Raw genomic sequence first — 115,343 nt, forward strand, 5'->3', positions numbered from 1 at the left:
TCAGACACCATGTCGTGAGCCACAAGCGCGCTTTCCACTTCAGCAGTTCCCATGCGGTGACCTGAGACATTGATCACGTCGTCGACGCGGCCTGTGATCCAGAAATACCCGTCTTCATCGCGACGTGCGCCATCACCGGTGAAGTAGCGGCCCGGATAGGTTGAGAAATAGGTCTGGAAGAAACGTTCATGGTCCCCATAAACCGTGCGCATCTGGCCCGGCCATGAGTCCGTGATGCAGAGATTGCCATCGACAGCGCCTTCAAGCTCTTTGCCCTCAGAGTCCACAAGGATCGGCTTAATGCCAAAGAATGGGCGTGTCGCCGAACCCGGCTTCAGATCGGTCGCGCCCGGCAGCGGCGTGATCATGATGCCGCCGGTTTCCGTCTGCCACCATGTATCAACAATCGGGCAACGGCCTTCACCGACAACATTGTAGTACCAGAGCCAGGCCTCAGGGTTGATCGGCTCACCGACAGACCCAAGAATGCGGAGCGACTTACGGCTGGTCTTTTTGACGAAGTCTTCGCCTTCGCGCATGAGCGCGCGAATAGCCGTTGGCGCCGTGTAGAAGATGTTGACCTGGTGCTTGTCGACAACCTGCCAGAAGCGGGATGCATCCGGATAGCTCGGTACGCCTTCAAACATAAGCGTCTGAGCACCATTCGCGAGCGGACCATAAATGATATAGCTATGGCCTGTGACCCAGCCCACATCCGCCGTGCACCAATAGACGTCACCGTCTTTGTAGTCGAAGACGTATTCGTGCGTCATGCTCGCCCAGACAAGATAGCCGCCTGTGGTGTGCAGAACGCCTTTAGGCTTACCTGTTGAGCCAGACGTATACAGAATGAACAGCGGATCTTCTGCGTTCATCGGCTCAGGGTCGCAGAACTCGTCCACGCCAGCTGCCGCTTCGTGCCACCAGACATCGCGGCCACCTTTCATCGGGACCTGATTACCAGTGTGCTCGACAACAAGAACCTTCTCGACGCCAAGCGCGTGCTTGAGCGCGGCATCTACGTTCTTTTTAAGCGGGACGATTTTAGAACCGCGAAGCCCCTCATCAGCGGTAATAACGACTGTGGAATCACAGTCATTGATACGACCCGCAAGAGCTTCAGGTGAGAACCCGCCAAAGACGATCGAATGAACCGCACCGATACGCGCACATGCGAGCATCGCGTAGGCTGCCTCAAGGATCATAGGTAGGTAGATCGTGACGCGATCGCCCTTCTTCACACCCAGCTTTTTCAGCACATTGGCAAAGCGGCAAACATGCTCGTGAAGCTGGTGGTATGTGACGGTCTTAGCAACGCTCGGGTCATCGCCCTCCCAGATTATGGCTGGCTGATCGCCGCGCGTCTCCAGATGGCGGTCAATGCAGTTATAACTGACATTGAGTTCGCCATCCTCATACCAGCGGATATGCAGATCCGACTGGTCGTAAGAGACATCTTTCACCTTGGAGTAAGGCTTGCTCCAGTCCAGCCTTTTGCCCGCTTCACCCCAGAATGCGTCCGGATCGTCTACGCTCTTCTGGTACATTTCCAGATACTTTGCGGTATCGACCTTTGCCGCATCTGCGATCTCAGCAGGAACAGGAAATACCGCCTGTTCTGTATTGCTGTTACCGTCTGCCATGCCTCACTCCCGTATGTTTTAAGTTCTAGAATGCGTACTTCGTTGAGAAGGTGAACCGAGAAATATCGCCGGAGTTTCCAGCTTCGTCTTCACGCTGCCCAAAGAGTAGTTCCGTCCCCATTGTCACCCTTGGCGCAATGTCCCACAAGACCGCCCCGTAAACTGACTGGACAGACTGTGTCATAGATGAAGCAACATAGGACGGATTATCGATAAATAGTCCTGAATAACCAAGGTTCAGCCGGGCTGTTTCACCGAACGGGTGCCTCCAGGCAATGAGACCGCCATATGAAGGAATCACGTCCAGCTCACCCGTCATTGGATTAACTGCGGCACCGTTGGCCGCGTTGAGGCCGATATAGCGTCCGAGGCCTTCACCGCCCGTCAGAGAGAAGCGTACATCATCGCCGCCGCCAACATTCAGCTTACCCGCAACGCTGAGCGCATAGCCCATTGTTTGCTCTTCAATACCCGCAGCTTCGTAACGGAGCTGACGAGCAAGACCGGAGAATGACACATTGCCGAAGTCACCGGTGTGGTTATAGCGAACCACGGCATCCGGAAGCGTATTGGAGTCGGCCTCGATACGACCGCCGCCCACTGGAGAGACTGTTGTATCACCATTCTCCAGAGCAAACTGCCAGTTACCGTTCGTGTAGCGAATTTGCGCCTGACGCATGAACACCATGCCATCTGACAGCGTGAGGAAGCTAGCGCTTTCCGGAATAGCGGACGTGTTCTGGAAGGTGGACCATTCCTGACCGACGCGCAGGCCGTTCACGTCAATATACGCACGACGCAAACGCGGAGAAAATGAGCTGGAGACACGCTCATTGCCCTGAAGCGAGCCAAGGAAGTCCATCTCGAAATATCCGGAGACTTTGTTGCCATCGATATCGCGATCACCGGCGATAAAGATGCGAGATGCCTGAGCCGTCATATCAGTTGCGGTCGTACCGCTGCCGCCAATCGGCGTTGCGCCCGGAATGTGGAAGTCACGTGCAATGGAAGATGAGCCGATAGCACCATCGGACAGACTGGTGACATGCGCATCGAGGTCGATATAGCCGCCCACGCGAACATTCGTGTCACCCAGCATCATGCCATCTTGTTGCGCCGCTGGCGCTGCGGCTGGTGCTGAACTGGCCGCTGCTTCCAGACGGACAATATCCTGATCAGTTTGCGTCCGTTCTGCATCCACCTGCGCGCTCAGATTTTGCACCAGCGCTTCTAATGCGGCGATGCGTGCTTCCAGTTCGGCCTCGTCCGCCGTTGCTGAACCGGTCAGACCGAGCGCCACACCGGAAAGCATGAGTGCTTTAAGAGTCGTCTTCATTGTTTAACCTCCCCAGGGGTTGATTTTTATATCGTTATGGGAGGCAGTATCTGCTCAGTCTCTGATCCGCTCTATTAGCAATTGGTGCTAAGACTAAGGTCGAGGACGAGTCGACTTTCGTCGTGTTGTGGCTACAGACTGAAAGAAAACGCTCTGAAAAACGGGTGGGAGGATTGAGGACATGACACCGTCAAGACCAGCAGTGCTGATCGTGGACGATCATCCATTGTTTCGTGATGCGCTGAAGGCAGCGCTTCAAAAAGCATTTCCAGACGGCGCGGACACAGCAGAAGCTGCATCCATAACCGCGGCCATGAGCGCCGTCTCAGACACGCGCTATGACTTGCTGCTACTCGATCTGAACATTCCTGACGCCACCGGCTTTGATGGTCTCGTCAAGCTCAAAACAGCTGTTGGTGACGCGCCAGTCTATGTTGTTTCAGCGACCGAAGGCGGCGAAGCTTACGCCCGAGCCCAATCACTCGGCGCATCAGGTTATCTTCCTAAGAGCCTGTCTTCAGAGGATCTTTCCGCAGCCCTTGTTACCGCACTTGATGGCGGAACGTGGTTTCCTGTCTCCGAAGATGGCGGACTAGATGCGGAAAGCGAAGCCGTTGCCGCGCGCCTTGCCTCGTTGACGCCTGCACAGCGACGCGTGCTCAACGGTCTCTCAGACGGGCTTCTCAACAAGCAGATCGCTTATGAGATGGGAATTTCCGAGGCCACGGTGAAAGCTCATATGACAGCAATCTTTCGTAAGCTCGGCGCGAACAACCGCACTCAGGCCCTCCTCATCTTCAAAGAGGCAACGTCAGCCGACTAAGCCGGTAGACGTAAACGGCAAGCTTCCAGGAAGGCTCTGAGCTCTTCCGAATCGACGGGCTTGCGCAACAGGATGACGCCCTGCTCACTCGCCGCGGTTTCAATCTCCGCTCCGGTATTCGCTGTGATGATGGCGCTATTATCCGGTGTTGTCAGGCTTGAGCGCAGGGCCGTAATGACATCAACGCCCGTCTCACCGTTATTCAGTTCATAGTCGACGAGCAGAGCATCAAAGCCTCCGATCTCAGATGCACATGCCTGTGCTTCCTGTAGGCTTCCAGCGGTTTGTACCTCGCAGCCCCAGCGCATCAAAAGTGATGACATCGCATCCAGGATGGTACGTTCGTCATCCACGCAAAGAACGCGAACACCCTCGAGACTGGCGCTGCTAGTTTTCACCGGCGCTACGACACGGCTTCTGCGAGGCGCCATCCCCGCCATTGGAACAGTGACCGAAAACACGCTTCCCTTGCCTTCCCAAGAGGATAACCCGAGTTTTGCTCTCATAAGCCCGGCAAGCCGCCTTGCAACGGAAAGACCGAGCCCTGCCCCGCGAATGCCCAGATTGTCGACATCGTCCAGACGCTGGAATTCTTCGAAGAGAATATCCCGCTTGGCATCAGGAATGCCCGGGCCCGTATCCCAAACCTCGATACGCACCATGTCTCCGCGTCGGCGCGCGCCCACTAGCACACCGCCTTCTTTGGTGTATCGCCGGGCATTGGAGAGAAAGTTACGAATGACGCTTTGAAGAAAATCAGGGTCCGCTGAAACACTCAGCGAGGTCGGCACAATACGGATTTTCAGTCCTGCCTTCTCCGCCATTGGTGTGGCCTCATCGACCAGATCTTCGAGCAATGGACCGAGCATCAGTGTTGTGGACTGCGCTGCGATATTGCCGTGGTCGAGACGTGAAATATCGAGCAGCCCTTTCAGCAAATTGTCCGCTGACTGGATCGCTCGATCAGCCTTACTGATAAGACCCGATGTCTGGCTCTCCTGCTCGCAATCCACTGAAGCAAGGAACAGACGAGCCGCATTGAGAGGCTGCAACAGATCATGACTGGCCGCCGCGAGAAAACGGGTTTTCGAAGCATTCGCCCCTTCTGCATCCATGCGAGCCTGATCAAGATCACCGGCCATTTGCAGAAGTTCAGCCGTGCGCTCTTCTACGCGTGCCTCGAGCGATTCATTGGCCTCAAGCAAAGCCTGCTCGCGGAACTTGTCTTCGGTAATGTCATGGAAGATCGAGACATAACCGCCACCGGGCATGGGGCTGCCCGTGATCCGCAGCCACCGACCATCATGACTTTCACGTTCATAGCGATGCGATGTACCCGAGCGCATGTACTCGACGCGGCGCCGCGCCTGCTCGGCAGGGTCTCCTTCAATCCAGCCTGACTCAAGATTATGCCCAATCAGGCGTGAAATCGGCATGCCCACCTGAAGTAGCTCAGGCGGATAGTCGAACAACTCTACATAGGCCTGGTTCCATGCGACGAGCTTTTGTTCACTGTCCACAACGCTGATGCCGGAGGGAATGTTTTCCAGCATGGAATGGAGCATGCCTTTATCAAACCGCTCGGCCTGCGTGCGGTGGTCCAGAATGGACAGGAGATCGCCCAGCGCGACATCCATTCCGCCGACAGCAGACGACATAACAACACGCGCCGAGCCTGCACCCAGTGCGCTGGCGAGGAGCTTTTCTGTACGCTGCACTAGTCGCCAGTCTGCGGGATCATCGCCACTCGAGGTAACACCGGTTTCTTCCTCGAATTTTTCGAAGGCGTGCTCAACCGCTTCAGGAGAGAGAAAACGTGCCGCCAGCGCCTTTAGCCCGCTCGGCGTGGCGTCGGTAAACTGGCTCGTCGTCACGCTGGCGCTGACTGTGAGCGGGTCGATCTGCTGGTCTACAAACGCTGCAGCCTGAATGCGGTCCCGCAGGCGCTCCCCAGAACGCATGGAAACAATCACATAGGCGATGAGATTGCTGCCGATACTCCAGATTACGCCGTGGGTGATGGTGTCACCGAAAGACACTCCAAACAGCGCCTGAGGGTCGAATCCACCCGGCGTGAAGACCCGCATGGTCTCAATGCCGATCACCTCGGGCAGGAACAGAGTGAACAGCCAGAATGTCATTCCGACTGAGAGGCCCGCAATCGCGCCTGAGGACTTGCCTGACCGCCAGTAGAGCGCACCGATCAGAGCCGGTGCGAACTGGATTGCCGCTGCGAAGGATAGAAGACCAATCTGGGCCAACGCATCGGCGCTACCTGCCCCGCGATAATAGCCGTAAGCCAGCGCCAGAATGCAGAGCATAACGATACGCCGGATCGTAAGAAGGAGTTCGCCGCCGCGCGTCTCCAGTGCGCTCAATCGATTGAACCGCATAAGTGTCGGAACGATCAGATCGTTCGTCACCATGGTGGAGAGCGCAATTGTCGAGACGATGACCATGCCCGATGCGGCAGAAAAGCCGCCAAGAAACACCAGCAACGGCATGAAACCGTTTGCGTAGACCATCGGCAATTCCAGAACATAGAGGTCCGGCGACATTCCTGCCGGAAGGAAACTCATACCCGCCAGTGCGATTGGCACGACCATCAAACAGGTAATCGCCAGATAGCCGGGGAACATCCAGCGTGCACGCTTCAGGTCAGCATTACTCTGGCGCTCAATGAACTGAATATGGAACTGCCTCGGAAGACAGATGATAACACCGCCTGCCATCATGATGGTCGAGAAAAAGCGGACCCAGTTCATCTCCGCTGTGAACGGCGATGGTGCCTCCTGAACCGTCGGAACTTCATTGGTCGTCAGCAGGAACACAGCAAGAAAACAAACTGCCGCCAGAGCGCTAATCTTCACGATGGCTTCAAAGGCCAGCACCCTCATCAGGCCAACATTATGCTTGGTGGTATCCGCGTGACGCGCGCCAAAGAACACCGTGAATGCAGCAAGCGCGAGCGATGTGATGAGAACCGTTTCATCAGGAGGCGCGGCGTCCGGAAGCCTCTGCCCCGCCGACAAGGCCTGAAAGCTCCAGCCAACGGATTTCAGTTGGAGCGCGATATAAGGCACACTTCCGGCGACAGCAGCGCAAGTCGCAAACGCTGCCAGCACCCGTGACTTGCCATAGCGCGCAGCCAGAAAGTCAGAGAGAGATGTAATCGTTTCACGCGTACAGATATCAGCGATCCGGCGCAGCGTGTCCGGTAGAAAGAAGAAAACCAGAATTGGCCCGATATAAATCGGCAGGAACTGCCATCCGGCCTCCACCGCGGTGCCCACCGCCCCGAAATAAGTCCAGGATGTGCAATATACGGCAATCGCGAGCGCATAGCGCGTTGGGCTGTAAGCGAATGCTTTATCGTCAGCGCGTTTATCCCCCTGCCAGGCCAATACGAACAGGCCGCTCATATAAATCGCGCTGGTAATCAGAATGAGCCAGATTGGCATGGGCAAATACTCCTGCCCTGAGGATGTGACAGCGCGTGCGGCGACGCAACTCCTCCTCTGGTCGTATACGAAAAAGGGGCGACCAAAGCCGCCCCTTCCAATTCCATATCCGTTGCAAAATTACTCCGCCGGAGTTGGCGTATGATCGTCCATAGGCCCCATATCTTCATCCACTGAACCATGGCGCGTACGCGTACCCGGGACACGGATATCTTCAACGAGGTCCTGAATTTCCTGCGGCGGCGGCGCTGTGAGGAGAGACACAACAATACCGATGATCGCAGAGAAGAACATGAAGACGAAGCCGATACCTTCAGGTGACACACCGAGGAACCAGTGTGACGGGTCCGTATCTACAAATTTGAAATAGTAGATGTAGGAGAAGGTTGAGATGAGGCCGAACGCCATGCTCGCAATTGCGCCTTCCTTGTTCATCCGCTTCCAGAAAATACCGAGGAAAATGATTGGGAAGAGCGACGCGGCGGCCAGACCGAAGGCGAACGCCACCACCTGCGCCACAAAGGCGAGTTTGGCCGTATTCATCCCCATCAGACCGGCTGCGGCTACAGCACCTGCTGCAGCAACACGTGCAATACGAAGCTCAGTCTTGTCACTCATTCCTTTGAACAGGGTTCTCCGGCAGAGGTCGTGACTGATCGCAGACGAAATCACCATGAGGAGACCAGCCGCTGTGGACAGCGCAGCCGCGAGACCACCTGCAACCATCAGGCCGATTACCCATTCAGGCAGCTGAGCAATTTCAGGGCTCGCCAGAACAGAGATGTCGTTATTGATCGTGACTTCGTTCGCCAGACCATCCGGAGCGTTCGGGCCACGGATCTGCATCAGGCCATCGCCATTCATATCTTCAAAGCCAACCAGACCTGTACGTTCCCAGTTCTTGAACCATTCAGGAACCGGTGTACCGCCATCGCTTGTGATGCCTTCGGCAGCTGCCGCGTAGTCATCCGTTTCGATGTAAGTCGTTTCATTGACGGTATCGATAATGTTGTAGCGAGCGAACGCGCCAACGGCCGGAGCAACTGTGTAAAGAAGCGCAATAAAGACGAGCGCCCAGCCCGCAGATACACGTGCAGCACTTGCGCTGCTAACCGTGAAGAAGCGGATGATCACGTGCGGAAGACCCGCTGTACCGAACATGAGAGCGCCGGTGATCGCGAAGACGTCGATCCATGACTTGTTCGTGCTCGTGTACTCGATGAAGCCGAGCTCTGTGACGACCTGGTTCAGGTTTTCCAGCATGGAAACATCTTCGCCGCGAACGTTGGAGATAAAGCCAAGCTGTGGAACCGGATTGCCGGTGATCATCATTGAGATGAAGATCGCAGGCACGGTGTATGCGAAAATCAGTACGCAATATTGAGCCACCTGCGTATAGGTCACGCCCTTCATGCCGCCCAGAACCGCGTAAACGAAGACGATGCCCATGCCGACAAGAATACCGGTGTTGAAGTCAACGCCAAGGAAGCGCGAGAATGCGATACCCACGCCTGACATCTGACCGGCAATGTAGGTGAAAGACACGAACAAAGCACAGATGACCGCAATCACGCGGGCAGCTGTCGAATAGTAGCGGTCGCCCACAAAGTCCGGAACGGTGAACTTGCCGAACTCACGAAGGAATGGCGCCAGCAACAGCGCGAGAAGCACGTAGCCCCCTGTCCAGCCCATCAAATAGACTGAGCCACCATAGCCAAGCGAAGCAATCAGGCCGGCCATAGATAAGAAGGACGCCGCAGACATCCAGTCAGCCGCCGTCGCCATGCCGTTAATCATCGGGTGCACATCGTGACCCGCAACATAGAAGTCGTTTGTTGACCCGGCACGCGCCCAGAGCGCAATACCGATATAGGTGCCGAAGCTCGCCACCACGAAGAAGATTGTCCAATCCATGATGCTAGCCCTTCACGCCGTATTTGCGTTCAATCTTGTTCATCGCGAAGCAGTAGTAAAAAATCAGCGCGACAAAGACGTAGATCGCGCCTTGTTGGGCAAACCAGAAGCCCAGCGGCGCACCGCCAATTGAAACGTTGTCGAGCACATCACGCAAAAGAACGCCGGCCCCATAAGACACGGCGAACCAGATTACGAGCAGCGATATCGTCAGCTTGACTGTCGCCGACCAATACCCTTTCGCATCCACTTTAGTTGGTTCGTTTGACAAGGTATGACCTCCCCAGTTTATTCACAGCGGTTTTTCCGCCTGTAATGAAGGATCAAATAAGTCAGTTATTTTGAGTAGAGGGACTTTGGTCGAACACTTCAGAGTAAAATAAAGTGTATTAAATACTTCTCGGCACAAACAAATGTGGCGTCTGCAGAGTGTTCTACAGACGCGAGTTAAAGTGAGAATTTCGAGTTTTCTCTACTGACTAATCTACCGAAGCGCGCGCTTCGCGCCGGCGCGCCAGAAGTTCGCTTGAACCGGAGAAACTAACCCAGCCACCTAAGATCAGGCCGCCCAGCACGTATAGCTCGGATACGCCAAAGCCCGGCGCCATAAGTGCATTCGCGCCGCGATAGGCAAAAATGGCTAGGATTAGCAGGCCAATAGCTGTGATGATGTGTGCTCGCATGCGAGCCCTCCCGTATTATCTTTGCGACAATACTGTCCGTGGAGCGCCGATCACGCCATTGGGCTTTGGTCTTAGGCGTTTTGTTCCGCACTCAAGCGTGAAAACACACCGTCGATGACCGAGCGAACAGTAAGTTCAAACATCGACTCCACATCCGGCTTTTGTTCGAAAACAGCCTGCACGTTACGGATACGCTCGAGCAATTCCGGCTTTGGCAGCGTCATATTGCGAATGTTCAGCTCTTCATTGATCAGGCCGTAAATGGCGAGGCCGCATGCACCAGCTGCCTTGATCGTGTTTTCTTCATTCAGCCCGCTCTGACGCCAGTATCCAAACCAGTCATTGGTGGTACTGAGCATAAGCGGCGTCCAGACACGGTGCGCTCTACGCAACTGACCAACAGAAGGATGCTTGAGTGTATATGCTCGCATCCAGCGCGACATGAGCCAGAGGTCTTCTTTCCAGTCGCCGCTGCCATCATCACGCGGAACAGATTTAACAACGGCATCAACGACAAGCGCAGCCAGTTCTTCTTTATCTGCGACGTGGTGATAGAGCGCCATAGGCGTGACATTGAGACGGCGGGCGACCCCGCGCAGGGTGAAAGCACTCACACCTTCTGAATCCACCAACTCCAGCGCGGCATTTGCAATACGTTCCGCACTCAGGTCGGCCATACTCTTCTTCTCCAGTCATTTTATCTGAGGCTGTTCTTAGTCGCTAACCTTCAGACAATTCAAGACGTTTACGCACACGAAGGCACCGCCGATCACGGAATGACCGGATGAGGGCAAGGTTTCCATTAGGAGGATGATGATACCGCCTCCCCAGCCTGGTCGCTATTTGCCAACGCACTCAAGAATGATTGCATAACGTTAGGAAGATTCAGGTCGCGCTGTTTCTTGCGCCTTCAACTCAGCCAAAGCCTGCAACATCGCAGACCGATCAACTGAATGGAATAACAGCCGGGCAACAACCTCAATATCTCTCCAACTTCTCAGCAAATAATGACGGGAAATCATGGCCTCATAACCGTCACCGCTGAGCCTCTGAATTTCCTGAACCTCTTTGCACAAATCGCGATAAAAAACTTGTGCCTCAAAATACACCACAGATAGGTTCAAAACCACTCTGTATGTGATCTCGCGAGAAAAAGCTTCCCTCCCTTCAGGGAAATCAAGTCTTGCTTTTAGCAGGTCATCCTTAACACCCGACACAGGCGGAAACCCGCTGTTGTAGTGAAACTTCTCAATTACAACGCCGTTTGGCAATGTTAACGGAAGGCATTTGGAGATCCTCTTCAACAACGCTTTGATCTTTGCTTCCGCAGCATCAATCCGAGATTTAGCCGAGGCCTCATCAGCGAGCCGGATCCGGAGCTCAAGTTCATCCTTGAGATATCCAGTCTGGTCGGTCATGGCATCCGCCTGACGCTGAATCTCTTTCCGTGTCTCCTGAAGCTCCTGACGCTGCAGCCAGTAGCCGACGATCAGCCAGTAAAATGCAAGCGGCGAAAACGCACCCGCAAGAAAATCACCCATCTCGTTCGGACGAAGTGGCGCCTCAAGATCAATGCCAATAAACCACCAGACGCCACCGCACACGCAAACAAGCCAGACCGCTGAAACAATCAGGTGAATGATGATCGAGCCGTTTGTTATCAAAGACCAGAAACCGCGCTTCTGCTTTTCTGCTGCAGACATTGAAAGCACCTCAGCTTGGAAGCGGATGATCACTGACGCTCACGCCGTGCATCGTCACCGGCGAAAGACACTTCCCCGCTCCATCTAGCACGCGAACGATTTCAGCATAAACATCATTCACCTTTATGAGGTTGTCAGGCGCGCCAGCCAGCGCGATCGCACTGAAACGGTCGCTTTGGGCATCAGGCTGAACAGATACTATCTGATCGATATGCACCAGAAGCGGGAGCCCGGTATCGAAGGCTGTAAACTCATAAAACATTCTGCTTCCTCTCTCTTAGAGCCTTAAGCAGAGTAATAGCTTCCTCATGCAACCGTAAATTAATTTATCGATCGCAATTCCAACAACGGAGTAGAAGACGTTCTCAAAGAAAGCCCATAGGAACTAAAAATGTTGAAGAAGATGGTACCGCCTCCCTGGTTCGAACAGGGGACCTCTAGATCCACAATCTAGCGCTCTAACCTACTGAGCTAAGGCGGCACATTTAAGAACGCGTCTTCTAAAGTTATGCGAACTCAAATGCAAGAGGGAGATTAAGCCTGAATCACCCTTTTCAGCCTTTATCCGCGTAAGGGTTTTTACCCTGGCGGACATAAAGCCTGATCGGCACGCCTTTCAGGTCAAATGCTTCACGCAGACCGTTCACCAGATAGCGCTTATAGGCTTCCGGCATGTTCTCGCCCCGATTCGCCATAAGCACGAATGTCGGCGGACGCGTTTTGATCTGGCTCATATATTTCGGTTTGATCGGCTTGCCGTGCACAGATGGTGGCGGGTGACGCTCGACCACATGGCGAAGCCAGTCATTGAGGTCTTTGGTTTTGACCCGCGCGTTCCAGTCATCAAATGTCTGCATAACAGCAGGCATCATCCGGTCGATACGCTTACCTGTAAGACCTGACAGGAACACAACCGGCGCACCTTTAGCGTTCGGCAGCAGTCGGTCAGCTTTTTCCCGCAAATGTTTCGCATACTGATCCGGGTTCTCGACGAGATCCCATTTGGAAATCACCATGACGAGGCCACGGCCTTCGCGAACGCAAAGGTCAGCAATCTGAAGATCCTGCTTTTCGAAGGCGTCGCGCGCATCCATCACCAGCGCAACGATATCCGCAAACCGGATAGATCGGATCGTGTCCGATGTGGACATTTTCTCAAGCGACTCATGCACTTTCGCGCGCTTACGCAGACCGGCCGTATCGACCAGCTTGATTGTACGGCCTTCATATTCCCACGCGACTTCAATCGAGTCGCGGGTGATGCCGGCCTCAGGCCCTGTCAGAAGACGGTCTGACTGAAGCAACTGATTGATCAGCGTTGATTTACCCGCATTCGGACGGCCGACTACAATGAGGCGGGCGATCTTTGGCGGCGGAGGCAATTCCTCAGCGTCTGGATCAAATGGCGCTTCACGCTCAATGATCTCTTCTTCCTGATCTTTGGCTTCAGGTACTTCACGCACGATAGCAGAGAACAGCTCAGCGAGGCCTTCGCCATGCTCGGCTGAAAGCGCAACCGGCTCACCAAAGCCCAAAGCAAACGCTTCCATCAGGCCTTCTTCAGCCTGTCTGCCTTCGCACTTGTTAGCGGCCAGAACCACCGGCTTGTCAGCCCGGCGCAATAGCTCCGCAAACCGCTCATCAAGCGGAGTTACGCCAGAACGGGCATCAACGATAAACAGAGAAACGTCGGCTTCCTTGATCGCCTGCTCGGTCTGCTGTCGCATACGAGCCTCAAGCGATGTGTCGTGAACGTCTTCAAATCCCGGGGTGTCGATCAACAAAAGCTTCATGCCGGCAAGTTCCGCCGGCGTTTCGCGTCGATCCCTTGTTACACCCGGCTGGTCATCAACAATCGCCAGGCGTTGTCCAGCCAGGCGATTGAAGAGCGTAGATTTCCCGACGTTCGGGCGGCCGACAATGGCCACTTTCAGGGGCATAGGGTTATATTACCTTATAGAGAACAGTGTTCCGTCATCTGCGAGAACAAGAATGCGGTCATTATACGCAATTGGCTCAAGGAAAAAGCCCGCATCTGCGCCAAATCGACCAACACGAATCAATTGTTGCTCTTCAATGAGTTCACCTGTCTGCGGAGAGTACGCTGAAATGCGTCCGTCAGACGATACAGTTACAAGACGATTAGATGCCAGAAGTGGTCCAGCATAGCTGATGCGGTCTTCACGGTCTTCCATGTCTTCAAAGTTTGGAAGCTGCTCTGTCCAGACCACACGGCCTGTAATCGCTTCAACGCAAATGAGCTGGCCATTCACGCCGACTGCGAAGAGGAATTCGCCTGAGATCACAGGTGCCTGCGTCGTACCGAATGGCAGTTCCCAGACGCGTGTTCCTGAACGGCCATCAATCGCGGCAAGCACGCCAGACTGGCTGCTCGCATAAACGAGGCCGGCATTCAGAACGGGACGTGATGCAATGTCGTTGATCGCAGAGATCGGCGTGAACCGGCCTGCACGCGTGAGAGAGTCTGTCCAGAGGCGGCGTCCGTTGGCAGGAAGATACGCGATGACTTCGCCAGAGGAATAAGGCGTCACAACAACATCATCGACGGCTGCGGGGCTCGGAGACGAAAGCACACGAGCTGTTTCCGCAATCGCCTGGTCGGTCCACTGAATTTCGCCAGTCTCAAGAGACATGGCAAAGAACTCGTTATTGTTGGAAACGATGAAAATACGCTCGCCAAGCACTGAAGGCGAACCCGTAATCGGTGCCTCGGTCGCACGATGCCAGATCTCTGAACCCGTCGCAGCATCAAGCGCAGCGACGAAACCGAAGCCAGATGAAACAATCAGCTTGTCACCGGCAACGGCAAGACCGCCACCAAATGCACGGCTGTCACGGCTATGGTCTGACTCAAGCTCAACGTCCCAAAGCGAACGACCGGTTTCTGCGTCGATTGCGTGAACCGTCTGATGTGAATCCAAAACGAAAATACGTCCGTTCGCTGCAACAGGTGGAACGGTAAGCGCGTGATTACGGTCAGCGCCTTCACCGCGCGTCCAGCGCCATTCGACTTCCAGTTCCGTACCGCCCGCGACGTGCCCCGTGACCTTTGATGGCACACGACCGGCCTGGCTCCATGAATCCACACGCAGAGCGTCCGGCAGAATAATCGCCGTCGCTACGAGCGCTGGATCAGGCTCAAGCTCGGTGACAGCTGAGACCATCGCGATACGACCCGCACGATCAACAGTGTCGACGTCATCATTGCCGCCGCCGCTGAACGGGTTGAAGTTATCAATGGTAGAACAGGATGCCAGAAGCAGCGCCGACAGTGTCAGGGCGCCAAGTTTAAATTGGGTCTTCATTGGGTCACCCCGTTTGTCTGATTAGTGCCGTCGAGCTGTGCGAGGGTATCGAGCGCAGCAAGTGCCTGTTGTGCACGTTGCTTAACGCCATCGGAGGCATCCAGTGAGAAAGAAATCATTTCAAAACGACGGCGCGCCTCTGCCAGATCATCCGTCTGATAAGCGCGAGACGCGATAAGTTCTTCTGCGAGGAAAACCAGCGTCATGCCATCTGAGTCCAGAATTGGCGCGAGCATTGTCTCAAGTTCTTCAACGGAGAGCGTGTTTGCCTGCAAATAGGCTGACTTCATCAGCGCAATATCTGCCATCGGCCCATCCTGACCGGCAGCTGAATCCAGCGCCTCGATCGCTGCGGCACGGTCCCCAAGTCCTGAAAGCTCAACCTGCGCCAGATAGTGGCCCGCGAGTGTCGCATATGCGCTGTCAGAGTTTGCAATTTCAGAGAAAAGGGCTTCAGCCGCGACATAGTCATTCGCTTCCAGCGCCGTCTGGGCAGCATAGAACGCCGTTGCCTCATTATTCTGAGACTGGTCGCCCTGCCACTTCATGAATTCCCATGCGCCGACACCGATAACGAGCACAGCAACACCGCCATACACAAACGGGCGCACAACACGCCAGATTTGAAGACTTTTGTCCTGGGCTAACGCCTCATCGACTTCTTCGAAAATATCACTCACACGGTTACCCCGGAAAATTCACATTGCGGCGAGACATTAGCGGGTGTCTGCCCACTCTTCAACGCGTCTTCACTTTAAAGATTTCTAAGATTTCAGCGAATAGGTTTCTGCCTCGCCCGGAAAGGCTCTGGAGCGCACTTCTTCGGCGTATTTTTCAACCGAAGAGGATATCTCACCCTTCACATTTCCATAGCGGCGTACAAACTTTGGCGTCCATTCGAACAGACCCAGCATATCCTCTGTTACGAGAATCTGGCCGTCGCATTTAGCGCTCGCACCAATCCCGATTGTCGGAATGCTAAGTTCCTGTGTCAGTTCCGCAGCCAGGTCTTCGGCCACGCCTTCCACAACCACAGCGAACGCACCTGCTTCTTCAGCGGCTCGCGCCTCGTTGATGACGCGCTCACGCTCTGTATCTGTCCGGCCTTTGGCTTTGAAGCCGCCATCCACGTTGATCGCCTGCGGACGCAAGCCGACATGCGCCATGACAGGAATGCCGCGCTCAACAAGGTAACGCACGGTCTCACCTGCATAGACGCCGCTCTCCAGCTTCACAGCCTGACAGCGTGTTTCCATCATAATGCGTGACGCGTTTTCAAACGCCTGAACTGGGCTCGCTTCATAAGAGCCGAACGGCATATCGACGACGACGAAAGCCTGCTTGGCGCCGCGCATTACGGCCTGCCCGTGCAGCACCATCATATCCATCGTCACGCCGACAGTAGAATCGAGCCCGTGAACGACCATGCCCACGCTGTCGCCAACGAGAATGACATCTACGTGCTCGTCGATCAGCGCTGCTCGCGGCGCATCATAGGCCGTCAGACATACGAGCGGGGTACCGCCCTTAGCCTTGGCGATATCACGGACGGTTTTGCGTCGAATCTGAGTTTGTGCCGACAAGTCGAACTCCTGCTCAATCTGTGAACAGGCTGCTTAAATCTTATTGTCGGTAAAAGAAACCTCAGTGTGCAGAATTCTGGCACACGTTACAGAGAAGATAAGTCCCCCTGCCGGCAATTATCCCGGCAGAGGGGAGGATGTCGTTTAATAGCTCTTCGGCAGGCCGAGCACGCGTTCGGAGATGTAGTTGAGGATCATCTCGCGGCTGACCGGTGCGATACGAGCCAGCATCGCTTCGCGCATATAGCGCTCAACGTGATACTCGCGCGCATAGCCCATCCCGCCATGAGACAGAACCGCCGTCTCACACGCTTTGAAGCCAGCCTCAGCGCCCAGATATTTCGCCGCATTCGCTTCCGCGCCGCAATCCAGCTTCTGGTCGAACTTGGAAGCAGCTTTGTAAGCCATCAGCTCAGCCGCTTCGAGTTCCGCCCAGGATTTAGCAAGTGGATGCGCAATGCCCTGATTCTGACCGATCGCCCGGCCGAACACGCGGCGCTCATTCGCGTACTGAGTTGCTTTTGCCAGCGCTGCCTGACCAAGGCCAATAGCTTCCACTGCAAACAGAACACGCTCCGGGTTCAGACCGTGAAGCAGGTATTTGAAGCCCTGCCCCTCTTCACCAATCAGGTCTTCTTTTGGAATCTCATAACCGTCGAAGAACAGCATGTTACACTCGACCGCCTTACGACCCATTTTCGGGATTGGCGTCGCGCCAGCCTTCACCTTATCAAAATCGGTGTAGAACAGGGACAGACCAAGATATGGCTTGGAGCACTGATCCTTTGGCGTTGTACGCGCGATGATCAGGATTTTGTCCGCGCGCTGTGCGCCCGTCGTCCAGATTTTACGGCCGTACAGCTTATAATCGCCGTTTGGCTGCTTCTCTGCTTTGGACTCAAGGTTTGACGTATCGAGGCCAGAGTTCGGCTCGGTTACAGCGAAACACATTTTCTGCTCACCAGAGATAATCTTCGGCAGGTGCACATTTCGCTGCTCGTCAGACCCGAAAATCTCAAGCGGCTTTGGACCGAAAATATTGAGGTGGATCGCAGATGCACCGGAAAAGCCTGCGCCGGATCTCGCGACTGTGTGCATCACAATAGATGCCTCAGTCAGGCCGAGACCAGCACCACCGACCTCTTCCGGCATAGCAACACCCAGCCAGCCGCCTTCGGCCATAGCCTTAGTGAAAGCCTCCGGCCAGTTGCCCGTTTCGTCTATTTCCCGCCAGTACTCATCGTCGAACTGAGAGCAAGTACGCTCCACGGCATCTTTAATCGCCAACTGGTCTTCGGTTGGTTCACCAATAAAGTTCATCATGCTCTCCCTGCAGACTGCGCTCTGTTCTTCTCGATGCGTGACTTGTGTCGGTCACGTCAATCTTCAAACAGCTTGCATCAAATTTTTGAGCAAAAGGGAAGCCTTTGAAGAGAGCAAACTATCACGAATAGCGAAAATACTTGCCGTCTCGACGCTTTTTCACGGGAACTAATTAGTTTGTGATCTTAGAACCTACATACGCGGTCGTCATGATCAGAAGCTCGAGTTCGGTCAGCGAAAGGCTTCCCTTCTCAACAACCGCAAACGCACCTTCCTGCACCGCGATAGAGCGCAGAGCCGGAGCAATAGAACCGGTATACATGATGATTCCCGTCTCGGGATATCGCGCTTTCACGTGACGGATACGTCCTTCTGTGAGCCCTACACGCTGGATAAAGCGATCCAGAACCAGAACGTCCGGACTATCACAATTCGACTCAAAGAAGGCTTCGAGGCTCGTAAAGTGAGTCACCTCGGGCGTCATAAATGACGCTCTTCTCAATTGCTCCTGAAAGAGCAAAGCATCGCGTGCGTCATCCTCAATCAAAACGATATTGAGTCTGACTTTTGGCTTCATAGCATCGAGCAGATCAGATGCGTCGAGCATGGTGCCTGTATTACGGGCAAATGATTGCACATCCGCCTCCCGAATCAGCAGAAACTAGAGCAATCATATCAGTAAAGATTGAAATATTTAAATCGTTCCGTCCGAAGCACTCCGGACGAGACCTTTAGTACAGCACTGTATACAAAGTGTAAGGCTTTACTGCCTGCGCCAGAAATTCAGAAATTCGCTTGCCGTTTCGCGGTCCTGAAACGTTATCGCCTTCCGGATACTCTGTCCGGAATGGATCGTTTTAACCATGATATCCGGCGCTTCATCGCTGTGAGTGTTCTTTACGCCGAAACGCTGGCGTGCGAACGCATCAATCGCTGCGAAGAATTTGCTTTCAGTCTGATTGTCACCAACTGATACATGGACAATCACATCCGACATATTGTGTCCCCCCTAGGTCTTCCGCCCAGCCTTTATGAAGCTTATTCATTCCTCTCATGAATTCCAGCAAAATCGACGCTGTTAACTGTAAACAGCTACGCAATTTAGCGTGCTTGCCCAAATTTCAGGTATAAAACTCCCCCAAGCGACCTGAAATATAGGTGAATTTACCTACGCGCTGCCGCGATGCGGGATCTTGCAACTTCGTCTGCAATTCTGTGTGTCGCGCGCCCTTCGGACCTAGATCGCTCGAACACATCACGCAATGTATCGATCAGAGACGACAGTTTGTTTTCCACCCAGGCTTCATCGTAGTTGCCGGAAATTTCTGCGGCGACATTGATGATACCACCGCCATTGATCACGTAATCAGGCGCATAAAGAATGCCGCGCGAAGCCAGTTCATCACCCATCTCGGGGGCGAAAAGCTGGTTATTCGCTGCACCGGCTACGATCTGACAATTAAGCTTGGCGATCGTGTCCGAGTTCAGAACGCCGCCGAGAGCGTTCGGCGACACCACATCAACTTCACGGAACAGGATTTCATCGACACCTACAGGAATTGCACCGGTTTCGTCGGCGAGGTCGGAGACTGCATCAGCAGCAATGTCTGCGATATAAACCGTAGCGCCTGCACGGCGAAGCTTGCGGACAATGTTCGCACCAACATGACCGACACCCTGAACTGCAACAGAGCGACCTTCCAGTTCGTCAGATCCGGTGTCTGCCAGCAGCGCCGCACGAATACCGCGATAAGCGCCCTCAGCCGTTACCGGAGACGGATCGCCACTCGCCGCAGCGCCAGACGTCAGGCCTGCCACATACCGCGTTTCTTCACGTGCATATTCCAGGTCCTGCGGCGTCAGTCCTACGTCTTCCGCGGTCCAGTAATTTCCTGAAAGCGACTCAACCGCGCGTCCGAATGCACGAAACAGGTCTGGAGATTTATCCGTCTTTGCGTTGCCCCAGATCACAGACTTACCGCCGCCCAGAGGCAGGTCAGCCATCGCGTTCTTATAAGACATACCCTGAGACAGCCGCAGCGCGTCGCGAACCATTGCCTGACTGTCCACATAGTCCCACATCCGGCATCCACCTGCCGCAGGCCCAAGAGCCGTTGAGTGAATTGCAATAACGGCACGAAGTCCGGTCTTGTCGTCGTGAAATACGTGGACGCCTTCATGCGCATCAAATGACGGCAGATCAAACATGGCTTACCTCAGCGATTGCGAGAACTATTATTGCGCTGTTACAGCTAAACAGGGATTAAACAACCCTAAAACTGCCAATACAGAAGGCTATTCAGCCGGGCGCCTGAATTTCCACATTTTCACCTGCAGCAATTCGCCAGCAAGAGCCCGCTGGCGCCACTTCCAGCTTTCAGCCTCCCAGCCCAGTTCCTGCATGTAGACGACTTTATTCACCTGCTCCAGCTTGCCTGCCAGACGCGCTGACAAGTCCTGCCCGAACCGGTCGAACGATTGCCGCGCCGCGTGCACGACATCGCCTGTCAGGTCATCTTCGTCGCTGACGAGTTCGAAACCAGCTCCTTCGCAGATTTCCGCAATCTCGTGGCTATCAACGAGCTGAGGCTCACTCCATGATGAGGCAAAGGCAGGTGCCAGACGCCCCGTCGACGTGCCGCGCAGCGTATCCAGAATAACCCACTGGCCACCCGGCTTCAGGCTCCGGAACACGCGTACAGCGAGACCGGACTTGTGATCTGCGTAAGCGAACGCATCCTGACTGAACATCAATTTAAGCGATTCAGCCTGGAATGGCGGGCGATCTAGATCGCCATTCATCATCTCAAAGTCAGGAAATTCTTCGCGGAAACGCCCTGCGCAAGGTACGCGCCACTCTGAGATGACCGGTGTTCCCCCAGTAACGCCCATTATATGGCGCACAGTTGCCGGGTCTGAATTGATGACGCCAAACTGATCTTCAGAGCCATTCTCCATCGCTCCGAGACTGTCGGTCAGACGCGCTTCGATTTCAGCGCTTCCGGGACCGAAACGGCCCTCCCCCCAGACAGTCTCAATCGCGGCTATGCGAGACGCTGCAGGAGACAACGCATCAGTGCTTTTCGGCTTTTTTTCGATTTCGGGAATTTCAGCTTCAACGGGCGCAGCTTCAGAGTCTTCGGACTCAGCATCGCCGGAAGGAACATACTCACGACCATCCCACCAGGCGGTAAACCGCCCTGCAAGATCATCGCCGGTTAATTTTTTCAGCGCAGCCACCATAAGTGCAGGCTCACCCGAATCTATCTGATCAACTTATTGGTTATGATACAATGGTTAACATCAGGCTTCTGCCAGGATCAGTTTTCGGCGATCCAGGGCAATGCAGACGCGCCCGATGGTAGCGATGATTCCGGATCAATCATAAAGGCCAGCTGATCCTGCCAGACCGTTTCTGCTTGCAGGTCCCGCATCAGCATATGATAGCCGTTTTCATAATAGGCCGTGCGGACATGTGACGGCAGCACCTGAGCCGTGCGTTCTACGCCAGACGGCGGGATCACATAATCTTTCGCACCGTACAGGAGCAAAGTCCTCTCGGGCAGGTTTTGAGCCCGCTGGTGTGCTGTCTCCATCAGTTGGGCAACGCCATAAACCTGATCGATCCGGTTCTCGCGCTGCATAAGCGGGTCCGACCATGTCCGCTCAAGCATTTCAACATTATCCGACGGCTCAATGCGAACGAACCGGCGCGGCGGCGTTACAACCCAGTTCGGACGGACACGCGTTGCCAGCTGCAGCGCAATTTTCTGATAAAATGGAATGGCGCCCATGCCGCGAAGTCCCGGTCCCGAAAGGATCAAGCGATCTATATCGGGTGCACCCTCAGCCCCGAAAACAGACATCGCAACTGCGCCGCCCATCGAGATACCAACAACGGTCAGCGTCGCCTCAGGATGCGCCTGACGCGCAGCGCGAACGATTGTGCGAAGGTCTTCGCGCATAGTGTCTTCATTCGGCCAGCGACCATGGTTGGGCGACCTGCCAAATCCACGCTGATCATAGGCGTAGGTCAGAACCCCACGCTCCGCCCACCATGGGCCCGCCATATGAAAAGCATTCGCGTAGTCATTCATGCCATGAATACCTACAACAACATGTTCCGGCTCAGATAAATGACCTCCCCAGACCGTGAGGCCCAGCTCAGCACCGTCGAATGAGACGAAACGCGACCGGTCCAGATCAAAATGCGGCATAGCGATACGTTCCTCAGGAAACTCAGGATAAAGATGGCTGACACAGCCGCTCAAAATCGAGGTAAGGATCAGAATAAGGGCAGCGTTCAGGCGAGCGCCGATTGCACCGCCCTTCTCAGCTCGGGAAGCAAATCTGTTTCGAACCATGAGTGTCTTTTCAGCCATGCATTGTTTCGCCATGAAGGATGCGGCAGAACGAAGTGACGCGGCGCATAAGCCCGCCAGTTCTCAACCGTATCCGTAACGCGTCCCTTAAATCCATCCTCTAAATGCCACTTCTGGGCATACCCACCAATCAGAAGCGTTGTTCTGATCTTCGGCAAGTATGTGAGCATTTGCTCACGCCATGTCAAGGCGCATTCTTTTCGCGGCGGTTTATCTGCGCCTTTAGGTGTGTAGCCCGGGAAACAGAAGCCCATCGGAACGATCGCGACACGCGAAGCATCGTAGAAAATGTCCGAGCTAATCCCCATCCAGTCACGCAGACGGTCACCGGACGGGTCGGTGAACGGGCGACCTGACAAATTGACCAGATTTCCAGGCGCCTGCCCCGCGATCAACAAACTCGCTTCGGGATGAATTTGCAAAACGGGCCTCGGTTCATGCGGCAGAGGATTCTTCGACTCCAGGCACACCCGACAACCGCGCACCTCTGCACAAAACGCATCAAACTCCGGTTTCGACCCTTGCTCCAATGACATTCTATTCCGACACACTATCTGACAAACCAACCATAATTCGCATCAGAGGCCATACAATGTCATCCATCAAGCTTGTCCTTAGCCCGAAAGAACATGACCTCGGCGCATTTTCCGTGCGACGCGCCATTCCGAGCGCTAAGCAGAAACTGGTCGGTCCGTTTATATTCTTCGATCATATTGGCCCTGCTGAATTTGCGTCAGGCAAAGGCATTGATGTCCGACCACACCCACACACCTGTCTGTCCACTGTCACCTACCTGTTTGAAGGCGGCATGCTCCACCGCGATACGCTGGACACAGAAATCGAAGTCCATCCGGGCGCAGTGAACCTGATGACCGCAGGCAAGGGCATCGCCCACTCCGAACGGACCCCCGTAGAACTGGAAAAGAATGGTCACCGCCTTCACGGCATCCAGACCTGGCTCGCTCTCCCAAAATCCCATGAAGAATGCGATCCGGCGTTCGATCACTATCCTGCAGCGGACATCCCCGAAGCAATGGTCGGCCCTGCCAAAGTGCGCGTCGTCATGGGGCAAGCCTATGAGCTGACATCGCCGGTCCGGTTCCCTCACGAAACACTATACGTTGTCGCAGAGACAGAAACCGCATGCAGCCTTCCACTGCCCGCTCAGACCGAAGAGCGAGCCGCTTATGTCGTCTCCGGAACGATGACATTCGAGGGGCACACCTTTTCCGAGGGACAAATGGTTGTGTTCGAAGCGGGAGACATCGGCTCCATCGAGCTGGCTGCAAATACACGGATCGCTATTATTGGCGGCGCACCGCATACCGAACGCCGCTACATTGAATGGAACTTCGTCGCGTCCACCAAAGAACGCATCGATCAGGCAAAGGAAGACTGGCGCGCATCCATCGCCGGAAACTGGCAAAACACGCCGTTCGGCATGCCGCCCAACGAGGATGAATTCATTCCGCTGCCGGAAGACAAATAATTCGCGAGCCCTGCTCACAACGCGTCTTGCCGCAAAAGGCGTGCACTCATAAAAAGTGACCATGACCAAGAACAGATTCGAAGACAAACACACTCCGTCCTACGGCTCATTCGTCGAAGGCGAGCTCATCGCGCACGAGACCTCCGAATGGCAGGACATCAAACTCGTCAGGACAGATGCCCATGGCGTCGTAATGCTGATTGATGATGTTCTCATGCTGTCTGAGGACACGCATTACGTTTATCACGAGCACATGGTGCACCTGACGCTTTCATGCATTGAGAACCCGAAATCGGTTCTGGTCATCGGCGGCGGCGATGGCGGCACGGTGACAGAGCTCGCTAAATATCCGGGGCTGGAGCGCATCGTACTCGCGGAGCTTGATCCGGTCGTTGTAGAAGTGTCCGAAAAATACCTGCCCGAGCTGACAGCTGGCCTCAAAGACCCACGCGTCGAAATCCGCATCGGAGATGGCGCTGCGTATCTCGCCGAGCAAGAGAACGCCTTCGACGCGATCATCATCGATTCAACAGATGTCTGTGAGGAAGCTCACGTTGGCGCACAGACGGCAAACCCGCTCGTGACTGACGAGTTCTACTCCCACATCAAGAAAGCCATCCGTCCAGGCGGCGTGACTTGCCAGATGCTCGGCAGCCCGACCTTCTATACCAACGGCATGTCGCTCATGTATCACCGGCTGGAAGACCTGTTCACACACTTCAAGCCATTCCTCATGCCTTGCCCGTTCTATATTTCTGGCGACTGGTGCGGCGGCCTGATCAGTGACAACAACCCGCTGGAACCGAAATACGACCATGTCGACGCGGACAAACTGGTTTACTTCAACATGGATATTGCCAAAGGCGCACTCGCGCTTCCGAACAATGTCCGGAAGATGATGAAATAGGCGCACAAACTTGCCGATCGGGGCACAGCGTGCCAAGTCTGATCAAAATTCTGAAAGAGGATGCCCTCTATGAAACGACTACTTGCATGTTCGGCCCTCGCGGCCATTCTGGCGGCGTGCTCGCCGTCATCAGAGACTGACGCCCCAGAAGCAGAGGCGCCAATCGTTGAAGATACAGCCGCAGTCGAAGCCGATGACGGGCTCCTCATGCCGCTGCCGACAACGTCTCCGGAAATCACAGAAGACGATCTGCGTGTACGGATTGCGACACTGGCGGATGACACATTCGAAGGTCGCGGCCCGGGCAGCGTCGCCGGTGAAGCGGCTGCCGACTGGATCGCTGCCGAGATGGAGCGCATCGGCCTCGTTCCGGCAAATGACGGCTCCTGGTACCAGACCGTTGAAATGGTCAACCAGACGGTCGATGAAGAGCAATCTTCCCTGACAATTTCCTCGTCTGCCGACGCTGCGCCATTCGAGATCGGCTCTGACGCTGTGATCTGGTCGAAGCGCCAGCGCGAAATGGACATTTCATTTGAAGATTCCGAAGTCGTTTTCGTCGGCTATGGCGCAGTCGCGCCAGAATATGGCTGGAACGATTATGAAGGTCTCGATGTTGAAGGTAAAACCGTCATCATCCTCGTGAATGATCCGGGCTTTGCCACTCAGGACCCTGACCTCTTTAACGGCAATGCCATGACATATTATGGCCGCTGGACTTACAAATTCGAAGAAGCGGCCCGTCAGGGCGCAACGGCTGCCATCATCGTTCACCAGCGAGAGCCCGCTGCCTACGGTTGGGACGTTGTCGCCAACTCATGGACAGGCGCGCAGGCAGACCTCGTCTATGCTGACGGGGGTGAAAGCCGCGCCATGATGGAAGGCTGGATTACCGAAGACGTCGCACGCGCCCTCTTCACTGAAGCAGGTCTCAGCTTTGATGATCTCTATGCTGCAGCTGCAGAGCCTGGTTTCTCTTACGTAGATATGGGCGACCTCACTGCATCTGGCCGCATCGTTCAGACGGTTGAGTACGCAGAATCACGCAACGTACTGGGCATGATTGAAGGCACAGAAGCGCCGGACGAATTCGTTCTGTTCACAGCGCACTGGGATCACCTCGGCAATGCAGCTGACCCGAACGACCCGAACTTTAGCTTCGCTTCCGAAGACACTATTTACAATGGCGCGGTAGACAACGCGACCGGGTCTGCTGGCCTGCTCGATATCGCCGAAGCGATGGTCGCTGAAGCACCACGCCGCTCTGTTCTATTTGCCGCGGTTACGCTTGAAGAGTCCGGCCTGCTCGGCTCTGCCTACATGGCTGAAAACGAAGTCATTGATAGCCATCAGATTGTTGCCGGCATCAATATGGACGGCATGCTTCCAACCGGCCCGACACATGACATGGTCGTTGTCGGTTATGGCGCGTCAGAGCTGGAAGACATTCTGACAGACGTGCTCGAAGCGGACGGCCGTGTTGTGCGCCCGGACCCGCTTCCACAGAACGGATATTTCTACCGCTCAGACCATGTAAGCTACGCAAAAATCGGCATCCCAATGCTCTATGCTGATGGCGGTGACGACATGGTTGAAGGCGGACGACCTGCAGGCACAGCAGCCGCAGCCGAATACACGGCGCTTCGCTATCACAAGCCACAGGACGAATATAATCCGAACTGGGACCTCTCTGGCATGCAGCAGAACATCTCTGCGCTCTACGAAGTCGGCCGCCGCATCGCGCAATCAGATGAGTGGCCAACCTGGTATGCAGGCAATGAGTTCGAGGCAATCCGTCAGGAAGACCTCGCAGCAAACGCGCAATAGAACCCAGGGCCAGGACCTGTTAATTTTGCCGCGAAGGGCGGCGGAATTTTGTCTGGAGATCAGGAGCAGAGGTGCAGGACATGCAGGCATGTTCAAACCGCTGCGACGCAATCTCCGGGCAAAATAACCCGTCATTACGCGGAACCCTGTTGGCCTCACGAAGCTGACTTCGACTTGTTTTGTCAAGTCGCTTGACCGGGGCACACCCCGCTCTGCGCAACTTTCCTTACAACTCCTCGTCATCTTCATGCCTTCATCATCAAAATCAATAGGTCCTGACCCTAAAGCCATTTCCATGTTAAAGGGCCTGCCATCACCGGCGGGCCCTTCTTATTTTTCAAAAGGCAGACGAACACCATGCTGAGCTATCAACACGTATATCACGCCGGAAACCGCGCTGACGTTCTCAAGCATGCCATTTTGAGTGCCGTGCTGGCCGATCTAGCCAAACAGAAAAAGCCAGTCTTCTATGTCGAGACGCACGCCGCACGCGGCATGTATGATCTGAACTCGAAAGAAGCCCAGAAAGGCGCCGAGTTTCCGGAGGGCATCGGCCAGCTGATCGACGTAAAGAATCTGCCTGCCTCCATGCGCCCCTATCTCGACGAAGTGAAGCGCCTGAACCCTGAAGGTGGCCTGAAGAACTATCCGGGCTCTCCCGCTCTTGCCTCGCACTTCCTGCGCAAGGATGATCGCATGGCCTTCTTCGAACTCCACCCGACAGAATACGCTGCACTGACGAAAAACATCGGCAATGATCCACGTGCGCAGATTCGCAAAGCGGACGGCTATCGCGGCGCGCTCTCTCTCGCCCCGCGCTCAAAAGAGCAAATGGTTGTTCTGATCGACCCGAGCTATGAAACACTGGGCGACCTCGAAGCCCTGATCGAGTGGACGCCTAAAGCTCTGCGCCGCTGGCCGAATGCCATCATCATCATCTGGCTCCCACTCTTCAAAGACGGGCGCGAGGATGAATTCGGCGCTTATCTGGCAGAACTGGAAGAAGGCGGCATTGCGGGTGCGCGCTGGCCGGACGATCCGGATTCCAATTCCGCGCTCGCTGGCACCGCGATGATCTCCTATCGCATTCCTCAGAACCTGATCGAAACGTCTGCTGAAATAGCGGCGGTCTGCGAGACTTTGTGGGCGCAGGAATAGAGAGAAACCGCCTGCAAAACATACGCTTTCCTGCGCGACCAAAAAAAATGTCAAATTCAACGCAGAAGGTGATGGACAGCACGCCAACAGCCAATTATACAGCCCTCTCGCTTTACTAGCGTACCCCAGATGCCCGGGTAGCTCAGGGGTAGAGCAGCGGATTGAAAATCCGCGTGTCGGTGGTTCAAATCCGCCCCCGGGCACCATTCATTCCAATTTTGCTACGCAAAAACATTCGCGCCAGTGGCGCGAATTTAGGAATGGATTGTGTTTGATCCCCGCTCCGCTGTTGCTTCGCGATGGATCGCGCTCAAGGCTGCGATCCGAGCGTGGGAAAATTAAAATCGTGTTTGATACGCCTCACGCCGCGCAGCGGCTCAGGCAGGCGGGCAAAGCCCGACGGCAGGTCTGCCGCTTTATGGATTCGGGCGCATTAAAATCATGTCTCAACACGCACCGGACGTTGTAAAAAATCGGCGCACCGCGCTGCCGATTGCTCGCTTTTGTTCTCATCTAAGCTTGGATACCCGCCTTCGCGGGCATCTGCGGTGTGCTGAAGTCTGCGCTCACTCTTACGAAAACGAGGCGACACAGCCGAATAGCAAGCACCCCCTGTTCCGCCATTAAACGCAGCGAATGCACCAGAAAAATGACACCGGACGATGCATGCAAGTTGTTGAAGGACGCTTCAGATTTTTGAATGGGTCATTCTCGAGCATCCGGGCATCGCCCTTGATGCGCTCTACTCGCTTAGGGAGATAATCCGTTGCGCGAAATAAGACACAACTCCGTTTGAGCTGTGACACTGAACTCGATCCCGAAATCATCCAAACTCATATTTGTATTGAGCGCCACCTGATCGGATGAAATGATCAAAATTCCACCAACGATCTCTTTGGTTTCAAAATCGACGTACACGCTCCCATAACCTGAAAATGGTTGACCATAACGGCAGTAGAAATATCTGTCGGCCCGGACAGGAGTAGCGGAAACTGATCGGTTGCCAATTATAAAACCGACATATCGCGCCGAAATCGACTGAAAGGGACCGTGCCTCGGAGCAACCAAATTTGCTGAAGCTCTATCCCACAAATTCAAGAGGGACAGCGTCGAAAGCAACGCCTCCTGATCATCTGTCAGCACATATTCGTCTCCCACCTGAGCATAGGTCACCACAGTAACCCGATTATCTGAAAAGTAAGAATCCAGTGGTGATGCACAGGATTGGGAAGACATGGTGACGCCCAAAAACATCCAGAGCGCTAAAATCGCTATAAGTTTCGCTGAAAGTTTCATCGCTATCCTTCGCGATCCCTCACAGGCCCGACCATCGCCGACGAGAGACAGAACGTAATTCTACTTTGTATTACATACCACTCCCAATTTTACACCATACGAAACTGACTTCCAAAAAATCACACCTCGACGCACTCACCAATTGCGCAGGTCACGATACTCCCCTACACATAAGTCTAAACGCATTCAGAAGTTCGGGAGGTAACAATGAAGCCATTTAATCCGGGCCGCCGCTTCTTCATGGCAGGCACAGCAGCCGTCACCGGCTTGCTCACTCTGCCGGGCCGCGGCTTTGCAGACAGCGCGCTTTTCCCTGTTGTTGAAACCGCTCAAGGTCGCCTGCGCGGCGCGCACGCAGCGGGGATTACCAGCTTCAAAGGCATTCGCTATGGCGCGCCAACATCTGGCACAAACCGCTTCATGCCGCCTCAGCCGGTGGAGCCTTGGGCGGGCGTAAAAGATGCGCTTTATTTCAGCCATGCCGCCCCGCAAATGCCGAACGGCCGCGCCTTTGCCTATGGCGATCTGATCGTCTTCGACCGTCATCCATCTGGCCTCGGAGAGGATTGCCTTGCGGTAAACCTCTGGACACCAACCCTCGATGCGAATGCGAAAAAGCCGGTGATCTTCGTCATCCATGGCGGCGGGTATTATGGCGGATCGGGCAATTCGTTCGGCATGGATGGCGAAGAAATGGCCCGCTATGCCGATAGCGTCGTGATTGCCGTGAACCACCGTCTCGGCGCGTTCGGCTTTGCGCATCTGGCCGAGTTTGACGACCGGTTCGCACGCTCTGGCGCCGTCGGCATGATGGACATTGTCGCGGCGCTTGCCTGGGTGAAAGAAAACGTCGCCCAGTTTGGCGGCGATCCGGACTGCGTTCTGGTTTATGGCCAATCCGGCGGCGGCGCGAAGACAAGCACGCTTCTGGCCATGCCGGGCGCGGAGGGCCTCATCCATCGCGCTGGTGTGATGTCCGGCTCATCTCTGCGCTCTCGCACCGCAGATGACGGCACAGCCGCAGCAGAGCGCCTGCTACGCGAGCTGGAAATCCCTACGAATGAGCTTCATCGCCTGCAGGAGCTACCGTTCACGCGCATTCTGGAGGCACAAGCACAGCTGGAAGCCGCAGACCGCGCACTTGGCGAAGCGCCTACCTCCTTCGCGCCAGTCATTGATGGTGAAGCGATTGTCCGCCACCCGTTTGATCCGGACGCCCCTGCTGTCTCTCACAATGTACCGATGGTGATTTCGACGGCGCTGGACGAGCGCACCTACCGGATGCCGAACTTCGATCTGAGCGATGAAGGCCTTATGGCCTATGCCCGCCGCCGCGCAGGCGATCACGCAGAAGATGCCGTCGCCATGTATCGTGCGGAAGATCCGGATGCTTCGCCGCATCTGATTCAGGCACGCATCGACACTGATCTGTCTTTCCGCCGGTCTGCTTTCCGTCAGGCCGAACTGAAAGCTTCAGCGGGCGGCGCGCCTGTCTGGACCTATCTATGGAAATGGCCTGCACCGGCCTTTGAGGGGCGGTATGGCGCGGTTCACGGCATTGATGTCGGCCTCAGCCTGCACTCAGTGCGTGGCGGCCTGACGGGTGCGAGCGCGGAAAGCCTGATGATGGCGGACCGTATTTCGTCCAGCTGGGCAGCGTTTGCTGCGACCGGCAACCCGAACAATGATGAAGTGCCGGACTGGCCGGAATATACTTCACCGGAGCGGGCAACCATGATCTTTGATACGCAGATGAGCGTGGAATATGACCCGCGCGCCGAGATCAGAGACTTCTGGCAGGGCATTGAAAGCTGAAAATGGGAAAGGCGGTCCGATGGGCCGCCTCTTTCTAATTGCTCTCGTGAACCGCAGGTTCACATAGAGCGCGCTCAGGGCTGCTTATCTTTGTTCTCGTTGTTTAATTATGCCTCACGACGCGTAGCGTCTCCGGCAGGGCGGGCTATCGCCCGAACCGCAGTCGCGGTCTGAACCGCTGACAGCAAAGCGACGGCTTGTGGCGCTGAGCCTTCCAAGCATCAGCACCGAGCAAAAAATCATGTCGTCGCGAAATGATGGCGAATGAGCCAGATCACGCTCCAGACGAGCGCTGAATACAACACAAACAAGAGCGCGAAACGGGCGGCAAAGCGCATCACAAGCGGCTTCACGTCGTCCCAGCTGGAGGTCGACGCAATATCGGCGACAGCGCGGGCAACCTTCTCAACCACTTCATCGCGTTTGCGACCCGCAAGCAGCATGAGCACGCTTTCCGTGCTGTCGACAGGCTGGTCTGTGGCGCGTTCAAGGACTTTCTCGAACACCTGCGCAGACACCGTCTCTGATAGAATAAGCTTGGGCCGCCAGCCGAATTTCTTGAACTCGCGTCGCAGGAATTTCAGCGTTGGAAACGACCGAACGGTGTCGAAGGTGAAAAAGCTGACAAAGAGCAAAGCCAGTACAACCGCGGACCATTTTGACGGCAAAAGTCCCGACAGGAAGAGCACGGCTACAATCAGCACAAGCAATGCTTTCGCGCCTGTCGTGATCAGGAACTGGCGGAACCCGTCAGAGAAGAAGGTATGTGCCTGAATGCGCAGTTCTTCACGCGCCTCTTCCACGGCGCGGGCGATCATCTTGTCTGTGCGTTTATCAACTTCTTTGCCGAGCGCATTACGCACAGCCACGGCAGACGCAGAGACGCCGGCCGCAAGAGACAGGATATTTCGCAGGTTCAGGATCGCCATGTGCTTTATGTCGGCCAGAGACGTGTCGAAAACAAGGCTTAAAACACAACAAAGCCCGCAACTCCTGTGAGTGCGGGCCTTTCAAGATGTGCTTTGCGCTGGGCTTAGCCTGCGATGTCAGCCAGTGAGAAGAACTGAGCGATTTCGATCGCAGCGTTCTCAGCGCTGTCAGAACCGTGGACAGAGTTCTCGCCGATGGATTTAGCAACTTCCTTACGGATTGTGCCTTCAGCAGCTTCTGCAGGGTTCGTTGCGCCCATAACTTCGCGGTAAGCTGCAACAGCGTTCTCGCCTTCGAGAACCTGAACAACAACCGGGCCAGATGTCATGAATTCAACGAGTTCGCCATAGAATGGGCGCTCAGCGTGGACTTCGTAAAAACGCTTAGCTTGCTCTTCAGTCATCTGAATACGACGCTGGCCGATGATGCGCAGGCCAGCAGCCTCGATCATAGAGTTTACTTTACCAGTGAGGTTACGCTCAGTTGCGTCTGGCTTGATGATAGAAAAAGTACGTTCGAGAGCCATCGGAAAAATCCTTGTTATCCACCGCGTTGATCGCGGTCTTGATATTCTGGCGCCGCTATAGCTGCGTAAATGCGCACTGCCAACAGTTTGTGTGTAACTTTTCGATGACGACGGTTTTTATCGGGTCTTGTCGATCCAGCTGCCGCTTTCGGAGAGCTGGTAGTATTTGACGTTCAGCCCCGCATTACGCGCGGCTTTGAACTGTCCGCGTGCGGTCTGAAGTGCATGCTGGTCGTCGCTCTGAAAGACAACCATGATCCGCTGATACGGTTGATCAGGCGTTTCCACATCCTGACCGTTCATCAGAACCAGGATTTTGGCGTCGTTCGCATTTTCAAGCGATGCAGAGAGCAGAACCGGCTGACGGCTAGAATGCTCACCCTCCGGCCCATGCGGCAGGAAGCTGTCATCCTTCCAGCGCCAGAGATCTTTATCGAGCTGAGAAAGAGCAGAAACATCCGGAGACGAGACCAGCACACGCCAGTCCCGTTCCAGACACTTCTCGAGAAGGGGCGCGAGCGCCCCGGCAAGCGGTGGCCGCTCGAGATGATAAAACCACCACTCGCACGCCATCAGATTAAGCGTTCTCGTAATTGTCTTTGATCAGACGGTCGAGGAGACGCGGGCCGAAGCCGCTCGCCCAGGACGGGTCTGTCGGTGCTTTGTCGACGCTCTTCCAGGCGACGCCTGCAATGTCGATGTGTGCCCAAGGCGTGTCATTCTGAATGAAGCGCTTCAGGAACTGCGCCGCAGTGATCGAACCGGCAGCCGGACCGCCAATATTCTTCATGTCAGCGAACTGAGATTTGAGAAGCTTGTCGTAAGACGAGCCCATTGGCAGACGCCATACGGTTTCGTTCTCTGCCAGACCCGCAGCGGTCAGCTGGGACGACAGATCGTCATTGTTCGAGAACAGGCCAGCATTGTCGTGACCGAGCGATACGATGATCGCACCTGTCAGCGTAGCCAGATCGATGATTGCGCGTGGCTTATAGTTCTCTTGCGCGTACCAGAGCACGTCACACAGAACGAGACGGCCTTCAGCGTCTGTATTCTGGTTTTCAATCGTCTGGCCGGACATAGATGTCACGATGTCGCCCGGACGGCTCGCATTGCCGTCTGGCATGTTCTCAACGAGACCGACAAGACCAACAACGTTTGCTTTTGCCTTACGAAGTGCGATGGTTTTCATGGCGCCGACAACCGCCGCTGAGCCGCCCATATCGCCCTTCATGTCCTGCATGTTCGGGCCCGGCTTCAGTGAGATACCGCCCGTGTCGAAGCAGACGCCTTTGCCAACGAGTGCCAGAGGAGCTTCGTCGCCGCCGCCTTTCCACTCCATGATCGCCATTTTCGATTCGCGGACAGAACCCTGACCAACACCGAGAAGCGCGTTCATGCCGAGTTTGGTCATCTCTTCTTCGCCGAGAACCGTCACCTTGATGCCGAGCTCTTCCATTTCGCGGATACGATCAGCATAGCTCTCCGGGTGAAGAACATTCGGTGGCTCGTTCATCAGGTCGCGCGCCATTTCGGTGCCAGCGACAGCTGCTGCGAGACCAACCCACTCAGCTTCGGCAGCCGATACGTTGTCTGTTACCAGTGTGATGGTTTCCAGAGACGGCTTCTGGTCGTCCGTGAGCTTCGTCATGTATTTGTCGAAGCGGTAAGCGGCCAGACGTGCACCTGCGAGTGCACGTGCGCTCGGCGCCTTGATATCTGCTGATTTATAGCCGGAATTCAGAACGGCTTTGGCTGCATGGCCGCCAAATGTTTCAAGTTCCGCGTCGGTAAGTTCAGCCGTTTTACCTGCACCTACCAGAATAACTTTCTTCGGACCCGAGTCCGAAGAGAGAAAATATTCGAATGACTGGCCAGCTTTACCGCGAAAACGACCCGCTTCGACTGCAGCCTTCACCTTACCGGCAAGGCCTGCTTCGAGGGCATCGAGTTCAGCAGGGACATAATCTGCTTCATGAGTAAGCAGAATTGCGACGTCGCCACTATAAGTGTCTTTGATTTCAAACTTCATACTTTTGCTCCAATTGAATCCGAAGTAAGCCCTCTGGAGTGTTCCGGCAACCGCCCTTACCGTGAAACGGCATCGACCGCTGAAAAGAGACAAACGTTAGTAGGATTATGAACCGAATTCAGAAGTATATCTTTTTCAGCGTTCTTAAAGCCGTCATTACGATTGTTGGTGGTCTCGCGCTGCTGGCATTGCTGGCGCAAGGCCTGTCGCAGACTGATCTTATTGTGGATAATCGTCAGTCCGCCCTCACCTATCTGCGCGTCGTCGCGCTGGGTGCGCCTCAGATCATCGCGGTTCTTGGCCCAATCGCCCTGTTTGCGGCGGCGTTGAACGCCCTCAACCGCATTCACCGCGACAATGAAATCGTCGTTTCGCAGGCTGCAGGCATGACACGCTGGCAAATTCTGTCTCCTGTCATGCGTCTCGCCGTGATGGTGACCGTTGCGCATTTGTGCGTGAATCTCTTCGTCCAGCCTATGGCGCAGCGTGAGCTTCGTCAGACGATTTCCGACGCCCGCGCTGACCTCGCCTCGTCTCTCATCCGTCCGGGCGCCTTTACCTATCCGGTCGACGGGCTGACCATTTATGTACGCGAATCATCGGGCGGCGTTTTCCGCGGCATGATGATCGCCGACACGCGCGACCCGACGAATGAGACCATTTATATCGCGCAGACCGGCAACTTCATCGAAATCGAGAATCAGCCAGCCATTCGTATGACGAGCGGCCAGATTCAGCAGGTTGATGAACTCGACCAGCTCTCGGTTCTGGTTTTCGATGACTACGTATTCGAACTCACCGACTTCATGGCAGAAGATTCGGACCTCGTTCTGAAACCGTCAGACAGATTCCTGCACGAGCTGTTCTTCCCCGATCTTGGCGACTTCTATCAAAACCGCGATCAGGACAATTATCTTGCTGAAGCACATTTGCGCATTGCTTCGCCGCTCCTGAACCTCGCCATGGCGATGATCGCTGTGCTGGCCGTAACCGGCGGTAATTTCAGCCGGCGTGGCTATCAGAAGCGCATCACCATCTCAGTCGCTGGCGCACTGCTGCTGGTCATTCTGTCTCTGTCTGTCCCACCGAGCGCAGCGAGTGATCCGGCCTTGAACATCGTCCAGTATCTGCTTCCGCTTGGAACGACGGGCGTGCTCGCCTTTGTGTATCTGATCGGCGGAATACCCGCGCTGACCCGAAAGTTCAAAAAATCCGATGACACCCAGAATGCGGAGGCTGCGTAACCATGTTGTTTAATCGCCTCCAGTTTTACGTTTTCCGCCAGTGTGTGGCTGCTGTCCTCATGACACTGGGCGTCATTCTCGCCGCCATTCTTCTGGTCGACGTTGTGGAGCAACTTCGTACCGTAGGCGGGGATGCAGACATTTCTGTCCTTACCGCGATCTCGCTGTCTTTGATGAAGCTGCCAATGCTCACCGAGCACACCATGCCTTTCATCATTCTGGTAGGTGCCATCATCGCGTATTCCCGCCTTTCTCGCCTGACCGAGCTTCCAGCCATGCGCGCCGCTGGCCTGTCAGCCTGGCGCTTCCTGACGCCAATGGCGGTTCTGGCGCTTCTACTTGGTCTATTCGCGGTCTTCGTTCTGAACCCTGTCGGCGCGCATCTGAACGAGCGCTTCGAGACAACACGTGCGAGCCTGACCGGCGCACCGGTTGAAGGCATTGCCGCAGAGCGCAATGGCGTCTGGCTGCGTCAGGGTAGCGAAACCGATCAGATCGTTATCCATGCCGACACCACAGGCACAGAAGGCATTGTTCTGAATTCTGTCGACCTGTTCGAGTTCGAGCGTATTTATACGCGCGAACAAGGCACGAATGACTTCACCTTCCGTCGCCGCATTTCAGCTGACACAGCGACGCTGAAAGACGGGTTCTGGGAGCTCATCAATGTGGTCGAGCAAGTGCCGGATCAAGCACCTGTGCACCGCGATGCGCTGTCTATCCCGACGGATCTGGACCCTGCAAAACTTCTCGACCGGTTTGCCGCACCGTCGACTGTCGGCTTCTGGCGACTGCCGGGCTTCATCGCTCAGACAGAGCGCGCGGGTCTTGATGCATCCCGCTACCGTATGCACTTCCAGTCGCTTCTGGCTTCACCCATTCTCTATGTGGCAATGGCCTTGATTGGCGCTCTGGTCTGCCTGCGTCTTGCACGTCTGGGCGGCACCGGCCAGCTCATCGCCTGGGGCGCTCTGGCGGCCATCATTCTGTACTTCGTCACAGAGATTACAAGCAGTCTCGGGGCGGCGGGCGCGACCTCCATGCCGATTGCTGCTTTCACCCCTCCACTCTTCGCTTTGTTCGCAGCGCTTACTGCAATCGCCTATATGGAAGATGGTTAGTGCCTGTTGACTTCCGCCGCGCACACTTACAACTTCCGTCGCGACGGGGTATTTGGATTACATAAATGAAAGTCGTTGTCGTTGAATCGCCTGCAAAGGCGAAAACCATCAACAAGTATCTGGGAAAAGACTTCAAGGTTCTGGCCAGCTATGGCCACATCCGCGATCTCCCATCCAAGGACGGATCCGTTCGTCCGGATGAGGACTTTGCGATGAGCTGGGAAGCTGATGCGAAGTCTACCAAGCGTATTCGTGAAATCGCTGACGCCGTAAAAGGCTCAGAGCAACTCATTCTCGCGACCGACCCCGATCGTGAAGGCGAAGCCATTTCCTGGCACTTGCTCGAAGCGCTTAAGAACCGCCGCGTCCTGAAAGATGTCGGCATCAGCCGCGTTGTGTTCAACGCGATCACCAAATCTGCCGTAACCGAGGCGATGAAAAACCCGCGCGATATCGATCAGGAACTGGTCGATGCCTATCTGGCACGTCGCGCGCTCGATTATCTCGTAGGCTTCTCTCTGTCGCCGGTCCTGTGGCGAAAGCTTCCGGGCTCACGATCCGCTGGCCGCGTGCAATCCGTTGCTCTGCGCCTGATCTGCGAGCGTGAACGCGAAATCGAAATGTTCAAGCCGGAGGAATACTGGCAGGTCATGGCTGACCTGAAAGCCTCTGACGGATCTTCTTTCGAGGCGCGTCTCGTTGAACTGAATGGCGAGAAGCTTAAAAAATTCAGCCTCGCGAACAAAGCGGATGCTGACGCTGCGCTCGAAGCTGTACGCCGCAACGGCTTCACCGTTGATGCGGTCGAAGCCAAGCCGGTCAAACGTAATCCGCCACCACCATTCATCACCTCAACGCTTCAGCAGGATGCATCGCGTCGCCTCGGCTTCTCCGCCAAGCGCACCATGCAAGCCGCCCAGAAGCTCTACGAGGACGGCAAGATCACTTATATGCGTACCGATGGTGTGCAGATGGCCGAAGAAGCCTATCAGGGCTCCCGTGAAGTCATCCGCTCCACCTATGGCGGCAAGTATCTGCCTGAGAAAGCACGTCGTTATTCTTCCAAAGCCAAAAATGCTCAGGAAGCGCACGAAGCGATCCGTCCGACTGACTTCCGCCTGCACCCGGACGAGTTCCGCGGCGATGCCGATCTTGGCAAGCTGTATGGCCTGATCTGGCGCCGCGCTGTTGCCTCCCAGATGGAAGCAGCACGCTTTGAGCGTACGACTGTAGACATCACATCAGCCGACAAAAACGCAGGTCTTCGCGCGACAGGCTCCGTCCTCATGTTCGACGGCTTTCTGACGCTGTATCAGGAAGGCCGCGACGAACCGGGCGATGATGAAGACAATAGCCGCCTGCCAAAGCTCACTCAGGGCGACACGCCTGAATTGCTTGAAGCCAAATCTTCACAGCACTTCACCGAGCCTCCACCGCGCTTCTCTGAAGCGTCTCTGGTCAAGCGTCTGGAAGAGCTGAGCATTGGTCGCCCGTCGACCTACGCGTCTATTCTCTCCGTTCTTCAGGAACGAGAGTATGTCCGCCTCGACAAGAAACGCTTCATTCCAGAAGACAAAGGTCGCCTCGTAACAGGCTTCCTCGAAAGCTTCTTCCACCGATATGTCGAATATGACTTCACGGCGGATCTGGAAGAAAAACTCGACCTCGTCTCTGACGGTCAGCTCAAATGGAAAGATTTCCTCCAGAACTTCTGGAAGGACTTCCAGGCTGCGATTGGCTCAATCTCCGATCTGCGCGTCAGTGAAGTGCTCGATGCGCTGAATGAAGTGCTCGGCCCTTACGTCTTCCGTCCTGCAGAGGGCGCAGAAGAAGGCGCGAACCCGCGTTCTTGCCCGAATTGCGGCGACGGTCTTCTGTCACTGAAGCTCGGTCGTCACGGCGCGTTTGTCGGTTGCTCCAACTATCCGGAATGTAAGTTCACACGCGCCTTCTCGGTTGATGCTGAAGAATCCCAGAACCCGATCAATCCGGACGGCAATGTGCTCGGTCAGGACCCTGAAACAGGCCGCGACGTCAGCCTGAAGTCAGGTCGTTTTGGCCCGTATGTAGAGCTTGAGCCGGAGGAAGGCGAAAAGCCTAAGCGCGGCAGTATTCCAAAAGGCTGGAACGCTGAAGAGCTGAACCTGGAAAAAGCGCTGATGCTTCTGTCTCTGCCCCGGGAAGTCGGCAAGCACCCGGAAGACGGCGAACCGATCCTTGCGAATATCGGCCGTTACGGTCCGTATGTGCAGCACCTCAAAACCTATGCGAACCTGCCTAGCGTTGATGAAGTGTTCGAAATCGGCCTCAACCGCGCGGTCTCTGTGATTGCCGACAAACTTGCCAATCCGGGACGTCGTGGCAACGCGCCAAAGATTCTGAAAGATCTCGGCGCCCACCCGACGGATGGCGACCCGATTCAGGTTCTCGAAGGCCGCTATGGTCCTTATGTGAAGCATGGTAAGACCAATGCGACGCTGCCTAAGGATTCCAAGCCTGAAGAGGTGACACTGGAACAGGCGGTTGAACTTATCGCCGCGAAGGCCAAATCACCTCCTAAGAAGAAAAAGGCCCCGGCGAAGAAGAAAGCCCCGGCCAAGAAAACGACAAAAGCCAAATCTGAATGACCGAAATTACACGACAGACCGTACTCGACTATCTTGCCGCCAATCCGGGCGAAACCAACAAACGAGATATTGCGAGGGGTCTGCGTGTCAACGGAGAGGCACGGCGCGAGCTCCGGAAGATTCTTCAGGAGCTTGAGGCCGAGGGCGTAATCTCACGCGTCGGCCGTCGCGCATTCGCGCGCTCGGATGTGCCGCCTCCGACAGGCATTGTCGAATTCCTTCGCATTGACGAACATGGCGACCTGATCGGCAAGGCTGTCGGTCAGGATGGCCTATTCGGTCCTGAAATCATCTATGCAGGCCATCGTGGCAAACGCCGTGATCCGGACCCGGGCATGCGAGATCGCGCGCTTTGCGACATTGAAGAAGGCCGCGACGGGCTCTGGCGTGCGCGCATGATCAAAAAGATCGAAACGCGATCTGACACCATGATTGGCGTCTTCGAGCAGATGGCGCATGGCGGCGGTCAGGTCGAAAGCACATCTCGCAAGGATAAACGCTCTTTCCTCGTCTTTCCGGGCGACCAGATGGACGCGCGCCATGGCGACCTTGTGCGCGTGGAGCCTAAACCGTCCCGAAATCATGGCCACGGCCCGAAGCGCGGCAAGATCGTCGAAATCCTTGGCAATGCAGACAATCCGAAGGCGGCCAGCCTGATCGCTATGGCGTCCTACGACATCCCGGACATTTTTATGCCCGATGTCATAGCCGCCGCTGAGGCCGCCCAACCGGTGGAGTGTCCGCGCGAAGACCTGACGCAAATCCCTCTCATCACCATCGACCCTGCGGATGCGCGTGACCATGACGATGCAGTCTTTGCGCAAGCTGATGACGACCCGAAGAATAAGGGCGGCTGGAAGATTATCGTCGCGATTGCCGACGTCTCTGCCTTCGTGCCTTTCAACGGCATTCTGGACAAAGAAGCCTATCGGCGTGCCAACTCAACCTACTTTCCCGACCGCGTTGCGAGCATGCTCCCGAAAGCGCTGTCGGCCGGCGAATGCTCGCTGAAAGAAGGCGAGCTGCGCTGCTGTCTTGCCTTCGAGATGGTGTTTTCTGCCGAAGGCACCAAGCTCCGCCACCGCCTGATCCGCGGCATGATGCGTTCAGCGGCAGGCCTGTCTTATGAAGAAGCGCAGGCGGCGATTGATGGTGAGCCATCAGACCGCGCCGCGCCGCTTCTTGAGACGGTGTTGAAGCCACTCTGGGCTGCCTATGCCGCGCTGAAGAACAAACGCTCAGAACGCTCTCCGCTCGATCTCGATATTCCGGAACGCAAGATCGAACTGTCACCAGACGGCGAAGTTCTCGGCGTGCGGGTGAGAGATCGCTTTGATGCGCACATGCTCATTGAAGAGATGATGATTCAGGCAAATGTCTGCGCGGCAGAAGCTCTGGAAACCAAGCGTCACGAACTCATCTATCGCGTTCACGAAGAGCCATCTGACGAGAAAATTCACGGTCTTTCGACCTTCCTCGAAACCCTCGATCTCAGCTGGTCTATGGGCGAGAAGGTCAGCCCTGCCCGTTTCAACCGCCTTCTGGCAATCGCGCGTGAGACCGACCGCCATCACGAGATTTCCGAAATCGTTCTGCGCAGCCAGAGCCAGGCGGTCTATTCACCGGATAACCTCGGACACTTCGGGCTGAACCTGACGAAGTATGCACATTTCACATCGCCGATCCGTCGCTATTCAGACCTGATTGTACACCGCGCTCTCATCCGCGCCTATGGTCTTGGGCCTGACGGCCTCGATGACCAGCAGCGTGTGCGACTGGAAGAGATAGCAGGCCATCTGGTTGACCGCGAACGCGCAAGCATGGCCGCAGAACGTGACGCGTCAGACCGCTATCTGACAGCCTTCCTGCAGGACCGCGTCGGCGCGGAGTTCGAAGGCCGCATCACCGGTGTGGCGAAGTTCGGTCTGTTCGTTCGCCTTGATGAAACTGCGGCTGACGGGTTTGTGCCTGCGGCCTCTCTGGGCGATGAGTACTGGTTCTTTGATGATGGCGCCTCAGCGCTCGTCGCAGAGCATTCGGCTCGTCGCTACGAGCTTGGCCAGCCGGTACGCGTGAAGCTGAAAGAAGCAAACTCTGTCGCTGCCAGCCTCGTACTGGAAATGCTGTCGGAGCCTCGTCCGAAGCGCAAAGGTGAAAAACCACCTTCCCAACATCGCCACAAACGTGTGCTACAACATAAACGACCCGGGAAAGGCGGCCCCCGCAAAGGAGGCTTCAAAGGCAAACGTAGAAGATGACCACACAAGAAAAAGAATACGGAACCGGCGTCTTTGATAAAATGGAGGATGGAGACGTTGTAGATCGCTCGCAGCCATCTGCACGCCCCAAAGACGCAGCAACTCTCATACTAATCCGCCGCGATGGCCCTAAGCCCCGCGTTCTGGTTGGCAAGCGTTCGAACAAACATGCCTTCATGCCGGACAAATTTGTTTTTCCCGGCGGACGGGTTGACCCGGAAGACAGCCGCGCGCCCGCTATTTCCGAATTGTTGTCACCCGTTGAAGCCAAGCTTCAGTTCAAAGCGCGCCGTAAGCCGCGCGCATTCGGCCTGACGGCGATTCGCGAGACCTTCGAAGAGACCGGCCTCATCATCGGCAAGTCTCTTAATGATGAAGCGCGCGCCCCCAAAAACTGGCGTCCATTCCTCGCTGAAGGTGCGCTACCCTGCATGACGAATCTCGAATTTGTCGGACGCGCGATTACTCCGCCTTACCGGCCACGCCGATTCGATGCGCGATTCTTTATGGCAGACGCTGAAACAGCTCTGATTGACGAGCGTCCGGCTGCATCGGGCGCTGAATTGGTAGATGTGCGCTGGATCGATCTGGAAGATACAGGCGATATCGACCTTCCCTCCGTCACCCAGATGATGATAGACGAAGTCAAAGCCCGTTTAGAGGCTCCGAAGACGCTGCATGACCCACTCTTTTTGCGGTATTCTGCAAAAGGTCACATTGTTGAGCGTATATAGGAAAAACCCCTCTTGACTTACCGGGGCAACACGGTGTTTATGCGCCCTTCGAATTCTAACTGAGGTCTGCTCTCATGGCGAAGCCAGCTACAATCAAGATCCGCCTGAACTCTACTGCAGGCACGGGTTTCTTCTATGTCACAAAGAAAAACCCTCGCAACATCACTGAAAAAATGGTGATGCGTAAGTATGATCCCGTCGTACGTAAGCACGTCGAGTTCAAAGAAGGTAAGATCAAGTAAGATCTGTCTTCACGGACAAAACAAAAGCCGGTCGCTTTGTGCGCCGGCTTTTTTTGTGCCTGATTTTTGAGAAATACAAAATTTAAGCCGCGCGGCTTTTCACCTGATTCCGGCCGGACTGCTTCGCTTCATAAAGCGCTTCATCCGCGCGCTTCAGCAGATCGTCAATCGTGCATTCGCTGCCATAGGATGTTGAGACCCCGAGGCTGACCGTTACATCTAGTTGGTTGCGGCCACGTTCGACAGCAAAGGTCTGTGACGCCACATGACGGCGCAGGCGCTCGGCAACAACGCTCGCCATATCACCTGTTGTATCCGGCATGATGACAACGAACTCTTCCCCGCCCTGGCGGCAGGGAATGTCAGCGGGACGCACATTCTCACGCATACGTTCGGCAAACTCGCGAAGCACCTCATCGCCAACGTCGTGACCATAAGTGTCATTGACGCTCTTGAAGTGATCAATGTCCGCAATGAAGACTGACACCGGCTCGCCGCCTGAATTTGCCCGCTGAAGAAACTGGTTCAGCTGCTTGTTCATATGACGACGGTTATAAAGGCCGGTCAGCTGGTCTGTGATGGCGAGCTCCATGCTCTCATCGAGGCGACGGCGTACCGTGTCGAGATACCGCTTCTTGCGAACCTGCGTCCGCACACGTGCAGACAGCTCTTCGGTATCAATCGGGCGCATGATGATATCACTTGCGCCAAGGTCCAGCGCCCGCAGCGCTTTGGCCTCTTCTTCGAAGTCGGCCACAATCAGAACCGGCAAGTCACGCGTCGCAGGCTGAGATTTGAAGTGCGCACACAGACGAAGCGGGTCAAAAGAATCAGATGCCAGCGACAGAACGATCAGATCGATACCTGCTTTTTCCTTGGCCGCGAGGTTGCGCGCCTCGGACCACAGAATCGGGCGGTGTTCCTGCTTGAGGGACATAGCGATACGGCGTGCCTGACGTTCATTATCGTCGATGATCAGAACCCGTGCAGGTTCGATAGGACCGCCAGGCTCGTCGCCCTCGATCACTCCGATGCGTCGACCATTGGCTTCGCGTGAGCGAAGCTCGTCCATCACAAGTTTGAATTTTGTCAGCGCGCGAATGCGAGACATCAGCGCGAAGTCGTCTACAGGCTTGGTCAGAAAGTCGTCAGCGCCAGCCAGAAGGCCTTTCAGGCGGTGGTCGCGGTCACCCAACGCAGTAACCATAACCACCGGAATATGCTGGGTGTCCTGATCCGTTTTCAGGATCTGGCAGGCCTCAAAACCATCCATAACGGGCATCATCACGTCGAGCAGAATGATGTCAGGGCGCTGTTCGCGTGCCATATCAATGGCTTCCTGACCATTCGAAGCGGTGATCACCTCGAAGTATTCATGGCTCAATTTAGCCTGAAGCAGTTTTCTGTTCGCAGAGATATCGTCGACGACGAGGACCCGAGCGCTCACTGAACGGGCTCTCTTTCGGTCAGTTTCTGAACCTGATTGAGAAATGGCATCATCTGGATCGGCTTGGACATGTAAGCCTCGCAGCCAGCTTCACGCACGCGCTCTTCGTCAGATCGCATGGCAAACGCCGTAACCGCCATGACCGGAATATCTGCCAGATCGTCATCATCCTTAATCCAACGTGTCAGATCGAGGCCGGACACTTCCGGAAGATTGATGTCCATAATGATGAGAGCGGGCTTGTGTTCACGTGCAATTTCAAGGGTTTTCAGGCCATCACGGCTCTGAACAGCCTCATAGCCGAACGCACCAAGCAGGTCGCAGAACAATTTCATGTTCAGCTCATTGTCCTCAACGACAAGAACTTTTTTGCGTTCAGTGACCGACATTAGCCCAGCATCTTCCTTGAGAATCGTCCCGATGAACTTTCAGGGGGACATTTAACCCGGATAGTCTTAATCCTTGTTTACAACACTTGCTGAAAGCTCGCACCGTTCTGTTAATATGCTGACAATGGATCGTCATCATACGCCGTCCCAAGCCCCCAGATTGTGCCGGAATTGCTCACAAATCCGGCCTTCGGGCTCTGTGTGCCCGCACTGCAGTTCAGACCACTACATTGCGCATAAAGAGATAAAAGAACTCTCAATTGCACACATAGATTGTGATGCATTTTTCGCCTCAATCGAGAAACGCGACAATCCCGATCTGCAAGGAAAACCGGTTATTGTGGGCGGTGGCAAGCGAGGTGTGGTTGCAACCTGCTGCTATATGGCCCGCCTGTTTGGTGTGCGCTCTGCCATGCCCATGTTCAAGGCGCTGAAGCTCTGCCCGAATGCCGTGGTGGTGCGCCCGGATTTCGACAAATACAAAACCGCGTCCAGAGCGATACGGTCCGCTATGGATGCGCTGACGCCGCTGGTGCAGCAAGTCTCGATTGATGAGGCCTATCTGGACCTGTCCGGCACAGAGAAGCTCCACGGCAAAGCGCCAGCCGAACTGCTGGGTGAACTTCAGAACAACATTCAGCGGGATGTCGGCATCACCGTTTCCGTCGGCCTGTCTTACAATAAGTTTCTGGCTAAATCGGCGTCCGATCTCGATAAGCCGAACGGGTTTGCCATGATTGGTAAGGCCGAAGCACGTGAGTTTCTGGCCCCCCGCCCCGTCGACTTCGTTCATGGTGTCGGACCTGCTCTCGCAAGACAGGTCAGCCAGAAAGGTTATGAGACGCTGGGCGGCCTGCAAATGGCCGAACTGAAACAGCTGATCGGCCTGTTCGGAGAAACCGGTCTCTGGCTGCACGAACGCGCCAACGGCATTGATAAACGCCCTGTAGACCCGCGCTCGGAACGCAAATCTGTGTCTGCTGAAACAACCTTCTTTGAAGACTGCTCTGACAAAGAGCTGCTGATCGACCATCTCTGGTGGTTGTGCGAGAAAGTTGCACTACGTTCAAAGGAAATCGGGGTTGCAGGCAATGTGCTGACGCTGAAGCTGAAGACGAGTGATTTCAAAACGCGCACACGGCGCATGACGCTCACACGGCCGACCCAGCTTGCGCAGGTCATGTTCCGTCAGGGCCAGACACTTCTGGGCAAGGAGGTTGATGGCGCCCGGTTCCGGCTTATCGGAATTGGCATTTCCGATCTGGAGCCGGCCGGCGCAGATATGGCTGACCTGATTGACCCCGGCGCATTGAAGCGCGCGCGTGCAGAACGGGCAGCCGACATCGCTAAGACAAAATTCGGCTCAAACGCCATTTCCACTGGACGCGGCATTCGTGTACAGGCGGACAGGCAAAGCCGGAAACAATCTGATACACCGAAGACCTCGGACCAGACATCCAGACAGAAGGACACCTGACATGACCCCTGAAGAAAAACTCGTAGAGCTTGGTATTCAGCTGCCGACACCTGCTGCGCCAGTGGCGAACTATGTTCCGTTCGTCATCACAGGCAAAACGCTTTTCGTGTCCGGTCAGGTCAGCATGGGCGTCAACGGCCTCGTCACGGGCCGTCTGGGTGAAGGCATGGACACAGCGGCGGGCCAGTATGCTGCGCGCCTGTGCGGTATCAACCTGCTGGCACAGTGTAAAGCTGCAGTCGGTGAGCTCTCCAACATCAAGCGCGTTGTGAAGCTTGGTGGTTTTGTAAACGCTGCACCTTCATTCGTGGAAATTCCGCAGGTCATCAATGGCTGCTCAGACCTGATGGTCGATGTGCTCGGCGATGCTGGCCGTCACGCACGCTCTGCGGTCGCCTGCCCGACTCTGCCGCTCGGCTGCGCTGTTGAAGTCGACGGCATTTTCGAAATCGCATAATGCCACTTACGTTCGATCTGCCAGCCTTTGCCTACGCCCATCGTGGGTTCTGGTCGACTGATCTGCCTGAAAACTCTCTGGAGGCTTTCAAACAGGCGTCAGAGCATGGGTTCGGCGCCGAATGTGACGTTCATCTGTCGGGTGATGGCGTGCCGATGGTCTTTCATGACTTCACGCTGGAGCGGATGACCGGCACACAAGGCAAAATCGGTGACGCCAGCGCAGACGAGCTTCAGACGCTGCATCTGGCAGGCACTGGCCACACAATTCCGACTTTATCGGACGTGCTTTCTGCCATGGGCGATCAGCCTTTGCTGGTTGAGCTGAAAGCAGACGAGACGACTGATTTGCCAGCCCTCGCCGCCGCAACCCTGATGTGCGTGGCAGAAGCGCGGGGACCTGTGGCAATCATGAGCTTCAGCCCGTCGCTGATCAGTATCTGCAAACAGATCACGTCACACGTAATGCTCGGCCTTCTGGCTGATCCCCGGCGCATTGAAACGCCTGAAGGACGCGTGAGCTTTTTCGAGATCGTGAAAGATATCCAGCCGGATTTTCTCGGCCCCAACGTCTCCCAACTCACTCATTTCAAGGACAGTAATCTGCCACTCGCAAGCTGGACCGTTCGCGAAGAAGCCGGCCTTGAAAACTGCCGGTCACTTAATGCGGCACCGATCTTTGAAAATCTTCCGACAGACCTCGTCAGAGCGCATATCACTTCCTAGATTAGGTGCATGTCCGAGTTGCAGCTGAAAACCGTTTCCTCCCTGTCAGCTGTCGATCCGGCGGCATGGAATGCTGTCGCCAATCCAGCAGGCGAACCCTTCGATCCGTTTCTCAGCTGGGAATTCCTCGAAGCGCTGGAAAGCTCCGGCGCTGCCACGCGCGAGACAGGCTGGTCACCGCTTCATCTCATCATCGAGAATGAGGACGGCGAGCTGACGGCGGCGATGCCGCTTTATGCCAAAGCGCATTCTCAGGGCGAGTATATTTTCGATTATGCCTGGGCAGACGCCTATGAACGTGCGGGCGGTGAATATTATCCCAAACTTTTAAGCGCCGTCCCATTCACGCCAGTTACGGGACGCCGGCTGCTCGTGCGCGATGGAGAGATCGATAAGCGCGGTCTTCAACACGCGCTTCTGTCGGGTGCTATCCAGCTCGCGCAGAATAACGACCTCTCTTCGCTGCACATCAATTTCGTCGAGCAGGATTTATACGACGATCTTGGAGAGCTCGGCCTGCTGCAGCGCACGGACAAGCAATTCCACTTTGAAAACCGCGACTATGCGGACTTTGACGCTTTTCTGGCAGAACTCTCCTCCGCCAAGCGCAAAAACCTTCGCAAGGAGCGCAAAAAGGCTCAGGAAGGGCTGACATTCGAATGGCTGACCGGTGACGAGATCCAGCCTCACCATTGGGATGCATTCTTCGAATTCTACATGGATACCGGTAGCCGCAAATGGGGCTTCCCATACCTCAACCGGGCGACATTCGAGCTCATCCATGACCGACTCCGCGAACATGCGCTTCTGATCTTCGCCTGCGAGGATGGAAAGCCGATCGCGGGCGCGCTGAACTTCATCGGCTCCGAAACGCTGTACGGTCGCTATTGGGGCCGTCTGGAAGAGCGCCCATTCCTGCATTTCGAGGTCTGCTATTATCAGGCCATCGATTTTGCCATTGAACGCGGCCTGAAACGCGTAGAAGCTGGCGCACAGGGCGGACACAAACTCGCACGCGGCTATGGCCCCGTGACGACGCACTCTGTCCACTGGATTGGACATGAAGGATTACGTCGCGCAGTCGATCAATATCTGGAACAGGAACGCTATGCCGTCGCTGACGAAAATGACTACCTTCTCGCGCGGCAGCCGTTCAGAAATAAAGGGGAAGAGACACAATGAGCCTTCACGGTGAATACGACACAGACAACATCTTCGCGAAAATGCTGCGGGGTGAAATCCCGTGCGTCAAAGTTTTCGAAGACGACACCGCCCTCGCCTTTATGGATATCTTCCCACAGTCCAAGGGCCATACGCTGGTCATTCCCAAGCGCGCCGAAGCCCGCAATCTCATTGAGATGCCAGGCGATCTGCTGGGCTCTTACATGCAGCGCGTTCAAAAGGTGGCCAAAGCTGTTTCAAAAGCGCTTGAGCCGGACGGCATGGTCGTCACCCAGTTCAATGGCGCCCCAGCCGGTCAGACGGTCTTCCATCTGCACTTCCACATCATCCCGCGCTATGACGGTGACAGCCTCAAAGGACACAGCCACGGACAGCAGGCAGACATGTCCGAACTCAACGCGCTTGCCGAAAAAATCAGCAGCTGCATCGAATAAGCATTTTTCTGCATTTGGATTTTGCTTTTCTCGCAAATCATCCTACCTTCAAATCTGGTTTTAACAGCAGAAAGGAGGTGATCCGATGTCTAGTGAGGTCCTGCAGGTGGTGAAAATGCTTGAGTGTGAGATCAACGTATCGGAGCAGCCTCTGGTACGTGGATAAACACCGCGTCTTCTGACAAGTATTTGAGGCACCTAGTCTCACGAAGGCCACGCTCTGCGTGGCCTTTTTGATTCTGGCAAATCTTAGTGCTGGCTCAGATAATCGAGCGCAGCATCCAGCGGGCCGTCGCGGCCGAAATCATCAAGCGCATCAGCGAAATTGAAATAACTACGCGGGCGGAAAAATTCACGCGGCGTGCCGTCCACATGGAAAAGTTTTTCGGTCGTCAGCTTCACCTTAACACCGGTTTCTTTCAGGGTGTGATCGGTGATGCCGCCCAGAAGGCGCGCCATATCCGTGCCGAATGTCGCTGCGCCAATAGCGTCAAAGCCAACGGTCAGTCCTTCGCCCATGCTTGCCGTCCAGCGACCGGACAGCACCGCCACAGGCGCGTTGAACAGCCAGCCACGTGGCTCGACTTCCTCAGACCAGCAACGTCTCACGCCGAAGTCTCGCTGATCGCTCGGCAGTTCATGGCGCTGATACATGGTCTGAGCCGAGATAAAGCGGGACAGGATGCCACGCGCAACAAGCGCCGTACCGCCGCTCGCCGTATCGCGCAGGTCGAGCACAAGCCCGTTCACATTCGGCAGCGTGTTCAGCGCATAGTCAAAGGCCTGCACGGTTTCGTTATAGCCAAGACTGTCATTGAAACGGATGACGCCGTAACGGCGACCGAGATGCGATACGCTACTCACGCTGAGAAGGTTCGTGTCCCGGCGAAGTCGTGCGTGATAAAGTGTTGGCAGCTCTACCGTCCACTCAAGACCGTCATGATAAAGGCCAATCCGGCGCAGCCACCCTTTGCGGCCTGCGGCCATGACCCGCGCAGCATAGCTGCGACGCTCATCGTTCAGCGCGTACGGATAAAGCCCGATGAAATCAGCGACTGCCTGATCTATCGGCTTCCCCTCAAGTGAGGTGATGATCGCGCCTGGACGGATGCCAACCTGCATAGCGGGCGACCCACGGCGAACATCCATAATTTGATAGCCATTGACCGTTTTCTCGACCCAGAGATCGGCAAAGCTTGGCACCAGCGCATAATCGTCGAGCAGGCCAGTCGAGGTAATGGAATGGTGGTCGTAGAGCGCATGAAAGGCGCTCTGGCTGAACGCAATCAGATCATTTCGCCCCTGAAGAGACGGGATCAGATGCTGTAACTCGGCGCGTACCGGCGTCAGCCCGCTCGGGAAACGCTCCGCATAAGCAAACCGGTTTTCGATGAGGTCGAGCAGCTCATAAGCGTCTGTCTGAACGGCATGACGATACTGGTAGTCAGCCTGAGACTGCCCCCACCCCGTCATATTGTTCGAAGACACTAATGTCAGGCCACTCACCGCATTTTCCCTTACATGCCCTGATTATGATTCAGGGGCTGCTCACCGGTGGAAATTGGCGATTCAAGATTAACATATCGCTAACCATTAATTAACGCCGCGCCAGATGCAGAAAACCCGGCGATCTCTCGCCGGGTTTTAAAAGATTTTCGTTTAGGCGCGGCTAGTTCACAGGGGCCTTTTCATCGGAATCCGGCGCATCGCCATCATCCTCTGACTGGCTCACTTCTTCCTGTGGCTCTGGTTTCGGAGCCGGGAAGAATTCAAAGGTCAGTTCACCTTTGCCATCATCGCCATCCTTATCCAGATCGACTTTCACAGCGCCGCCATATTTGAGGTCACCGAACAGCAGCTCCTCGGCCATAGGCTTTTTGAGGTGCTCCTGAATGACACGCGACAGAGGACGCGCACCGTAATCGGCGTCAAAGCCTTTATTGCCGAGCCATGACTTCGCAGCATCTGTCATTTCGATCGTCACGTTGCGATCAGACAGCTGAGCTTCAAGCTGAAGAACGAACTTCTCGACAACACGCTCGATGATAGGCTGGGACAGACCGGCGAACGGAATATTCGCGTCCAGACGGTTGCGGAATTCCGGCGTGAAGAGCTTTTTGATTGCTTCTTCGTCTTCGCCTTCTTTCTTGCCACGACCAAAGCCGATGGAGTTCTTGGCGGCCTCAGATGCGCCCGCGTTTGTTGTCATGATCAGAATGACATTGCGGAAATCGATCTTCTTACCGTTAGAGTCGGTCAGCGTACCGTTATCCATCACCTGCAGCAGGATGTTGAATAGCTCGGGGTGCGCTTTCTCGATCTCGTCGAGCAGCAGCACGCAATGTGGATGCTGATCAACGCCATCTGTCAGAAGGCCGCCCTGATCATAGCCGACATAGCCTGGAGGCGCGCCGATGAGACGGGACACCGTATGGCGCTCCATATACTCCGACATGTCGAAGCGGAGCAGCTCTACGCCCATGAGGGACGCCAGCTGTTTGGCAACTTCTGTCTTACCAACACCTGTAGGGCCGGAGAAGAGGTAACAACCAATCGGCTTGTTCGGCTCACGAAGACCCGCACGCGACAGTTTGATCGCAGATGAGAGCGCGGTGATCGCAGTTTCCTGACCGAAGACAACACGCTTTAGATCATTCTCAAGACCTTTAAGCGCTTCAGCATCAGACTTGGTAACCTGCTTGGACGGAATACGCGCCATTTTCGCAACAACGGCTTCGATGGTTTCAACATCGATGACTTTCTTGCGCTCGTCTTCCGGCAGCAGCCACTGGCTTGCACCGGCCTCGTCGATCACGTCGATCGCTTTGTCCGGGAGTTTACGATCTGTGATATAGCGCGCAGCCAGCTCGACAGCTGTCTTGATCGCATCATCTGAATATTTCAGGCCGTGGAACTCTTCAAAGTGCGGGCGCAGACCTTTGAGAATTTTGATCGCATCAGGAACCGTAGGCTCCACAACGTCAATTTTCTGGAACCGGCGAGCAAGCGCGCGGTCTTTTTCAAAGTGCTGACGATACTCTTTGAATGTGGTTGAGCCCATGCAACGCAGGCCACCGGACTGAAGCGCAGGCTTCAGAAGGTTGGACGCGTCCATAGCGCCGCCGGATGTTGCACCAGCGCCGATCACAGTGTGAATCTCGTCAATAAAGAGCACAGCCTTTTCAAGGCCCTCAAGCTCTTTCATCACAGCCTTGAGGCGTTCCTCAAAGTCACCACGGTAACGCGTACCTGCGAGCAGTGCACCCATATCGAGTGAGTAGATGACAGACTCTTTGAGGATTTCCGGCGCCTCACCGTCGACGATGCGTTTCGCAAGGCCTTCGGCAATCGCTGTTTTACCAACGCCCGGATCACCCACCAGAAGCGGATTATTCTTACGGCGGCGGCAAAGCACCTGAATAGAGCGTTCCACTTCGAGCTGGCGGCCGATCAGCGGATCGATCTTACCTTCGCGAGCCTTCTCATTGAGGTTCACGCAGTAAGCATCGAGCGCTTCGTTCGCCGGCTTTTGCGGTTCTTCCTCGCGCTCACCCGCCGGCTTGGACGGACGTGGCTTGGACATGCCAGGCTTTTTCGCAACGCCGTGAGAGATGAAGTTCACCGCATCATAGCGCGTCATGTCCTGCTCTTGCAGGAAGTAAGCGGCATGGCTCTCACGTTCGGAGAAGATAGAGACGAGCACGTTTGCGCCTGTCACTTCATCGCGGCCAGAGCTTTCAACATGCAGGATCGCGCGCTGAACAACACGCTGGAATGCGGCTGTCGGGCGGACCTGATCATCAAGCTCGTCCACTGAGAGGTTAGACAGCTCGTCATCAATATAATCGGAGAGATCGTCCTGAAGCTTTTCGAGATCGACTTTGCAGGCCGACATTACTTCAACGGCGTCCTCATCGTCTGTGAGTGCCAGAAGCAAATGCTCAAGCGTCGCGTATTCGTGGCGCCGTTCGGCAGCCAGCGCGAGGGCTTTTTCAAGAGCGTGTTCGAGGCTTGGGGTCAGTGATGGCATAATGGGCCTCTAGTCTTCCTTTTCCATTGTACACTGCAGCGGGTGTTCATTCCGCCGCGCGAGATCTAGCACTTGTGCGACTTTCGTTTCTGCGACTTCGTATGTGAAGACGCCGCACACCCCGACCCCGTGATTATGAACATGGAGCATAACCTGTGTCGCCTGTTCTCGCGACTTATTGAAATAGCGCTCCAATACGTAGACGACAAACTCCATCGGCGTGTAGTCATCGTTCAACAGTAAAACACGATACATAGAAGGCCGTTTCGTCTTTGCCTTTGTACGTGTCGCAATCCCTGTGTTGGGATCATCACCGTTTGACTTGTCGCCCTCACCTTCACTCATCCGGATGGTCATGTCTGAGAGAAGGCGCGAATGTCTGAAATTCGTGTCGGTCATACTTATAAGATAATATCTGTTTTCTGTATCGAAAGCCTGAAGGCAATTTAATTGCGGTTCAAGCCTTTTTGACATTGTGATTGAGTTGTTCGACCCAGTGCGCAAGTCTCTTGCGATTCGTGCCGAGATCGGAATAGCCCACGCGCGAACGTGAAAAAAGAATGATGCCAGCACGGCCTTCTCCCGTAGAGACGACCTCCAGATCCACGTCATCTTTGAAACGCAGCAATGGTGTGGTGCAGACGAAACTTGCCCGCTTCACGCTCTCATCACGATTTGTCGTTTGCGTGTTCTTTTGCGCTCCGAAGACCTCAACAGCTCGGCTGAACAGTTCTTCGGCTGACAAATCGAAATGCGGCAGATGCTCATCCACTTCGGCCTCGGTTTCTACGCCGTCAGTGGCGAAAAACGCCGAATTCGGCTTTGGCGATCGCTGAATGGTTTTGAGAGATTCTGTGCCTGACATTCTGAGAAGATAGTCAAAGTCGGCGCAGAAACAATTTCCAAAATGAAAAAGGCTGGCACATGGCCAGCCTTTTAAGCGTTTTAGAACTGCTATTTTTCGAAAATCGAAACTTACGCAGACTTCTGCATTATGGAGACGAACTCGCCAGCTTGCGTGTTCAGCGGAGCAGATGCTTCGCGAACGAGTGACGCAAACATGCCGGTCATCGCATTCATTTCTTCAAGGTAAGCTTCGAAAGCAGATTTCGTGAACGTCGCCTGCATTTCCATTGCTTCCTGAACGGATTGAGCACCGCCCATTGAACGAGCCGCTTCAACACCCTTCTCGAACGCGTCGCGTGAGTAAGATGCTGCGCGTGTGCCCAGCTCTTCGAGGCCTTTGGTTGTGATGCGGGAAGATTCGGCAAACGCTTCCATGTTCTTTTTCTGGAGCTCGCCAACTTCGCCCATCATTTCCATTGAGCGCTCATATGACTTTTTCATTGTCTCATTTGCAGTCGTTGAGAACGTTTCAAATGCAGTTTCGACAGTTTTTGCAGCAGATTTAGCCATCAGTATTGTCCTTCGCCTCTGGGGGTGTTCACTATATAGCTCACCTTGTGAGCAATTGCAACATTTTTTGTGCGCTGCACAATTAATGGCTAAGTATGGTTAATGTTCCACAATGGAAATCTGTGAATTTCCCAACGAAAGTGGACACGGCATTAACGAATAAGAAAGTCACCTAACGCACACTCCAGCTGTCTTAGAAGGAGCTAGCTTGACCATGGCCCCAACACTTCCGAGCGTATTTTACCGGAGTTTTGCAGCATTTATCGCATTGATCGCAGCCGTCTGCGTGATGTCTCTGCAGTCTCATGCTGATGACCGCTATGCCAGTATCGTGATCGATATGGGCTCAGGACAGGTATTGCATGACCGTTTCGCTGACTCTCCGCGTTACCCTGCCTCGCTGACGAAAGTCATGACGCTCTATATGGTGTTCAATGCGCTCGATAATGGCGAACTGACACTGGATGAGCAGCTTCCGGTCTCACGACGCGCATCACAGGCGCCGCCATCCCGTCTTGGCCTCGCACCTGGGGATACAATCTCTGTGCAGGACGCAATTCTCGCGCTGGTCACCAAGTCTGCAAATGATGTTGCTGTCGTGGTCGCAGAACGTCTGGGTGGATCTGAATCGCGCTTTGCTGCACTGATGACAGTTCAGGCGCGCGCTCTGGGCATGCAGAACACACGCTTCTACAACGCACACGGCCTTCCTGATACGCGCCAGATCTCTACGGCCCGCGATCTTGCCATTCTCGCGCAGAGCATGATGGAAGATCACCCAAACCATTACGCGTATTTCGCGACACAGGAATTCCGCTACCGTTCGACAACTTATCGCAATCACAACCGCCTGCTTGGCGTTGTGCCGGGCGTTGACGGCATTAAAACCGGCTATACGCGCGCATCTGGCTATAACCTTATGGCTACAGCGCAACGTGACGGAAATCGCGTCATTGCGGTGATGCTGGGGGGCGCGACATCCCGCGCGCGCAATACCCACGTCACCGAACTGCTAGAAGCGGCGTTCACGGCCATTGATATGACTGGACCTGCAGAGCCAGACCTGCGTACGCGCATTGCGTTTCAGGCGATCCAGTTCCCTGACAGCGAAAACACAGTGACAGCGCTCGCTAACACGCTCCAGCTTGAACAAGGTTCGGCAGGCGGCGAATAACGACCCTCACAATCGGTCACACAGAAAAAGCCGGGCTCAGCTCCGGCTTTTTTCATATCCGCATAAATTCCGGTGGAAGAGCTTTCCCTCAGACTCGCAAATCCCCGGTGAACGCGTCATGATTTCGCCAACAGGCGGAGTGATTCGATGCCAGAACTGACAAATAACGAAACAACCGGCGCAGACTGGGCAACTGAAAGCCTGTCCAGCGGGGCAGTGCTTCTCGCGCGCGATCCAGAGTTTGATGCAAACTGCATCACGGAATCTCCGGAATGGGCGGACTATATTCTGACGCTTTCCGGTGCGCCGATCTCTGAGGATGAGCGCGCGCAATATCTCTCAGCCATTCAAAACCGTCTCATCTCTCCACTTGCGCCCTTTTTTGCCGTCCGCCTGCGCTCTGATGCGCCAGCAATGCCGCTGACAAACGACGCGCTAGAGCATCTGGTGTCAGAACGTCTGGCGAATGCGTTGAAGGCAGACCTTCTGCGGACAGCCGCCTACGAACTTGAAGAGCTTGGTCCGGCTCCGCGTGACCCTGAAATCGCTGAGGCGCTTCAGCAGGGCCTAAGCATTGATCTTCTTGAACGCGCACTCGCCCATCCTGAAGGTATTCGCGGCGCGGTGGCGGCGCTGCATGAGACGATTTCCGAGGAATCCCTCATGGAAACGCCGGTATTTGCTGTCTCAGAGGCAGGCCCGGACGTGCTTCCGGAACTGTCCCGTTACTTCCGCGCGGGCAATGATATCATTCTGAAACGCGATCTGTCTTCGGAAACGGACGCTATGTGCGCGCTGGCGCTGAACCTTTCCTCGTGCATTTTCGACGGCCAGCTCGATACAGGCCTGATCGAGGGTGCCCTTGCTGTCCCTGCCCGTCTGGCCGCTGAAATCGGCACAGGGGAGCTGCCGCTTCTGGTTTGCGGCCTTGGCGATGCGCTGATCAAACTCGGAAAAGGCGGATCAACCGAAACACGCATCGAGGCAAGCGTATCGCTTCTCGAACAGATCAAAGCTGTCTGTGCAAATATGAGCGACATAGACATCAATCTGAGCTTCGAACTGGTGACACCTGAAGTGCTCCAGCACTTTGAATGCCTCTGCAATGGCATCAACCTGTTCCACCTGAACACAGAAGCGCCAATTCTGAATGACGCTCAGGTCAATGTATTGCGCGACGGCGTTGCTGCGGCGAGCCCTCAGCTCCTGCCTGCTTTTGAGCGAACCCTCGCTAATCTGTATTCTCTGGAAAAAGCGCCAGGCGTGGACCGTGAGCGCCTGATGGCACGCGGCCTGTCAGGCGAAACAATCGACACGATCGAGACTCACCTGTCAGAAGGTTTGACACTTCGTCAGGCGACATCTCGCTGGGTGCTTGGCGATGAGGTCATTTTAAAAGAATTGAAGCTACCCGCGGACCTGCTCGACGAAGAAGATCCTTCAATTCTGAAGAATATGGGCTTCTCCCGAAAAGATATTGATGCAGCGGATAAGCACCTTGCCTCCGCAATAACGCGCACATTCATTCCGCTTCTGCAACAATCAGGTATCGATCTGGTTGAGAGCTCTGAAGACGAGCTGGCCTGGGCCTATGCAGTGAGCAAGGAATTTGGCGACATATCAACAGGCTTCGCCATTGATTTCGATTCCGAAACGATCTCAACGACTGTGCCGGACGCACTGTCTGCAATTGAAGGCTCTTCGCTCGTTTTGTCTGCGAGCAGCGCGGATTTGAAGCGCCGGGAAGACGCTGCGCGTCGCATCAACAGCATTCTCGATATGATCGAGGACAGCCGCGAAGCTGAGGAAAACTACCGTCCGGAAGCCGAACCTGCGCCAGAACCATACTTTGCGCAGGGCGAGGCCGGACGTGCGCGCCGCTTACGCCTGCCTGACCGCCGCAAAGGCTATATTCAGAAGTCTACAGTCGGCGGCCATAAGGTCTATCTGCACACGGGCGAGTTCGAAAATGGCGAGCTGGGCGAGATCTTCATTGATATGCACAAGGAAGGCGCCGCTTTCCGCTCTCTGATGAACAATTTCGCCATCGCGATCTCTATCGGCCTGCAATATGGCGTCCCGCTTGAAGAGTTTGTGGAGGCCTTCGTCTATACGCGCTTCGACCCGGCTGGCGAGGTCACCGGCAACGACTCAATCAAGCGCGCCACATCCATTCTGGACTATATCTTCCGCGAACTTGCTGTCTCATATCTCGGACGGGAAGATTTGGCAGAGCTCTCTGAAGGCCAGTCACATGACGGCCTCGGACGCGGCCTGAAAGACGATGTATTCACCTTCCCTGCAGAAGCGGCACAGATCGTCTCCAAAGGCTTCAGCCGTGGCCAGCTGCCGGACAATATCGTCATTCTGGATAAGCGCCGTAATCGCGACGAAGACGGTGAAGACGAAGAAGCTTATCTGGGTGAACCTTGCCCGTCCTGTGGTCATTTTACCCTGACGGCTGAAGGTGATGAAATCGTCTGCGGAGCATGCGGCCTCAAGGGAGAAGATAACCGGACCAGCTGATCCGGTTATCTCTCGAGATCTAGCCTACAGCCGGGCTACCCGGCAGGTCCATGGATTGGATGATGTCGCCGACGCTGGAATGCAGCGCATCGTAATAATGCAGTTCAGGCGCCAGGAAGACGACCAGATGCAGCTGATCTCCTACTGGAATAGCCGCAGCGTCACCCTTGATATTCAACCCATTTTCCCATTTTCCGGACAGGGCGAACTCAATGCCGGAATGCCCGTCGATTGTCGTCGGACGGATACTGTCAGCTTCCATTGTGGTGTAGCCAATAGACGTCAGGCTGTTGGTCACCAGTTCGACAATTTCCAGCTCACTAGAGCCCGTTGAATAGAACGGACGCTCCACGCCGCGCGCAGCACGAATAAGGCTGTCACCATCATCAAGCGTGACGAAGTGAACGCGGTTCAGGAAGAACCCGTCCTGCGTCACATATCCGCCTTCCATCGCGGGATTGTGCGCAGGTGGCCAATAAGACCAGTCCTCACTCAGATTGACCGTAAACTCTGCGTCAGGCGCAAATTGCCCGGCTGGCGCCACAGAAGGCATAGCAACACATGCAGAAAGCGCGGCGGCTGCGCCAATCACCAGTAATTTTTTCATGTCCTTACCCCCTTAGATCTTCAATCAGTCTTTCAACCAGCGCAGCGTCTGCTGCATCCGGCGCGCGTGAAAGATACGCCTCATAAGCATCTGCCGCGCTTTGGTTCTGGCCGTTGGCCCGTTCAATTTCTGCTAGTCCACGCCAGGACAGAGCCGGCGCATCACCATGTTCGATAGATGTCAGGAATGCCTCTCTTGCGAGCCCCTGATCGCCTTCCTCGTCGCGAAGGGCCAGAATCCGCCCTCTGGCGTATTCCAGAACGCCCATATCCGTCTCAAGCGCACTCAGGCGCTCAATGAGGTGAAGCGTCCGCTCTGGGTCACGACGCACAATCTCATCGTCCAGCCAGTCCTGCAGGAAGGGCCGGATCATCGCACGATACGCGACGGGGTCAGTGTCCACCGGCACAAACTCGGCTGCACGCATATTCAACTCACCGATGCGATCTTCCACGCCCGGGTGGGTATCGAAGAAGCCCGTATTTCCGGCCGAGCGGCGACGTCTGTCAAAACCACTCGCCTCCAGCTCATCTTGCAGGTTCTGCCAGATCAGGCTTGCTGACCCGGCATTGTAACCGGCCCCAGCCATGTAACGCATGCCTTTGATATCGGCTTCAGTCTCTTTTTCACGAGAGAATGACAGGAAACCGCCTGCCGCCGCGAGGTCGCCGAGCGCCATCGGCCCGCCAACCGCGCCGACCGCAACACCCAGCACCATGCCAGTCACGCGCGCATTGCGTGCCGCACCCAGCATTTCGAGCGTGTGGTTTTCTTCAAAGTGCACGAACTCGTGTGCCAGTACCGCCGCCAGCTGGGATTCATCCTCCGCACGAAGCAGGAGGCCGGTATAAACCGCTGACATGCCATTCGGCGCCATGAAGGCGTTGAACTCGGCATTGCGTACAACATAAACGTTCAGGTCATCACAGTGATCACCGGAAACGTTGCATAAGACGCCGGAAACGAAGCCTGCCAGCTCAGGATCGTCCACGACTGATCCTGAGCGGCGCAAATCTGCTTCTGCATTGTCCATCTGATACCAGAGGCTCGCCTCGGTGGATGTCAGATCACTTGGACGGTCACCCGCCGCACGCGTACCATAATCAGTGGACGCACACGCCGATAGAAGAGCAGCAGAAGCAAGAAGCCAGCGCCTGTGACGCCAGATCTTACTGTCCAGCAAGGCTCATTCCCCGCATCAGATTTGAAACGATGTTCTGGGACTCACCGACATCGCGCGGGTCGCCAAACATATGGATTGCTGTGTTCGTCAGATCACCGGTTTCCATGTCGAATGTAGAAAAGCGGCTGAAGCGCACATTGTTGGACGGCGGCACATAGCCTGTCACCGTGCCCACAGCGACAGCCATGAGGAAGACGCCGCTGCTCTCAATCTGTGAGTAATGATCGACGAACAGAACTTCATCAATATCGCTCTCGCCGCGAAGCAGTGAAACGCTATCGCCCAGAGACAAATCTGTATTGTTGAAGCCGTTACCCTCTTTATGCGGGATATGCATGCTGAGAGAGGCCGTGACCAGCTCCTGCAGCAGCATAAGCTGTTCGATGTCTTCAGACGCATCCTCTGACGTCTCGTAAGACATGAATGAGTGGCCGTTTGCCGTGAGTTGGTCGCTCACGTGCGACTCAAAGTTCAGACGCGCAGCGTCAGACCAGTCCGCACGAGGCTCTGCCCCGCCGGTGGTGATAAATACAACTTCAGCGTTTGGCGGCATCACCAGATAGTCAGCAGCCTCGGCAGCGTCCTGCGCGTAAGCAAGCGGTGAAAGTGCCAGCATGCCACCGAAAACCATGCCGGAAATAATAGAAACTTTGCCCATAAGTTTCCCCCTTAGATTGTTTCAGAAGGAAATTAGGGCTCAGAATATGAACATGGTCAAGAACAAATTTACTGTCTTTACTGGGCAAAGGTCTCTACCTGCTAATCATAGCAAAAAAGCCGCTCCGGAATTTCCGGAACGGCTTTTTGAAACCTGAAAAGGTCTGGTCATCGATTAAAGGCGATAACGAATTTGATCTGACCAGAAACGCTCAAGACGGGTCGCTGTGCGGTTGAACGCATCCAGATCGTCCGGACGGACGCTAGCTGTTGGTTCCAGCGCGTGAGCCTGACGTTCAAACAGAGAAGCAACCTGCTTGCGAACTTCCTGGCCAGCGGCCGTGAGCTTCAGGCGGACCGTGCGACGGTCGTCGGAGCTGCGTGTCTGAACCAGATAGCCGCCTTCCTGAAGTTTCTTGACGTTGTAAGACATGGATGTGCCTGCGAAAGCGCCACGAGCGCGCAGAGCTGATGCCGGGGTTTCGCCATCACCAATTTCATAAAGCAGAAGCGCCTGAACGCCTGTCAGCGAACGCTCACCTGAACGTTCCAGATCGTCTTTAACGACGTCATGCAGACGACGGTGAACCTGCTCCAGAAGGGAAAGGCTTTTGAGGAAGGTTTCTCCAACGCTCGCACCTTCATAATCAGTATGGCTTTTTGCCTCGATCATCATGTTATCACCCATGTAATTTTGTTTGGTTTTGATGGGTTTTACATGAGCTATGCTAAGAAATCGCTAATCACGAATCTGGTCTATAGTTAACATACACCTAACAGGGGCGGCAATTTTTACCCTATACTAGGACTTTTGTTCCATAACGGAACACTTCTTGCCTATACTCCATCTGTTCTGGCTGGTGACGAAAAAATTTCCAAAATTTTTGTCTGATATTTCCAAAATTATTCCGACAAAAGTTTCTAAGTTTCTGCGTGCAAGCGTCAGGAATTCACCTGAACCCGGGCGCATTGATAATTGTCACACGCGCCGGATCACTTCATGTTGTCACCGCTGAACGAATTCGGGAGGGGATCGCTTGCAATTATTCGGCGACGATATTTGCCTGCGCGCTGCCAGGCACGAGGACATTGACGCTATACAAGCAGTCGATCTGGACGCATCCCGGTTATTCGAACCAACAGGCCTGATTCAGGAGGGGCCAGACGGTCCGCAGCCGGTTCCTACGAAATTTCTGGAAGACGGCATAAAGTCCGATCTGGCCACCGTTGCTGTCTTCAAACCGGAAGACCGGATTGTCGGCTTCACACTGGCGCGGCGCGTGTCGCCTGATCTGTATCTTGACCAGATATCTGTCTCGCCCGCCTTTGGTCGACGCGGCATTGGCGCTGGATTGCTTCAACATGTCATCGACAATGCCGACAGCCTGAGGCTTCGCGGCACCGTCTTGTCTACATTTCGCGATCTCTCCTGGAATGGTCCGTTTTACAGACAATACGGCTTCACAGAAATTCCGCGCGATCAGATGAAACAGTGGATGCTGCAATTAGAAGCCATCCAATCATATACAATGGATGTAAGCCTGCGTTGCTTTATGCGCCGTCCCGGCAAATGGGACCAGCACTGGTTTCGCGTGCCCGGTTTTGAAGGTAAGCGCGACGAAAAGCGTGTTGCAGCCAACCCTGATTCATGAAAACTGCAGGCATGACTCAGATTGTGCCTTCTAAATACCCGCTCACCCGCATGCGTCGTAACCGTCAGGCTGACTGGAGCCGACGCCTCACCCGCGAGACATATCTGACAAAGGATGATCTCGTCTGGGCGTTGATCGTGCATGACGGTGAAGAGCCACGTATTCCTGTCACAGCTATGCCGGGCGTCGACCGGCTCAATCTGGATGAAGCGGTTAAAGCTGCGAAACGCGCACGAGACCTCGGCATCCCTGCCCTCGCTCTGTTTCCGCATATTGATCCGTCCCGCAAGGATGACACTGGCAGTGAAGCGCTCAATGCGAACGGCTTCGTACCGAATGTCATTCGCGCCATTAAAGAAGCCGTTCCCGAAATCGGTGTGATGTGTGACGTCGCGCTCGATCCGTTCACGACGCACGGCCATGACGGCGTTATGAACGAGAAGAACCAGATCGATAATGATGCGACGCTCAGTATGCTGGTCCAGCAGAGCCTCGTTCAGGCTGCTGCGGGCGTAGATGTTATTGCACCGTCGGACATGATGGATGGCCGTATCGGCGCGATCCGCGAGGCGCTCGAAGCCCATGGTTATAAGGACACGATGATCATGTCTTATTCCGCCAAGTATGCGAGCTGCTTCTATGGTCCATATCGTGAGGCCGTCGGATCAGGTGCAGTTCTGACGGGCGACAAGAAGACCTATCAGATGGACTATGGCAATACGGACGAAGCGATCCGTGAGACAGCGCTGGATCTTCAGGAAGGCGCGGACATCGTGATGGTGAAGCCCGGCCTGCCGTATCTTGATATCGTCTATCGCGTGTCATCGACCTTCAACGTTCCGACGATCGTGTTCCAGATTTCCGGCGAGTATGGCCAGATCATGCTGGCGTCCGAAGCTGGATGGCTGGACCGCGACAAAGCCATTCTGGAAACGCTGTCCAGCTTCAAGCGCGCGGGCGCAGACGGTATTGTCACGTATTTCGCCGAACGCGCGGCAGAGCTGCTGAGCTAGATCATGGCAGACCTGTCAAACTACACGCCGCGGCCCCTGCCCGGAACCAAAGTGCTGCGCGGCCGTCTGGTCGTCCTTGAGCCTGTGGACGCTGAAAAGCATGGCGCAGGGCTTGGCAACGCTGTCGCCGGGCCCGGCAATGACGATATCTGGACCTATATGCCATTTGATCCGGTTGAGAATGCGGCTGACTTCATCAACGTCTTCACAGCACTCGCCACGAAGAATGACTGGATAGCCTACATCATTACCGACGCCGAGACAGGCGAAGTTCTGGGCACGGCCAGCTATATGCGCCAGCGCCCGGAACATGGCAGTATTGAAGTCGGCTGCGTAGCTTACTCAAAGAAGCTTCAGCGTAGCGCCCATGCGAGCGAAGCCATCTATCTGATGGGCTGCCACATCTTTGATGACCTCGATTACCGCCGCTTTGAATGGAAATGCCATAACGAGAATGAGAAGTCGCGAAACGCGGCTGCCCGCTATGGCTTCAAATTCGAAGGTGTGTTCCGCAATGACATGGTTATGAAGGGCAAGAACCGCGATACGGCATGGTTCGCCATGACGGATGATGACTGGCCGAACATAAAGCAGGCTTTTGAACGCTGGCTTTCACCTGACAATTTCGATGAGAACGGCCATCAAAAGCGCAGGCTAGTAGAGTTCCGCGCTTAAGCCCGAACCGTGCCGAATAGCGCCATGCGTTCCCATTTGCGGAGCGCTTTTGCCGGCAGGCTCAAAAGCTTACCACGGCCATCAAGTTTATAGCTCAACTCACCGACTGCGCCGAGGATACGGTTCGGCACACTCACCTCGACCATTCCATGACGCATTGGCGCGATGAAGCTGGCCATGAGGCGCTTATACTGCACATCGCCCTGCCCGAGATGGAATTCATTCATGCCTTCCTGCGTCGCCCATTCAGCGAGACTGAATAACATCGCCATGCCTGGCTGCTGTTTCTGGAAGCGTGGCTCATATGATGGGAACCAATAATGCAGGACGTGGTCAGAGCGCATGCAATAACAGACCGCCGCGACCTCACCATCGATCTGAAGCGTTGAAAGCACACCGCGCGCACCATTCAGATTTCGATGGTGCAGCTCTTTCAGAAGCTCTTTCGGCCATTCAATCGAGAACAGATCAAAATGACCGGCTTCGGCCAGCGCATCGCGCTTTAACTCGATCATGCGTTCGAAGACGGCTTCATCCCAGATATCGTGCTGAACTGTGACGCCGTCAGTCTTGAGAAGCTTCTCCGCCTTGCGCCATGCGCGGCGAAAATTGCTGCTCGCTTCAGACCGGTTCTCTATATACGCGTCAAAACCGTTTGAGAGGTCGAGCACATAATTGCCATCTCCAGCAAAGCCTTTCAGGCCGAACTGGAACTGCTGCGCTGGTACAGCGGAAAACGAATATCCACCGATCAGTTTGCTAACCGCGTCCGCATCGAAAGAGACGTCTGCGTCAGCTGCGCTGATCACGCCGTGAAGGTCATCCATCGGCCCCGCAGTCGGGCGCGCCATGCGCATGAAATTTCGGCGGAACGGCAGGAAGCCGATAGCTTTGCCATTGGCATCAGCGAAGCGCAAAACTTCAACATCGCCGCGTACTGCATTCACAACGTTCTGAAAATCATAAGAGAAGTAAGGGCTGTGCAGGTTCGGGTTCCCACGCTGTAACGTGTCCCATGCCTGCCGGTCAGATACGGACAGATTGCTGAACTTGTTTAAAGAAATTTTTGCAACCAAAGCCTATCGTCCCCTCTAACTTATGGGGGAAATCATGCCAGCCTTGTCTTACCTTTCTCAAAACGCGAACGAGAAACTTCAAGCAAAGCTCGTAAAATATCTGAACCGGCACACGATTTCCATTCCGGAAGGACCTGTTGTCAGCTTCTGCTTTGATGACTTCCCTCAATCCGCATTCGATAACGCCCTTCCAATTCTGGAAGCGAATGACTGGATCGCGACCTGGTATATTTGCGGCCGCTATATGGACACGGTGCATCCGAATTACGGGCCGATGTTCACGCAGGACGCACTCAACGCCCTGCGCGAGAAGGGACAGGATATCGGGTGTCACACATTCGATCACTCTCACTTCCCGGAACAACCCGCCGAAGTTTCGATTTCGGACTGCGTCGCCAACCGTAAATTCTTCATCGATCAGGGGCTGCCTGAAGCGCGCAGCTTTGCTTATCCGCGTGGGTCCAGCACTCTTTTCACAAAGCGCGCTCTGCTGCCCCACTTTTCAGGGCTGCGCGGCGTAGCGGGCGGTATCAATCAGGGTGAAACAGACATTTCGCTTCTGAAAGCCAATGGCATTCAGTCTGATCGCGGCGGTATCGCTGAATGCCTTGGCTATCTGAAAGAACTGGGAAGCACGGGCGGCTGGATGATCATCTTCACCCATGATGTGCAGGATGAACCAACCGAATGGGGCTGCTCTACGAGTGACTTCCAGACGCTTGTCGATGCGGTTCATGCCACTGGATTTGATGTGCAATCCGTTGGCGATGTGCTTGAAAACATCGGCGCACATGAAGTGTTTGACGGGATGCGCGTCGCCGTCGAGTAAACAGACGACGCGCTTTCAGTGATCAGCTTTGAACATTGACCACGGTACGACCGCGCACCTTACCAGCCAGAATAGCATTCGCGACGCCGGGAACCTCTTCCAGTTTCACTTCGCTGATCGTGCTTTCCAGCTTGGCCGGATCAAGGTCTTTCGCGAGCCTCTCCCACGCCTCAATACGCTTTGACCGGCCCGCATTCACTGAATCGATGCCCGCGAGGGTCACATTGCGCAGAATGAATGGCGCAACACTCGCCGGAAGGTCCAGACCTTGCGCCAGACCACATGCCGCCACAACGCCCTCATACTTTGTCTGAGCCAGCACATTGGCCAGCGTGTGGCTGCCAACAGAATCGACTGCACCAGCCCATTTCTCAGAACCAATCGGACGACCCGGTTCTGAAAGCGAATTGCGATCAACAATGTCCGCTGCGCCAAGTGATTTCAGATATTCTGCCTCGGACGGACGCCCCGTAGATGCCAGAACATTATAGCCAAGGCCGGACAGGATAGAGATTGCGATAGAGCCCACACCGCCATTCGCGCCGGTTACCAGAACGTCGCCGCTCGCAGGCGTCAGGCCGCCATGCTCCAGCGCCAGAATGCATAGCATGGCCGTATAGCCTGCTGTACCGATCGCCATAGCGTCACGCGTGGAGAATTTTTCTGGAAGCGGGATCACCCACTCTGCGGGCACACGCGCCTTTTCAGAATAGCCGCCATTATGCGTCTGGCTGAGGCCATAGCCATTCACCAGCACTTTATCACCCGGCTGGAAGTTGATGCTGTCAGATGCCTCAACGGTACCTGCCAGATCAATGCCGCCAATCATCGGATAGCTCGCCATGATGCGCTTACCGTTCAGCGCGAGCCCGTCTTTATAATTGACCGTCGAATACTCGACAGAGATGGTCACATCGCCCTCACCCAGATCAGCCTTATCGATGTTGGTGAGTTTTGTTGCGTAGCCTTCGCCGTCTTTGTCCGTAATGAGTGCGCGGATCGTCATCTGGTATCCTCCCAAAGTGTCTCACCAGAAACTGGCAGAGCGAATGGAAGGATGAAAGCCCTAAATCAAAGGAAACTTACCGCATTCGGCGGTCAGTTACTCAGACATTCGTCGTGCAGTATCGACATACCAGTCCAGAACATGCGGGTTCGCCATGGCATCCCGTGTCAGCACTTTAGATGCGTCCTGACCGAGAAAAATCTTCTTCAGCGGCACTTCCTGTTTCTTGCCAGAGAGCGTGCGCGGAACTTCAGGTGCCACGATAATCTCATCCGGCACGAAACGTGGAGAGAGATTGGACCGGATATTGGCGTTGATCGCGGATTTCAGGTCGTCACCGAGATCTGAGCCATCCCGCAGGACGACGAACAGGAGCAAACGGCTTTCCTGCCCCAGATACTCCAGATCGAGCACCAGTGAATCCACCACGTCAGGCAGCGCTTCCACGGCTGAGTAGATTTCGCTCGTGCCCATGCGCACGCCATGACGGTTGATGGTCGAGTCCGAGCGGCCATAAATGATACAGCTGCCATCAGGCTGGATTTTCAGCCAGTCGCCATGACACCAGATGCCCGGATACTTCTCGAAATAGCTCGCGCGATAGCGTTCACCGTCATCATCGCCCCAAAACCTCAGCGGCATGCCCGGCGACGGACGCACACAGACAAGTTCACCAACCTGATCACTTACTGGCTGACCATCATCATTCCACGCTTCGACAGCCATACCGAGCTGGCGACATTGCATCTGCCCCGGCACGAGAGGCAGTTCGCGATTGCCAGTACAGAAGCATCCGCCAAGATCGGTGCCGCCGGAAATATTGCACCACCAGATGTCCGGCGTTCCAATCGCCGCGAATTGGTCTGTACCCCAAATCTGCGTGGACTCCGGCAGCGGCGACCCGGTACTGCCGAGCGCGCGGACTGACGAAAGGTCACCGCAGGTCGACAGATCGATCCCGTCTTTCTCGCAGCTGACATAGAATGCCGCGCCAGACCCGAAGAATGTCACTTTATGGCGGGCAGCGAAGCGCCAGAGTGTTGTCCAGTCCGTTGCGCCTTTCGGGCCGCTCGGTGCGCCATTGAACAGGCAGATTGTCGAACCCGCGATAAGGCCTGAGAACTGCACATTCCACATCACCCAGCCAGTCGATGTGAACCAATGGAAACGCTCATTCAGGCTGTTTTCGGCATAGCTCGGGCCGAGATCCATATGCATGAGATTGACGAATGAGGTGATCAGCGTACCGCCCAGACCCTGCACAATTGGCTTCGGCTTTCCAGTGGTGCCGCTGGAATACAAAATCCAGATCGGATGGTCGAATGGCAGCTTCACTGGCTCGAAACCGGCAACGCCGTCGTCATCCCGCGCAACAGCGTCTTCAAAACTCTCACAGCTCGGCACTGATACCGTCGCATAAGGCGTCTGAACCAGCAGCGTCGCCTGAACGCTTGGCAGCTCGGCCAAGAGATCGATGACGGTCTGCCCCCGATCCATCGCTTTGCCCGCATAATGGACACCATCGGCCGCGATCAGCACTTTCGGCTCAATCTGGGCGAACCGGTCTATGACCGCGCGAACGCCCATATCCGGCGCACACAGGCTCCAGACGGCCCCAACACTCGCACACGCCAGAAAGGCGATCATGGTTTCCGGTCCATTCGGAAGATAGGCCGCAACACGGTCACCCGGCTCTACCCCAAGGTCTTTGAGTTTGAGCGCGAGCGATACCGCCTTCCGTCGCAGCTCCGGCCAGCTGACTTCGGTCACTTCGCCCAATTCATTCTCGCAGATGATAGCAGGCTGACCTGCAGCATGCGCTGCATCGACATGTTTGAAGACGTGATCGGTGAGATTTACGTGCGCGCCTTTGAACCACTCGCCGCCGGGCATCTTGTCGGTGCACAACACGCCCTCATATAACGTCGGCGACTGCATGCCGCTGTAGTCCCAGATGCTCTGCCAGAACCCATCAACGTCCGTGACCGACCAGCTACGAAGCGCCTCATAGTCAGCGAATTCCAATCCGCGCTCTGATTTTAGCCAGTCGCGATAGAGCGCGATTTGCGGTCGAAACGGTGCTTTGCTCACGAGTAGTCCTATTCAGGTTTCCAGTCAGGATATCTGGACTTCATGTCCTCAAAACCTGCGCTTATCAGCTCTCTCAACACATCGAGATCGATATCAGCGAGCTTGTTGATGTAGAGACACGACTTGCCAATTTTATACTTCCCGATGCGGTCAAGAATGGCAGAGTGGTCGGTATATCCCGGCATGATGTAGATGACCTGGTTCGCCTTGCGCGGACTGAACCCGGTCATCATGAACTCGCCTTCTCGGCCACTCTCATATTTGTAGTGATATCTGCCATAGCCGATAATGCTCGGTCCCCACATACGCGGCACAAGCTGTGTCACGTCCGCAAAGATATCGAGTAGCACCTTGGCATCCGCGCGACGCACATCGTGTTCGACAGTTTGAATGAAGCTTTCCGGCGAAACGCTGGTGGCTTTGGTTTTATTTTCCGCTTTCGCCATGTTTTACGTCCTGTCCAAGGCGCGTGATCAGGCTGGACGTATCCCAGCGATTGCCACCCATATCCTGAACGTCAGCGTAGAACTGGTCGACGAGCGCAGCAACAGGAAGCTTTGACCCATTCGCACGGGCTTCTTCCAGAGCGATGCGCAGATCCTTGCGCATCCAGTCTATCGCAAAGCCATAGTCGAACTTGCCGTTGACCATGGTTTCCCAGCGGTTTTCCATTTGCCAGCTTTGCGCTGCGCCCTTGGAAATCGCCTCAATGACCTTAGCCGGATCAAGACCGGCATTCTGTGCAAAAGCGAGCCCTTCTGAGAGGCCCTGCACAATGCCCGCGATACAAATCTGGTTCACCATTTTGGCCTGCTGGCCAGCTCCCGGCCCACCAATATGCGTCATCTGCTTGGCGTAAGCGTCCATGATTGGCGCGGCTGCGGCGAAGGCTTCATCCGCGCCGCCACACATAATCGTCAGCTGACCGCTTTCTGCACCGGCCTGCCCGCCGGACACAGGCGCATCAACGAACATAGCACCCTCACCGAGCGCGCGATCATAAAGAGACCGCGCCAGATGTGCGCTTGCAGTCGTGTGATCGACCAGAACCATGCCTTCGCGCGCGGCAGGAATGACTTCCTCATAGACGACCATCACATCCGGATCATCGCCAAGACAGCTAAATACAAAGTCAGACACGGCAACGGCCTCCGCCGGAGTGCTGACCTTCGCGCCGCCATAGGTCTCAACCCAGGCATCAGATTTTGCTTCCGTCCGGTTCCAGACGATGACCTCATGGCCAGCTTTCAGAAGGTGCCCTGCCATCGGCGCACCCATGACACCAAGACCAAGAAAACTGCATTTCGCCATGAGACCGGCCTCCTATTTCAGGTCGGGAGTTGAGTGAGACGTGTAATTGCCACGAAAGAATCCGAGCGCGTCGCCATCGCGAGAGTTGAAGCCGATAACGTCGCCGAAGATAACAACGTGGTCGCCGGCTTTTTGTCGCCAGCTCGTCCGGCACACAAACTGGGCCAGCGCGCCTGTATAAACCGGCACACCGTTGGAATCGCGCGCAAGCTGGTCGCCTTTAAGTTCGGCTTCAACATAGCGCGCAAAATGAGTGGAGACCTCTGCATCGCTCGCTGGCAGCACGTTTACCGAGAACAATTCTGACTCAGTAAACAGGTTGTAGCGATCAGACTGGCTATCGATAGACCAGAGGATAATGGGCGGGTGCAGCGAGACACTTGAGAAGCTGTTCACGGTAATTGCGCGCGGTTTGCCTTCTTTGTCGTCAGCGGCGACCAGACAAACTCCCGTTCCAAAACAACCCAGTGCGTCACGATAAGCACGCGAATCGAAACCGGATTGGTTGGATTTTTCAATGTTCATGCACTCGGCCTTAACTATGCGGTGTTACGGGTATACCCAAAGAAGAGAGACATGACACACCATGGCCGGCAATCAACCGATCGTCATTAAAAAGGTCAAAAAGGTTTCAGGCGGCGGCCATCATGGCGGTGCCTGGAAAGTGGCTTATGCTGACTTCGTGACGGCTATGATGGCCTTCTTCCTTCTCATGTGGCTCATCAACACGACCAGTCCAGAGCAGAAACGCGGTATCGCGGATTATTTTGCGCCTGCAGCGGTTTCGTCCTCGACTTCAGGCACAGGTGGTGTCCTCGGTGGCACCGCGATTTCGACGGAGGGCTCACGCTCTCAGGGCTCTCGGTCTATCATCGAGCAGCTCTCTCCTGAAACGCCGCGAACTGTTTCCCGGGAAGTTCAGCAGATTCGCGACCCGAGCCAGGCGATCAACCGCATCAACATGGATGTCTCCGAATCAGCGATCAACGCTGCAATGGCGATCCGTGAGCGCGCCGAGTTTGACCGCGCAGAGCAATCTCTGCGTCAGGCTATCGAGAATCTTCCGGAACTGGCCGAACTTTCGCGCCATCTGATTGTCGATCAGACACCTGAAGGCATGCGTATCCAGCTTGTCGATCAGGAAGGTCGTTCCATGTTCGATCCTGGCTCTTCGGAACCGAACGCCCGTGCCCGCCGCCTTCTGGAGGCTGTTGGCAGCATCGTCGAACGCCTTCCAAACCGGATTTCCATCTCCGGGCACACCGATAGCCGTGCAAGCGACAATCAGGAATACTCAAACTGGGAACTCTCATCTGATCGCGCCAATGCGGCCCGCCGCATTCTCGCTCAGAACGGCGTTGTGCCTGATCGAATTGCACGCGTTAGCGGTCGCGCAGGCTCAGAACCACTTTATCCGGACGATCCTGACTTGCCAGGAAACCGCAGGATAAGCATAGTCCTGCTTCGGGAAGCACCTGTACTTCCGCCAGATCATGGTCTCTGATCCTCAGAGGCCATTTTCGTCTGGGCCCTGTTGATGTGGAGTGAATATGATCGCGGACCTCTCAGCCAATTGGCCGATGTATGTCAGCGTAATCATCGTGGTGCTGGCGATCGTGTTTTACATGCGCGACAGCATGCCGATGGAGCTCATTTCCGTCGGAATTATCGCTGCGCTTCTTCTGCTCTTTTATGTTGTCGACCGCACGACACCAGGTTCTGAATCAGTATCGAGAGAAGCGCTGCTTGCGGGGTTCGGTAATCCCGCACTCATAACCATCATGGCCTTGCTGGTCGTCGGTCAGGGCTTGTTCCAGACCGGCGCGCTGGATGGCCCGTCCCGCCTGATGATGTCATCTTACTCGGCGCGACCGATGATCACGCTGGTAGGCGCGTTTGCAGCCGTGTTTGCGACATCTGCTTTCATCAACAACACGCCGGTCGTCGTGATGTTTCTGCCGATCATGGCGGCCTTCGCCGAGAAGATGAAAATCTCTCCGTCCAAGCTGATGCAGCCTCTCAGCTTCGCGTCCGTTTTCGCGGGCATGACAACACTCATTGGTACATCTACCAACCTTCTGGCAGCTGACCTTTACGAAGAAAAAGCAGGTGTCACGCTCGGCTTCTTTGAACTTGCCCCAATAGGTCTGATTCTGGCAGGCGCGGGCTTTGTCTATATGATCGTGGCCTCGCGTTTCCTCCTGCCGAGTCGTGAGGGCATGGAAGCTAATCTGGTCAACCGCTCTGGCCGCCAGTTCATCGCACAGATTGCAATTTCGGACGGCAATCCCCTCGTCGGCCAAAAAGCTGTCGCGGGCATGTTCCCCGACCTTGAGGGCATGACGGTCCGCATGATCCAACGCGGCGAAGGCTCTTTCCTGCCACCATTCGAAGACGTGTCGCTCCAGTCTGGCGATCTCATCATCGTTGCTGCGACCCGCAAGACGCTGACAGACACCCTCTCTTCACAGCCGGAATTGCTGCGCCAGATGTGGCAGTCACGCGAAGGCGCAGACAGCGACGGCATGGACGAAGATGGCGGCACGCCGCGCCTGATGCTTGTTGAGGCTGTTGTAGCACCGGGCTCGCGCATGATTGGCCGGGCAATCGAGCAACTGGGTTTCCGCCGCCTCACAAATACGCTGGTTCTGGGTGTTCAACGACGGTCGCGCATGATGCGGGCACGCTTGGGTGAGATCCGCCTTGAAGCCGGTGACACACTGCTGCTTTGTGGCTCATCCTCATCTTTCAGAGAGCTGCGCGCCAGCCGCGACCTTCTGCTTCTGGAATGGTCTCAGGTCGAACTGCCTGCGACTGAGAAAAGCCATTATGCGCGCTGGATTACACTTGGCGTTGTTGTGCTCGCAGCTTCCGGTCTATTGGAGATTCTACACGCGTCCGTCATTGGTGCTGTTGCGATGATCCTGACGGGCTGCCTTAACATTCGTCAGGCGACCCGCTCTCTTGATTTGCGGATTTTCACGCTCATTGCGGCCGCCATCGCCATGGGTACAGCGCTTGAAAATACCGGTGCGGCGCTGGCGCTCGCACAGGGCGTGGTAAACTTTGTAGAGCCGTTCGGTACGGTGGCCGTACTTTCTGTACTCTTCCTCGTCGTCGCCATTCTGACGAACGTTTTGAGTAACTCTGCTACCGCCGTTCTGTTCACACCAATCGCAATTCAGGCCGCCAATCTGCTCGGCGTTGACCCGAAACCCTTCGTGCTCGCGGTCATCTATGCGGCCAATTGCTGTTTTGCGACACCGATTGCCTATCAGACGAACCTTCTGGTCATGGGTCCGGGCCACTACAAGTTCCTCGACTATCTGCGCTTTGGCGGGCCGCTCGTTATCGTGCTCTGGCTGGTATTTACGTTCGTAGCACCTTTGCGCTTTGACCTATGAATGTCATAGTGATCGCCTATGAAGATAAGTGAATCACCTGCACTGAAAGGCCTCGGTCAGAGACGCGTCCGGTTCTACATCACGAACCCGGCCCCCTGCCCCTATCTGGACGGCCAGACCGAGCGGAAGGTTTTTACCAATCTGGCCGTAGAAGATGCGCAATCACTGCATGATGCGCTGTCGCATGGTGGCTTCCGTCGCTCACAGTCGATTGCCTATCGTCCGGCCTGCGCAAGCTGCAAAGCCTGTATGGCGGCGCGCGTGCCTGTCAGCGAGTTCAAATTCACAAAACGCTGGCGCCGCGTGCTCAACAAGAACAAAGAGCTGGTGCGTACGGCAGTTCGTCCATCGGCAACGCGCGAGCAGTATCGCCTGCTAAAAACCTATCTGGACAGCCGCCACGCAGAGGGCGGTATGGCGGGTATGGAGCTTCGCGACTTTGTGTCGATGGTTGAAGGTTCGCCCGTTCCCACTGTAATTTTCGAATACCGCGCCGGCGACGCCGATGATGCGCCGCTTATGGCCGCTGCACTCGTAGACGTGCTGAAGGATGGCCTTTCAATGGTCTATTCCTTCTTCGACCCGTCGCTCGCTGATCGCGGAATGGGCAATTTCATGATCCTCGACCAGATCCGCTATGCGCAGGAGCTCGGGCTGGATTATGTGTATCTCGGCTATTGGGTCGAGGGCAGCCCGAAAATGGACTACAAAGCCGCCTTCCGGCCGATTGAGGTGCTGGACGCTGAAGAATGGCGTAGACTAGAAGACGAGTAAGCGTCTCACGGGCATGAGATGGGATAAGGCCGCCAGATCGGCCGGGGAGGAAATATGATCAACCGACGCAATCTGATCGGTGCTGGCCTTCTTGGCGCAGGCGGCGCAGCTGCGGCTTTCGCCAACCCTGAAACGGCGGCAAACCTCGCTGCTCCGGCGATTTCACGTAACCGCCGTCGCCTCAACATGGTGACAACCTGGCCGAAGGGTCTGCCGGGCTTGGGCGAAGCGGCTGAGCGTGTTGCCTCCCGCATTCAGGAAGTCTCTGAAGGCCTGATCGAGGTCAACGTCTATGCTGCGGGCGAATTCGTGCCTGCGTTTGAGGCTTTCGACGCGGTCGCGAACGGCTCTGCCGACATGTATCACGGCGCCGAATATTACTGGACGTCCAAATCCACCGCCTTCCCGTTCTTCACTACAGTTCCATTCGGCATGACCGCACAGGAACTTATGGGCTGGATTGATTTTGGTGGCGGTCAGGAACTCTGGGACGAGCTCTCCGGCCAGTTCGGCATTAAGTGCATTCAGGCAACCAATACCGGTCACCAGATGGGCGGCTGGTTCCGCCGCGAGATCAACAGTCTCGATGATCTGGTCGGCCTGAAAATGCGCATTCCGGGACAAGGCGGCGACGTACTTCGCGCCCTTGGCGGCTCTGCGATCGCGCTGCCGGGCGGGGAAATTTATCAAGCGCTGCAGACGGGCAATATCGACGCGACCGAGTGGGTGGGCCCATGGAACGACTACTCCCTCGGTTTCTATCGTGAAGCGCCATACTATTACGGACCGGGCTTCCATGAGCCGGGTGCATCGCTCGCCGTTGGCATCAACCGGAACGTCTGGGACAGCTTCACAGAGGGCGAACAACGCCTCATCCAGTCTGTCTGCGAGAGCGTGAACCATACTTCGCTTGGTGAATTCACCTTCCAGAACTCCGTCTATCTGGATGTGCTGCGAAACGAGCATAACGTGCAGCTGCGTTCTTTCCCTGATGATGTCGTTGCCAACATGTGGGAAGCCGCAGCCGATGTCCGCGCTGCCTCAGGTCGCGATGGCGTTGAAAAGCGCATCTATGAGAGTTTTGAAGAGAACCTGCGCCGTATGCGCAATTGGGCGAACATTTCTGATGGACCATACTACCGCGCCCGTGAACTCGGCGCGCAGGCCGCTCGCGGATAGCGGGGACTTCACTGATGGACCCGCAACTCTTCCTCACACTTGGTGGATGGCTGAAATGGGCCGGCTTCATATGCCTGCCGCTTTTCATCATCCCGTTGATCACGCTCATTCTGCCCGACCTGACCGAAGGCCTCTCCAAAGGCCTTGTCAGCATCATTGAAAAGATCACAGACGTCGCGCTGGTGATCTCGATTGCCGCCAGCATTCTGCTTCTCTTCTTCCAGCTGACATCGGTTATCGCCGCCTATGCGTTTGGCTTGTCATGGACCTGGCTGACCGAACTCGTCATCTACGCATTCGGCACCATGTTCATGGTCGGCGCGGCTGTTGCCCTTCGCGACAACGCCCATGTCCGCGTCGATATTCTACGCCCGAAATTCGGCTCCAAAGGCATGGACTGGATCGAGCTTGCAGGGCTTTACCTGCTGCTCTTCCCGATCTGTATCCGTATTCTGGAGACGGGCGAGCAAGGGCTCACGCGCACCTGGGCAATCTTTGAAGGCTCACGCGAAAGCGACGGCCTGCCGATCATGTTTGTCTTCAAAACGCTTGTGCCGCTTTTCGCCGTGCTGATGCTGTCTCAAGGCTTGGCAGAAGCTTTGAAAGCCTCACTGCGCCTGACCGGTAAATTAGAAGATATCGACCACACCCAATCTGGTGGAGGCGAATATGGAGCTTGAGATCATTCTCGCTGTCGGCATGTTTCTCGCTGCCATTGGCGCGCTTCTGCTCGGCTATCCGGTTGCGCTGACACTCGGTGGAATTGCTCTGATTTTCGCCCTCGTCGGCATTGGCCTTGGCGTCTTTCCAGAGCCTCACCTCCTCGCTTTGCCGAGTCGTATTATGGGCGGCTCAATCATGCAGAACGAGACGCTGGTCGCCGTGCCGCTCTTCATTCTGATGGGCGTTATTCTGGAACGATCCAAAGTCGCTGAAGACCTGCTGCACATCGCCTCCCGCCTGCTCGGAAAGGTCCGCGGCGGCCTCGGCTATGCGGTTATTCTGGTCGGCGCGCTTCTGGCGGCCTCTACGGGCATTGTAGGCGCGACCGTGATCACCATGACACTGATCGCCCTGCCGACCATGCTCCGCCAGAACTATGATCCACGCCTCGCGACCGGCACGATTGCTGCCTCGGGAACGCTCGGCCAGATCATCCCGCCCTCTATCGTTCTGATCCTGCTTGCGGACGCTGTATCAAATTCGGCCTCGCAAGCGGCAAGCCAGATGGGCACTGGCACGGCGTTCGTTGTCTCCGTGGGCGACCTCTTCGCTGGCGCTCTGCTTCCGGGTTTCCTGCTCGTCGGCCTCTATCTGCTCTATGTCTTCCTGACATCAATCTTCCGTCCGAACGCGTGTCCGCCTATCGAACAGGATGACAGCCCGCCGCTGACGGCAAAAGAAATCATCTTCGGTCTGGGCGCGCCGCTGTTTCTGATTATCGCCGTTCTCGGCGCGATCCTCGCAGGCATTGCGCCACCAACTCAGGCGGCAAGCATTGGCGCTGCAGGCGCAATCATGCTCGCCGGGCTTCGCCTCTCCGACAATAAGGATGCAGGCCTGCCGCGTGTCATCATCGCGGCCTTTATCTCCATCGTAGTGATCATCGTCCTGAAAAACGCGCTCGATCTGCGCATGGGTGTTGAGCATATCAGTGCGATCAACATGGCCGGCATGATCATCACTTTCCTGGCGGCGCTCGTCTTCGTTGCCGGCGTGTTTGCAGGCGGCCTTGTGCTGCACCATCACAACCAGCTTCTGCCAGCGCTGAAAAGTGCGGTTGAGATAACCTCAATGGTGTTCCTCATCCTGATCGGCGCGAGCCTGTTCAGCCTCGTCTTCCGCGGTTTTGGCGGCGACGAGCTGGTGCATGAGCTTCTCAGCGCGGTTCCGGGCGGCAAATGGGGCGCGCTGATCATCGCCATGCTAGTGATGTTCATACTGGGCTTCTTCCTCGACTTTATCGAGATCGTTTTTGTGGTCGTGCCTTTGGTGACGCCTTCGCTGATTATCGCCGGTTTCGACCCTGTCTGGCTTGCCATCATCATGGCGCTGAACCTGCAGACGAGCTTCCTCACGCCGCCATTCGGCTTTGCCCTCTTCTATCTGCGCGGGGCCGCCCCGGACCGCGTGAAGACGATGGAAATCTGGCGCGGCGCGCTGCCATTTATCGGCTTACAGCTTCTCATGATCATCGCCGTGATCGCTATTCCGGCGCTCGCGACATGGCTTCCGAGCCTCACCCAGTAGGAGGCCATCATGGCGGGATTTGATAGAGACCAATTCGTCAGTGACTGCGTCAAAGCCCGTTCCAACAATGACTCCATGGGCGCAGTCCGCGAGGTGCTGACACGTGCCATCTCCGATCCGAGCGACGTTCTGCGTGGCATTGGCGGGCCAACAGAGGCGGGCATGGATATCCTACATCACTCGCCCACGCTCACCATTTTCGCGGCGACCTGGACACCGCGCATGAACCTCTTACCGCATGACCATGACATGTGGGCGCTGATCGGCATCTATACCGGCCGCGAAGACAATATCTTCTGGAAAGAAACCGAAAACGGCCTTCAAGCCCGCGGCGCCAACTGCCTGTTTGAAGGCGATGTCGCAACGCTCGGGCGGGATGCGATCCATTCGGTAACGAACCCGCTCCTGCGCTTTACCGGCGGCATTCACATCTATGGCGGCGACTATTTTGATGCCCACCGCCATCAATGGGACCCGGAAACTCTGGAGAAAGAGCCAACCAATGGCGACCGTGTCCGCGCCATGTTCGCTGCGGAGAATGAGCGGCTAAAGGCTCAGTAAAGTCCAACTAGTCCTGCGACTGCAATCGTCCAGGCATCGGCCCATCACACTTTTCGTGACCGGCTAGCTCGTTAAAAACTCGGAACTTCCCAACCTGCCCATGTGTTTGAAAGGCATACCCCAAACACAGACAGGACAATTATGACCGAACTGAAAACCGTAAACCCCGCAACTGGCGAAACACTCAACACCTACCCGCTGATGAGCGATGCAGAGGTCGCTGAAGCGGTAAAGCAGTGTCACGAAGCCTATCTGGCCTGGCGCCTCACCTCGCATGAAGAGCGCGCGACAATCATCAACAAAGTCGCTGAAGTTCTGCGCGACCGCAAAGACGAGTTCGCAGAGCTGATGACCAAGGAAACCGGCAAACTGCTGTCTGGCAGTAAGCAGGAAATCGATCTGTGCGCTGGCATTTGTGAATACACCGCGAAGAACGGCCCGTCAGAGCTGGCGGACGAGACACGTGACCACCCGAATGGTGAGCGCGCAACCGTCACTTACTCCCCGATTGGTGTAGTCTATGGCATCCAGCCATGGAACTTCCCATGCTATCAGGCCATCCGCTATTCCATCGCCAATCTCATGGCAGGCAATGGCGTCATCCTGAAGCACGCTGAAGCCTGCACGGGCAGCGGCCTGATGCTGCGCGATGTGTTCGAAGCGGCAGGCCTGCCGAAACACCTCTTCACTGTGCTGCTGATCGACCATGGCCAGTCTGACGATGTGATCGAGAATGATCTGGTGCGCGGCGTTACCCTCACCGGCTCGGATAAAGCCGGTAAAATCGTCGCTAAAAAAGCTGGCGAGATGCTGAAGAAAACCGTTCTGGAGCTGGGCTCTAACGATGCCTTCCTCGTACTCGACGACGCAGACCTCGACCTTGCCGTCAAAACATCCGTCACGGCCCGCATCTTTAATAACGGCCAGACCTGTGTGAACGGCAAACGCTTCATCGTGACTGAGAAGAACTATGATGCCTTCGTGGAGAAATACACCGAAGCGATGAAAGGCATTCACCTTGGTGACCCGATGGTGAAGGACACGCAGCTTGGCCCCATGTCACGCTCAGAGCTCCGTGATGACCTGCACGAGCAAGTGAAGGAGAGTGTCGAGAAAGGCGCGAAAATCCTATGCGGCGGTGAAATCCCAGACATGCAGGGCGCTTGGTATCCCGCAACCGTTCTGGTGGACGTAGAGCCCGGCCAGCCTGCCTATGATGACGAGCTGTTCGGCCCGGTCGCGTCCGTCATCAAAGCGAAGGATGATGAAGACGCGATGCGCATTGCCAATGACAGCCGTTACGGCCTTGGCGGCGGTATCTTCTCCACCAATGTGGAGCGTGCCGAGAAGCTTGCGAAGACCTATTTCGACACCGGCATGGTGGTCATCAACGGCTATGATATTGCCGCGCCGAACCTGCCATTTGGCGGCGTGAAGAATTCAGGCTTTGGCCGCGAACATGGCGGCTTCGGCATGAAGGAATTCGTCAACGCGAAAGCCGTGTCTGTGCTCGCTGCATAGGCCGGCGCCACTCCCCAAAAAAAAAGCCCGCCATCCCGGCGGGCTTTTCTTTATCTATTCAGCCTTGAGCGCGTTCTAAGTGAAACTTCGTTTCACGAGAACAATCTAAAAAGACAGCCTTGAGCGCGACCCATCGCGAACGTGGCGCAAGCCACGAAGCGGGTGGTCAACTCAAAATACGCTAGAACTTCACGTCCGGCACTACAGAGAGCTGTTCGCGGACTTCGTCGCCAAGGTCGTAGAACTCTTCCGGCTCGAAACCGAACATGCTCGCAAACACAGCCGCAGGGAATGTCTCGCGCGCTGTGTTGTACTGCTGAACAGCAGAGTTGTAGAAGCGGCGCGCCGCGGCAAGCTTGTCTTCGATGGTGGAGAGCTCTTTCTGGAGTTCCAGGAAGTTCGTGTTCGCTTTGAGGTCCGGATAGGCCTCAGCGAGTGCAAACATCTTACCCAGCGCCGCAGAGAGCATGCCCTCAGCCGCAGCCGATTCAGCCGGCGAGCCTGCCGCAATCGCAGAGTTACGCGCAGAAATCACCGCATCCAGTGTCTCACGCTCATGGCTGGCATAGCCCTTCACCGTCTCAACGAGGTTCGGGATAAGGTTGCGACGTTGCTTCAGCTGAACGTCTACATCGGCAAAGGCCTGACGGCATTGCTGGCGCTTGGCCACAAGGCCGTTATAGATGCCGATCACAATGACGGCGAGAAGGGCAATAATGCCCAGAATTACGTATAAACCAGTCATGAAAACTGACTCCCCACTTAGTAGAGCGAAAGATTACTGAGAACCGCGGGAAGCGGCAAGCATCCAGCTCATTTCTCTGACGATTTACAAAGGCCCGCTACCCCCGATTTGGGGGATTTCAGGCGATACTCTGCTTCCCGCGAAGCTTGACCGTGCGAACACGAAATATTGCGTATACCCAGCTGAGCAGAGTGGACGCCACAAACGATGGCACCATAAGCCACGCAAAATGGCCCCACATTTCTGGAGCGAAGAGAAAAGGAAAGCCGATAGCGTTTGGTATTGGAAACACCATGAACATCGATGGCAACGGCATCGGAGTAGCAAGTAAGACACCCGCCAGCCAGACTCCGAAACGGTGACCTTTCAATGTCTTGAACTTACGTCGGCCTATGAACAGGCCGAGTTCACCAAAAAGAAGCATAAACACGGACCACGCCACCAGCCACCAGAACGAAATCGTGCCCGCTATCATCGAATTGACGCGCCAGTATTCGGCATTGTCTGTAGGTGGCGGCTCGTCTTGCTTGACAATGCGATATCCGGCGCCCTCGATACTGTTGATCAGATTGGCATAGAAAGAGTGGCCCGCCGGAGAAAAGCCGCCTGGGCGGCTCTCAGATACCCTGACGTTCACTGTGCAACAGATCGCAAAGGATTTAAAATCCTGATCGCCCGGCAGTTCGACCGAAATCGAATAATTGTCCCGATTTGAGGTCGTTTCGCCTGCATAGTAGAAGTGCTTTCTCAGTAAAAACCACTGCGGCATTGGGCCGAGAGGTGGCTCAGCCTCCTCCCATGTTCGGTCCTGCACATAGCCCAATCGTCCAAGTTCTTCGGTCAGGAATTCGAAAGTGAGTTCCGTAGCTTCGCTGGTCTCAACCTCGATGTCGAAACTCGCTTGGGGGGAAGAATAGCCAATGACGCATCCGCTTAGGAGTGTGGTCATAAGGATGATCAGAAAACTACGCATGAGACGCTCACTTTCAGATCGAAACCCTACCTTAAAGCGAGTCCAACTCAACGAGACGTTTAAGCCCACACTTATTTCAGGGCTTATGAACTAGCTAATACTCAGCGTTTCACTCAGCCAGTCGCGGTACTCACTAAGGGCCGTTTCATCGCGTCGGCAATAAGACCATTTCTGGTGTCGCTGCACAGTGATGAAGCCCGCCCGTTTCAGAATATCGATATGACGGCTGACAGTTGGCTGCGCGAGCTGCAGCTTTTCAACGATCAGATTGATGCAGACGCCAAAGGCTTCGGGATCAGCCGTTTCCTGATGGGAGAAATGCTGTTTCGCATCGCGCAGCAGGCGCAGGATTTCCATCCGCACCTCGCTGCTCATCGCCTTGATCTGATCTTCACGCCTTGACATATCCATATTCATATAGAATTTTTGCTATATGTCAATTTATGAGGATGACCATGCTTTCACTGGATCAGTGCTACCCGTTTCGCGGACACGAAATCGCATGGGGATCGCTCGGCAGCGGCCCACCTCTTGTGCTGGTGCACGGCTTTCCATGGTCGTCCCAGTGCTGGCGGAAACTGGCGCCATGGCTCGCGAAAACGCATCAGGTGTTCGTATTCGATATGCTGGGCACGGGGCAGTCAGATAAGCCCGACGATGTGCGCCTTGATGAGTCCATACAGTCGGATTTGCTAGTGGAACTGCTCGCTCACTGGCAGATTGATCGCCCCCGCGTGATCGCACACGACTTTGGCGGGCTGGCCGCCCTTCGCGGGCATTTCATCCACGGTCTGGAATACCGTTCACTTCACCTGATTGATGCTGTCGCGCTGCTACCGTCCGGTTCACCGTTTTACCGGCACGTCGCCGCGCATGAAGAGGCCTTTGCAGGCCTGCCAGACTACGCACATGAGGCGCTCTTCCGAGCCTATATCCAGAACGCCGCCCATTTGCCGCTGAGCGAGGAGGTTTCTGATATTTATCTTCGCTCCTATTCCGGCGAGGCAGGCCGACCCGCCTTTTATCGCCAGATCGCCCACGCCTCGAATGACAATATTGCAGCTCTGGAAAGCCTCTATGCAAAGCCCGGTTTTCCGGTGCACATCATCTGGGGCGAGGAAGACAGCTTTATCCCGATCGAGCGCGGCAGGCGGCTGGCCGATCTGCTTAAGGCCGACAGTTTCTCGCCGGTATCCGGCGCAGCCCATCTGATACAGGAAGACGCGCCAGAGGCTCTCCTCGGCGCGATCCTGACATCGCTTTGATGCCGCCTGGAACCTAGCCGTCGAACTTGCCACTGCGCGGGAAGCCACGCATCACCATGCGCCCTGCCCCTGCCCGTCGGCCGTTCCATTCCTGCCAGTCCGGGAAGGTCCGTTGACGACCGGAGGCTTCAGTCACGACAAAGCCATCAGCTTCGCTGAACACCATCGCGTCGAGCAGGCCGCCATCCTTATAGGATTGCAGCTTCACGCCCTTACCGCGCGGCATTTCCGGCAGGTCTGCCAGATCGAAGATCAAAAGCTTACGGTTATCGCCAATCACGGCGACCTTATCGCCCACAGCCACCTTGGAGATGAAGAGCGGGCTGTCTGACGACGTGGTCACGACCTGCTTGCCAGCCTTACGCGCGGAGACCAGATCAGCCTCCTGACAGATAAAGCCATAGCCGGCCTTGGACGCCATGAAGCGCTTACCTTCAGGGTTCAGGCGGAACATATCCGTGATGGAGTGTTCGTCCTCCAGATCAATCTGGAAGCGGATCGGCTCGCCCGCGCCGCGCCCGCCCGGCAGTTTATCGCCGCCCAGCGTAAAGGCCCGCCCGTCTGACGACATGAGGATCAGCTTATCGGTGGTTTCCATCTGACAACTGAGCGCCAGCCCGTCGCCATCTTTGAACTTCACCTTCTCAAGATCATTATTGTGCCCCTTCAGCGCGCGGATCCAGCCCTGCTCTGAGAGAACAACTGTAATCGGCTCACGCACGATCAGCGCTTCAGCGATCATATCGCCTACGTCAGCGGCTGGCGCTTCACCGAAGATGGAGCGGCGACGGCCAAGCTCTGTTTCCGGATCGAACACTTTGCGCGCTTCGTTCAGACCTTTCGCGACCTCTTTCCACTGCTTAGCAGGGCTTTTGATCAGGGCTTCCAGCTTGTCGCGCTTTTTCTCAAGCTCTGCATGCTCGCCGCGAATTTCCATCTCTTCCAGCTTACGAAGAGAGCGCAGACGCATGTTGAGGATAGCCTCGGCCTGATTTTCCGTCAGGTTGAAGGCCTTCATCAGCTCGGATTTCGGATGGTCTTCCTCGCGGATAATGCGGATCACCTCATCAAGGTTCAGGAAGGCAACCAGATACCCTTCCAGCACCTCAAGACGGGCCAGCGTTTTGTCCAGCTGGTGCTGGGCAATGCGCACAACCACTTCCTGACGGTGGGAGAGATACGCCATCAGAACCTCTTTCAGGTTCATCACTTTCGGCGCGCCTTTATCCAGCACGTTCAGGTTCATGGAGAAGCGGCTTTCCAGATCGGAGAGCTTATAGAGGCTCTCCATCAGCATGTCCGGATCAACCGTCTTGGATTTCGGCTCCAGAACGAGGCGGATGTCCTCGGCGCTCTCATCGCGCACATCGCCAAGCAGAGGCACTTTCTTCGCATCGATCAGCTCAGCCAGGCGCTCGATCAGCTTACCTTTCTGAACCTGAAACGGAATTTCAGTGACGACGATCTGCCAGGTGCCACGGCCAAGGTCTTCCTTTTCCCATTTCGCACGAATGCGGAAGCCGCCACGGCCTGTCGCATAGGCCTCGCGAATGGTCTCCTTGCTCTCGACCAGCGTGCCGCCTGTCGGGAAGTCCGGGCCCGGCATGACTTCCAGAAGCTCGTCCAGCTCGGCGTTTTTATTGTCGACAAGGATCAGGCAGGCATCGATCAGCTCGGCAGCGTTATGCGGCGGAATACTGGTCGCCATACCCACGGCAATACCCGTCGCGCCGTTCGCCAGCAGGTTCGGATAGGCCGCCGGCAGAACGACTGGCTCGGAGTCTTGCTCATCATAAGTGTCGCGGAAGTCGACGGCGTTCTCGTCCAGCCCGTCCAGCAACAGCTTGGCCGCTGCCGTCATCCGACTTTCAGTGTAACGCATGGCCGCTGCGCTATCGCCGTCAATATTGCCGAAATTGCCCTGACCGTCGACCAGCGGATAGCGAACCGAGAAGCTTTGCGCCAGACGCACCAGCGTGTCGTAAATCGCGCTATCACCGTGCGGGTGATAGTTACCCATCACCTCACCGACGATTTTCGCACACTTACGATAGCTGGCGTCCGGGTTCAGCTTCAGCTCGCGCATCGCATACAGAATGCGTCGCTGAACGGGTTTCAGACCGTCGCGCACATCCGGCAGCGCCCGGCTGGTAATGGTGGACAGAGCATAAGCCAGATAGCGCCGCGACAGCGCTTCGTTCATGCTCTCATCGATGATGTTCTCTTCGCCAGAATCCATCAGGTCAGACATGGGTATTCTCCTAACCTCTCAATTTAGCTGAGTCGGAGCCCTTGTCGTGTGGATATGTCAGGAATTATGGGGATATCGGTTTGCGAAATAAGCACATAGAGAACATTGCACAACTCCACCGAAGCTTGCTGAGGCAACAATTCCTTCTATAAGTAACGTTCAAATTAGTGGGGATAAACGTTGGCTACTTGGATAGAAGAATTTCACGGAGCAACCCCCGGTACGTCGAAGAGTCGTAAAAACGCAGATTCGCGGTGGTGTCCTTTCGTCGATACTAAATGCAAGAAAACCCGTTCAGGCGGCGCATGTGCGCTTAAGTCCGCGACCGAAGAGCCCGTTATTATCTGTCCCAACAGGCTCTACGGTGACAGGTTCAAGGTTATCGCAGAAGTCGCGCAAGAATGCTTCGGCGCGGCGTCTGAGACTGTATCGCCCGATGAAATGGCTAGCCGTTTCGCCGCTGGAACTATGACCGGAAACGAAATCATGGTCTACGGGCAAGGTTTCGCGGAGGAGATCAGCATTGCGTCGCCGTCGCCGGAAGGGCGTCGCGGGTCCTTTAAAGTCGATTATATCCTAGCAAAACCATCGTCCGAAGACCTTAGCCCGGTCGCTATCGTTGCTATCGAGGTCCAGAGTATCGACACAACGAACAGCTATAAAGACACGTCGAACACCTTCTACGCCACGCCGCCCGAAGTGCCGATAGCCCCTTCCGCACATCCGACGACAGCGGGCTTCAATTGGGAAAACGTCAACAAGCGTATTCTTCCGCAGGTGATCTATAAGGGCCATGCCCTACGCCGCGAACGCTTGGCGACACACGGATTGTTTTTCATCCTACCAGACGCCGTATTTCAACGCATTCTTACACGCCTAGGCGGGAAGCTCTCAGCATATCCGCAGGGGTTAGGTACCGTGACGTTCAAGACCTATAAGCTTGGCGACGAAGATGCAGAGGGGACACGCCCGCTAGAGTTCGTGCAGCGCTTTACGACGACCGTAGACCAGCTAGCCTATGCGTTCGTGTCGCCGCAAAACCTACCGCCGGAAGGCGCCTATGAAAACCTGCTGATTCATAAGGCGGCTAAGCTAACTAAGCGCTAAGGGAAATAGGTTCGCTAGGAATCTCTTCGCCCGATTCAATCGCTAGAATCGTTTCGGCAATTTTCCGGCCTAACAGAGGCGGTACAGCGTTACCGACTTGCACGTACTGTTCAGTCCTAGATCCTGAGAACTCGAACCAGTCAGGGAATGATTGGAAGCGCGCGGCTTCGCGAACGCTAATAGAGCGGTCTTGCTCCGGGTGGATATAAGCGCCCCAATGGATATCGCATTTTGTGAGGATGGTCGAAGACAGCCCTTCCCAACGAAGACGCCCGTAGCGCTTTGTATGGTCTGAACGCTTGGCCCGTTTCATACCTTTCGGAAGAAGGTCGAACGGGATATCGCGCCACGAACCGCCTTGTGGAATATGCTCTAAGCGCTGCATGTTGATTTCGCCTAGGCGTGGCGCGCCGTGGTTCGTGACGCCCTTAGAGCCTTCTCGTACATATTTCTGGAAGTCGCCCTTAGCACGGCTTCCATACTTGCCGCCTTCGTATGTACCGCCGTTCTCAAGCTCTGGAAGGTCACCGATAGCGTCTCTGACAGTGACGAAGGGTAACAGGCCGGGACCATGCGTAGGCGTAGGCCAATGAACAGGAAGACCTAGGCGATTACCCACAAAGAGAATGCGGCGGCGTTCCTGTGGGATACCGTATTCTTCTGCTTTCAGGGTTTTAGCTTCGACACGATAACCTAGGTCCTCGAGCCCTTTTATAATCGCTTGTATAGCCGCCCCGTTCCCGGCTGATTGCATGCCGGTTACGTTCTCAAGGACTACCCATTTCGGGTTTAACCCTTCCACTATCCGTAGGTATTCAAGGTACAACGAAGAACGTTCGTCGTGTAAGCCGCGTTGGTGGTTATAGACTGAAAAGCCTTGGCATGGTGGCCCGCCGATAAGAACGTCTAATTCGCTCTTCTTCAGACCCGCAGCCGATAGGAATTGTTTCGCTGACAGGTTCTCGATAGGACCGCTCAAGAAGCGCGCTTCCGGATGCATCCGGTCAAAGGTTTTACCCGCCGCTTCGTCAATGTCGTTCCCTGCTAAGACCGAGTAGCCAACTTGGCGGAATCCTTCCGAAAGTCCGCCCGCACCGCAAAACAAATCGATAACAGATTTAGACATGAGCCGCATCCCAAATGATCACTATTTGTTCTCATTGCACAAACTAAATCACAAATCAACATCCACCTAGAGTAGAAATTTATTGCAACTCGATCCCCAGAAGAGGTATTGCTCACGCTATCCGATTCCTATCCCTAAAAAACCTCTATCGTAGATTTTGTCGTCGTGATGTTAATTGGAAAACAGCACGACGAACCTGTTCATGGTGTATCACAAACTTATCCCACCTCCCTGATCCCACCTCCATACTTCCGGCATGCAAACCTCACCGGAGACAGAGACGAACCGTTTCACGCCGCTTGCGATAGCGCGGCGGCTGGCGGGCTATATTGCCCGTCTCTCCGGCTTTGTTGAGGATTACCGCGAAACACCGACCGAGGCTGTCTCGACGTCTGTCATCCCGGATGCTGTGCAGCAGGACAATGATGCACTGCTGATCCGGGACCTGAAGCAGGCACCGTCCACAGATCAGGTCCCGTGTCTGCAAAGCATCGCTTCGCGCTGCAATGCACACGGGATGACAACAACTGTGCATATGCAGCTGCGCTATAAACAGCGCTTTCTCACCCATATCCGCCGGGTGGAATACACGCTGCGCTGTTACATTTTGTGGCTCGCCGCACAGCTGATCGAGCGCGGCTTCGTGCCATCTGCTCCGCCAGAGCGGAAATCTCACCCCGTGCCAGAACAAGAGCTGACGGGCCTCATCCGCCAGCAGGAATTGGAGCTGAGACGGCTGACCAGCGAGACACCGCGTATTGGCGGTTTCAGCGTCACCACGCCTGACTTTTCCCATAGCGGTAAAGGGTCAGAGAGACGCGGGCTGAGCTTTACGCCGGACCCGTTGAGCGTGGTGCCGATTGCCGATCTCATGGCGCGAATGGCGCGCCTGCCGCGCGCTCTCAAACGTGCAGACCTGATGGCCGAACGTCTGGTGTGGAGGGCGCTCAACTGTCATCCCGAAGCGCCCCGCACCATCACAAGCGACCGCGCAGGCGCAGCCAGCCCGATCCAAAGGATTAGATTAGCTGGCGCGCAGAAAAGCAAAAGACAGCCACTCTTCTACAAGCCGTTTGAAAATTGGCTGCCGCCCGAAGACTTATGGGCTTCCAGCGAGGATGAGGAGGAACGGGGCGACCTCAACTATCTTCATCACCTTGCCCGCGAAGGGCTGAACGCAACCGGCTATGGCATACCGCCACCCGGCGCAGATGATACCCTCCCCAAGCTCACATACTTCCAACCACCCGCTATTCGCCCGCTGTGATCCCACATGCGGGCCGATGGTGCTTGTTTAAGACTCACTCTGGCGAGACACCGTCAGATATCCGCGGATAAGAAGTACCAGCTCGTTTTCGAATTCGCGGCTTTTAAGCATGTCAGGGTCATCCATCATAGCGGACCGCACAACATTCAAAATTGACCGGGTCAGAATATAAGACTTCACGCGAGACAAACTGCCCAGACCGCCCATGCTCCTGTTCAGAAGGGTTTCGATTTCAGCGGAGACGATATCCATCATATCGTCGCGCTCGCCTTCTCGCAAACCGGCGAGGTATCGAAGCATGGCCACCCGGCCGATGACATCCGTGTCCGAGAAATACGCGATCAGAAGCCGGACAATATTGCGCGCCCTCTCGCCGCGGACTTCAGTCTGCGGCACGTGCAGACACTCAATGACCTGATGCGCAATCCGCTCGCCCTCGCGTCGCGCCAGAGCATAGTAAGCTGCATCGCGCCCGTCGAAATACTGGTACAACGTACCGATGGACACGCCCGCCCTTTCGGCAATGCGGTTGGTCGTAACCTCTGCCTCTTTGCGCGCTGCCAAAAGCTGAGCCGTCGCATCCAGAATGGCCGTTACTGTGGCTCTCGCCCGTGCCTGATTTGGCTTTTTTCTCATATTTAACAGCCCTTTGAAAAAACTGAGGCGACAGTTTTTCAGCCCTTCTGAATGCGAGTTTCAAAACTGAGGATTACTCATATTATTCCAGAACAGGCAGAGTTCAAACCAGCGACACGCCATCTGAGGGAGACGACTTATGAGCATCTATTCCTACCTAATTTATTTCGGCCCGGTCTTTCTTCTCATGATCGCAGCCGAGTATTTTATCGGACGTGCACGCGGTCAGTCGCTCTACACAAAGGGTGACACGCTGGCCTCGATTTCCATTGCGGTCGTGCAGCGCGTCATCTCCATGTTGCCGCTGTCAATTGTGCCGCTCGCGACGCTTTATGCATTTGAGAACTATCGTCTCTTCGAGCTTGAGGTGACCGATTGGTGGTATTGGCCGGCTCTGTTTCTGGCCTTCGAGTTTGCGTATTACTGGTATCATCGACTGAGCCATGAAGTCCGCTGGCTGTGGGCGACGCACAGCGTGCACCACTCCATTGAGGAGATGAATATTCTCGCTGCGTACCGGTTCGGCTGGACGGGTTGGCTTTCCATGGGCAGCCTGATTTTCCTGCCGCTGAGCCTGCTCGGGTTTGCACCGGTTTACGTCGCGCTGATGTTTGCGCTGAACCTGATGTATCAATCGTGGCTGCACACAAATCTTATTCCCAAGCTTGGATGGGTTGAGGGTATTCTGAACACACCATCCGCACACCGTGTGCACCATGCCGTAAACCCGAAATATCTCGATCGAAATCATGGCGGTGTTCTGATGATCTACGACCGCCTGTTCGGCACCTACCAGCCTGAAGACGTAGATGAACCGTGCAAATATGGGCTGGTCAAACCCGTTGGCAGCTTCAATCCGATCCGCATCGCGCTGCATGAATGGATCAATATTCTCCGCGATCTTCGGGCAAACCCAGTCCGTCACTGGCCAGGATTTCTGTTCGGACCACCCGGCTGGCAACCAGATGGAACAGGCGAGACAGCGAAGGTTTTGCGCGCTAGAGCTGAGAGTAAATCAACGTCCTCAACCAACACGCCAATTAACGCCAAAAGCTTCGAAGCGCGACAGGCCTGACGGAACTTCCAGTCCTGCTCGCTCGTTGATTTGACAGAAAGGAGGTAACAGAGATGAAAACCAATACCTTATTGTCGATAGTGCTCTTCGGCCTCTTTAACGCCGTGATTTTCGGCGCTGGCCTTATTCTGGCACTCGGCATCTCGCAATCTGCGACCGGTACAGCGATTGGTATCGCGATTTCGGCGCTCTTCAGTATCGTGGTGAGTGCGTATCTCGCCCTGCACTACGCACCGCGCTTACGTGCGCAATACTGGCGCCGCGAAGGTGAAACGCCCAAAGCAATCTGGTCATAAGCGCGTTCTGTAACTTCACGAGCGAAGCGAAGGCGCAGACAGCCCGAGCCGAAGGTGAGGAAACGCTGTCGAGCAGACAAACAACACACCTAAAAAACAACAATTTCCATATCTGACAGTCGCCGGAGCATGAGTTCTCTCGATCCCGGCGGCGGTTTATGGGCTTCAGCATAGAGACGGTTTGTAATAAAATGGCCGGTCAGCCTGAAGCCTTTTCCTATGTCTTCTGGGCTGGCGTCGGCCTCCGAGTTCACCAGAAATTCCGGCAGTGCCAGAAGCTTGTCGACATATTCGGGCACTTCCTCACCGCAGGCGGCGCGGCCCGTTCGTGGGCTGACATGGGTGAGCTTGTCTTTCCGGCCTGAGACAGCGCATTTGGAAAAATCGAGGCCATAGCCAACGGTGCGAAGGAAACCGACTTCCCAGCTCACCATAAGTGCTGGCCAGAGTTCTTTATCGCCCAGCTGATCGAGCACGAACTCGGTCGCGTCATACAGCAGAGGATAGGCCTGCCCGTCCGGCAGAGAAGTATTCAAAAGCGAGGTGACAGAATTGAGCGCCGTAAGTGAGAGCCGCGAGGACATGAACATTGCTGCGCGGTTCGCCGTCGCTTCGGAGAGATTGAAATTGCCGAGCTGGTTTTCATTCCGCGCACGCCATTCAAGTTCCAGCGTGGTGCCGACTTCAAAGCTCGCGCGTTTTTTTGAGGAATTGCCGCCATGGATAAATCCGGACTGGCGGCCATGTTCACGCGTGAAGGCATCAAGGATCAGGCCGGTTTCACCAAACCGGCGACTGCCCAGAACAATGCCCGCATCACGCCATTCCATTATTGGTTTTGCTCGGCTTTGTTCCTCGCATTCGCTCGGTCAGCCTGCGCCAGCCCGGTTGGGCTGTGGGGCGCGACATCACAAGCAACGCGAAGGCGCAGAATGCCCGAACACCGTGAGGACACGCATTCGAGCATACCCAAAAACCTACACATCAAAATCCAGTCCCAGAGGGGTGTAGAAATCGCGTTTTTCCATCCAGCGCTCATCCACCTTCACGAAGAGGAAGAGGTGCACTTTCCGGTCCAGCATGCCTTCAAGTTCTTCACGGGCGCGCTTGCCGATCTCTTTAATCGTCTGGCCGCCTTTACCCAGAACCATGCTCTTATGGTTTTCACGACCAATAATGATCGCTTGCTGAATGCGAACAGACCCGTCTTTGCGCTCTTCCCACGTCTCGGTGTCGACCATTAGCTGGTATGGCAGTTCCTGGTGGAGACGCAGCATGAGCTTCTCACGCGTCACCTCAGACGCCAGAAGACGCATAGGCAGGTCCGCCGTTTGCTCCGGATCATAGAGATATGGGCTTTCCGGCACGAGACCCGCCAGATGATCGAGGAGCGTAGCCGTTCCGTCGCCATTGGCAGCGGAGATCGGGTAGATTTCGGAATATATGCCTTCTTCATTCAGCTTCTGAATGACAGGCAGAATTTCGAGGTGGTCGAACTCGTCAATCTTGTTGAGCGCCAGAATGCCCTTACGGCCCAGCGTTTTGAGATCCTGCATAACGCGGCGGTCGTCTTCCATCGACTTCTTCTGCGCACCGGTGAGCGGGCGTTTCAGAATTTCAGCAACCCAGCCGGTCGCGTCGATCACGTGAAGAATGACGTCAGCATCTTCCGCGCCAGCCAGCGCAGCTTTCACCATGGCACGGTCGAGGCGGCGCTTGGTTTTGAAAATACCCGGCGTGTCGAGCAGAACAATCTGCGCGTCATTGTGCATGGCGATGCCACGAACCGGGAAACGCGTCGTCTGAACCTTCTGGGTCACAATGGCGACCTTCTGTCCAACGAGGCGGTTTACGAGGGTAGACTTACCCGCATTTGGCGCACCAATAACGGCTACAAAGCCGGCGCGTGTCTGATCAGTTTCAGGCGTCATCCGCCGCAAATCCTTCTACTGCCCGTTCGACCAGCATCGCACGAGCGGCGGCGCGTTGGGCTTCTTGTTTTGAATGGCCACGGCCCTCAACCGGCGAGTATTCACCGACGAGCACACGGGCTGCAAATTCGGGCGCATGGTCTGGTCCGACCTGCCCGACAATTTCATAAGTTGGCGTGGCAAAGCCTTCGCCCTGCGCCCATTCCTGAAGCGCAGATTTAGGGTCTTTCGGCCGCTTTCCAACCGATTTGATGAGCGGCGCCCAATAGCGCTCGATCATCGCCGTGGCGGGTTTCATACCGCCATCAAGATAAACCGCGCCAAGAACGGCTTCGCAGATATCCGAGAGGATAGAATTTTTCTCACGTCCACCCGCACGCTCTTCGGCAGCATCCAGAATGAGACAGTCCTGAAGCTCCAGCTTGCGGGCAACCTCGGCGCAGGCATCTCGATTGACCAGCGCATTGAGGCGTGGCGCAAGGCCGCCTTCCGGCTCGCCCTCGAACTTCTGGAAAAGAAGCTCTGCGATGACCAGTCCGAGTACACGGTCGCCAAGGAACTCGAGCCGCTCATAAGAGAAACGAGCCGAAAATTCCTGCACAGCGCTCGCATGCGTCATAGCCCGATCGAGAAGCGACTTATCCTTGAAGGTGTAACCGATACGCTCTTCAAGCGCCGCGCACGCCTCTTCGGAAAGAAACGGCAGACGGGCAGCCTGTTTGACCTTCGCGCGAAGGCGAGTGCGTTTCGGACGGATTGGCTTCACGGATACATGCCCTTCGGAAAGGCCTCAATAATGACCATTGCCAGTGCATACGGGTCATCATCGGTAATGGAAAGGTGGATGTGGGCATCCCAGCCCTCAGGGGTCATCTGTTTCAGGCGCTCTGCGGCGCCGCCGGTCAACTCCAGTGTCGGCTTGCCGGTGGGCAGATTCACAACGCCCATATGCTTCCAGTGAACGCCGCGTCGCGGAACGCCCGTCCCTAGGGCCTTAGCGCAGGCTTCTTTCGCTGCGAAGCGTTTTGCATAGGTCTCGGCGGACAGTTTACGGCGCTCGGCCAGCGCAATCTCGGTCGCGGTGTAGACACGGTTTTTGAAACGCTCACCAAAGCGCTCAAGCGTGTTACGGATACGGCGGATATCCGCCATGTCCTGCCCCATCCCGATAATCATGTACGCGCCTCGTCCATAAGGCGGCGCATTTCGCGGATCGCAGCTTCGAGCCCGACGAACACGGCTTCGCCAATAATGAAGTGGCCGATATTCAGCTCGGTCAGTTCCGGAATTTCCGCGATTGGCGTCACCGTGTCGTATGTCAGACCGTGACCGGCTTGTGGCTCGATACCCAGTTCAACAGCCCGTTCGGCGCATGCCCGGATGCGTTCCAGTTCTTCCCCGGCCAGCGCGCCCTCGCCCGCCTGGCAAAGTTCAACGAAGCGTCCGGTGTGAAATTCAGTAATGCTCGCGCCAAGTTGGTGGGCCGCTGCAAGCTGAACCATATCCGGCTCAATGAAGAGAGACACTTTGGAGCCATTGTCTTTCAGCTGACGAATGAACGGCGCCAGATGGTTATGCTGTCGCGCGGCGTCCAGACCGCCTTCCGTGGTTCGCTCTTCGCGTTTCTCCGGTACGAACATCGCCGTTTCCGGTTTGAAACGCAGAGCGATATCCAGCATTTCCGGCGTTGCTGCCATCTCCAGATTGATCGGCAGATCGGATGCATCACGCACACGCTGGAGGTCCTCATCACGGATGTGACGACGGTCTTCACGCAAATGGATGGTCAGACCGTCACCACCTGCGCCGCTGACGATCTCCGCCGCGCGGAAGGGATCCGGATGCAAACCACCGCGCGCGTTCCGAATGGTCGCGACGTGATCAATGTTTACGCCAAGCCGGATGCGGTCGCTCATCAGAACTTTCTCCGGCTTCCCGGCTTCACAGGCTCAAGAGCGGCAAGTTCTGGCGGCAGATCATTCGGGTCGTAGTCAGGGAATTCAATAGACGCGAGCGACAGAAGCGTCGTGCCGACATCAGCCTTACCACCTGAACGGTCGATAATGCAGCCACCGCCAACCAGCGTGCCCGGATATTCTTCGAGCGCTGCAACCGTCTCACGGAAGGACTTACCTGTCGTGACAATGTCTTCCATCAACAGGATGCGATCATCCTCGTTGAATTCAAAGCCGCGCTTATAGACGAGCACATCATCTTCATTGCGTTCGGCGAACATCGCACGCGCGCCAAGCTGACGTGCCATCTCATAGCCCGGGATAATCCCACCCACAGCCGGCCCAGTCACAACGGAGACTTCGCCATATTCGGCCCGCACACGCTCAGCCAGAGCCGCACAAAGCATTTCGGAGACTTTCGGCTGGGAAAATACCAAAGCTTTCTGCAGGAAAACCGGGCTACGGCGGCCAGAAGACAGGATGAAGTGACCTTCCAGCAGAGCGTCAGCGTCACGGAAAGCCTGAAGCACATCGTCTGGTGTCATAGATTAGTTCCTTATGCGTTCGGCCCGATCCACTGCCGTCAGCGACCTGAGCGAGGCAAGAATCAGGGAGAGGTGTTTGAGATCTGCAACCTCGATATCAAACAGAAGGTCCATGAAATCAATGGAGCGCTCACCTGAATTGACGCCCATAATGTTGCTGCCGCTCTTCGCGATGACATCACAAAGCTCGGCCAACACGCCTGGACGGTTGTGTGCAGTCACCTTGATGCGCCCTAGCGCCATGATCCCGCCCGGCGGCTGCCCGGACCAGGATAGGTCAAACCAGCGCGCTTCGGCTGCGTCATCATCGGCAAGGCGGTTACAGTCGATGACGTGCACGGTGAGCGGTTCGCCCATCTTCTGCATGCCGACAATCCGGTCTCCCAGAACTGGCGAACAGTCATGGCAGAGATGCAGCGCGCCGCTGGAAGGCAGGTCGCGGATATCAATCAGCCGATTGGCCGTCGCCTCGCTGAGACGCATGGCTTCAAACGAGCGAAGGATATCGTGTGCGCGGGCTGGGAAAGCCTCGGCAAGCACTTTGCTGACATCGATTGTCTGGCGCCCGATCGCATCAAGCAGCTGATCGCCGCTCTTCAGCTCCATCCGCTTGGCGACCTCATCAAGGTCCACCTGATTGGTTGTAAGATCGAGCGCTTCGAGCGCAGAAGACAGCGCTTTCTGGCCGAGCGCGTGGAAACTTTCCTGCTCGCGGTTACGAACCAGTCGACGGATTGCAGACCGTGCGCGCCCTGTTTGTGTCAGCGCCTCCCAGCCCTGCACCACGGCTTTCTCGTCACCGCGAATAATGTCGACGACGTCGCCATTGCGAAGCTCGGTCCGCAGCGGACGGGTTTCGCCATTAATACGGCAGCCCTTACAGCTATCGCCGACATTCGTGTGCACGGCATAGGCAAAGTCGAGCGGCATGGCGCCTTTAGGCAAAACGATCAGACGACCTTTTGGCGTGAAGGCGAAGACGTGATCGAGATACATTTCGAGCTTGGCGTGCTCGTAAAATTCCTGCGCATCCGCGCCATCACCGACCATTTCGGCGAAGGCAGTCAGGCTGGCCGTCGGGTTCAGACCAACTTGTGCGGCACCTTCCGCGTCAAAACCGTATTTTGAGTTCTTGTAGGACCAGTGAGCTGCAATACCGGTCTCAGCCGTACGGTTCATGTCCTCGGTACGGATTTGAAGCTCGATCCGGCGGTTGCCAGCTGCCCGCACAGTCGTGTGGATAGAGCGATAACCGTTCGGCTTCGGCATCGAAATGTAATCGCGGAAACGGTCCTGAAGGCAGGACCATTTCTGATGCACTTCGCCGAGCATTTGATAGCACTCGTCCGGCTCCTGAACGATCATGCGGAAGGCGAAAATGTCAGCGACATCGCGGAAGGAAATATCCTTACGCTTCAGCTTGCGCCAGATGGAGTATGGCTGCTTCTGACGACCAAAAACGCGCCCTTTCACGCCCGCACTCTCAAGAATTCCGCGAAGATCGCGACCTACGCGCTCGATATCGTCTGCGCTCCGGGCATTCAACTCTTTCAGGCGATGCGTGATCGCGGCATAGGCTTCCGGATTGAGCTGACGGAAGGACAAGTCTTCCAGCTCGGCCGCAAACTTATAAATACCGACACGGCGGGCGAGCGGCGCATAAATTTCGAGAGTCTCACGCGCAATCCGCTTCCGCTTGTCTTCTTTCGGTACGAAGTGGATTGTACGCATATTGTGAAGCCGGTCAGCCAGCTTCACCAGAAGAACGCGAAGGTCCTGAACAGATGCCAGAATGAATTTCTGGAAGTTTTCAGCCTGCTTGGACTGCTCGGATCGATACTCAAGCTCGGTCAGCTTGGTCACGCCCGCGACAAGTTCAGCCACCTCGGTTCCGAAGAGACTATCAATCTCTTCATAGGTCGCGTCGGTGTCTTCGATGGTATCGTGGAGAAGCCCCGCAACAATGCTGGCTTCATCCAACTGGATTTCAGTCAGAATACCGGCAACAGCGACGGGGTGGGAATAATACGGGTCGCCGGACGCGCGCTTTTGCGTGCCATGCTTCATCATGGCGTACACATAGGCTGCGTTCAGCTGGTCTTCCGCAGCTTGAGGCGCATAGGCCTGTACGCGATCCACGAGTTCATACTGACGAATAATCTTCGTCGGCCCGCCACTGACTGGCGGGCTAAATACAGGTTCAGAATTATCCTGAACAGCAGGTGCGTTTCCATCCGGGGCCATAAAGACAAGCTTACCCTACACGCCCGAATTAGAGAACAGCTTAGTAGCGGTCTTCGCGAGCCGACTCGATTTCCTGCTGGTACGCTTTCATCACGTCTTCTTCAGACTGTGTCGGCGCAGCTTCAAGAGCACGCTGGTCTTCTTCGCGTTCAGTCTCTTCAGATGGACGAACTGTCTGAAGGTTAGCGATCAGTGCTTCTTTGACGTTGTTCAGATCGACAGCGTCCTCTGCGATTTCGCGCAGCGCAACAACAGGGTCTTTATCATTGTCGCGGTCCAGACCGAGCGGAGATCCTTCACGGATCATGCGTGCGCGGTGTCCAGCGAGAAGAACGAGTTGAAAGCGGTTGTCGACCTTATCGAGGCAATCCTCAACAGTTACGCGAGCCATTAGACCATCCAGTATCTGGGAAACAATTCTTCTCCCTATACGGGATCGGGAAGTTTTTCAAGGCATAGGTCGCAGCGTTTCGTGCCCAATCTGAAGTCACCTGCGACACGTGCGACCACCTATGCGCAAAACCGTTGATCGAATCCGATCTGTGGATAATGTTGCCCCCTGTAATCATTGGATTTTGCGAGGTAAAGTGGCATTTTATCAAAATGAACGTGTAGCGTTATTTATAGATGGTGCGAACCTCTATTCTGCTGCGAAAACCGTGGGGGTGGAAATTGATTACCGCAAACTATTGGAGGAGTTCCGCAAGCGCGGAAGGCTCATCCGTGCGTACTATTACACCGCTTTAGTAGAAAACGATGACTACTCCCCGATCCGCCCTCTGGTGGACTGGCTGCAGTATAATGGCTTCAACGTCATCACTAAGTCTGCCCGAGAATTCACGGACCGCGACGGACGCCGCCGCGTGAAAGGTGATATGGATGTCGAAATCACCGTCGACATGATGAATCTCGCCAATCATCTGGATCACATTGTTTTGTTCTCCGGCGATGGCGATCTGACACGTGTTGTTCAGGCTGTGAAAAACAAAGGTGTCCGCGTGAGCGTTGTATCCACTGTCAAAACACAACCGGCAATGATCTCTGACGATCTTCGCCGTGCGGCCGATACTTTTATTGACCTGACCGATCTGGCCAAGCTTATTGGACGTCCTCCACGCGACGATGAGCAGAGTTCAGATTATGGCGACGAAGAAGACGACGACTAAGAACGCACCGGCAGAGCCCCCCCTCAAATGCCCCCTCTGCCCGCGTCTTGTCGCCTATCGCGAAAAAAACGCTGCCGAAGAGCCTGACTGGTTTAACGCCCCGGTTCCGAGCTTCGGTGGCAGCGATGCACGGCTTCTCGTTATTGGTCTTGCTCCAGGCCGCACGGGAGCGAACCGGACGGGCCGCCCCTTCACCGGCGACTGGGCTGGCGATCTTCTCTACCCGACACTCGACAAATTCGGCTTCAGCTCCGGCTCTTATGATGCGCGCCCCGATGATGGGCTGACGCTTAACAGAGCGATGATCACCAATGCTGTGCGCTGCGTCCCGCCTGAAAACAAACCGGTCGGTGCGGAAATCAACGCCTGCAGACCATTTCTCGAATCTCGTATCGCCGAGCTTCCTGACCTGAAAGTCATGGTGACGCTCGGGAAGATCTCACACGATTCAACGCTTCGGGCGCTCGGCCTGAAAGTATCAGCTCATCCGTTCGGGCATGGCGCTCATTTTACCGTCACAACACCGTGGCACGAACGCGAGCTTCATATCGTGTCGAGCTATCACTGTTCCCGATACAATACGAATACCGGACGCCTCACAGAAGAGATGTTCCACGATGTGTTTGAGAAAGCAAAAGAGCTGGCGGGTTAGCCGCGCTCTTTCATCAGGCGCTGCTTGTCGCGATTCCAGTCACGCTCTTTAACGGCGTGGCGTTTATCGACCGTCTTGCGACCCTTAGCGATACCGATTTCAAGCTTCGCGATACCCCGATCATTGAAATACAGCTTCAGTGGAATGGCCGTGCGCCCCTGACGCTCAATCGCCTGCGCAATGCGTGCAATCTCTCGCCCGTGCACGAGCAGCTTACGCTTGCGCTTCGGCTCGTGGTTGAACCGATTGGCTGCCGTGTAGATCGGGATGTCCGCGTTGATCAGATAGAAACCGCCATCTTCGATACTCGCGTAAGACTCAGCGATATTGGCCTTACCGTTTCTGAGGCTCTTCACCTCAGACCCGACGAGCACAATGCCTGCCTCAAGTGTATCTTCGATTTCATAGTCGCGACGCGCTCGGCGATTTTCCGCGATCAGATTTTTTGCGGCCATATTAATCCAGCAATCCGGCGACTTTCAGCGCCGCATCAATTTCCTTCTTCACGTCATCATTCGGAGGAAGAAGAGGTAAGCGGATTTCCGGCTCACACAAGCCCAGGCGTGAAAGAGCATATTTTGTCGGTCCCGGGCTAGGAGACAGGAAGAGCGCGCGGTGCAGGCGGTAAGCCTTCGCTTCGAATTCACGTGCAGCTGCGAAATCGCCGCGCAGACACGCCGCATGGAGATCCGCCATAAGCTTCGGCGCTACGTTTGCCGAAACAGAGATACAGCCCTGCCCGCCCATTGCGTAAAAACCGAGTGCTGTAGGATCATCGCCTGACAGGAGCACGAAGCCATCTTCGCAGGTATCAGCGTGCTTTGTGACGCGCGCGAGGTCGCCTGTCGCGTCTTTAATGCCTACAATGTTCGGGTTGGATGAGAGCGCCGCAACCGTTTCTGGCTGAATGTCGCTGATGGTTCGGCCCGGCACGTTGTAGAGGACGAGCGGCATCTGAACGGCATCGGCGATTGCAGAGAAATGCGCAGCGAGACCGCGCTGGTCCGGCTTATTGTAATATGGGCAAACAGTCAGAGCGGCATCAGCGCCGACTTTCTTGGCGTGCTGAACCAGACCAATCGCTTCAGCTGTTGAGTTGGACCCACAGCCTGCAATGACGGGAACACGACCATTCACAATCTCGACGCAACGCTCGACAACCTTCCGGTGCTCTTCATGGGAGAGTGTCGCTGATTCGCCTGTCGTACCGCATGGTACAACGGCGCCAGAGCCCGCCTCTATCTGACGCTCCACCAGTTTCTCGAACGCATCGAAGTCGACGGCATTGTTACGAAACGGCGTTATGAGGGCAGGAATAGATCCTTGAAACATGAAAACTCACTCTCACAGTTTTTGAGGCGTTGCGGGAACCCGGAGATATACATACGATATATGTAGATTACCACTCAATTACAGAGCCCCATTTTCATGAAGCGACTCTCCCTGCTGACCCTTAGCTTGATTTCGGTTTTCACTATTCAGTCAGCCTCTGCAATCGAGCCGCCTTCACGGAAGCCCAACCCTCCGTACATCTCAAGCGTTCTGTCGCGCACGGATACGGAGCGACTGCGGCTCGGACTGGATGCGGCAAGCGATGGCGATTGGAGCCGCGCCGACGCATACAGAGACTCCATCAATGATGCGACAGCACGGCGCCTGTTGTTGTGGAGATCAGCTGCTTCGAGCCTGAGCGGCGCAGATTTCGCCGAACTCGACCGCGCACTTGAAGAACTCAACGGCTGGCCGGGCATGAACTCGATTCGTGTCCGTGCCGAAGAAGCCATTGCCGATTCCGATCTGTCACCGGGCGAACGTATTGCCTGGTTGCGTGCCTCCGGCCCGATTAGCGGTGAAGGCAAGATCGCCCTCGCCGAGGCTTATATCTCTATCGGGCAGCGCGAAGAAGCCGAGCTTCTGATCAAGGACGCATGGCACAACCATACTTTCCTTGTGAGCCGCCAGCGTGAAATCGCAAACCAGTACGCTGAAATTCTCGATGTTGAGGATCACATTTATCGCGCAGATCACCTGCTCTGGCGCTCCCAGCGTAGCGCTGCGAGCGATATGCGCCGGTATCTGCCGTCCGGCTGGGATGCCCTCATTGATGCGCGTATCGCGCTTGCGACCGGGGCGGCTGGCGTGGATCGTCTGATAAATAACGTTCCCAACAGCTTGCAGCTGAACCCGGGCCTTCTCTATGAGCGCTCGAAATGGCGGCGTCGCCGCGGTCGTTGGGAAGATGCCCGCCCGCTTCTTCTCGACATCGATCCATCCAATCTGCCTGAAGCTGCTCTGGAGCGCATCTGGGAAGAGAAGAACCTGCACCTGCGCCGGACCATTCGCGATGACGAATGGACTGTCGGCTATCAGCTTGCCTCTACGCACGGCCTCACCTCCGGTGCAGACTTTGCCGAAGGTGAATTCTATGCAGGCTGGATTGCGCTTCGCTATCTGAACCAGCCCGATGTCGCTGCAGAACACTTTGCTACGCTCGAAGCTGGCGTATCGACTCCGATCAGCCTCTCCCGTGGCCATTACTGGCTGGGTGAAGCCTATTCCGCCATGAACCGTACAGAAGACGCACGCGCCGCCTATGCGCGCGGCGCACAGCATCTGACGACCTTTTACGGTCAGCGGTCTGCTGAACGTCTTGGCGACACGACGATGCAGCTACCGGATATCGTGACACCGACGGAAGCGGAACGCGAAGAATTTGAAAACATGGATCTGGTGCGCGCGCTGCGCATGCTGGCCGAAGCAGGCGAAAACTATCAGTTCCGACGCATTTCATTCCATCTCGACAACCAGCTGAGCAGCGCTGCCCAGTATGAAATGCTGTTTGATCTCGCAGACGGCTATCACATCACTATGGCCGGTGTTCGCGGGGCAAAAGCGGGTCTGTCTCAGGATATCGTCGCAACCCGCGCAGCCTATCCTCTGTTCGACTTCCCGATGCCAAGCCCGGACTCCAGCGCAGAGCAGGCCCTGACCATTGCTCTCTCGCGTCAGGAAAGCGAGCTCAACACACGCGCGATCTCCAGCGCCCGTGCTTACGGCCTGATGCAGATGCTGCACTCTACGGCGCGTAGTCAGGCCCGCCGTGAAGGCGAGCCTTACCGTCGCTCATGGCTGCTTGATGATCCTATCTACAACGTCACGCTTGGCCGAGCGCATCTGGGCGATCTGATCGACCAGTTTGACGGCTCCTACATCATGGCAATTGCAGCCTACAATGCGGGCGCATCCCGCCCGACGCGCTGGATGCGTGAATATGGTGACCCGCGTGCCGGAGAGATCGACCCGATCGACTTTATCGAGTCCATTCCATTCTCTGAGACGCGAAACTATGTGCAGCGCGTGCTGGAGAATACTCAGGTCTACCGTTTCCGTCTGGCAGGTCAGCCGACCGAGATCACCCTCACACGTGATCTGTCACGCTGAGGCCAGTATCTCTGACATCTGGGCGGGATCGATATTCCCGCCTGTGATGATCACGATGACGGGCTGATCTGACGTGATCTGAACCTTGCCAGCCAGCAGCGCAGCCAGCGCTGCGGCTCCACCCGGCTCCGCAACCACTTTCAAATGCCTGAACGCGAACCGCACCGCTTCTCGCGCCTCTTCGTCAGAAATCAGCGCGACATCGGATAGGTGTCCTTTGTTGATGGCGAAGGTCAGTTCACCCGGGCTGGGCGAAAGAAGCGCATCACAGATAGAACGCGCATCAGGATCGACCTGCTCCCGATTGCCGGACTTCAGCGAACGGGCATGGTCATCAAAGTCTTCAGGTTCTGCGCCGATCACACGAAGGTCTGGCCATTGATTGTGAACCGCCAGAGACACGCCTGCTATGAGACCGCCGCCACCCACGCAACAAACCAGTGCTTGCGGCGCAGTGTCATCGCTGTACTGGCGCGTGATCTCCACACCGCAGCTGCCCTGCCCCGCAATGATATGCGGATCATCATAGGACGGCACGACAACCAGATTTTTCTCAGCTGAAATCTTCGCCGCTATCTCTTCGCGGTCTTCGGTGAAGCGGTCATAGAAGACGATTTCCGCGCCGTCGCGCAGCACGCCTTCAACCTTCACCTTCGGTGCATCAGACGGCATGACGATAGTCGCGGGAACGCCGAGCAATTTTGCCGCTCTGGCCACACCCTGCGCATGGTTTCCGGATGAAAACGCCACGACACCGCGCGAGCGTTCATCATCAGTCAGGCGCGACAAGCGATTATAGGCACCGCGAAGTTTGAAACTGCCTGTATGTTGAAGCGGTTCGCATTTCACATAGACCGGCACGCCAATGCGCGCGTCCAGTTCATCATTGCGCAGAAGCGGCGTTTCGCGAACGACGCCATGCACCTGCTTTGCGGCATCGAGAACATTTTGAACCGTCGGGACTATTGCTCCGGCTGACATGCTGTGACCCCCGCGACAGGAACCATTGTGCGCCAGCCTTCGGCGTCGATCACGGTCAGGCTTGCCTCGGGGACGCGTTGCCCGCCAACCAGTTGCTCTCCCGGCTCCATACGAAGCTCGACCATGCGTCCGTCACCGAAGGCAAAGTCTTGTTCCGTCAGTTGCTGGCCAAAGATATCACCGCCGAGTGCAACACGGTTCAGATCCGCAACCGTACCATCAACCCAAAGCAATGCGTCATCGGAACCTGCTTTGGAGAAGAAGATAAATTCGGGCTGCTCGCGCCGCGTCCAGAGGAACAGTCCGCACTCGCCAACATTCAGCGTTTGCGCCGGAAGGCCGCGCTGCGGCGTCTCGACCTGTGCCAGCGGGCTTGGCGGCGCTGCCTGCCCAGCCTGATTGTTCGCTGAGGTTGACGTTGCACAACTCGCGAGAACCGCCAGCGCGCCAGCTACGAGTGAAATCCGGAATGAATTCATGACAAGTCTCATTCAATAGAGTGTCGATAGGTGTAACGGTCCTGGCCCTCGGAGACAAAGCCCAGAAGCGACAATGCATTTGCCGTATCAGAGTTCTGCGTGAAGACTTCAGCGAAGAAGCTGCCGCGTGCATCAAGACCAACTTCAAGGCTCGCGTTCACGCGTTCGCCCGCCGGCGTCGTGCCCGAAAGCGCCACAAGCAAATCACCATCCGCGCAGCTAACCGGCCCCGAAAGCTCCGGTCCAACCCAGTTCCAACGCGCTTCGGTCCGCGTCAGAATATCAGTCCAGACGGTCCCCTCGGCTGTTTCACAAAGCTGGTCATCGATCACGAGTTCGGAGAGGTTGAGTCGGAACTGCCCGTTCAGATCGCGCACTTCCTGCTGCAGGTTCAACAGATCACGCGTTCCGCCCATGGCGCGGATATCAGCAAGACGCGTGCGACCACCAAGGCCAGAGGACACTTTCCCCTCGCCGGTAATGCTTCCGCCTGACAGCGAGAACTCTCCGGAAATGGTTCCCGTTAGCAGAGCCATAGGGCTTGTCCTGAACGCCACATCGCCAACGGGCTGGATGCCATACAAAACATTCTCGACACGGCCATCCCAGACGGTACCCGAGGCAACCGCATACCGCACAGACGGGTCACGGCTGGTAACCTGATCCATGACGAAGCGCGCAGGCGTCATCGCGACAGCAATGATGGCCCCGAGGACAACAACAAGACCGGCAGACAAAAACCACTTCATCACACGCCCTCGCGTTGCAAGAGAACACTTCCGCGAAGCGTATTGTTTTCAGGCCGCTTTCTAAGCTCCGCGCGCTGCACCGACAGGCCATACCTGCCCTCAAGTTCGATCAGCCAAAGCATGAGTGCCTGCGAATTCACCGTATCAAACCATACCGTAGTCTGGTTTGAGCCAGAGGGTTGCAGGCGAACAATCTGAAGGCCTGCCGCTGTAGCCGTACGGCTCAATAGAAGTTCGAGACTTTCATTTGTCGTCTCGACACCGGACGGAACCGCTGCGACCTGGCTCTCCAACTGGGCTATGCCCTGAAACATCTGCTGCGCTTCAAGAGACATGCGGCGATACTCGCGCTCTGCACCGTCATGCGCATTACGCAGAGGAACGAACATAAGAAAATACACCGCAAGAATGGCCGTAAGACCACCCGCAATCAGGATCATCATGCGTTCGCGGCCTGTCAGGCCCTGCCACCACTCTCTCATGGCCGACCTCCAAAGCTCGCTTCACCGACGATGACTCCGCCCTCCTGACGCGCGCCACCAAGCTCAAGGCTGAGACCCCTGCGCTCAAAACTATCTCTCAGCCGGTCACGGCTCTCATAACCCGCAAACTGTAGAGATGCCGTGATCTGGCCCGACGTCCGGTCAAAGGTCAGACCTTGCAGAGAGACACCCTCGACCTCTTCCAGACCGGCATACAACGCCGCAGAAAGTTCGATGAAGGACGCTCCGCTGCCGCCCGGTGCGTTACGCATTTTCAGCGCGACTTCGCGTGATGGGTCAACCACACGCCCTTCTTCAGGAAAGGCGCGGGAATACGCGGTGACCATGGAGTTATAGAGATCATCGCTTGCTTGGTTCAGACCGAACACGCTGACACCAAGTGAGGCAATCCAGATCAGTAGCGCTGCCGCAGCGAGGCCCAGGGTGGCTGACCAGCCACTCAGCCTGAACTGTCCCTTTGAGCGGCGCGCATACGCGCCCTGTCGTAAATCAATGCCCGCACCAGCCAGCAGGTTAGGCGCGATAAAGGCGACGAAACTGTCCACGCGAGACGTTTCACCCGGCACATCAGTCAGCTGGCTGTCGTCGCTGACAATGTGCTGAACCGATTGAAGATCAGCCTGCTGTAAGATTGCCGGAACAAGATCAGCCGCGAGATGCGGATCGCATCCATGGAACCGCTCGCCGTTATAAATAATGACGCGGCCATCGCCGTCGAAAACGAAGGGCTCTCCTTCAGTGAAGAGCGACGTTTCGGGAATAAGCTCAGCACGCGCCAGCAGCTCTGCAGGAAGGTCTTCGCAGGCACTTAGCCAATCACACATGGCGTCATCAGAGACGACAGCGACTGTACGCGTATTCGGGTTTTCCGGTGCGCGTGGTCCGACCGCGATATGCAGCTCACTGACAGGCTGGCTGAGGTCATCTTCGAGCTGGAAAAGAGCTGCTGTGCGCAAATCCGCCATAGATCGCGTCGCCGCGGTGACCGTCGACATGAACACGTCCGGCCCCGGCAGAAGCAAGACAACGCGGTCCGCAACGACGTCTGACAACGCCTCGCGCGAAACGGGTTCTACCTCATTTTCAGAGCGCGCAATGAACCAGTCATCCCCTATCGGGGTGCCAGGCAGGCGCGCAAACAGAACACTCATTCGTCAACTCCGATCCGCCGCCTGACCAGCTGGACACTGTTATCCGATCCGAGACGGAACACCGCCTCATAGCTCGTCATGGCTTCGGCATAAACCACTTCACCGGAAAGTCTGAAAAATTTCGACGTTGTACCGAGTAGCGTCTCATGACGCAGTTCAGGCGCAACCGCCGCGAGCGTCGACTCGGTCAGAAATGTTTCGACATCCGGAAATTCCAGATCGCCCTGCGCTTCCATGATTGCGCGCATGCTTTCACGGCCAACCTGACCGGAAAAGACAGCGCTCATAATGGGCGCGTGGCGTTCATCCATCGTATTGATATTGAACACGCCAATGGCTTCATCAGGACGAGCGCAAACGTAAGGCGCGATCATCCGGTAAAGCTCAGGCGTATAGCCGCGCATATCCAGCAACTCAGCTGGCGTCACGATTGGCCCATTAGCAGCTGAGCGCGGCTGTGAGAGGCTTGCGTAAAAGCCGTTCTCGGCACCGAACGCCTGCTGCACCGAGTCGGCATCAATCCAGTCTTTCGCCACCTGCATCAACTGCTGTGCATCACTCTGTGGCAGATCGAGCGCTTTAAGGAGCTCGACATAGAACGCGCCCGCATCAATCGCTGCCGTCGTCTCGGACTCTTCAGCTTCATGGCCCAGACTATTCAGATTGAAGCAGTTCGTCGCATCATCCACGCGCGCCATCAACCGCCCGCCCTCAATGGGAAAAGCAATGGTCTGACCAAGTCCCGGAGAGAAGCGCGTAATGCTGCCTTGCGTCAGCTCGCTGAGCTGCGCAATTTTCTGCGCAGCGAGTGTTTCCGCGCCGCTGACATACCATCCGATCTGGTTTCTGGCGCCCGTCATGGACGCAACCTGAACCGAACGGGTCACGGTTTGCAGGATGCCAACGCTGACGACCGATAGCGTCGCGACAAGCAACAGCACAACGAGCAGAGCGGCGCCCGTGTCATTGCGCGTCATATTCTGTTTCCCGGAGGTCATCAGATCGCCCCCCCTGCTGGCAGAAGGAACATCCAGACCATTTCAGGCTTGTCAGATGGACGAACAACCAGACGTACGGCAGGCGGCGCAGTAATTGGTGTTTCCGGCGTTGCCCGCCATTCCCGCGTCCAGAGCTGCCCCTGATTGAACTCGGCATAGACGTCGTCCAGCCCGTCTAGAAGGACTTCATCGCGAAAATCGTCATTGAAAAGCGGGTCCGCAAACGGTCGCGTCCTACGGATGAGGCGGCCGTTCTCAAACACATAACGCACAGCAAAAAGCCCGCTCCTCTCCTCCGTCAGGCCCGGATTGGTCCAGCCGTCACGGACGAATGCAAACAAAAGCCCGGCTTCGCCGATGCCACCCCCCAGAAAGGATGCGGATGGGTCTAAAACCGGCCGGCTTTCACTCGCACGTGGCACCCATTGCAAAAGATCTTCACGCACACGCGTATGCGCCTGAGCATAAGCTTGCGTCTGCTCCGTGGATGCCGCCAGCGCATCACGGCTCTGGAAAGAGCTCAACAGCACTGTCGTGCCAGCAATGGAGATCGTCGAAATGATGAAGAGCGACACCAGCACTTCGATGAGGGAGAAACCGTGATCAGAACGCATGATCATTCTCTCCGGAAGCCATAGCGCAGAACAAGTGTTTGCTCGGAATCGCTGAGAGAAACACGGACCGTCACGCCCAGAAGCCCCGCCTCACCGGTATTCTGAATGTCGCGTCGCCATTGAAAATCATAGCCGCCCATAACGGTTTCACCCTGCGACCCACCAAGCGTGAGGCGATCATTCAGATAGGTTTCAACGAGCACATTCTCGGCAACAAACTCGGCATATGTGCGCGCTGCCATCTGTCCTGAAGAGCGAATATTCTGTGTGATGAGCGTCATGGTCGCGACTGCGACGGTTGCGAAAATTGCGAGCGCTACGAGGCTTTCGAACAGCGAAAAGCCTGCATCATTCTGGTTGGCGGTTCGTTTAGCGGGAAGCGTCATGGATCGTCACCTCCCCTGTCTGACTGATGTCGATCCCGACGCTCTGATTTCGCCAGCTAAGTTCCAGAGAAGCTTCAGTCGCAAAGCCTGACGGGTCGAACCATATATCTGGAATAACCGGCGCATCATCATCCTGCGTGGTGCGGAAGACCGGTTCGTCATCGCCCTCAAGTACGACTTCAGTATCCGGGTGGAGGGCAAATACCGCCGTATCTCTCAGGCCCGTCGGTGCGCGCCAGAGACCACGATCAAACACGAGAACGCGAACTTCGTTTTCTTCAAGCAGGAGACCACGAGGCGCACCGCCCAGTATCGCTTCAGTCCGTTGATTGTTGAGTAGGCGGTCCAGCGCTCCGCGCACTTCGATCAAGGGCGTCGGCGAACGCGGCAGCGACAAAACAACGAAGCTCGACGCCAGCCCGACAATGAACAGGGCGACCATGATCTCAATGAGGCTAAGCCCCGCATCAGATCTTAAATCGCCCGGCTTCACCTAGTTCTCTCCCCAGTTCCCGACATCGGCATTGAGGTCTTCACCGCCCGGACGGCCATCCGCGCCGAGTGAGAAAATGTCGATACGCCCGCGTTCACCCGGATTACGGTACTGATATGGATTGCCCCAAGGGTCAGCCGGAATTTCAGAACGCAGCAGATAGCCACCCTGGCGGTAGAGTTCCGCGCGGTTCAGCCCTGTCGGCGCATCAACAAGCGCTTCCAGTCCCTGCTCTGTAGTCGGGAATGTCAGCATGTCGGAATTGTACTCGTAGAGCGCCGTTTCGAGCGCCTGAATGTCGGTACGCGCCTTTTGCACCATAGCGCGGTCACGAGATGGCAATACGTTGATCATCACGACTGTTGCGAGCAGGCCCATGATGAATACGGCCACCATGATCTCTGTCAGGCTGAAGCCTTCCTCTCCGCGATTGCGGCGCTGCGATTTGCGAGCGAGCAGAGTTTTTAGCCAGGTCATCATTTTCTCCTGATCAACCGATAACGAATGAATTGAGCTGCAAAATTGGCAGCATGATAGATAGAACAACTAGGGCGACCATGCCGCCGAGCACGAGAATAATCAGAGGCTCAAGCAGGCCGAGCGCAACCTTGGTCGCCGCTTCGAATTCGTCTTCCAGATATTTCGCGCCGCGCAGCAACATGTCGGGCAGCTGACCGCTCGCCTCACCGCTGGAAGACAGCTGTGTGATCAGCGCAGGAAAGACGCCTGTCGATTTCATGGCGCGGCTAATGCCGGCGCCTTCGCGGACCTTCACGATGATGTCCGAAACCGCACTCTGAAACATCAGATTCCCGAGGCTGCTGCGCGCTGCGGTCAGGCTTTCCAGAACCGGCGCGCCATTGCCAAGCAGCGTGGAAAGAGTTCGCGCGAAACGGGCGGTATTCACCTGCGTAAGCATTGTGCCGATAACCGGCAATTTCAGCATCACGCCGTCAACCACGCGCTTCACCTTCGGCAGCGCGAAAAGCCGTGTCAGGCCAAAGATGGTAGCGACGATGACGGCCAGAATGATCAGCCCGTAATTTTGCAGAACATCACTAATACCGATGACGATACGCGTCAGCATTGGCAATTCCTGATTCATCGTCGTGAACTGCTCGACGACGCGCGGCACAACAAAGGTCATCAGGCCAACCATGACGAGCAAGGCGGTGAAAGCTAGCACCATCGGGTAGATGAGCGCCGTCTGCACGGTCTGACGAACCTTACGCGAGCGTTCCAGATATTCTGCAAGACGCTCAAGTACCGCGCCCAGATCACCAGACGCTTCGCCAGCCGCTACGATAGACCGATAAAGCCCGTTAAAGACCTTCGGATGTTCGCCCAATGCTTCCGACAGGCGATAGCCCTCGGTCACGGAGTTCCGGATCGCGAGCAGCGTTTTACGCACACCCGGCTTCTCCGCCTGCGCAGCGGCGGCTGCAATGCTTTCCTCTACCGGTGTGCCGGAGCCAATCATAATCGCCCATTGGCGCGTAATCAGCAGCAAATCGGATTGCGAAACGGACGCAGCGCTAAGGCTGGACAGCGCTGACTTGGGCTTTTCTTTTGCCTCTTCCAGTTTGAGCGGTGTCATCTGGCGTACGCGAAGTTCGCGACGCGCAGCCCGCGCTGAATCGGCAGCGATTACGCCCTTTTCACGCTTTCCCTCCGGTGAGAGCGCGACATAATCAAATGTCGGCATTGCCCTCTCCTTCCGGGCGACAGACCCGAAGTACTTCTTCGGCTGTGGTGATCCCGTTCAGCACGTGTCTGATGCCATTCTGGAACAGGCTTTGCGCTTCGCGGAAGGCATAGCTCTCCATATTCTGTTCAGACGCCTCGTCATGGATCATGCGCTTGAGCGAGCTATCCACGCTGATCATCTCGAACACACCTGCACGGCCGGAATAGCCTGAATTGCTGCAAGAGAGGCAGCCTTTGGCGCGGTAGAAGACAAGATCAGGTGATGGCGTAAGGCCCAGAGCGCGAACTTCGAAGTCTTCCGGAGTGTATGCCTCACGACAAGACGGGCACAGTCGGCGGACAAGACGCTGAGCCAGAACACCGCGCAGCGTTGAGCTAAGCAGGAAGGGTTCAATACCCATATCGCGAAGACGCGTCACAGCTGCAATCGCAGAGTTGGTGTGAACTGTCGAGAGCACAACGTGACCTGTGAGCGAGGCCTGAACGGCAATCTCTGCGGTCTCAATGTCACGGATCTCGCCGACCATCACCACATCAGGGTCCTGACGAAGAATGGCGCGCAAACCGGCGGCAAATGTGAGGCCCACTTTGGTGTTCACCTGAGTCTGGCCAACACCGTCCAGACCATACTCGATCGGGTCTTCCACGGTGAGAATATTACGGGACTGATCGTTCAGAAGAGTGAGGCCGGAATAAAGCGTTGTTGTCTTACCAGAGCCGGTCGGACCGGTCACAAGGATAATCCCGTTCGGGCTTTTTAGCGCAGCTTTAAATGTGTCCAGCGTGGATTGATCCATTCCAAGATCGAGCAGATTCAGTCGCGCCTGTTCTTTATCCAGAAGGCGCAGAACCACGCGTTCGCCATAGCGTGATGGCAGCGTGGAGACACGCACATCGATGGAGCGACCACCGAGTGCCAGCGAGATACGGCCATCCTGCGGCATGCGTTTCTCTGCAATATCAAGCCGTGCCATAACCTTGATACGCGAAACGAGCAGCGGCGCCAGACGACGCGATGGCGAGAGCACATCCTGCAGAACACCATCAATCCGATAGCGGATGGAGAGCTTGTCTTCATACGGCTCGATGTGAATGTCAGACGCGCGGCGCTTGACCGCTTCGTAGATCAGACCATTGATCAGACGAATGATCGGCGCATCATCTTCAGCGTCCAGAAGGTCAGCCGTCTGCGGAATACCCTCCACGAGGGACGCCAGGTCTTCACGGTCTTCAAGGCCGCTTTCCTGATACTCGTCATCAATGCCTTTGGCGGCGTAGACCGTCGACAAAATCTGGTCGAACTCGGTGCGAGACAGCGATTTCAATTGAGCGACTGGACCGACAGCGCGTCGCGCCTCAAGAACAGACAGGACACGCGCACCTTCACGAACACCAAGGGTCAGCGCTTCGCCGCCTTCGGCTTCCGGTGGAAGCAGAAGTACGCCGTGATCCTTGGCGAAATTATACGAGATGGTTGCTGCCCGTTGGCTGGCCATAAGCTGTCTTCAGTTCGTTATCTTGGTTATTGCGCCGGCGGCACTGTGCCGAGCACGTCCTGCACAAAGCGATCAATGTCAGACGTCTCTGCGCCGGTGCTCATGAGTTCCTGAGCGCGGATATAGCGGTAACGCTGACTTGTCGTCATGCGCACATCTTCAGAATCGCGAACGACGGTCGGACGGATAAACACCATCAGATTGGTCCGGCTGTTTGTCACGCCTTCAGACTGGAAGAGACGCCCGACACCTGGAAGATCGCCGAGGAACGGCACCTGAGAGGCGCTCACCGCGCTTGTCTGTTCAATCAGACCACCCAGCACGATTATCTCGCCGTCATCAGCGATGACTGTCGTCTCGATGGAGCGCTTGTTCGTAATGAACTCGCCCGATGTGGATACCGCGTCAGCGATGTTGGACGCTTCCTGATAGATGGAGAGACGCACGGAATCGCCTTCACCGATCTGAGGCGTCACATCAAGCTGAACGCCCACATTCTGGCGCTCAATCGTGCGGAACGCATTTGAGTTGCTATCGCTGAGCACTTCGCCGGTCGTCACAGGAATTTCCTGACCGACAATGATGGACGAGGTTTCGTTATCGACAGCCATCAGCATTGGCGTGGAGAGAATGTTTGATTCAACATCGTTCTCAACAGCATTCAGAATGACACCAAACAGCGTCTCGCCGCTCATGCCGCCGCCACCGAGGGTCAGGCCTTCCAGACCGAGGAGCGACGAGATCGCTGCGCTCTGGAACGTATTGCTGCCAGAGCCGGTAAGACCACCATCTGAAACGAGCGCACCTGTGAGTGCGAGAATATTCGGCGCGGAACGCGAGAAGTTCGTGGAGGCAAACGGAATGTCATTGCCCGTGCCTGAAACAACAAATTGCAGGCCGAGTTCGTTGACCGCGTTGTCGGACATTTCAACAACCAGCGCCTCGACCATCACTTGCGGGCGGCGCACGTCGAGTTCCTGAACCACGCGCTCCAGCGCATTCAGCATTTCATACTCTGCGCTCAGCACGAGTGAGTTGGTCGCTTCGTGGAATGAAATTGTTGGCGCAACACCGCTTCCCTCGCCTGCACCATTCTGCTGGGCGATGGATGCACTGAGGCGCTCAAGCACAGGCACGATCTCTTCAGCCTTAGCGTTAGAGAGCGGAAGCACGCGAATATTGTCGCGCACGCGTTCGGCAGCATCAAGCTCCCGCGACACGGTCAGTGCGCGGGCTACAGCCTGTTCTTCACCGCGCACAATGATAGAATTGGTGGTATCTGACGCGACTGCAGTGAAGTTGAGTGCAAACTCGTCATGCAGCCCGTTGAGAACGGTCTCCATCTCCTGCGCCGGTACGTTCTGAAGCGCTATAGTTTCAATTGTCGTGCCGTCTTCATCCAGCTGACGCACGACTTCACGCAGGCGTGGCATGTTGGAGGCATAATCGACAATCACCAGCGTATTGCTGTTGCGGTTGGCAACGACCTGCCCTGACGGGTTGAGGATCGGGTTCAGCATCTGTGCCGCCTCGACAGCGCTGAAATAATTCAACTTTACGATCTGCGTGACAAAGCTGTCGCCGTTAGGACCACGACTTTGGATGCTCGCTGAGCTTGACGCCGTCGCTTCCGGTACGATCCGGTATGTGCGATCACCCGACGGGATGGCGACGAACTGATGAACACGAAGTGTCGCCAGGAACACGTCGAAGACCTCATCCGTTGTCAGCGCTGTCTGTGAGGTGACCGTAACGCGACCACGCACCTGCGGATGGACGATGAATGTATATCCGGTGACGATAGATACGTCTTCAATCAGGTCGGTGAGTTCGACATCATCAAGATTGATACGGTGGCGCTGCTGGGCCGGCGTGTCCATCTGCGCCATGGCAACCGGTGAGACGAGAATGCTGCCTGCTGCGAGCACCGCAAAAATGCCACCCGACACCACTGACGTTTTCAGAAAGTTCGCCATCTTAAATCCCATCACTCGCCGACATTTACACGTATCGGCACAATCTGCCCGTTCCGTTCGACTTCAAAGTCAAAACGGTTTGCTTCTCTGAACACGTCATAGAGGTCTGATAAAGACTCATCTGACATGTCGTATCCATTCACTGTGATCAACTTATCGTTCACGCGCAGTCCAACGCGCGCAAGACCTTCAGCATTCGACGTACCCTGAATTTGCAGCACGGTTGATCTGTCCGGCTGCACAACACGCCTGATGGTCACGTCCCGATAGAACGTTTCGAACGACCATTCATCTGCGCCGACGGTGTAATTGCCCGGACTTGCAGGTTGTGGCGCTGCTTCAGTTGGCGCAGCGCGCTCCGGATCGTTGCGGCTAATGGCATTGCGTTCATTGAGGTAAAGCGTTTCGCGCACGCCGTTACGCAGCAGGATCACGCGGTCACTTTGAATCTGTTCGAGGCTGACGCCAGATACAACGGTATCGCCTTCGTAATAGCGGCGCACTTCATTGTCCGGTGTATGGATGCGCACGAAGCTCTGTTCTGAATCGCCAAAAGCAAAAACAGAGCGGATCGACAGGTTCAGCGTCGTCTGAGGCGCCTCTTCCTCAACCGCCTCGACCTGCCCGTCCAGCGTGCGCGTAAACGGATTGAAGCTTCTGAAAATCGCAGGGCTCGCCGCGAAATCTGCAGACTGGCTGGCTGACGTACGCGCAGACGCATCTGCAACAGGCACATCTACGAAAGCGGCGGGCGTGAGCACAGACCAGAAAAGCCGCGCCAGGAGCCATGCACAGAGAATAACAAACGCGACGTCCAGAGCGATACCGACTCCGCGCCCTATCGCACCTTTGCGTGCCAGAATGTCGGCCAGTTTGCCAGTCAGTGCGGAGGACTCACCCAAATGTTTTCTCTGTCATTCTACTGTTCAAGCCGGGCGAGTGTCGTCGCCCGGCTCGGGTTTGTAAATTGTGCGAACACGATTGTGTACGAACAATAATCGAAAACTGATCAAAATTCGCGGCTGATACCGAAAGAAACCGCCGGACCGAGGCTGTAAGTGTCCACATCAACCGTGACACCACCGCCCTGCTGGTAGGCTTCAAAGTCATCGCCGAAAATGTTCGATGCATTGAAGGACAGCTCGTATTCTGCACCACCGAGGTCAACCGGACGGCTGTAGACAAAGTCCACAGTCATTGGCGGCTGCTCGATAATCGCAGGCAGACCATCCGCGATAGATTCGCCTGAACGGATACGCTCACTTGCATAGTTCAGAAGCACGTTCATTTCTGAACCGGTGTCATTGTTAGACAGGCCGAGTTGCAGGTTGAACAGATGCTCAGACTGGCCCTGCAGCTGGCGACCGTCTTCGATACGGCCCGCAGCAGACACCGTGGACAGAACCGGAGACGTTGGTGTGCCGCCATTGATCGCGATTGTGCCGTCAGCGCTGATCTCAGAGTCAGACCATGTGTAGTTGGTCTTCACAGTGAAATCGCGGTCACGGAAGAAGTCCCAGCTCGTCCAGTCGAACATTGGCAGGATCTGCTCATATTCGACTTCGAAGCCGTAAAGCTCTGCGCTTGGAACGTTGACGAAGCTTGTGTTTGTCACGTTACCAATGCTGACGAGAACTTCCTCAATCGGGCTTTCCATCTCTTTGTAGAACAGGCCAAATGTGAGGAACTGACCGCGGTCGAAATAG

112 protein-coding genes and 2 tRNA genes (2 of these 114 running past the window's edge) are annotated in these 115,343 nt (G+C 55.7%); 40 read left to right on the top strand and 74 right to left on the bottom strand.

The window, feature by feature from the left end; genetic code table 11:
- On the bottom strand, positions 1-1,643 hold the 5' portion of the coding sequence (acs, locus tag P1U45_RS13910; RefSeq protein ID WP_301059623.1) for an acetate--CoA ligase. The gene continues 316 nt to the left of window position 1, outside the view; the window shows 1,643 of its 1,959 coding nt (coding positions 1-1,643); its start codon is at positions 1,641-1,643; its stop codon lies beyond the left edge, outside the window.
- A 25-nt stretch (positions 1,644-1,668) separates the two neighbouring features.
- On the bottom strand, positions 1,669-2,979 hold the full coding sequence (locus P1U45_RS13915) for a DcaP family trimeric outer membrane transporter (RefSeq protein WP_301059624.1): 1,311 nt from the start codon (positions 2,977-2,979) through the stop codon (positions 1,669-1,671).
- Between the two features lie 181 nt (positions 2,980-3,160).
- Here P1U45_RS13915 and P1U45_RS13920 point away from each other — a divergent pair, with 181 nt between their 5' ends.
- On the top strand, positions 3,161-3,802 hold the full coding sequence (locus P1U45_RS13920) for a response regulator transcription factor (protein ID WP_301059625.1): 642 nt from the start codon (positions 3,161-3,163) through the stop codon (positions 3,800-3,802).
- On the opposite strand, the gene P1U45_RS13925 is transcribed toward P1U45_RS13920, so the two are convergent.
- The 19 genes from P1U45_RS13925 to P1U45_RS14015 all read right to left on the bottom strand — a co-directional run bounded on the left by P1U45_RS13925 (position 3,799) and on the right by P1U45_RS14015 (position 22,599).
- Entirely contained in the window at positions 3,799-7,263 is a 3,465-nt protein-coding gene (locus P1U45_RS13925) for a PAS domain-containing hybrid sensor histidine kinase/response regulator (RefSeq protein ID WP_301059626.1), read from the bottom strand. The two genes, P1U45_RS13920 and P1U45_RS13925, sit on opposite strands and share 4 nt — an antisense overlap.
- 120 nt (positions 7,264-7,383) lie before the next feature.
- Positions 7,384-9,177 (bottom strand): sodium:solute symporter family protein, encoded by a 1,794-nt coding sequence (locus tag P1U45_RS13930; protein ID WP_301059627.1) that lies wholly within the window; start codon positions 9,175-9,177, stop codon positions 7,384-7,386.
- 4 nt (positions 9,178-9,181) lie between these two features.
- Positions 9,182-9,448 carry a DUF4212 domain-containing protein gene (locus tag P1U45_RS13935; protein ID WP_293608198.1) on the bottom strand — a complete coding sequence of 89 codons (267 nt, stop codon included), beginning with the start codon at positions 9,446-9,448 and terminating at the stop codon, positions 9,182-9,184.
- 208 nt (positions 9,449-9,656) lie between these two features.
- The gene (locus P1U45_RS13940) at positions 9,657-9,860 is read right to left on the bottom strand and encodes a hypothetical protein (protein WP_301059628.1); all 204 of its coding nucleotides are present in this window, start codon (positions 9,858-9,860) and stop codon (positions 9,657-9,659) included.
- A 71-nt stretch (positions 9,861-9,931) separates the two neighbouring features.
- A complete protein-coding gene (locus P1U45_RS13945; RefSeq protein ID WP_301059629.1) occupies positions 9,932-10,537 on the bottom strand; it encodes a TetR/AcrR family transcriptional regulator in 606 nt (201 codons plus the stop codon).
- Positions 10,538-10,735: 198 nt separating this feature from the next.
- On the bottom strand, positions 10,736-11,563 hold the full coding sequence (locus tag P1U45_RS13950; RefSeq protein ID WP_301059630.1) for a hypothetical protein: 828 nt from the start codon (positions 11,561-11,563) through the stop codon (positions 10,736-10,738).
- A 10-nt stretch (positions 11,564-11,573) separates the two neighbouring features.
- The gene (locus P1U45_RS13955; RefSeq protein ID WP_301059631.1) at positions 11,574-11,825 is read right to left on the bottom strand and encodes a hypothetical protein; all 252 of its coding nucleotides are present in this window, start codon (positions 11,823-11,825) and stop codon (positions 11,574-11,576) included.
- Positions 11,826-11,967: 142 nt separating this feature from the next.
- Positions 11,968-12,044 (bottom strand) — tRNA-His (locus P1U45_RS13960).
- A gap of 73 nt (positions 12,045-12,117) precedes the next feature.
- Positions 12,118-13,503 carry a ribosome biogenesis GTPase Der gene (gene der / locus P1U45_RS13965; RefSeq protein WP_301059633.1) on the bottom strand — a complete coding sequence of 462 codons (1,386 nt, stop codon included), beginning with the start codon at positions 13,501-13,503 and terminating at the stop codon, positions 12,118-12,120.
- A 9-nt stretch (positions 13,504-13,512) separates the two neighbouring features.
- Positions 13,513-14,889, bottom strand: a complete 1,377-nt coding sequence (locus tag P1U45_RS13970; RefSeq protein WP_301059634.1) for a PQQ-binding-like beta-propeller repeat protein — start codon at positions 14,887-14,889, stop codon at positions 13,513-13,515.
- Complete coding sequence (locus tag P1U45_RS13975) at positions 14,886-15,569, bottom strand: hypothetical protein (RefSeq protein ID WP_301059635.1); 684 nt, start codon at positions 15,567-15,569, stop codon at positions 14,886-14,888. Before P1U45_RS13975 ends, P1U45_RS13970 begins: the two co-directional genes overlap by 4 nt.
- A gap of 84 nt (positions 15,570-15,653) precedes the next feature.
- Entirely contained in the window at positions 15,654-16,472 is an 819-nt protein-coding gene (gene panB, locus P1U45_RS13980; protein ID WP_301059636.1) for a 3-methyl-2-oxobutanoate hydroxymethyltransferase, read from the bottom strand.
- 144 nt (positions 16,473-16,616) lie between these two features.
- Positions 16,617-17,792, bottom strand: coding sequence for an acyl-CoA dehydrogenase family protein (locus P1U45_RS13985; RefSeq protein ID WP_363258647.1), 1,176 nt, complete (start codon positions 17,790-17,792; stop codon positions 16,617-16,619).
- Positions 17,793-17,967: 175 nt separating this feature from the next.
- Positions 17,968-18,432 carry a response regulator gene (locus P1U45_RS13990; protein ID WP_301059637.1) on the bottom strand — a complete coding sequence of 155 codons (465 nt, stop codon included), beginning with the start codon at positions 18,430-18,432 and terminating at the stop codon, positions 17,968-17,970.
- A 126-nt stretch (positions 18,433-18,558) separates the two neighbouring features.
- A complete protein-coding gene (locus P1U45_RS13995) occupies positions 18,559-18,792 on the bottom strand; it encodes a hypothetical protein (RefSeq protein WP_293608206.1) in 234 nt (77 codons plus the stop codon).
- A gap of 167 nt (positions 18,793-18,959) precedes the next feature.
- Entirely contained in the window at positions 18,960-20,003 is a 1,044-nt protein-coding gene (locus tag P1U45_RS14000) for a Glu/Leu/Phe/Val dehydrogenase dimerization domain-containing protein (RefSeq protein WP_301059638.1), read from the bottom strand.
- An 87-nt stretch (positions 20,004-20,090) separates the two neighbouring features.
- Positions 20,091-21,038: a class I SAM-dependent methyltransferase gene (locus P1U45_RS14005; RefSeq protein ID WP_301059639.1), complete on the bottom strand. Its 948-nt coding sequence runs from the start codon at positions 21,036-21,038 to the stop codon at positions 20,091-20,093.
- Positions 21,039-21,115: 77 nt separating this feature from the next.
- Complete coding sequence (locus P1U45_RS14010) at positions 21,116-22,177, bottom strand: alpha/beta hydrolase (RefSeq protein WP_301059640.1); 1,062 nt, start codon at positions 22,175-22,177, stop codon at positions 21,116-21,118.
- Positions 22,099-22,599, bottom strand: coding sequence for a uracil-DNA glycosylase family protein (locus P1U45_RS14015; protein WP_301059641.1), 501 nt, complete (start codon positions 22,597-22,599; stop codon positions 22,099-22,101). The genes P1U45_RS14010 and P1U45_RS14015 overlap by 79 nt, the downstream gene beginning before the upstream one ends.
- Before the next feature lie 170 nt (positions 22,600-22,769).
- On the opposite strand from P1U45_RS14015, the gene P1U45_RS14020 reads away from it, so the two are divergent.
- The 5 genes from P1U45_RS14020 (at position 22,770) to P1U45_RS14040 (ending at position 27,764) form a co-directional block, all read left to right on the top strand.
- Entirely contained in the window at positions 22,770-23,666 is an 897-nt protein-coding gene (locus P1U45_RS14020; protein WP_301059642.1) for a pirin family protein, read from the top strand.
- Positions 23,667-23,727: 61 nt separating this feature from the next.
- Positions 23,728-24,573: a hypothetical protein gene (locus tag P1U45_RS14025; RefSeq protein ID WP_301059643.1), complete on the top strand. Its 846-nt coding sequence runs from the start codon at positions 23,728-23,730 to the stop codon at positions 24,571-24,573.
- A gap of 69 nt (positions 24,574-24,642) precedes the next feature.
- Positions 24,643-26,400 carry a M28 family metallopeptidase gene (locus P1U45_RS14030; protein WP_301059644.1) on the top strand — a complete coding sequence of 586 codons (1,758 nt, stop codon included), beginning with the start codon at positions 24,643-24,645 and terminating at the stop codon, positions 26,398-26,400.
- Between the two features lie 357 nt (positions 26,401-26,757).
- The gene (rlmJ, locus tag P1U45_RS14035; protein WP_301059645.1) at positions 26,758-27,558 is read left to right on the top strand and encodes a 23S rRNA (adenine(2030)-N(6))-methyltransferase RlmJ; all 801 of its coding nucleotides are present in this window, start codon (positions 26,758-26,760) and stop codon (positions 27,556-27,558) included.
- A gap of 131 nt (positions 27,559-27,689) precedes the next feature.
- Positions 27,690-27,764, top strand: a tRNA-Phe gene (locus P1U45_RS14040).
- Between the two features lie 544 nt (positions 27,765-28,308).
- On the opposite strand, the gene P1U45_RS14045 is transcribed toward P1U45_RS14040, so the two are convergent.
- A complete protein-coding gene (locus tag P1U45_RS14045; protein WP_301059647.1) occupies positions 28,309-28,854 on the bottom strand; it encodes a hypothetical protein in 546 nt (181 codons plus the stop codon).
- 207 nt (positions 28,855-29,061) lie between these two features.
- Here P1U45_RS14045 and P1U45_RS14050 point away from each other — a divergent pair, with 207 nt between their 5' ends.
- Positions 29,062-30,669 carry a carboxylesterase family protein gene (locus tag P1U45_RS14050; RefSeq protein ID WP_301059649.1) on the top strand — a complete coding sequence of 536 codons (1,608 nt, stop codon included), beginning with the start codon at positions 29,062-29,064 and terminating at the stop codon, positions 30,667-30,669.
- A gap of 239 nt (positions 30,670-30,908) precedes the next feature.
- Here P1U45_RS14050 and P1U45_RS14055 read toward each other — a convergent pair whose 3' ends face one another.
- From P1U45_RS14055 to P1U45_RS14070, 4 genes are all read right to left on the bottom strand, one after another.
- Positions 30,909-31,598 (bottom strand): hypothetical protein, encoded by a 690-nt coding sequence (locus P1U45_RS14055; RefSeq protein WP_301059650.1) that lies wholly within the window; start codon positions 31,596-31,598, stop codon positions 30,909-30,911.
- Positions 31,599-31,702: 104 nt separating this feature from the next.
- Positions 31,703-32,125 (bottom strand): nucleoside-diphosphate kinase, encoded by a 423-nt coding sequence (gene ndk, locus P1U45_RS14060; RefSeq protein WP_022695657.1) that lies wholly within the window; start codon positions 32,123-32,125, stop codon positions 31,703-31,705.
- Positions 32,126-32,242: 117 nt separating this feature from the next.
- Complete coding sequence (locus P1U45_RS14065) at positions 32,243-32,698, bottom strand: DNA polymerase III subunit chi (protein ID WP_301059651.1); 456 nt, start codon at positions 32,696-32,698, stop codon at positions 32,243-32,245.
- 4 nt (positions 32,699-32,702) lie between these two features.
- Positions 32,703-34,157 (bottom strand): leucyl aminopeptidase, encoded by a 1,455-nt coding sequence (locus P1U45_RS14070; RefSeq protein WP_301059652.1) that lies wholly within the window; start codon positions 34,155-34,157, stop codon positions 32,703-32,705.
- Positions 34,158-34,264: 107 nt separating this feature from the next.
- Between P1U45_RS14070 and P1U45_RS14075 the strand changes: the two genes are divergently transcribed.
- From P1U45_RS14075 to rpmG, 6 genes are all read left to right on the top strand, one after another.
- Positions 34,265-35,401 carry an LptF/LptG family permease gene (locus tag P1U45_RS14075; protein WP_301059653.1) on the top strand — a complete coding sequence of 379 codons (1,137 nt, stop codon included), beginning with the start codon at positions 34,265-34,267 and terminating at the stop codon, positions 35,399-35,401.
- A gap of 2 nt (positions 35,402-35,403) precedes the next feature.
- The gene (gene lptG, locus P1U45_RS14080; RefSeq protein ID WP_293617731.1) at positions 35,404-36,522 is read left to right on the top strand and encodes an LPS export ABC transporter permease LptG; all 1,119 of its coding nucleotides are present in this window, start codon (positions 35,404-35,406) and stop codon (positions 36,520-36,522) included.
- A 65-nt stretch (positions 36,523-36,587) separates the two neighbouring features.
- Positions 36,588-39,149: a type I DNA topoisomerase gene (topA, locus tag P1U45_RS14085; RefSeq protein ID WP_301059654.1), complete on the top strand. Its 2,562-nt coding sequence runs from the start codon at positions 36,588-36,590 to the stop codon at positions 39,147-39,149.
- Positions 39,146-41,407: a ribonuclease R gene (gene rnr, locus P1U45_RS14090; protein WP_301059655.1), complete on the top strand. Its 2,262-nt coding sequence runs from the start codon at positions 39,146-39,148 to the stop codon at positions 41,405-41,407. Before topA ends, rnr begins: the two co-directional genes overlap by 4 nt.
- Complete coding sequence (locus P1U45_RS14095) at positions 41,404-42,141, top strand: NUDIX domain-containing protein (protein ID WP_301059656.1); 738 nt, start codon at positions 41,404-41,406, stop codon at positions 42,139-42,141. The genes rnr and P1U45_RS14095 overlap by 4 nt, the downstream gene beginning before the upstream one ends.
- Before the next feature lie 74 nt (positions 42,142-42,215).
- Entirely contained in the window at positions 42,216-42,383 is a 168-nt protein-coding gene (rpmG, locus tag P1U45_RS14100; protein WP_022695665.1) for a 50S ribosomal protein L33, read from the top strand.
- 82 nt (positions 42,384-42,465) lie between these two features.
- Here rpmG and P1U45_RS14105 read toward each other — a convergent pair whose 3' ends face one another.
- The gene (locus tag P1U45_RS14105; RefSeq protein WP_293608227.1) at positions 42,466-43,830 is read right to left on the bottom strand and encodes a PleD family two-component system response regulator; all 1,365 of its coding nucleotides are present in this window, start codon (positions 43,828-43,830) and stop codon (positions 42,466-42,468) included.
- A complete protein-coding gene (locus P1U45_RS14110; RefSeq protein ID WP_022695667.1) occupies positions 43,827-44,219 on the bottom strand; it encodes a response regulator in 393 nt (130 codons plus the stop codon). The genes P1U45_RS14105 and P1U45_RS14110 overlap by 4 nt, the downstream gene beginning before the upstream one ends.
- 124 nt (positions 44,220-44,343) lie before the next feature.
- Between P1U45_RS14110 and P1U45_RS14115 the strand changes: the two genes are divergently transcribed.
- From P1U45_RS14115 to P1U45_RS14135, 5 genes are read left to right on the top strand one after another with little or no spacing between them, the layout of a single operon-like run.
- Positions 44,344-45,696 carry a DNA polymerase IV gene (locus P1U45_RS14115; RefSeq protein ID WP_301059732.1) on the top strand — a complete coding sequence of 451 codons (1,353 nt, stop codon included), beginning with the start codon at positions 44,344-44,346 and terminating at the stop codon, positions 45,694-45,696.
- A gap of 1 nt (position 45,697) precedes the next feature.
- On the top strand, positions 45,698-46,153 hold the full coding sequence (locus P1U45_RS14120; RefSeq protein ID WP_293608228.1) for a RidA family protein: 456 nt from the start codon (positions 45,698-45,700) through the stop codon (positions 46,151-46,153).
- Complete coding sequence (locus P1U45_RS14125; RefSeq protein WP_301059657.1) at positions 46,153-46,878, top strand: glycerophosphodiester phosphodiesterase family protein; 726 nt, start codon at positions 46,153-46,155, stop codon at positions 46,876-46,878. The genes P1U45_RS14120 and P1U45_RS14125 overlap by 1 nt, the downstream gene beginning before the upstream one ends.
- Positions 46,879-46,887: 9 nt before the next feature.
- Positions 46,888-48,060 carry a GNAT family N-acetyltransferase gene (locus P1U45_RS14130; RefSeq protein ID WP_301059658.1) on the top strand — a complete coding sequence of 391 codons (1,173 nt, stop codon included), beginning with the start codon at positions 46,888-46,890 and terminating at the stop codon, positions 48,058-48,060.
- The gene (locus P1U45_RS14135; RefSeq protein ID WP_301059659.1) at positions 48,057-48,494 is read left to right on the top strand and encodes an HIT family protein; all 438 of its coding nucleotides are present in this window, start codon (positions 48,057-48,059) and stop codon (positions 48,492-48,494) included. Before P1U45_RS14130 ends, P1U45_RS14135 begins: the two co-directional genes overlap by 4 nt.
- A gap of 249 nt (positions 48,495-48,743) precedes the next feature.
- Here P1U45_RS14135 and P1U45_RS14140 read toward each other — a convergent pair whose 3' ends face one another.
- The 5 genes from P1U45_RS14140 to phaP all read right to left on the bottom strand — a co-directional run bounded on the left by P1U45_RS14140 (position 48,744) and on the right by phaP (position 53,940).
- Positions 48,744-50,000 carry a S41 family peptidase gene (locus P1U45_RS14140; protein ID WP_301059660.1) on the bottom strand — a complete coding sequence of 419 codons (1,257 nt, stop codon included), beginning with the start codon at positions 49,998-50,000 and terminating at the stop codon, positions 48,744-48,746.
- A gap of 163 nt (positions 50,001-50,163) precedes the next feature.
- Positions 50,164-52,524 (bottom strand): ATP-dependent Clp protease ATP-binding subunit ClpA, encoded by a 2,361-nt coding sequence (gene clpA, locus P1U45_RS14145; protein WP_301059661.1) that lies wholly within the window; start codon positions 52,522-52,524, stop codon positions 50,164-50,166.
- A gap of 9 nt (positions 52,525-52,533) precedes the next feature.
- Complete coding sequence (gene clpS / locus P1U45_RS14150; RefSeq protein ID WP_363258649.1) at positions 52,534-52,869, bottom strand: ATP-dependent Clp protease adapter ClpS; 336 nt, start codon at positions 52,867-52,869, stop codon at positions 52,534-52,536.
- A gap of 112 nt (positions 52,870-52,981) precedes the next feature.
- Positions 52,982-53,389: a DUF1499 domain-containing protein gene (locus tag P1U45_RS14155; protein WP_293608235.1), complete on the bottom strand. Its 408-nt coding sequence runs from the start codon at positions 53,387-53,389 to the stop codon at positions 52,982-52,984.
- Positions 53,390-53,499: 110 nt separating this feature from the next.
- Positions 53,500-53,940: a TIGR01841 family phasin gene (phaP, locus tag P1U45_RS14160; protein ID WP_293608236.1), complete on the bottom strand. Its 441-nt coding sequence runs from the start codon at positions 53,938-53,940 to the stop codon at positions 53,500-53,502.
- A gap of 214 nt (positions 53,941-54,154) precedes the next feature.
- Here phaP and P1U45_RS14165 point away from each other — a divergent pair, with 214 nt between their 5' ends.
- Together P1U45_RS14165 and P1U45_RS14170 are read left to right on the top strand one after the other, a co-directional pair.
- Positions 54,155-55,114 carry a D-alanyl-D-alanine carboxypeptidase family protein gene (locus P1U45_RS14165; protein ID WP_293608237.1) on the top strand — a complete coding sequence of 320 codons (960 nt, stop codon included), beginning with the start codon at positions 54,155-54,157 and terminating at the stop codon, positions 55,112-55,114.
- A 147-nt stretch (positions 55,115-55,261) separates the two neighbouring features.
- Positions 55,262-57,640, top strand: a complete 2,379-nt coding sequence (locus tag P1U45_RS14170; protein ID WP_293608238.1) for a hypothetical protein — start codon at positions 55,262-55,264, stop codon at positions 57,638-57,640.
- 19 nt (positions 57,641-57,659) lie between these two features.
- Here the strand turns inward: P1U45_RS14170 and P1U45_RS14175 are convergent, their stop codons facing one another.
- The 4 genes from P1U45_RS14175 to P1U45_RS14190 all read right to left on the bottom strand — a co-directional run bounded on the left by P1U45_RS14175 (position 57,660) and on the right by P1U45_RS14190 (position 60,775).
- On the bottom strand, positions 57,660-58,247 hold the full coding sequence (locus P1U45_RS14175; protein ID WP_293608239.1) for a hypothetical protein: 588 nt from the start codon (positions 58,245-58,247) through the stop codon (positions 57,660-57,662).
- A 4-nt stretch (positions 58,248-58,251) separates the two neighbouring features.
- The gene (locus tag P1U45_RS14180; RefSeq protein ID WP_293608240.1) at positions 58,252-59,430 is read right to left on the bottom strand and encodes a M48 family metallopeptidase; all 1,179 of its coding nucleotides are present in this window, start codon (positions 59,428-59,430) and stop codon (positions 58,252-58,254) included.
- On the bottom strand, positions 59,417-60,088 hold the full coding sequence (locus P1U45_RS14185) for a hypothetical protein (RefSeq protein WP_301059662.1): 672 nt from the start codon (positions 60,086-60,088) through the stop codon (positions 59,417-59,419). Before P1U45_RS14185 ends, P1U45_RS14180 begins: the two co-directional genes overlap by 14 nt.
- A gap of 174 nt (positions 60,089-60,262) precedes the next feature.
- Positions 60,263-60,775, bottom strand: coding sequence for a MarR family transcriptional regulator (locus P1U45_RS14190; protein WP_301059663.1), 513 nt, complete (start codon positions 60,773-60,775; stop codon positions 60,263-60,265).
- Between the two features lie 349 nt (positions 60,776-61,124).
- Between P1U45_RS14190 and P1U45_RS14195 the strand changes: the two genes are divergently transcribed.
- From P1U45_RS14195 to P1U45_RS14205, 3 genes are read left to right on the top strand one after another with little or no spacing between them, the layout of a single operon-like run.
- Positions 61,125-61,739, top strand: a complete 615-nt coding sequence (locus P1U45_RS14195) for a GNAT family N-acetyltransferase (RefSeq protein WP_301059664.1) — start codon at positions 61,125-61,127, stop codon at positions 61,737-61,739.
- Positions 61,740-61,750: 11 nt separating this feature from the next.
- The gene (hemB, locus tag P1U45_RS14200; protein WP_301059665.1) at positions 61,751-62,752 is read left to right on the top strand and encodes a porphobilinogen synthase; all 1,002 of its coding nucleotides are present in this window, start codon (positions 61,751-61,753) and stop codon (positions 62,750-62,752) included.
- Positions 62,753-62,755: 3 nt separating this feature from the next.
- Positions 62,756-63,427, top strand: a complete 672-nt coding sequence (locus P1U45_RS14205) for a GNAT family protein (protein WP_301059666.1) — start codon at positions 62,756-62,758, stop codon at positions 63,425-63,427.
- On the opposite strand, the gene P1U45_RS14210 is transcribed toward P1U45_RS14205, so the two are convergent.
- Positions 63,424-64,503: a GNAT family N-acetyltransferase gene (locus tag P1U45_RS14210; protein WP_301059667.1), complete on the bottom strand. Its 1,080-nt coding sequence runs from the start codon at positions 64,501-64,503 to the stop codon at positions 63,424-63,426. The two genes, P1U45_RS14205 and P1U45_RS14210, sit on opposite strands and share 4 nt — an antisense overlap.
- Before the next feature lie 34 nt (positions 64,504-64,537).
- On the opposite strand from P1U45_RS14210, the gene P1U45_RS14215 reads away from it, so the two are divergent.
- On the top strand, positions 64,538-65,332 hold the full coding sequence (locus P1U45_RS14215) for a polysaccharide deacetylase family protein (protein WP_301059668.1): 795 nt from the start codon (positions 64,538-64,540) through the stop codon (positions 65,330-65,332).
- A 22-nt stretch (positions 65,333-65,354) separates the two neighbouring features.
- Here P1U45_RS14215 and P1U45_RS14220 read toward each other — a convergent pair whose 3' ends face one another.
- From P1U45_RS14220 to P1U45_RS14240, 5 genes are all read right to left on the bottom strand, one after another.
- Positions 65,355-66,338 carry an MDR family oxidoreductase gene (locus P1U45_RS14220; protein ID WP_301059669.1) on the bottom strand — a complete coding sequence of 328 codons (984 nt, stop codon included), beginning with the start codon at positions 66,336-66,338 and terminating at the stop codon, positions 65,355-65,357.
- Between the two features lie 96 nt (positions 66,339-66,434).
- Entirely contained in the window at positions 66,435-68,429 is a 1,995-nt protein-coding gene (locus P1U45_RS14225; RefSeq protein ID WP_301059670.1) for an acetoacetate--CoA ligase, read from the bottom strand.
- Between the two features lie 8 nt (positions 68,430-68,437).
- Positions 68,438-68,875, bottom strand: coding sequence for a DUF1801 domain-containing protein (locus P1U45_RS14230; RefSeq protein ID WP_301059671.1), 438 nt, complete (start codon positions 68,873-68,875; stop codon positions 68,438-68,440).
- On the bottom strand, positions 68,856-69,740 hold the full coding sequence (locus tag P1U45_RS14235) for an NAD(P)-dependent oxidoreductase (protein ID WP_301059672.1): 885 nt from the start codon (positions 69,738-69,740) through the stop codon (positions 68,856-68,858). Before P1U45_RS14235 ends, P1U45_RS14230 begins: the two co-directional genes overlap by 20 nt.
- Before the next feature lie 12 nt (positions 69,741-69,752).
- Complete coding sequence (locus P1U45_RS14240) at positions 69,753-70,265, bottom strand: flavin reductase family protein (protein WP_301059673.1); 513 nt, start codon at positions 70,263-70,265, stop codon at positions 69,753-69,755.
- 61 nt (positions 70,266-70,326) lie between these two features.
- Between P1U45_RS14240 and P1U45_RS14245 the strand changes: the two genes are divergently transcribed.
- The 8 genes from P1U45_RS14245 to P1U45_RS14280 all read left to right on the top strand — a co-directional run bounded on the left by P1U45_RS14245 (position 70,327) and on the right by P1U45_RS14280 (position 79,429).
- Positions 70,327-71,244, top strand: coding sequence for a flagellar motor protein MotB (locus P1U45_RS14245; protein ID WP_022695693.1), 918 nt, complete (start codon positions 70,327-70,329; stop codon positions 71,242-71,244).
- A 46-nt stretch (positions 71,245-71,290) separates the two neighbouring features.
- Complete coding sequence (locus tag P1U45_RS14250) at positions 71,291-73,144, top strand: SLC13 family permease (protein WP_301059674.1); 1,854 nt, start codon at positions 71,291-71,293, stop codon at positions 73,142-73,144.
- 18 nt (positions 73,145-73,162) lie between these two features.
- A complete protein-coding gene (locus P1U45_RS14255; protein ID WP_301059675.1) occupies positions 73,163-73,918 on the top strand; it encodes an arginyltransferase in 756 nt (251 codons plus the stop codon).
- Positions 73,919-73,972: 54 nt separating this feature from the next.
- The gene (locus P1U45_RS14260) at positions 73,973-75,097 is read left to right on the top strand and encodes a TRAP transporter substrate-binding protein (protein ID WP_301059676.1); all 1,125 of its coding nucleotides are present in this window, start codon (positions 73,973-73,975) and stop codon (positions 75,095-75,097) included.
- A 14-nt stretch (positions 75,098-75,111) separates the two neighbouring features.
- The gene (locus tag P1U45_RS14265; RefSeq protein ID WP_301059677.1) at positions 75,112-75,777 is read left to right on the top strand and encodes a TRAP transporter small permease subunit; all 666 of its coding nucleotides are present in this window, start codon (positions 75,112-75,114) and stop codon (positions 75,775-75,777) included.
- Positions 75,767-77,347, top strand: coding sequence for a TRAP transporter large permease subunit (locus tag P1U45_RS14270; RefSeq protein ID WP_301059678.1), 1,581 nt, complete (start codon positions 75,767-75,769; stop codon positions 77,345-77,347). Before P1U45_RS14265 ends, P1U45_RS14270 begins: the two co-directional genes overlap by 11 nt.
- Before the next feature lie 9 nt (positions 77,348-77,356).
- On the top strand, positions 77,357-77,908 hold the full coding sequence (locus P1U45_RS14275; protein ID WP_301059679.1) for a hypothetical protein: 552 nt from the start codon (positions 77,357-77,359) through the stop codon (positions 77,906-77,908).
- Between the two features lie 141 nt (positions 77,909-78,049).
- On the top strand, positions 78,050-79,429 hold the full coding sequence (locus tag P1U45_RS14280) for an NAD-dependent succinate-semialdehyde dehydrogenase (protein WP_301059680.1): 1,380 nt from the start codon (positions 78,050-78,052) through the stop codon (positions 79,427-79,429).
- Positions 79,430-79,610: 181 nt separating this feature from the next.
- On the opposite strand, the gene P1U45_RS14285 is transcribed toward P1U45_RS14280, so the two are convergent.
- The 3 genes from P1U45_RS14285 to P1U45_RS14295 all read right to left on the bottom strand — a co-directional run bounded on the left by P1U45_RS14285 (position 79,611) and on the right by P1U45_RS14295 (position 81,552).
- Positions 79,611-80,174, bottom strand: a complete 564-nt coding sequence (locus tag P1U45_RS14285; RefSeq protein ID WP_022695701.1) for a LemA family protein — start codon at positions 80,172-80,174, stop codon at positions 79,611-79,613.
- 118 nt (positions 80,175-80,292) lie between these two features.
- Positions 80,293-81,147 carry a hypothetical protein gene (locus tag P1U45_RS14290; RefSeq protein WP_301059681.1) on the bottom strand — a complete coding sequence of 285 codons (855 nt, stop codon included), beginning with the start codon at positions 81,145-81,147 and terminating at the stop codon, positions 80,293-80,295.
- 90 nt (positions 81,148-81,237) lie between these two features.
- Positions 81,238-81,552: a winged helix-turn-helix domain-containing protein gene (locus tag P1U45_RS14295; protein ID WP_301059682.1), complete on the bottom strand. Its 315-nt coding sequence runs from the start codon at positions 81,550-81,552 to the stop codon at positions 81,238-81,240.
- A 50-nt stretch (positions 81,553-81,602) separates the two neighbouring features.
- Between P1U45_RS14295 and P1U45_RS14300 the strand changes: the two genes are divergently transcribed.
- The gene (locus P1U45_RS14300; protein ID WP_301059683.1) at positions 81,603-82,412 is read left to right on the top strand and encodes an alpha/beta fold hydrolase; all 810 of its coding nucleotides are present in this window, start codon (positions 81,603-81,605) and stop codon (positions 82,410-82,412) included.
- A gap of 13 nt (positions 82,413-82,425) precedes the next feature.
- Here P1U45_RS14300 and parC read toward each other — a convergent pair whose 3' ends face one another.
- Complete coding sequence (parC, locus tag P1U45_RS14305) at positions 82,426-84,663, bottom strand: DNA topoisomerase IV subunit A (RefSeq protein WP_301059684.1); 2,238 nt, start codon at positions 84,661-84,663, stop codon at positions 82,426-82,428.
- 180 nt (positions 84,664-84,843) lie between these two features.
- Here parC and P1U45_RS14310 point away from each other — a divergent pair, with 180 nt between their 5' ends.
- A complete protein-coding gene (locus P1U45_RS14310; RefSeq protein WP_301059685.1) occupies positions 84,844-85,770 on the top strand; it encodes a NotI family restriction endonuclease in 927 nt (308 codons plus the stop codon).
- Here P1U45_RS14310 and P1U45_RS14315 read toward each other — a convergent pair.
- A complete protein-coding gene (locus P1U45_RS14315) occupies positions 85,760-86,896 on the bottom strand; it encodes a DNA cytosine methyltransferase (RefSeq protein WP_301059686.1) in 1,137 nt (378 codons plus the stop codon). The two genes, P1U45_RS14310 and P1U45_RS14315, sit on opposite strands and share 11 nt — an antisense overlap.
- A 256-nt stretch (positions 86,897-87,152) precedes the next feature.
- On the opposite strand from P1U45_RS14315, the gene P1U45_RS14320 reads away from it, so the two are divergent.
- Positions 87,153-88,163, top strand: coding sequence for a hypothetical protein (locus tag P1U45_RS14320; protein WP_301059687.1), 1,011 nt, complete (start codon positions 87,153-87,155; stop codon positions 88,161-88,163).
- A gap of 27 nt (positions 88,164-88,190) precedes the next feature.
- Here the strand turns inward: P1U45_RS14320 and P1U45_RS14325 are convergent, their stop codons facing one another.
- Positions 88,191-88,799 (bottom strand): TetR/AcrR family transcriptional regulator, encoded by a 609-nt coding sequence (locus P1U45_RS14325; protein WP_301059688.1) that lies wholly within the window; start codon positions 88,797-88,799, stop codon positions 88,191-88,193.
- A gap of 139 nt (positions 88,800-88,938) precedes the next feature.
- Here P1U45_RS14325 and P1U45_RS14330 point away from each other — a divergent pair, with 139 nt between their 5' ends.
- Positions 88,939-89,874, top strand: coding sequence for a sterol desaturase family protein (locus tag P1U45_RS14330; RefSeq protein ID WP_301059689.1), 936 nt, complete (start codon positions 88,939-88,941; stop codon positions 89,872-89,874).
- 53 nt (positions 89,875-89,927) lie between these two features.
- On the top strand, positions 89,928-90,170 hold the full coding sequence (locus tag P1U45_RS14335) for a hypothetical protein (RefSeq protein ID WP_293608265.1): 243 nt from the start codon (positions 89,928-89,930) through the stop codon (positions 90,168-90,170).
- Positions 90,171-90,259: 89 nt separating this feature from the next.
- Here the strand turns inward: P1U45_RS14335 and recO are convergent, their stop codons facing one another.
- From recO to rpoZ, 8 genes are all read right to left on the bottom strand, one after another.
- A complete protein-coding gene (recO, locus tag P1U45_RS14340; protein WP_301059690.1) occupies positions 90,260-91,000 on the bottom strand; it encodes a DNA repair protein RecO in 741 nt (246 codons plus the stop codon).
- Positions 91,001-91,147: 147 nt separating this feature from the next.
- A complete protein-coding gene (gene era, locus P1U45_RS14345; protein WP_293608267.1) occupies positions 91,148-92,101 on the bottom strand; it encodes a GTPase Era in 954 nt (317 codons plus the stop codon).
- Positions 92,091-92,867 carry a ribonuclease III gene (gene rnc / locus P1U45_RS14350; protein WP_293608268.1) on the bottom strand — a complete coding sequence of 259 codons (777 nt, stop codon included), beginning with the start codon at positions 92,865-92,867 and terminating at the stop codon, positions 92,091-92,093. Before rnc ends, era begins: the two co-directional genes overlap by 11 nt.
- Positions 92,864-93,277: a holo-ACP synthase gene (gene acpS / locus P1U45_RS14355; protein WP_301059691.1), complete on the bottom strand. Its 414-nt coding sequence runs from the start codon at positions 93,275-93,277 to the stop codon at positions 92,864-92,866. The genes rnc and acpS overlap by 4 nt, the downstream gene beginning before the upstream one ends.
- Positions 93,274-94,017, bottom strand: a complete 744-nt coding sequence (locus P1U45_RS14360; protein WP_301059692.1) for a pyridoxine 5'-phosphate synthase — start codon at positions 94,015-94,017, stop codon at positions 93,274-93,276. Before P1U45_RS14360 ends, acpS begins: the two co-directional genes overlap by 4 nt.
- Positions 94,017-94,601: an orotate phosphoribosyltransferase gene (pyrE, locus tag P1U45_RS14365; protein ID WP_301059693.1), complete on the bottom strand. Its 585-nt coding sequence runs from the start codon at positions 94,599-94,601 to the stop codon at positions 94,017-94,019. The genes P1U45_RS14360 and pyrE overlap by 1 nt, the downstream gene beginning before the upstream one ends.
- A gap of 3 nt (positions 94,602-94,604) precedes the next feature.
- On the bottom strand, positions 94,605-96,845 hold the full coding sequence (locus P1U45_RS14370) for a bifunctional (p)ppGpp synthetase/guanosine-3',5'-bis(diphosphate) 3'-pyrophosphohydrolase (RefSeq protein ID WP_301059694.1): 2,241 nt from the start codon (positions 96,843-96,845) through the stop codon (positions 94,605-94,607).
- 40 nt (positions 96,846-96,885) lie between these two features.
- Positions 96,886-97,236, bottom strand: a complete 351-nt coding sequence (gene rpoZ / locus P1U45_RS14375; RefSeq protein WP_293608273.1) for a DNA-directed RNA polymerase subunit omega — start codon at positions 97,234-97,236, stop codon at positions 96,886-96,888.
- Between the two features lie 196 nt (positions 97,237-97,432).
- On the opposite strand from rpoZ, the gene P1U45_RS14380 reads away from it, so the two are divergent.
- Together P1U45_RS14380 and P1U45_RS14385 are read left to right on the top strand one after the other, a co-directional pair.
- Positions 97,433-98,011, top strand: coding sequence for an NYN domain-containing protein (locus tag P1U45_RS14380; RefSeq protein WP_366145011.1), 579 nt, complete (start codon positions 97,433-97,435; stop codon positions 98,009-98,011).
- Positions 97,986-98,663, top strand: coding sequence for a uracil-DNA glycosylase (locus tag P1U45_RS14385; RefSeq protein WP_301059696.1), 678 nt, complete (start codon positions 97,986-97,988; stop codon positions 98,661-98,663). Before P1U45_RS14380 ends, P1U45_RS14385 begins: the two co-directional genes overlap by 26 nt.
- On the opposite strand, the gene smpB is transcribed toward P1U45_RS14385, so the two are convergent.
- Entirely contained in the window at positions 98,660-99,118 is a 459-nt protein-coding gene (gene smpB / locus P1U45_RS14390) for an SsrA-binding protein SmpB (RefSeq protein ID WP_022695724.1), read from the bottom strand. The genes P1U45_RS14385 and smpB overlap by 4 nt on opposite strands.
- A 1-nt stretch (position 99,119) precedes the next feature.
- Complete coding sequence (dapA, locus tag P1U45_RS14395) at positions 99,120-99,995, bottom strand: 4-hydroxy-tetrahydrodipicolinate synthase (protein ID WP_301059697.1); 876 nt, start codon at positions 99,993-99,995, stop codon at positions 99,120-99,122.
- Positions 99,996-100,091: 96 nt separating this feature from the next.
- Between dapA and P1U45_RS14400 the strand changes: the two genes are divergently transcribed.
- Positions 100,092-102,104: a lytic transglycosylase domain-containing protein gene (locus P1U45_RS14400; RefSeq protein WP_301059698.1), complete on the top strand. Its 2,013-nt coding sequence runs from the start codon at positions 100,092-100,094 to the stop codon at positions 102,102-102,104.
- On the opposite strand, the gene P1U45_RS14405 is transcribed toward P1U45_RS14400, so the two are convergent.
- The 15 genes from P1U45_RS14405 to P1U45_RS14475 form a co-directional block, all read right to left on the bottom strand.
- Positions 102,096-103,085 carry a threonine/serine dehydratase gene (locus tag P1U45_RS14405; protein WP_301059699.1) on the bottom strand — a complete coding sequence of 330 codons (990 nt, stop codon included), beginning with the start codon at positions 103,083-103,085 and terminating at the stop codon, positions 102,096-102,098. The genes P1U45_RS14400 and P1U45_RS14405 overlap by 9 nt on opposite strands.
- Complete coding sequence (locus P1U45_RS14410) at positions 103,067-103,564, bottom strand: hypothetical protein (RefSeq protein ID WP_301059700.1); 498 nt, start codon at positions 103,562-103,564, stop codon at positions 103,067-103,069. The genes P1U45_RS14405 and P1U45_RS14410 overlap by 19 nt, the downstream gene beginning before the upstream one ends.
- A gap of 8 nt (positions 103,565-103,572) precedes the next feature.
- Positions 103,573-104,313: a type II secretion system protein N gene (gene gspN / locus P1U45_RS14415; RefSeq protein ID WP_301059701.1), complete on the bottom strand. Its 741-nt coding sequence runs from the start codon at positions 104,311-104,313 to the stop codon at positions 103,573-103,575.
- Complete coding sequence (locus P1U45_RS14420) at positions 104,313-104,795, bottom strand: type II secretion system protein M (RefSeq protein ID WP_301059702.1); 483 nt, start codon at positions 104,793-104,795, stop codon at positions 104,313-104,315. Before P1U45_RS14420 ends, gspN begins: the two co-directional genes overlap by 1 nt.
- Entirely contained in the window at positions 104,792-105,967 is a 1,176-nt protein-coding gene (gene gspL, locus P1U45_RS14425) for a type II secretion system protein GspL (RefSeq protein WP_301059703.1), read from the bottom strand. Before gspL ends, P1U45_RS14420 begins: the two co-directional genes overlap by 4 nt.
- Positions 105,964-106,965, bottom strand: a complete 1,002-nt coding sequence (gspK, locus tag P1U45_RS14430; protein WP_301059704.1) for a type II secretion system minor pseudopilin GspK — start codon at positions 106,963-106,965, stop codon at positions 105,964-105,966. The genes gspL and gspK overlap by 4 nt, the downstream gene beginning before the upstream one ends.
- Positions 106,965-107,579, bottom strand: a complete 615-nt coding sequence (gene gspJ / locus P1U45_RS14435; RefSeq protein ID WP_301059705.1) for a type II secretion system minor pseudopilin GspJ — start codon at positions 107,577-107,579, stop codon at positions 106,965-106,967. The genes gspK and gspJ overlap by 1 nt, the downstream gene beginning before the upstream one ends.
- A gap of 2 nt (positions 107,580-107,581) precedes the next feature.
- Positions 107,582-107,965, bottom strand: a complete 384-nt coding sequence (gspI, locus tag P1U45_RS14440; protein WP_301059706.1) for a type II secretion system minor pseudopilin GspI — start codon at positions 107,963-107,965, stop codon at positions 107,582-107,584.
- The gene (locus tag P1U45_RS14445; protein WP_301059707.1) at positions 107,949-108,458 is read right to left on the bottom strand and encodes a prepilin-type N-terminal cleavage/methylation domain-containing protein; all 510 of its coding nucleotides are present in this window, start codon (positions 108,456-108,458) and stop codon (positions 107,949-107,951) included. Before P1U45_RS14445 ends, gspI begins: the two co-directional genes overlap by 17 nt.
- Positions 108,459-108,935, bottom strand: a complete 477-nt coding sequence (gene gspG, locus P1U45_RS14450; RefSeq protein WP_293608287.1) for a type II secretion system major pseudopilin GspG — start codon at positions 108,933-108,935, stop codon at positions 108,459-108,461.
- 13 nt (positions 108,936-108,948) lie between these two features.
- The gene (gene gspF, locus P1U45_RS14455) at positions 108,949-110,163 is read right to left on the bottom strand and encodes a type II secretion system inner membrane protein GspF (protein ID WP_301059708.1); all 1,215 of its coding nucleotides are present in this window, start codon (positions 110,161-110,163) and stop codon (positions 108,949-108,951) included.
- Positions 110,150-111,661 carry a type II secretion system ATPase GspE gene (gene gspE, locus P1U45_RS14460; RefSeq protein WP_301059709.1) on the bottom strand — a complete coding sequence of 504 codons (1,512 nt, stop codon included), beginning with the start codon at positions 111,659-111,661 and terminating at the stop codon, positions 110,150-110,152. Before gspE ends, gspF begins: the two co-directional genes overlap by 14 nt.
- Positions 111,662-111,687: 26 nt before the next feature.
- Entirely contained in the window at positions 111,688-113,637 is a 1,950-nt protein-coding gene (gene gspD, locus P1U45_RS14465) for a type II secretion system secretin GspD (RefSeq protein WP_301059710.1), read from the bottom strand.
- An 11-nt stretch (positions 113,638-113,648) separates the two neighbouring features.
- Positions 113,649-114,539 carry a type II secretion system protein N gene (locus P1U45_RS14470; protein ID WP_301059711.1) on the bottom strand — a complete coding sequence of 297 codons (891 nt, stop codon included), beginning with the start codon at positions 114,537-114,539 and terminating at the stop codon, positions 113,649-113,651.
- Between the two features lie 107 nt (positions 114,540-114,646).
- Positions 114,647-115,343, bottom strand: the 3' end of a protein-coding gene (locus P1U45_RS14475) for an outer membrane beta-barrel protein (protein ID WP_301059712.1). It continues 1,961 nt past the right edge of the window; 697 of the gene's 2,658 nt are visible here — the last part of the coding sequence; the start codon falls outside the window, past its right edge; the stop codon is at positions 114,647-114,649.

The organism is Ponticaulis sp., from assembly GCF_029210165.1.
Classification (GTDB): domain Bacteria; phylum Pseudomonadota; class Alphaproteobacteria; order Caulobacterales; family Hyphomonadaceae; genus Ponticaulis.

Excerpts from the sequence above, each read along its gene's own strand:
- P1U45_RS14260 (WP_301059676.1), top strand. The coding sequence starts at position 73,973 with ATGATCAACCGACGCAATCTGATCGGTGCTGGCCTTCTTGGCGCAGGC.
- P1U45_RS14405 (WP_301059699.1), bottom strand. The coding sequence starts at position 103,085 with ATGTCAGCCGGAGCAATAGTCCCGACGGTTCAAAATGTTCTCGATGCC.
- phaP (WP_293608236.1), bottom strand. The coding sequence starts at position 53,940 with ATGGCTAAATCTGCTGCAAAAACTGTCGAAACTGCATTTGAAACGTTC.
- P1U45_RS14275 (WP_301059679.1), top strand. The coding sequence starts at position 77,357 with ATGGCGGGATTTGATAGAGACCAATTCGTCAGTGACTGCGTCAAAGCC.
- P1U45_RS13940 (WP_301059628.1), bottom strand. The coding sequence starts at position 9,860 with ATGCGAGCACACATCATCACAGCTATTGGCCTGCTAATCCTAGCCATT.
- P1U45_RS14370 (WP_301059694.1), bottom strand. The coding sequence starts at position 96,845 with ATGGCCCCGGATGGAAACGCACCTGCTGTTCAGGATAATTCTGAACCT.
- P1U45_RS14020 (WP_301059642.1), top strand. The coding sequence starts at position 22,770 with ATGTCATCCATCAAGCTTGTCCTTAGCCCGAAAGAACATGACCTCGGC.
- rnr (WP_301059655.1), top strand. The coding sequence starts at position 39,146 with ATGACCGAAATTACACGACAGACCGTACTCGACTATCTTGCCGCCAAT.
- smpB (WP_022695724.1), bottom strand. The coding sequence starts at position 99,118 with ATGGCCGCAAAAAATCTGATCGCGGAAAATCGCCGAGCGCGTCGCGAC.
- P1U45_RS14045 (WP_301059647.1), bottom strand. The coding sequence starts at position 28,854 with ATGAAACTTTCAGCGAAACTTATAGCGATTTTAGCGCTCTGGATGTTT.
- rlmJ (WP_301059645.1), top strand. The coding sequence starts at position 26,758 with ATGCTGAGCTATCAACACGTATATCACGCCGGAAACCGCGCTGACGTT.
- P1U45_RS14110 (WP_022695667.1), bottom strand. The coding sequence starts at position 44,219 with ATGTCGGTCACTGAACGCAAAAAAGTTCTTGTCGTTGAGGACAATGAG.
- parC (WP_301059684.1), bottom strand. The coding sequence starts at position 84,663 with ATGTCTGACCTGATGGATTCTGGCGAAGAGAACATCATCGATGAGAGC.
- P1U45_RS13970 (WP_301059634.1), bottom strand. The coding sequence starts at position 14,889 with ATGAAGACCCAATTTAAACTTGGCGCCCTGACACTGTCGGCGCTGCTT.
- ndk (WP_022695657.1), bottom strand. The coding sequence starts at position 32,125 with ATGGCTCTCGAACGTACTTTTTCTATCATCAAGCCAGACGCAACTGAG.
- P1U45_RS14360 (WP_301059692.1), bottom strand. The coding sequence starts at position 94,017 with ATGAGCGACCGCATCCGGCTTGGCGTAAACATTGATCACGTCGCGACC.
- P1U45_RS14315 (WP_301059686.1), bottom strand. The coding sequence starts at position 86,896 with ATGTCTAAATCTGTTATCGATTTGTTTTGCGGTGCGGGCGGACTTTCG.
- P1U45_RS13955 (WP_301059631.1), bottom strand. The coding sequence starts at position 11,825 with ATGTTTTATGAGTTTACAGCCTTCGATACCGGGCTCCCGCTTCTGGTG.
- gspF (WP_301059708.1), bottom strand. The coding sequence starts at position 110,163 with ATGCCGACATTTGATTATGTCGCGCTCTCACCGGAGGGAAAGCGTGAA.
- gspK (WP_301059704.1), bottom strand. The coding sequence starts at position 106,965 with ATGACCTCCGGGAAACAGAATATGACGCGCAATGACACGGGCGCCGCT.
- gspL (WP_301059703.1), bottom strand. The coding sequence starts at position 105,967 with ATGAGTGTTCTGTTTGCGCGCCTGCCTGGCACCCCGATAGGGGATGAC.
- P1U45_RS13945 (WP_301059629.1), bottom strand. The coding sequence starts at position 10,537 with ATGGCCGACCTGAGTGCGGAACGTATTGCAAATGCCGCGCTGGAGTTG.
- P1U45_RS14175 (WP_293608239.1), bottom strand. The coding sequence starts at position 58,247 with ATGAAAAAATTACTGGTGATTGGCGCAGCCGCCGCGCTTTCTGCATGT.
- P1U45_RS14240 (WP_301059673.1), bottom strand. The coding sequence starts at position 70,265 with ATGAACATTGAAAAATCCAACCAATCCGGTTTCGATTCGCGTGCTTAT.
- P1U45_RS14245 (WP_022695693.1), top strand. The coding sequence starts at position 70,327 with ATGGCCGGCAATCAACCGATCGTCATTAAAAAGGTCAAAAAGGTTTCA.
- gspG (WP_293608287.1), bottom strand. The coding sequence starts at position 108,935 with ATGACCTGGCTAAAAACTCTGCTCGCTCGCAAATCGCAGCGCCGCAAT.
- gspN (WP_301059701.1), bottom strand. The coding sequence starts at position 104,313 with ATGAAGTGGTTTTTGTCTGCCGGTCTTGTTGTTGTCCTCGGGGCCATC.
- P1U45_RS14095 (WP_301059656.1), top strand. The coding sequence starts at position 41,404 with ATGACCACACAAGAAAAAGAATACGGAACCGGCGTCTTTGATAAAATG.
- P1U45_RS14320 (WP_301059687.1), top strand. The coding sequence starts at position 87,153 with ATGCAAACCTCACCGGAGACAGAGACGAACCGTTTCACGCCGCTTGCG.
- topA (WP_301059654.1), top strand. The coding sequence starts at position 36,588 with ATGAAAGTCGTTGTCGTTGAATCGCCTGCAAAGGCGAAAACCATCAAC.
- P1U45_RS14055 (WP_301059650.1), bottom strand. The coding sequence starts at position 31,598 with ATGGCGATCCTGAACCTGCGAAATATCCTGTCTCTTGCGGCCGGCGTC.
- lptG (WP_293617731.1), top strand. The coding sequence starts at position 35,404 with ATGTTGTTTAATCGCCTCCAGTTTTACGTTTTCCGCCAGTGTGTGGCT.
- P1U45_RS14385 (WP_301059696.1), top strand. The coding sequence starts at position 97,986 with ATGGCGACGAAGAAGACGACGACTAAGAACGCACCGGCAGAGCCCCCC.
- P1U45_RS14300 (WP_301059683.1), top strand. The coding sequence starts at position 81,603 with ATGCTTTCACTGGATCAGTGCTACCCGTTTCGCGGACACGAAATCGCA.
- era (WP_293608267.1), bottom strand. The coding sequence starts at position 92,101 with ATGACGCCTGAAACTGATCAGACACGCGCCGGCTTTGTAGCCGTTATT.
- P1U45_RS14025 (WP_301059643.1), top strand. The coding sequence starts at position 23,728 with ATGACCAAGAACAGATTCGAAGACAAACACACTCCGTCCTACGGCTCA.
- P1U45_RS14075 (WP_301059653.1), top strand. The coding sequence starts at position 34,265 with ATGAACCGAATTCAGAAGTATATCTTTTTCAGCGTTCTTAAAGCCGTC.
- rpmG (WP_022695665.1), top strand. The coding sequence starts at position 42,216 with ATGGCGAAGCCAGCTACAATCAAGATCCGCCTGAACTCTACTGCAGGC.
- P1U45_RS14255 (WP_301059675.1), top strand. The coding sequence starts at position 73,163 with ATGAAGATAAGTGAATCACCTGCACTGAAAGGCCTCGGTCAGAGACGC.
- P1U45_RS14120 (WP_293608228.1), top strand. The coding sequence starts at position 45,698 with ATGACCCCTGAAGAAAAACTCGTAGAGCTTGGTATTCAGCTGCCGACA.
- P1U45_RS14070 (WP_301059652.1), bottom strand. The coding sequence starts at position 34,157 with ATGAAGTTTGAAATCAAAGACACTTATAGTGGCGACGTCGCAATTCTG.
- P1U45_RS14185 (WP_301059662.1), bottom strand. The coding sequence starts at position 60,088 with ATGGGCAAAGTTTCTATTATTTCCGGCATGGTTTTCGGTGGCATGCTG.
- P1U45_RS13930 (WP_301059627.1), bottom strand. The coding sequence starts at position 9,177 with ATGGATTGGACAATCTTCTTCGTGGTGGCGAGCTTCGGCACCTATATC.
- rpoZ (WP_293608273.1), bottom strand. The coding sequence starts at position 97,236 with ATGGCTCGCGTAACTGTTGAGGATTGCCTCGATAAGGTCGACAACCGC.
- P1U45_RS14325 (WP_301059688.1), bottom strand. The coding sequence starts at position 88,799 with ATGAGAAAAAAGCCAAATCAGGCACGGGCGAGAGCCACAGTAACGGCC.
- P1U45_RS14330 (WP_301059689.1), top strand. The coding sequence starts at position 88,939 with ATGAGCATCTATTCCTACCTAATTTATTTCGGCCCGGTCTTTCTTCTC.
- gspE (WP_301059709.1), bottom strand. The coding sequence starts at position 111,661 with ATGGCCAGCCAACGGGCAGCAACCATCTCGTATAATTTCGCCAAGGAT.
- P1U45_RS14295 (WP_301059682.1), bottom strand. The coding sequence starts at position 81,552 with ATGTCAAGGCGTGAAGATCAGATCAAGGCGATGAGCAGCGAGGTGCGG.
- gspJ (WP_301059705.1), bottom strand. The coding sequence starts at position 107,579 with ATGCGTTCTGATCACGGTTTCTCCCTCATCGAAGTGCTGGTGTCGCTC.
- acpS (WP_301059691.1), bottom strand. The coding sequence starts at position 93,277 with ATGATTATCGGGATGGGGCAGGACATGGCGGATATCCGCCGTATCCGT.
- P1U45_RS14000 (WP_301059638.1), bottom strand. The coding sequence starts at position 20,003 with ATGTTTGATCTGCCGTCATTTGATGCGCATGAAGGCGTCCACGTATTT.
- P1U45_RS14400 (WP_301059698.1), top strand. The coding sequence starts at position 100,092 with ATGAAGCGACTCTCCCTGCTGACCCTTAGCTTGATTTCGGTTTTCACT.
- P1U45_RS13950 (WP_301059630.1), bottom strand. The coding sequence starts at position 11,563 with ATGTCTGCAGCAGAAAAGCAGAAGCGCGGTTTCTGGTCTTTGATAACA.
- hemB (WP_301059665.1), top strand. The coding sequence starts at position 61,751 with ATGACTCAGATTGTGCCTTCTAAATACCCGCTCACCCGCATGCGTCGT.
- P1U45_RS13995 (WP_293608206.1), bottom strand. The coding sequence starts at position 18,792 with ATGTCGGATGTGATTGTCCATGTATCAGTTGGTGACAATCAGACTGAA.
- P1U45_RS14115 (WP_301059732.1), top strand. The coding sequence starts at position 44,344 with ATGGATCGTCATCATACGCCGTCCCAAGCCCCCAGATTGTGCCGGAAT.
- P1U45_RS14010 (WP_301059640.1), bottom strand. The coding sequence starts at position 22,177 with ATGGCTGAAAAGACACTCATGGTTCGAAACAGATTTGCTTCCCGAGCT.
- P1U45_RS14290 (WP_301059681.1), bottom strand. The coding sequence starts at position 81,147 with ATGCGTAGTTTTCTGATCATCCTTATGACCACACTCCTAAGCGGATGC.
- P1U45_RS14130 (WP_301059658.1), top strand. The coding sequence starts at position 46,888 with ATGTCCGAGTTGCAGCTGAAAACCGTTTCCTCCCTGTCAGCTGTCGAT.
- P1U45_RS14170 (WP_293608238.1), top strand. The coding sequence starts at position 55,262 with ATGCCAGAACTGACAAATAACGAAACAACCGGCGCAGACTGGGCAACT.
- P1U45_RS13915 (WP_301059624.1), bottom strand. The coding sequence starts at position 2,979 with ATGAAGACGACTCTTAAAGCACTCATGCTTTCCGGTGTGGCGCTCGGT.
- P1U45_RS14220 (WP_301059669.1), bottom strand. The coding sequence starts at position 66,338 with ATGACGATCCGCGCACTCATTACGGACAAAGACGGCGAAGGCTACGCA.
- P1U45_RS14215 (WP_301059668.1), top strand. The coding sequence starts at position 64,538 with ATGCCAGCCTTGTCTTACCTTTCTCAAAACGCGAACGAGAAACTTCAA.
- P1U45_RS14190 (WP_301059663.1), bottom strand. The coding sequence starts at position 60,775 with ATGGGTGATAACATGATGATCGAGGCAAAAAGCCATACTGATTATGAA.
- P1U45_RS14125 (WP_301059657.1), top strand. The coding sequence starts at position 46,153 with ATGCCACTTACGTTCGATCTGCCAGCCTTTGCCTACGCCCATCGTGGG.
- P1U45_RS14165 (WP_293608237.1), top strand. The coding sequence starts at position 54,155 with ATGGCCCCAACACTTCCGAGCGTATTTTACCGGAGTTTTGCAGCATTT.
- P1U45_RS14420 (WP_301059702.1), bottom strand. The coding sequence starts at position 104,795 with ATGAGAGAGTGGTGGCAGGGCCTGACAGGCCGCGAACGCATGATGATC.
- P1U45_RS14050 (WP_301059649.1), top strand. The coding sequence starts at position 29,062 with ATGAAGCCATTTAATCCGGGCCGCCGCTTCTTCATGGCAGGCACAGCA.
- clpA (WP_301059661.1), bottom strand. The coding sequence starts at position 52,524 with ATGCCATCACTGACCCCAAGCCTCGAACACGCTCTTGAAAAAGCCCTC.
- der (WP_301059633.1), bottom strand. The coding sequence starts at position 13,503 with ATGCCCCTGAAAGTGGCCATTGTCGGCCGCCCGAACGTCGGGAAATCT.
- P1U45_RS14335 (WP_293608265.1), top strand. The coding sequence starts at position 89,928 with ATGAAAACCAATACCTTATTGTCGATAGTGCTCTTCGGCCTCTTTAAC.
- P1U45_RS13920 (WP_301059625.1), top strand. The coding sequence starts at position 3,161 with ATGACACCGTCAAGACCAGCAGTGCTGATCGTGGACGATCATCCATTG.
- P1U45_RS14230 (WP_301059671.1), bottom strand. The coding sequence starts at position 68,875 with ATGGCGAAAGCGGAAAATAAAACCAAAGCCACCAGCGTTTCGCCGGAA.
- dapA (WP_301059697.1), bottom strand. The coding sequence starts at position 99,995 with ATGTTTCAAGGATCTATTCCTGCCCTCATAACGCCGTTTCGTAACAAT.
- P1U45_RS14410 (WP_301059700.1), bottom strand. The coding sequence starts at position 103,564 with ATGAATTCATTCCGGATTTCACTCGTAGCTGGCGCGCTGGCGGTTCTC.
- P1U45_RS13985 (WP_363258647.1), bottom strand. The coding sequence starts at position 17,792 with ATGAACTTTATTGGTGAACCAACCGAAGACCAGTTGGCGATTAAAGAT.
- clpS (WP_363258649.1), bottom strand. The coding sequence starts at position 52,869 with ATGAGTGAAGGTGAGGGCGACAAGTCAAACGGTGATGATCCCAACACA.
- P1U45_RS14155 (WP_293608235.1), bottom strand. The coding sequence starts at position 53,389 with ATGTCAGGCACAGAATCTCTCAAAACCATTCAGCGATCGCCAAAGCCG.
- gspD (WP_301059710.1), bottom strand. The coding sequence starts at position 113,637 with ATGGCGAACTTTCTGAAAACGTCAGTGGTGTCGGGTGGCATTTTTGCG.
- P1U45_RS14135 (WP_301059659.1), top strand. The coding sequence starts at position 48,057 with ATGAGCCTTCACGGTGAATACGACACAGACAACATCTTCGCGAAAATG.
- P1U45_RS13925 (WP_301059626.1), bottom strand. The coding sequence starts at position 7,263 with ATGCCAATCTGGCTCATTCTGATTACCAGCGCGATTTATATGAGCGGC.
- P1U45_RS14250 (WP_301059674.1), top strand. The coding sequence starts at position 71,291 with ATGATCGCGGACCTCTCAGCCAATTGGCCGATGTATGTCAGCGTAATC.
- P1U45_RS14005 (WP_301059639.1), bottom strand. The coding sequence starts at position 21,038 with ATGGTGGCTGCGCTGAAAAAATTAACCGGCGATGATCTTGCAGGGCGG.
- P1U45_RS14280 (WP_301059680.1), top strand. The coding sequence starts at position 78,050 with ATGACCGAACTGAAAACCGTAAACCCCGCAACTGGCGAAACACTCAAC.
- recO (WP_301059690.1), bottom strand. The coding sequence starts at position 91,000 with ATGGAATGGCGTGATGCGGGCATTGTTCTGGGCAGTCGCCGGTTTGGT.
- P1U45_RS14205 (WP_301059666.1), top strand. The coding sequence starts at position 62,756 with ATGGCAGACCTGTCAAACTACACGCCGCGGCCCCTGCCCGGAACCAAA.
- P1U45_RS14285 (WP_022695701.1), bottom strand. The coding sequence starts at position 80,174 with ATGACTGGTTTATACGTAATTCTGGGCATTATTGCCCTTCTCGCCGTC.
- P1U45_RS14235 (WP_301059672.1), bottom strand. The coding sequence starts at position 69,740 with ATGGCGAAATGCAGTTTTCTTGGTCTTGGTGTCATGGGTGCGCCGATG.
- pyrE (WP_301059693.1), bottom strand. The coding sequence starts at position 94,601 with ATGACACCAGACGATGTGCTTCAGGCTTTCCGTGACGCTGACGCTCTG.
- P1U45_RS14065 (WP_301059651.1), bottom strand. The coding sequence starts at position 32,698 with ATGGCGTGCGAGTGGTGGTTTTATCATCTCGAGCGGCCACCGCTTGCC.
- P1U45_RS14265 (WP_301059677.1), top strand. The coding sequence starts at position 75,112 with ATGGACCCGCAACTCTTCCTCACACTTGGTGGATGGCTGAAATGGGCC.
- gspI (WP_301059706.1), bottom strand. The coding sequence starts at position 107,965 with ATGACGCTTCCCGCTAAACGAACCGCCAACCAGAATGATGCAGGCTTT.
- P1U45_RS14030 (WP_301059644.1), top strand. The coding sequence starts at position 24,643 with ATGAAACGACTACTTGCATGTTCGGCCCTCGCGGCCATTCTGGCGGCG.
- P1U45_RS14270 (WP_301059678.1), top strand. The coding sequence starts at position 75,767 with ATGGAGCTTGAGATCATTCTCGCTGTCGGCATGTTTCTCGCTGCCATT.